The 114,964-nt window shown below is 50.8% G+C and carries 101 protein-coding genes (2 of these 101 running past the window's edge); 35 read left to right on the top strand and 66 right to left on the bottom strand.

The features are described 5' to 3' along the window. The 9 genes from ACXYMU_RS11930 to ACXYMU_RS11890 all read right to left on the bottom strand — a co-directional run. Positions 1–1,872 carry the 5' portion of a peptidylprolyl isomerase gene (locus tag ACXYMU_RS11930; RefSeq protein WP_458986622.1) on the bottom strand. Its footprint begins 237 nt before the window's first position, so only the first 1,872 of its 2,109 coding nucleotides appear in the window; it begins with the start codon at positions 1,870–1,872; the stop codon falls past the left edge of the window. A 74-nt stretch (positions 1,873–1,946) separates the two neighbouring features. Then, positions 1,947–3,248, bottom strand: coding sequence for a hemolysin family protein (locus ACXYMU_RS11925; RefSeq protein WP_458986621.1), 1,302 nt, complete (start codon positions 3,246–3,248; stop codon positions 1,947–1,949). A gap of 25 nt (positions 3,249–3,273) precedes the next feature. Then, positions 3,274–3,450 (bottom strand): hypothetical protein, encoded by a 177-nt coding sequence (locus ACXYMU_RS11920; RefSeq protein ID WP_458986620.1) that lies wholly within the window; start codon positions 3,448–3,450, stop codon positions 3,274–3,276. Then, complete coding sequence (gene lptC / locus ACXYMU_RS11915; protein WP_458986619.1) at positions 3,450–3,986, bottom strand: LPS export ABC transporter periplasmic protein LptC; 537 nt, start codon at positions 3,984–3,986, stop codon at positions 3,450–3,452. The genes ACXYMU_RS11920 and lptC overlap by 1 nt, the downstream gene beginning before the upstream one ends. A gap of 147 nt (positions 3,987–4,133) precedes the next feature. Further along, positions 4,134–5,414 carry an OmpP1/FadL family transporter gene (locus ACXYMU_RS11910; RefSeq protein ID WP_458986618.1) on the bottom strand — a complete coding sequence of 427 codons (1,281 nt, stop codon included), beginning with the start codon at positions 5,412–5,414 and terminating at the stop codon, positions 4,134–4,136. Beyond that, positions 5,407–6,126, bottom strand: coding sequence for a type III pantothenate kinase (locus ACXYMU_RS11905; protein ID WP_458986617.1), 720 nt, complete (start codon positions 6,124–6,126; stop codon positions 5,407–5,409). The genes ACXYMU_RS11910 and ACXYMU_RS11905 overlap by 8 nt, the downstream gene beginning before the upstream one ends. A gap of 9 nt (positions 6,127–6,135) precedes the next feature. Continuing rightward, positions 6,136–7,875, bottom strand: a complete 1,740-nt coding sequence (locus tag ACXYMU_RS11900; protein ID WP_458986616.1) for a pseudouridine synthase — start codon at positions 7,873–7,875, stop codon at positions 6,136–6,138. Between the two features lie 101 nt (positions 7,876–7,976). Continuing rightward, entirely contained in the window at positions 7,977–8,540 is a 564-nt protein-coding gene (scpB, locus tag ACXYMU_RS11895; protein WP_458986615.1) for an SMC-Scp complex subunit ScpB, read from the bottom strand. A gap of 27 nt (positions 8,541–8,567) precedes the next feature. Continuing rightward, complete coding sequence (locus ACXYMU_RS11890; protein ID WP_458986614.1) at positions 8,568–8,957, bottom strand: TraR/DksA family transcriptional regulator; 390 nt, start codon at positions 8,955–8,957, stop codon at positions 8,568–8,570. A 361-nt stretch (positions 8,958–9,318) separates the two neighbouring features. Here ACXYMU_RS11890 and ACXYMU_RS11885 point away from each other — a divergent pair, with 361 nt between their 5' ends. After that, positions 9,319–9,921: a DUF3575 domain-containing protein gene (locus ACXYMU_RS11885; protein WP_458986613.1), complete on the top strand. Its 603-nt coding sequence runs from the start codon at positions 9,319–9,321 to the stop codon at positions 9,919–9,921. A 99-nt stretch (positions 9,922–10,020) separates the two neighbouring features. Here ACXYMU_RS11885 and ribH read toward each other — a convergent pair whose 3' ends face one another. The 3 genes from ribH to pdhA form a co-directional block, all read right to left on the bottom strand. Further along, complete coding sequence (gene ribH / locus ACXYMU_RS11880) at positions 10,021–10,497, bottom strand: 6,7-dimethyl-8-ribityllumazine synthase (RefSeq protein ID WP_458986612.1); 477 nt, start codon at positions 10,495–10,497, stop codon at positions 10,021–10,023. A gap of 132 nt (positions 10,498–10,629) precedes the next feature. Next, positions 10,630–11,349: a tetratricopeptide repeat protein gene (locus ACXYMU_RS11875; protein WP_458986611.1), complete on the bottom strand. Its 720-nt coding sequence runs from the start codon at positions 11,347–11,349 to the stop codon at positions 10,630–10,632. Between the two features lie 119 nt (positions 11,350–11,468). Next, positions 11,469–12,515 (bottom strand): pyruvate dehydrogenase (acetyl-transferring) E1 component subunit alpha, encoded by a 1,047-nt coding sequence (gene pdhA / locus ACXYMU_RS11870; RefSeq protein ID WP_458986610.1) that lies wholly within the window; start codon positions 12,513–12,515, stop codon positions 11,469–11,471. A gap of 139 nt (positions 12,516–12,654) precedes the next feature. Between pdhA and recF the strand changes: the two genes are divergently transcribed. The 6 genes from recF (at position 12,655) to bla (ending at position 18,037) form a co-directional block, all read left to right on the top strand. After that, complete coding sequence (gene recF, locus ACXYMU_RS11865; protein ID WP_458986609.1) at positions 12,655–13,761, top strand: DNA replication/repair protein RecF; 1,107 nt, start codon at positions 12,655–12,657, stop codon at positions 13,759–13,761. Between the two features lie 147 nt (positions 13,762–13,908). Further along, on the top strand, positions 13,909–14,556 hold the full coding sequence (locus ACXYMU_RS11860; protein ID WP_458986608.1) for a hypothetical protein: 648 nt from the start codon (positions 13,909–13,911) through the stop codon (positions 14,554–14,556). A 63-nt stretch (positions 14,557–14,619) separates the two neighbouring features. Continuing rightward, positions 14,620–14,943: a DUF721 domain-containing protein gene (locus ACXYMU_RS11855; RefSeq protein WP_458986607.1), complete on the top strand. Its 324-nt coding sequence runs from the start codon at positions 14,620–14,622 to the stop codon at positions 14,941–14,943. Positions 14,944–15,005: 62 nt separating this feature from the next. Then, positions 15,006–15,560, top strand: coding sequence for an acyl-CoA thioesterase (locus tag ACXYMU_RS11850; RefSeq protein ID WP_458986606.1), 555 nt, complete (start codon positions 15,006–15,008; stop codon positions 15,558–15,560). A 364-nt stretch (positions 15,561–15,924) separates the two neighbouring features. After that, positions 15,925–17,307 (top strand): M20/M25/M40 family metallo-hydrolase, encoded by a 1,383-nt coding sequence (locus tag ACXYMU_RS11845; protein WP_458986605.1) that lies wholly within the window; start codon positions 15,925–15,927, stop codon positions 17,305–17,307. Positions 17,308–17,323: 16 nt separating this feature from the next. Beyond that, entirely contained in the window at positions 17,324–18,037 is a 714-nt protein-coding gene (gene bla, locus ACXYMU_RS11840) for a subclass B1 metallo-beta-lactamase (RefSeq protein ID WP_458986604.1), read from the top strand. Positions 18,038–18,122: 85 nt separating this feature from the next. Here bla and ACXYMU_RS11835 read toward each other — a convergent pair whose 3' ends face one another. The 3 genes from ACXYMU_RS11835 to ACXYMU_RS11825 all read right to left on the bottom strand — a co-directional run bounded on the left by ACXYMU_RS11835 (position 18,123) and on the right by ACXYMU_RS11825 (position 19,595). Beyond that, positions 18,123–18,848: a head GIN domain-containing protein gene (locus ACXYMU_RS11835; protein ID WP_458986603.1), complete on the bottom strand. Its 726-nt coding sequence runs from the start codon at positions 18,846–18,848 to the stop codon at positions 18,123–18,125. Between the two features lie 139 nt (positions 18,849–18,987). Continuing rightward, positions 18,988–19,383: a magnesium citrate secondary transporter gene (locus ACXYMU_RS11830; protein WP_458986602.1), complete on the bottom strand. Its 396-nt coding sequence runs from the start codon at positions 19,381–19,383 to the stop codon at positions 18,988–18,990. Continuing rightward, the gene (locus ACXYMU_RS11825) at positions 19,383–19,595 is read right to left on the bottom strand and encodes a zinc-ribbon domain-containing protein (RefSeq protein ID WP_458986601.1); all 213 of its coding nucleotides are present in this window, start codon (positions 19,593–19,595) and stop codon (positions 19,383–19,385) included. The genes ACXYMU_RS11830 and ACXYMU_RS11825 overlap by 1 nt, the downstream gene beginning before the upstream one ends. Positions 19,596–19,737: 142 nt before the next feature. On the opposite strand from ACXYMU_RS11825, the gene ACXYMU_RS11820 reads away from it, so the two are divergent. The 3 genes from ACXYMU_RS11820 (at position 19,738) to ACXYMU_RS11810 (ending at position 23,732) form a co-directional block, all read left to right on the top strand. Next, on the top strand, positions 19,738–20,544 hold the full coding sequence (locus ACXYMU_RS11820) for an N-formylglutamate amidohydrolase (protein ID WP_458986600.1): 807 nt from the start codon (positions 19,738–19,740) through the stop codon (positions 20,542–20,544). 174 nt (positions 20,545–20,718) lie between these two features. After that, complete coding sequence (locus tag ACXYMU_RS11815) at positions 20,719–22,566, top strand: flavohemoglobin expression-modulating QEGLA motif protein (RefSeq protein ID WP_458986599.1); 1,848 nt, start codon at positions 20,719–20,721, stop codon at positions 22,564–22,566. 116 nt (positions 22,567–22,682) lie between these two features. After that, positions 22,683–23,732 carry a glutathione synthetase gene (locus tag ACXYMU_RS11810; RefSeq protein ID WP_458986598.1) on the top strand — a complete coding sequence of 350 codons (1,050 nt, stop codon included), beginning with the start codon at positions 22,683–22,685 and terminating at the stop codon, positions 23,730–23,732. A 666-nt stretch (positions 23,733–24,398) separates the two neighbouring features. On the opposite strand, the gene ACXYMU_RS11805 is transcribed toward ACXYMU_RS11810, so the two are convergent. Further along, positions 24,399–24,857 (bottom strand): hypothetical protein, encoded by a 459-nt coding sequence (locus tag ACXYMU_RS11805; protein WP_458986597.1) that lies wholly within the window; start codon positions 24,855–24,857, stop codon positions 24,399–24,401. 367 nt (positions 24,858–25,224) lie between these two features. On the opposite strand from ACXYMU_RS11805, the gene ACXYMU_RS11800 reads away from it, so the two are divergent. Further along, on the top strand, positions 25,225–27,081 hold the full coding sequence (locus tag ACXYMU_RS11800; RefSeq protein WP_458986596.1) for an ABC transporter ATP-binding protein: 1,857 nt from the start codon (positions 25,225–25,227) through the stop codon (positions 27,079–27,081). Positions 27,082–27,208: 127 nt separating this feature from the next. Here the strand turns inward: ACXYMU_RS11800 and ACXYMU_RS11795 are convergent, their stop codons facing one another. The 7 genes from ACXYMU_RS11795 to ACXYMU_RS11765 all read right to left on the bottom strand — a co-directional run bounded on the left by ACXYMU_RS11795 (position 27,209) and on the right by ACXYMU_RS11765 (position 36,339). Then, positions 27,209–28,987 (bottom strand): SLC13 family permease, encoded by a 1,779-nt coding sequence (locus ACXYMU_RS11795; RefSeq protein ID WP_458986595.1) that lies wholly within the window; start codon positions 28,985–28,987, stop codon positions 27,209–27,211. A gap of 167 nt (positions 28,988–29,154) precedes the next feature. After that, complete coding sequence (locus ACXYMU_RS11790; protein ID WP_458986594.1) at positions 29,155–29,580, bottom strand: hypothetical protein; 426 nt, start codon at positions 29,578–29,580, stop codon at positions 29,155–29,157. A gap of 99 nt (positions 29,581–29,679) precedes the next feature. Then, positions 29,680–30,159, bottom strand: a complete 480-nt coding sequence (locus ACXYMU_RS11785) for a fasciclin domain-containing protein (protein WP_458986593.1) — start codon at positions 30,157–30,159, stop codon at positions 29,680–29,682. Between the two features lie 94 nt (positions 30,160–30,253). Beyond that, positions 30,254–30,877, bottom strand: a complete 624-nt coding sequence (locus ACXYMU_RS11780; protein ID WP_458986592.1) for a rhomboid family intramembrane serine protease — start codon at positions 30,875–30,877, stop codon at positions 30,254–30,256. Between the two features lie 140 nt (positions 30,878–31,017). Then, positions 31,018–31,992 (bottom strand): polyprenyl synthetase family protein, encoded by a 975-nt coding sequence (locus tag ACXYMU_RS11775; protein ID WP_458986591.1) that lies wholly within the window; start codon positions 31,990–31,992, stop codon positions 31,018–31,020. A 7-nt stretch (positions 31,993–31,999) separates the two neighbouring features. Next, complete coding sequence (rnr, locus tag ACXYMU_RS11770) at positions 32,000–34,264, bottom strand: ribonuclease R (RefSeq protein ID WP_458986590.1); 2,265 nt, start codon at positions 34,262–34,264, stop codon at positions 32,000–32,002. Between the two features lie 245 nt (positions 34,265–34,509). Continuing rightward, the gene (locus ACXYMU_RS11765; RefSeq protein ID WP_458986589.1) at positions 34,510–36,339 is read right to left on the bottom strand and encodes an ABC transporter ATP-binding protein; all 1,830 of its coding nucleotides are present in this window, start codon (positions 36,337–36,339) and stop codon (positions 34,510–34,512) included. A 193-nt stretch (positions 36,340–36,532) separates the two neighbouring features. Between ACXYMU_RS11765 and ACXYMU_RS11760 the strand changes: the two genes are divergently transcribed. Next, complete coding sequence (locus tag ACXYMU_RS11760) at positions 36,533–37,138, top strand: HAD family hydrolase (RefSeq protein ID WP_458986588.1); 606 nt, start codon at positions 36,533–36,535, stop codon at positions 37,136–37,138. A gap of 91 nt (positions 37,139–37,229) precedes the next feature. On the opposite strand, the gene ACXYMU_RS11755 is transcribed toward ACXYMU_RS11760, so the two are convergent. The 6 genes from ACXYMU_RS11755 to ACXYMU_RS11730 form a co-directional block, all read right to left on the bottom strand. Beyond that, the gene (locus ACXYMU_RS11755) at positions 37,230–37,862 is read right to left on the bottom strand and encodes a lipoprotein signal peptidase (RefSeq protein WP_458986587.1); all 633 of its coding nucleotides are present in this window, start codon (positions 37,860–37,862) and stop codon (positions 37,230–37,232) included. A gap of 100 nt (positions 37,863–37,962) precedes the next feature. After that, entirely contained in the window at positions 37,963–41,319 is a 3,357-nt protein-coding gene (gene ileS, locus ACXYMU_RS11750) for an isoleucine--tRNA ligase (RefSeq protein WP_458986586.1), read from the bottom strand. Further along, positions 41,297–43,741 carry an efflux RND transporter permease subunit gene (locus ACXYMU_RS11745; RefSeq protein ID WP_458986720.1) on the bottom strand — a complete coding sequence of 815 codons (2,445 nt, stop codon included), beginning with the start codon at positions 43,739–43,741 and terminating at the stop codon, positions 41,297–41,299. Before ACXYMU_RS11745 ends, ileS begins: the two co-directional genes overlap by 23 nt. Positions 43,742–44,172: 431 nt before the next feature. Further along, positions 44,173–44,334, bottom strand: a complete 162-nt coding sequence (locus ACXYMU_RS11740; protein ID WP_458986585.1) for a hypothetical protein — start codon at positions 44,332–44,334, stop codon at positions 44,173–44,175. Positions 44,335–44,964: 630 nt separating this feature from the next. Beyond that, positions 44,965–46,608: a mechanosensitive ion channel family protein gene (locus ACXYMU_RS11735; RefSeq protein ID WP_458986584.1), complete on the bottom strand. Its 1,644-nt coding sequence runs from the start codon at positions 46,606–46,608 to the stop codon at positions 44,965–44,967. A 259-nt stretch (positions 46,609–46,867) separates the two neighbouring features. Then, positions 46,868–48,370 carry a glycine--tRNA ligase gene (locus tag ACXYMU_RS11730; RefSeq protein ID WP_458986583.1) on the bottom strand — a complete coding sequence of 501 codons (1,503 nt, stop codon included), beginning with the start codon at positions 48,368–48,370 and terminating at the stop codon, positions 46,868–46,870. Positions 48,371–48,609: 239 nt separating this feature from the next. On the opposite strand from ACXYMU_RS11730, the gene ACXYMU_RS11725 reads away from it, so the two are divergent. Then, positions 48,610–49,746, top strand: a complete 1,137-nt coding sequence (locus ACXYMU_RS11725) for a hypothetical protein (RefSeq protein WP_458986582.1) — start codon at positions 48,610–48,612, stop codon at positions 49,744–49,746. A 201-nt stretch (positions 49,747–49,947) separates the two neighbouring features. On the opposite strand, the gene ACXYMU_RS11720 is transcribed toward ACXYMU_RS11725, so the two are convergent. From ACXYMU_RS11720 to ACXYMU_RS11665, 12 genes are all read right to left on the bottom strand, one after another. After that, entirely contained in the window at positions 49,948–50,406 is a 459-nt protein-coding gene (locus ACXYMU_RS11720; protein WP_458986581.1) for a hypothetical protein, read from the bottom strand. 82 nt (positions 50,407–50,488) lie between these two features. Next, positions 50,489–51,001 (bottom strand): DUF4385 domain-containing protein, encoded by a 513-nt coding sequence (locus tag ACXYMU_RS11715; RefSeq protein ID WP_458986580.1) that lies wholly within the window; start codon positions 50,999–51,001, stop codon positions 50,489–50,491. Continuing rightward, positions 50,967–53,042 carry a cation:proton antiporter gene (locus ACXYMU_RS11710; protein ID WP_458986579.1) on the bottom strand — a complete coding sequence of 692 codons (2,076 nt, stop codon included), beginning with the start codon at positions 53,040–53,042 and terminating at the stop codon, positions 50,967–50,969. The genes ACXYMU_RS11715 and ACXYMU_RS11710 overlap by 35 nt, the downstream gene beginning before the upstream one ends. A 1,914-nt stretch (positions 53,043–54,956) precedes the next feature. Further along, positions 54,957–56,570: an Ig-like domain-containing protein gene (locus ACXYMU_RS11705; protein ID WP_458986578.1), complete on the bottom strand. Its 1,614-nt coding sequence runs from the start codon at positions 56,568–56,570 to the stop codon at positions 54,957–54,959. Between the two features lie 74 nt (positions 56,571–56,644). Then, positions 56,645–57,532, bottom strand: coding sequence for a class I SAM-dependent methyltransferase (locus ACXYMU_RS11700; RefSeq protein ID WP_458986577.1), 888 nt, complete (start codon positions 57,530–57,532; stop codon positions 56,645–56,647). After that, positions 57,533–59,395 carry a tRNA uridine-5-carboxymethylaminomethyl(34) synthesis enzyme MnmG gene (gene mnmG, locus ACXYMU_RS11695; protein WP_458986576.1) on the bottom strand — a complete coding sequence of 621 codons (1,863 nt, stop codon included), beginning with the start codon at positions 59,393–59,395 and terminating at the stop codon, positions 57,533–57,535. Positions 59,396–59,461: 66 nt separating this feature from the next. After that, positions 59,462–59,890, bottom strand: coding sequence for an rRNA maturation RNase YbeY (ybeY, locus tag ACXYMU_RS11690; RefSeq protein WP_458986575.1), 429 nt, complete (start codon positions 59,888–59,890; stop codon positions 59,462–59,464). Continuing rightward, positions 59,874–60,299, bottom strand: a complete 426-nt coding sequence (locus ACXYMU_RS11685) for an ATP-binding protein (RefSeq protein WP_458986574.1) — start codon at positions 60,297–60,299, stop codon at positions 59,874–59,876. Before ACXYMU_RS11685 ends, ybeY begins: the two co-directional genes overlap by 17 nt. Positions 60,300–60,329: 30 nt before the next feature. Next, positions 60,330–63,638, bottom strand: coding sequence for a coiled-coil domain-containing protein (locus tag ACXYMU_RS11680; RefSeq protein WP_458986573.1), 3,309 nt, complete (start codon positions 63,636–63,638; stop codon positions 60,330–60,332). A 142-nt stretch (positions 63,639–63,780) separates the two neighbouring features. Then, positions 63,781–64,542, bottom strand: coding sequence for an exodeoxyribonuclease III (locus ACXYMU_RS11675; protein ID WP_458986719.1), 762 nt, complete (start codon positions 64,540–64,542; stop codon positions 63,781–63,783). Between the two features lie 174 nt (positions 64,543–64,716). Next, positions 64,717–65,067, bottom strand: a complete 351-nt coding sequence (locus ACXYMU_RS11670; protein ID WP_458986572.1) for a hypothetical protein — start codon at positions 65,065–65,067, stop codon at positions 64,717–64,719. 83 nt (positions 65,068–65,150) lie between these two features. Next, positions 65,151–65,504: a carboxymuconolactone decarboxylase family protein gene (locus ACXYMU_RS11665; protein WP_458986571.1), complete on the bottom strand. Its 354-nt coding sequence runs from the start codon at positions 65,502–65,504 to the stop codon at positions 65,151–65,153. 88 nt (positions 65,505–65,592) lie between these two features. On the opposite strand from ACXYMU_RS11665, the gene ACXYMU_RS11660 reads away from it, so the two are divergent. Then, positions 65,593–66,279: a ComF family protein gene (locus ACXYMU_RS11660; RefSeq protein ID WP_458986570.1), complete on the top strand. Its 687-nt coding sequence runs from the start codon at positions 65,593–65,595 to the stop codon at positions 66,277–66,279. An 847-nt stretch (positions 66,280–67,126) separates the two neighbouring features. On the opposite strand, the gene ACXYMU_RS11655 is transcribed toward ACXYMU_RS11660, so the two are convergent. From ACXYMU_RS11655 to ACXYMU_RS11645, 3 genes are all read right to left on the bottom strand, one after another. Then, complete coding sequence (locus ACXYMU_RS11655; protein ID WP_458986569.1) at positions 67,127–67,600, bottom strand: DUF4265 domain-containing protein; 474 nt, start codon at positions 67,598–67,600, stop codon at positions 67,127–67,129. Positions 67,601–67,678: 78 nt separating this feature from the next. After that, the gene (gene gldJ, locus ACXYMU_RS11650) at positions 67,679–68,917 is read right to left on the bottom strand and encodes a gliding motility lipoprotein GldJ (protein WP_458986568.1); all 1,239 of its coding nucleotides are present in this window, start codon (positions 68,915–68,917) and stop codon (positions 67,679–67,681) included. A 63-nt stretch (positions 68,918–68,980) separates the two neighbouring features. Further along, complete coding sequence (locus ACXYMU_RS11645; protein ID WP_458986567.1) at positions 68,981–69,988, bottom strand: PorP/SprF family type IX secretion system membrane protein; 1,008 nt, start codon at positions 69,986–69,988, stop codon at positions 68,981–68,983. A 139-nt stretch (positions 69,989–70,127) separates the two neighbouring features. Here ACXYMU_RS11645 and ACXYMU_RS11640 point away from each other — a divergent pair, with 139 nt between their 5' ends. The 3 genes from ACXYMU_RS11640 (at position 70,128) to ACXYMU_RS11630 (ending at position 74,587) form a co-directional block, all read left to right on the top strand. Next, the gene (locus ACXYMU_RS11640) at positions 70,128–73,157 is read left to right on the top strand and encodes an AsmA-like C-terminal region-containing protein (RefSeq protein ID WP_458986566.1); all 3,030 of its coding nucleotides are present in this window, start codon (positions 70,128–70,130) and stop codon (positions 73,155–73,157) included. Between the two features lie 235 nt (positions 73,158–73,392). After that, positions 73,393–73,602 (top strand): GDCCVxC domain-containing (seleno)protein, encoded by a 210-nt coding sequence (locus ACXYMU_RS11635; protein WP_458986565.1) that lies wholly within the window; start codon positions 73,393–73,395, stop codon positions 73,600–73,602. A gap of 199 nt (positions 73,603–73,801) precedes the next feature. Continuing rightward, positions 73,802–74,587 (top strand): DUF4382 domain-containing protein, encoded by a 786-nt coding sequence (locus tag ACXYMU_RS11630; protein WP_458986564.1) that lies wholly within the window; start codon positions 73,802–73,804, stop codon positions 74,585–74,587. Positions 74,588–74,728: 141 nt separating this feature from the next. Here the strand turns inward: ACXYMU_RS11630 and ACXYMU_RS11625 are convergent, their stop codons facing one another. The 4 genes from ACXYMU_RS11625 to ACXYMU_RS11610 form a co-directional block, all read right to left on the bottom strand. Further along, the gene (locus ACXYMU_RS11625) at positions 74,729–75,205 is read right to left on the bottom strand and encodes a DinB family protein (protein WP_458986563.1); all 477 of its coding nucleotides are present in this window, start codon (positions 75,203–75,205) and stop codon (positions 74,729–74,731) included. Positions 75,206–75,212: 7 nt separating this feature from the next. After that, positions 75,213–75,605: a DUF6970 domain-containing protein gene (locus ACXYMU_RS11620; protein WP_458986562.1), complete on the bottom strand. Its 393-nt coding sequence runs from the start codon at positions 75,603–75,605 to the stop codon at positions 75,213–75,215. Between the two features lie 56 nt (positions 75,606–75,661). After that, a complete protein-coding gene (locus ACXYMU_RS11615; protein ID WP_458986561.1) occupies positions 75,662–76,045 on the bottom strand; it encodes a diacylglycerol kinase family protein in 384 nt (127 codons plus the stop codon). A gap of 89 nt (positions 76,046–76,134) precedes the next feature. Further along, entirely contained in the window at positions 76,135–77,664 is a 1,530-nt protein-coding gene (locus ACXYMU_RS11610) for a hypothetical protein (RefSeq protein ID WP_458986560.1), read from the bottom strand. Positions 77,665–77,897: 233 nt separating this feature from the next. On the opposite strand from ACXYMU_RS11610, the gene ACXYMU_RS11605 reads away from it, so the two are divergent. Beyond that, positions 77,898–78,602 carry a hypothetical protein gene (locus ACXYMU_RS11605; RefSeq protein WP_458986559.1) on the top strand — a complete coding sequence of 235 codons (705 nt, stop codon included), beginning with the start codon at positions 77,898–77,900 and terminating at the stop codon, positions 78,600–78,602. Between the two features lie 42 nt (positions 78,603–78,644). Next, entirely contained in the window at positions 78,645–79,241 is a 597-nt protein-coding gene (locus ACXYMU_RS11600; RefSeq protein ID WP_458986558.1) for a hypothetical protein, read from the top strand. Between the two features lie 92 nt (positions 79,242–79,333). On the opposite strand, the gene ACXYMU_RS11595 is transcribed toward ACXYMU_RS11600, so the two are convergent. The 7 genes from ACXYMU_RS11595 to ACXYMU_RS11565 form a co-directional block, all read right to left on the bottom strand. Beyond that, positions 79,334–79,726: a methionine-R-sulfoxide reductase gene (locus ACXYMU_RS11595; protein WP_458986557.1), complete on the bottom strand. Its 393-nt coding sequence runs from the start codon at positions 79,724–79,726 to the stop codon at positions 79,334–79,336. A gap of 190 nt (positions 79,727–79,916) precedes the next feature. Further along, positions 79,917–80,891, bottom strand: a complete 975-nt coding sequence (gene rlmF / locus ACXYMU_RS11590) for a 23S rRNA (adenine(1618)-N(6))-methyltransferase RlmF (RefSeq protein ID WP_458986556.1) — start codon at positions 80,889–80,891, stop codon at positions 79,917–79,919. Between the two features lie 404 nt (positions 80,892–81,295). Beyond that, positions 81,296–82,240, bottom strand: a complete 945-nt coding sequence (locus tag ACXYMU_RS11585; RefSeq protein WP_458986555.1) for an alpha/beta hydrolase — start codon at positions 82,238–82,240, stop codon at positions 81,296–81,298. Beyond that, complete coding sequence (locus ACXYMU_RS11580) at positions 82,237–82,785, bottom strand: hypothetical protein (protein WP_458986554.1); 549 nt, start codon at positions 82,783–82,785, stop codon at positions 82,237–82,239. The genes ACXYMU_RS11585 and ACXYMU_RS11580 overlap by 4 nt, the downstream gene beginning before the upstream one ends. 283 nt (positions 82,786–83,068) lie before the next feature. Continuing rightward, positions 83,069–83,434: a hypothetical protein gene (locus tag ACXYMU_RS11575; protein WP_458986553.1), complete on the bottom strand. Its 366-nt coding sequence runs from the start codon at positions 83,432–83,434 to the stop codon at positions 83,069–83,071. Positions 83,435–83,483: 49 nt separating this feature from the next. Beyond that, positions 83,484–84,020 (bottom strand): hypothetical protein, encoded by a 537-nt coding sequence (locus ACXYMU_RS11570; RefSeq protein WP_458986552.1) that lies wholly within the window; start codon positions 84,018–84,020, stop codon positions 83,484–83,486. A 220-nt stretch (positions 84,021–84,240) separates the two neighbouring features. After that, complete coding sequence (locus tag ACXYMU_RS11565; protein WP_458986551.1) at positions 84,241–84,753, bottom strand: lactoylglutathione lyase family protein; 513 nt, start codon at positions 84,751–84,753, stop codon at positions 84,241–84,243. 125 nt (positions 84,754–84,878) lie between these two features. Between ACXYMU_RS11565 and ACXYMU_RS11560 the strand changes: the two genes are divergently transcribed. Then, the gene (locus ACXYMU_RS11560; protein WP_458986550.1) at positions 84,879–85,190 is read left to right on the top strand and encodes a winged helix-turn-helix transcriptional regulator; all 312 of its coding nucleotides are present in this window, start codon (positions 84,879–84,881) and stop codon (positions 85,188–85,190) included. A gap of 295 nt (positions 85,191–85,485) precedes the next feature. Continuing rightward, the gene (locus ACXYMU_RS11555) at positions 85,486–86,130 is read left to right on the top strand and encodes a cysteine hydrolase family protein (RefSeq protein WP_458986549.1); all 645 of its coding nucleotides are present in this window, start codon (positions 85,486–85,488) and stop codon (positions 86,128–86,130) included. 280 nt (positions 86,131–86,410) lie between these two features. On the opposite strand, the gene ACXYMU_RS11550 is transcribed toward ACXYMU_RS11555, so the two are convergent. After that, the gene (locus ACXYMU_RS11550) at positions 86,411–86,863 is read right to left on the bottom strand and encodes a hypothetical protein (RefSeq protein WP_458986548.1); all 453 of its coding nucleotides are present in this window, start codon (positions 86,861–86,863) and stop codon (positions 86,411–86,413) included. A 120-nt stretch (positions 86,864–86,983) separates the two neighbouring features. Here ACXYMU_RS11550 and ACXYMU_RS11545 point away from each other — a divergent pair, with 120 nt between their 5' ends. Beyond that, positions 86,984–87,304, top strand: coding sequence for a winged helix-turn-helix transcriptional regulator (locus ACXYMU_RS11545; RefSeq protein ID WP_458986547.1), 321 nt, complete (start codon positions 86,984–86,986; stop codon positions 87,302–87,304). A gap of 128 nt (positions 87,305–87,432) precedes the next feature. Here the strand turns inward: ACXYMU_RS11545 and ACXYMU_RS11540 are convergent, their stop codons facing one another. The 4 genes from ACXYMU_RS11540 to ACXYMU_RS11525 form a co-directional block, all read right to left on the bottom strand. Continuing rightward, entirely contained in the window at positions 87,433–87,780 is a 348-nt protein-coding gene (locus ACXYMU_RS11540) for a nuclear transport factor 2 family protein (RefSeq protein ID WP_458986546.1), read from the bottom strand. Between the two features lie 382 nt (positions 87,781–88,162). Continuing rightward, positions 88,163–88,873 (bottom strand): class I SAM-dependent methyltransferase, encoded by a 711-nt coding sequence (locus ACXYMU_RS11535; protein WP_458986545.1) that lies wholly within the window; start codon positions 88,871–88,873, stop codon positions 88,163–88,165. 146 nt (positions 88,874–89,019) lie between these two features. After that, positions 89,020–90,417, bottom strand: coding sequence for a class II fumarate hydratase (fumC, locus tag ACXYMU_RS11530; protein WP_458986544.1), 1,398 nt, complete (start codon positions 90,415–90,417; stop codon positions 89,020–89,022). Between the two features lie 209 nt (positions 90,418–90,626). Next, on the bottom strand, positions 90,627–91,343 hold the full coding sequence (locus ACXYMU_RS11525) for a hypothetical protein (protein ID WP_458986543.1): 717 nt from the start codon (positions 91,341–91,343) through the stop codon (positions 90,627–90,629). 311 nt (positions 91,344–91,654) lie between these two features. Between ACXYMU_RS11525 and ACXYMU_RS11520 the strand changes: the two genes are divergently transcribed. From ACXYMU_RS11520 to ACXYMU_RS11500, 5 genes are all read left to right on the top strand, one after another. After that, positions 91,655–94,582 (top strand): CHASE domain-containing protein, encoded by a 2,928-nt coding sequence (locus ACXYMU_RS11520; RefSeq protein WP_458986542.1) that lies wholly within the window; start codon positions 91,655–91,657, stop codon positions 94,580–94,582. Positions 94,583–94,806: 224 nt separating this feature from the next. Beyond that, positions 94,807–96,186 carry a DNA repair protein RadA gene (radA, locus tag ACXYMU_RS11515; protein ID WP_458986541.1) on the top strand — a complete coding sequence of 460 codons (1,380 nt, stop codon included), beginning with the start codon at positions 94,807–94,809 and terminating at the stop codon, positions 96,184–96,186. Positions 96,187–96,490: 304 nt separating this feature from the next. Continuing rightward, on the top strand, positions 96,491–97,678 hold the full coding sequence (locus tag ACXYMU_RS11510) for a baeRF7 domain-containing protein (protein ID WP_458986540.1): 1,188 nt from the start codon (positions 96,491–96,493) through the stop codon (positions 97,676–97,678). A gap of 115 nt (positions 97,679–97,793) precedes the next feature. Then, a complete protein-coding gene (locus ACXYMU_RS11505; protein WP_458986539.1) occupies positions 97,794–98,816 on the top strand; it encodes an SPASM domain-containing protein in 1,023 nt (340 codons plus the stop codon). A gap of 39 nt (positions 98,817–98,855) precedes the next feature. After that, positions 98,856–99,788: a mechanosensitive ion channel family protein gene (locus tag ACXYMU_RS11500; RefSeq protein WP_458986538.1), complete on the top strand. Its 933-nt coding sequence runs from the start codon at positions 98,856–98,858 to the stop codon at positions 99,786–99,788. A 78-nt stretch (positions 99,789–99,866) separates the two neighbouring features. Here the strand turns inward: ACXYMU_RS11500 and ACXYMU_RS11495 are convergent, their stop codons facing one another. The 6 genes from ACXYMU_RS11495 to ACXYMU_RS11470 form a co-directional block, all read right to left on the bottom strand. After that, positions 99,867–100,205, bottom strand: coding sequence for a hypothetical protein (locus ACXYMU_RS11495; protein ID WP_458986537.1), 339 nt, complete (start codon positions 100,203–100,205; stop codon positions 99,867–99,869). A 139-nt stretch (positions 100,206–100,344) separates the two neighbouring features. After that, positions 100,345–100,545: a FeoB-associated Cys-rich membrane protein gene (locus ACXYMU_RS11490; RefSeq protein WP_458986536.1), complete on the bottom strand. Its 201-nt coding sequence runs from the start codon at positions 100,543–100,545 to the stop codon at positions 100,345–100,347. Between the two features lie 10 nt (positions 100,546–100,555). Continuing rightward, complete coding sequence (locus ACXYMU_RS11485; protein ID WP_458986535.1) at positions 100,556–101,359, bottom strand: inositol monophosphatase family protein; 804 nt, start codon at positions 101,357–101,359, stop codon at positions 100,556–100,558. Further along, positions 101,356–102,588: an Lnb N-terminal periplasmic domain-containing protein gene (locus tag ACXYMU_RS11480; RefSeq protein ID WP_458986534.1), complete on the bottom strand. Its 1,233-nt coding sequence runs from the start codon at positions 102,586–102,588 to the stop codon at positions 101,356–101,358. Before ACXYMU_RS11480 ends, ACXYMU_RS11485 begins: the two co-directional genes overlap by 4 nt. A gap of 3 nt (positions 102,589–102,591) precedes the next feature. Next, positions 102,592–103,302, bottom strand: coding sequence for a 16S rRNA (cytidine(1402)-2'-O)-methyltransferase (rsmI, locus tag ACXYMU_RS11475; protein ID WP_458986533.1), 711 nt, complete (start codon positions 103,300–103,302; stop codon positions 102,592–102,594). Between the two features lie 158 nt (positions 103,303–103,460). Continuing rightward, positions 103,461–103,805: a 4a-hydroxytetrahydrobiopterin dehydratase gene (locus ACXYMU_RS11470; RefSeq protein ID WP_458986532.1), complete on the bottom strand. Its 345-nt coding sequence runs from the start codon at positions 103,803–103,805 to the stop codon at positions 103,461–103,463. A gap of 26 nt (positions 103,806–103,831) precedes the next feature. Between ACXYMU_RS11470 and ACXYMU_RS11465 the strand changes: the two genes are divergently transcribed. The 8 genes from ACXYMU_RS11465 to rpiB form a co-directional block, all read left to right on the top strand. Beyond that, complete coding sequence (locus ACXYMU_RS11465) at positions 103,832–104,689, top strand: SDR family oxidoreductase (protein WP_458986531.1); 858 nt, start codon at positions 103,832–103,834, stop codon at positions 104,687–104,689. A gap of 81 nt (positions 104,690–104,770) precedes the next feature. Continuing rightward, positions 104,771–105,073 carry a hypothetical protein gene (locus ACXYMU_RS11460; RefSeq protein ID WP_458986530.1) on the top strand — a complete coding sequence of 101 codons (303 nt, stop codon included), beginning with the start codon at positions 104,771–104,773 and terminating at the stop codon, positions 105,071–105,073. A gap of 86 nt (positions 105,074–105,159) precedes the next feature. Further along, positions 105,160–105,396, top strand: coding sequence for a hypothetical protein (locus ACXYMU_RS11455; protein WP_458986529.1), 237 nt, complete (start codon positions 105,160–105,162; stop codon positions 105,394–105,396). Positions 105,397–105,514: 118 nt separating this feature from the next. Next, complete coding sequence (locus ACXYMU_RS11450; protein ID WP_458986528.1) at positions 105,515–106,210, top strand: metallophosphoesterase family protein; 696 nt, start codon at positions 105,515–105,517, stop codon at positions 106,208–106,210. A 480-nt stretch (positions 106,211–106,690) separates the two neighbouring features. Beyond that, positions 106,691–112,246 carry an IPT/TIG domain-containing protein gene (locus ACXYMU_RS11445; RefSeq protein ID WP_458986527.1) on the top strand — a complete coding sequence of 1,852 codons (5,556 nt, stop codon included), beginning with the start codon at positions 106,691–106,693 and terminating at the stop codon, positions 112,244–112,246. A gap of 191 nt (positions 112,247–112,437) precedes the next feature. Further along, positions 112,438–113,712 carry a serine hydroxymethyltransferase gene (gene glyA, locus ACXYMU_RS11440; RefSeq protein WP_458986526.1) on the top strand — a complete coding sequence of 425 codons (1,275 nt, stop codon included), beginning with the start codon at positions 112,438–112,440 and terminating at the stop codon, positions 113,710–113,712. A gap of 27 nt (positions 113,713–113,739) precedes the next feature. Next, the gene (gene tatC, locus ACXYMU_RS11435) at positions 113,740–114,582 is read left to right on the top strand and encodes a twin-arginine translocase subunit TatC (protein ID WP_458986525.1); all 843 of its coding nucleotides are present in this window, start codon (positions 113,740–113,742) and stop codon (positions 114,580–114,582) included. Beyond that, a protein-coding gene (gene rpiB / locus ACXYMU_RS11430; RefSeq protein WP_458986524.1) for a ribose 5-phosphate isomerase B crosses the window boundary here: on the top strand, positions 114,582–114,964 show its 5' portion. Its footprint extends 55 nt past the window's final position; 383 of the gene's 438 nt are visible here — the first part of the coding sequence; the start codon lies at positions 114,582–114,584; its stop codon lies off the right edge, out of view. The genes tatC and rpiB overlap by 1 nt, the downstream gene beginning before the upstream one ends.

Here is a 114,964-nt window from a genome sequence, read left to right as displayed (position 1 = left end):
CGGCTCTACGCCCAAACCTGGGATGCTAGAAGATGCCAACGTCACGTTATCGGCAGTTCTAACCACGGCATCAGCGCCATAGCTTGCTGCAATCTCATCTAACGTGCCCTTCTGGCCTTTCAGCTTCGCGATGATCTGCTGGGCCTTCACCTCATTGCGAACAGCGGCAGTCAGCTCGTCTTTGATGTCCTCGATGCTAGCATAGCCTTTCTCGCGCTTCTTTGTAAGGGTGGCTACCACAAACTGATCGTCGATCTCGAAAACCGGAGACACGTCGCCAACTTCTGTGTCTTTGGCATAAGTCCAACGCACCAGTTCGCGGGCATTGTTCAGGTTGTTCACCACGATGTTGTTCTTGCCAATTGCAGAGGCCTCTTCTTTAACTAAAGCAGGATTCTTGGCTGCATTCGCTCTGAACTCCTCTGCGCTACCGCTTGTGCCTGCCAGTTCGTCGGCAATACCGTAAGCTGCGTCGCGAGTAGACTCACTTGCCTCGATGGCACGCTGCATAGCCGCAATTTTATACGTCTGCGTTGTCTTAGGAGCTGTAATCTTCACGATATGGAAACCATACTCTGTCTCTACCAGGTTTGGCAACAGGCCCGGACCGGAAGCACTGAATACGGCGGCATCAAATGCAGGAACCATGCGTCCTTTGGCAAACCAACCCAGGTCACCGCCTGTAGAGGCCGTGCCGTCTGTGCCGTGCTGTGCTGCCATCTGCGCGAAGTCAGCACCGTTTTTAATCTGCGCCAGAACATCCTGTGCCTTGGTTTGAGCAGCTGCTTTCGCCTCTGGTGAATCGTTTTCCGGACGGATCAGGATATGGCTTGCTTTTACAGCTGCATCACCTTCTTTAGCATCTACTATTTTGTAGAGCGCCTGTGTGCCATTCTCAGCGTATGGGCCATATACTTTGCCTTCCTGCAACGGCAGTTGGTTGCGCAACTGCGTTGGCAACTCCCCCGGGTTACGGTAGCTACCATCAAACGGAACGTCAGAATTTGCATTCACAAAAGCGGAGTCGTTGGTGGAGGCGGCAAACTGCTGCGACAAAGTGCTGATTTCCTGGCTCAGGTAAGTGCTGTCCTCGCCGGAGGCTGTCACCGGAATGGTCACAAACTCAATGGAACGGCCGTCTTCTACCTTGTAGAGCTCTTTGTTGCGCTCGTAGTAGTCTTTCAGTTGCGCATCGGTTACCTGCACCGAAGAATCCGTTACACTGAAATAAGGCACATAAAGTGCCTTGATGCTTGCCGCTGCATTCTGCGCCTTGTAGAAGTGCTTTGCCTCGGCATCGGTTACGTATACCGTCTTGCTCAGCAGGTTCATATACTTCGACTGCAGGCGGTCGCCATACAGGCTCTGCTCAAAGCTAACCCACATTGGACGGGCATTAGGGCCCATCTGGTCCAGGTTCTGCAGATACTGCACAATCTGGTTGCGGTCAAACTCACCGGTCTCCGGGTTAGTGAAGGCCTGCTTAACAGCCGGGTGTATGTTGTTGCCCTGCACCATGTCTGCCAGTTCTTCCTCTGTCACGACAATGCCCAGGCGATCGTATTCTTTTTGAAGCGCAATCTTAAAGATCAGCTGGTTCCAGGCCTGCTCACGCAGCATGGCCAGTTCGCCCTCGTTGGCGGCACGGCCAGTACGGTTCTCGTAATCAGCTTTTGCCTGCTGCAGTACCTGATCGAACTCCTGGTAATCGATCTCCTCGCCGGCAATTTCGCCAATCGTGTTCGAGTTATTACCCAAAAGTCTTGAGTTAGGGCCAAGCAGGTCTCCGCCTACCACAAAAACACCAAGCCCGATGGCAATGGCGCCTACAGCCCAACCAGACTTCTCTCTAATCTTGTTAATTAATGCCATTCTTTATTTAAATATAAAAGGATTGTGCAAAATAAGGCTAATCGCGCTAAAATTCAAAATTTTTATATATCACTTCAGCTTGCAGCATCTGCCTGATTGTCTGTGTTTTTTACCAGCTTCACCGCGTCAATGCGATTCTCATCCATGGTCAGAATACTGATCGTGTAGGGTGGCACCGATACCTGGTCGCCCGGCAGCGGTATCTCCCCGAATACAGACAAAACTAGCCCGCCTAAGGTTTCATAGTCTCCCTCGGGCAGTTCTAGCTGGTGTTTCTCATTCAGGTAATCTATTTCATGGCGCCCGCTCAGCACGTAAATACCCTTGTCTGGTAGCACCTGCTCCAGCAAGGCCTGGTTCACATCATACTCGTCTTCTATCTCCCCGAAAATCTCCTCGATCACGTCCTCCACCGTCACGATGCCCGAGGTGCCCCCAAACTCATCTACTACCACAGCCACGCTGCGGTGCTCCGATACAAACTTCACGAACAGCTCGCTGGCCAGCATGCTCTCCGGCACCATACTCACCGGGGCCATAATCTCGGAGATGCTCTTAGGCTGCTTAAACATGGCCAGTTGGTGGCAGTAACCGATGATGTTGTCGATGGAGTCTTCGTAAATCAGTATTTTCGAGTGCCCGGTCTCGACAAAGGCTTTGCCGAGCTGCTCCACGGTTGCCTCTAGCTCCACGGCCTTTACTTCTGTGCGCGGCACCATACACTCTCGCACCTTCACGGTTTTAAAGTCCAGGGCATTGTGGAAGATGAGCGGGTCTACCTCCGGGGCATCTTCCTGCTCGGGGTGGTAAAGGTGGTTTTTGATAAATGAGTTCAGGTCGGTATAGCCAAACACCGGCTTTTCCTCCGAAAACTCGATCCGGAATAACTTTTCGGCCACCCATTTGCTGAGTCCCACAATCAGCACCACTACCGGGTATAGCAGGTAGTATACCAGCAGAAAAGGCACTGCCAGCACTTGCAGCATGTGGTTGGGGTCGATGGCGAAGAGGCTACGGGGCAAAAACTCAGCCGTAAGCACCACCACCACCGACGCTATCGCAATTTGCAGGAACAGGATCAGCAGGCCCAGTTGCAGCGCATCGGGCAGGTAGGCCATCAGCAGTTGGTGCAGCACCCCGGCAATCGCCAGGCCATACAGCACCAGCGACAGCGTGTTGCCGATCAGGATGGTGGCCATCAGGCGGGCAGGGCGCTTCAGCAAAAAGCCCAGTATCCGGCCCGAAAGCTCCCCGTTTTTTTCGTTTAGCTCAATCTGTATTTTATTGGCAGCCATAAACGCCATCTCGATGCCAGAGAAAAAGGCAGAGAACAAGAGGGCAGCAATAAGGACGACAATCTGACTGGGGTCTATCATACAGGGGCATCAGGTCTGAAAAGGGCTAAGCGCCATTTCTGTTTTTTTTGCGGTAATAGTAAAGCATAAACAGCACCAGCCCGATCATGTATAGCCAGTAGTTGCCTATGATATCGTCCTCCACCATGCTTCGGTGCACGCCAATCACCATCACCACAAACGACAGCGAAAGCAAAATTATATTGGTTAGCCTTTGGTTCATTATTCTTCCAGTTCAATAATACCGGTCACGTCGGTTATTCTGTAATTCGAGAAGTCCTGGTTGGCCCGCAGGCCGTTGCCCATGATAATCTGCTCGGGGGTTGTGATGCGCACAAACTTGTCGGTGTAGATTTTGGCCCGGCGCTTGTCCCAGAACAGCTCCTCTGTTTCCAGCTTCTCCTTCTTGGCCAGGTTCTCCACCATCACGTTTCCCCGTGCCAGAAACAGGCTTTTGTTGCGGTCCTGCTTGCCGTAGTTGGCTTTCAGGGTAGAGGTTACCTGCCTGCCTTCTTCGAAAAACTCCACAAAAAGCCCATCCGGAAAAACGCCGTCGCCGGTCTCAAACTCCTGCTGCAAGGGGGCCTGCAACTTGATCAACAGCTTGGCCGAGTCGCTGTACAGGGTTATCACATCGTGGTTCTCGATGGTCGGGCCCGTATACTTTTTCTCCTTGTCCGGGTCTTTCAAATCATCTTTGCAGCCTACACCGATAAAGGAAATCCCCATCAGCAGCAAGGCTATCCATGCGCTTCGCATTCTTCAGTGTGCTCTGTTTGGTGTGAATTTAGCAAATTATGTGTTGATTGTGCTACCCTGAGGCTGATTGTCAGAAGCGATAGTATACACCAAAGGCCGCTTGTCTAAACGGCCTTTGGTGTATACTATCGCTTCTGCTTGCGGCAATTAGTCTATTCTTCGTTTGATGAACCACCTGCTGTTCACAGTAAAGCCTAGCCCAAACTGCAAATAGTCTTCCTTTACAAGGCTGCTTTCAGTGGTGCCACGCTGCCCATACCCTACCGAGACATTGAGTTGGTACATATCATAAATGGTAGAGCGGCCAATCGGGAACATGGCCCCGGCGGTAACACCCTTATCGGTGATGCCTGTGCCATTGATTTCGTAAGGGGTTTTGCTGTAATACACGCCCCCACGGTACATGATGCGCTTAAAGTAGCTGTCGATGGCGTTTGCATCGGGGGTGTACTCCCCTCCTACAGCCACCCGGTAGCTATCGCGCAGGCCTTCGTTTGAGCCATCAAAATTGCGGAACTCCGACCATTTATACCTGGCAAAATCTGCGGCCAGCGTCAAGTTAGAGCCATTGTCCACGCTGAAACCAAACTTATAATTTGCTGGCAGGTTCACCTTGCTCTCGCTGCTATCGCTCAGTACTGGGTTTGTCTGTGTCAGGCGCTCAAAAGACATTTTTCGCTCAGCGTTCAACTCGGTATTAAACGTATACACGCCGCCCACGCTCATAAATAACTTATCCGAGAGCTTCTGCCGGTAGTTTGTACCTGCCTTGAACAGGAAGCCGCCATAATTGATGCTGTTGATGATGGCAACACGCTCCTGGGCCACAGATTCCTGCGACGGATCGGATATGATGCTGCCGGACTCGCTGGCGACGTTTCCGAAAACGTAAGAAGCGCTACCGCCTACTGTGAGGCCGCCAGCAATTTTTACGCCATGGCCAAAGTATACTTCAGACAAGCCACCGCTGCCCACATACTCTCTGATTATAGTTGCCTCCGGGTTGCCTTCTACCGCAGCCGAAACTGAGGTTTCGTAATTAACCGTGGAGAAGGGCCGCAAGCCCACCGCAGAGCTCCAGCGCTTTGATAGCGGCACCGCAAGCGACAGGTTATGCAGGTTGCCGTTGGCATCACGCTGCGAGGCCGACTCCGTTTTCACGCGCTTCACCTGCCCAGCTATACCCATATCGAAATTGGTGATGCTGTTATAGAAAAGCAGTGCCGGGTTAGAGCTGTTTATCTGGTAGCTGTTGGCGGCGCTAACGCCTACCCCAGCCATACCAGCCGTGCGGATGTTTCCGTAATTTTCGTTGATTTCACCAAGCCCAAGGCGGGAGTACGGAGTGTTGCTGATAAGCTGTGCCTGTGCCGTATGCGCAAAGCATAACACGGCCATGCCTATCAATACTCGAAATGTCTTATACATTATATGTCAATATTCTGTGAAGCCCGATTAAGACCAGTTCAGGAATTACAAAGATGCGTCCTTTTAAGTTACTTTCAAAAAATCCTGCGTCGCCTCCACAAAGGACTACCACCAGATCAACAGCTTTCTCGGAGTAAGCCTGTATAAAACCATTCAGCTCGGCCACTGTGCCTGCCAGCACACCGCTCCGGATCGACTCTTCGGTTGTTTGCCCTGTCAGCGGAAACGCGTCTCCGGTTCGCTGAACTAACGGCAGGCGCTGGGTAAAAGTGTGCAGCGCCTTGAATTTCATGGTAAGCCCCGGTGAGATACCGCCCCCGTGGTACTGGCCATGCTGGTCAACAAAGTCATGCGTGATGCAGGTGCCAGCGTCAAAAACGAGGCAATTGCGCTCTGGGAAAAGGTAATTAGCCCCCACAGCAGCCGCAATCCTGTCTACACCCAGCGTCTGCGGGGTTTTGTACAGGTTAGAAACAGGCAAGGCTGTCTGCGCCGAAAGCTCCACGAGCTTACCGGTTACAGACAGCCTCTGCTGCATGGGCAGGCCACTTTGCGCTACCGAGGCGATAATGGCATGGTCAAAGACCTGTGCCTGCAAGGCCTCCGGCAGTGCGTCCTGCCCTTCAAAATATCCTTGTGCTACCAGTGCGTCTCCTTCAAAGATGCCGTATTTAGTGCCGGTATTCCCGATGTCGATGGCAAGGTTGCGCATAGGTATTTCCTACATAAAGTATTTCAGACGGATTACTTCTTTCTCGGTGAGGTAACGCCAGTTGCCGCGCGGCAGGTCCTTCTTGATCAGGCCAGCATACTGCACACGGTCCAGGGTAATAACCTCGTAGCCCAAATGCTCGAAAATGCGGCGCACGATGCGATTACGGCCAACGTGTATCTCTATACCCAAGAACTTATTTGACTCGCCAAGCAGGGCCAGGTCATCTACCTCCACTTTGCCATCTTCCAGCTCCAAACCTTCTGATACTTTCTGGAAGTCCGCTTTAGTAATCGGCTTGTCCAGCTCTACCTGGTATATCTTCTTGATTCCGTTAGATGGGTGCGTCAACTTCTGAGCCAGTTCGCCATCGTTGGTGAACAACAACAGTCCGGTGGTATTGCGGTCTAAGCGGCCTACCGGGAAAATACGCTCCGTAGAGGCATTGGCCACCAGGTCCATCACCGTCTTGCGGCCTTCCGGGTCATCCGTGGTGGTCAGGAAGTCCTTTGGCTTGTTCAGGAGCACATACACCAGTTTTTCGCGGTTCAGGATCTTTTTGCCGTACTGCACATTGTCAGTTAGCTGCACTTTAAAGCCCATCTCCTTTACTACCTCACCGTTCACTTTGATTTCACCAGCCTCAATCAGCAGGTCAGCCTCGCGGCGCGAGCAGATACCGGCATTGGCGATGAAACGGTTCAAACGGATTGATCCGTCGCTGTCCTCATCTTCCTCTCTGCGGTTGCTTTTTTTGATGCGCGGATTGTCGTTGTAACGGGTCAGGTTATACGTAGGTGCTTTTGGCTCCTCTTGGTTGCTTTCGTCGAAGCGGCTTGGCGTGGTGCGGCCACGGTTTCCAAAACTCTTGGTCTTAGAGTCTCTGTCGCCATGGCTGCGCTTTTCGCCAAACGCTGGCTTGCCATCACGGGCCGGGCGGCGGTCACCGTCATCTCTGCGATCAGTGCCGTATGGTTTTTTATACCCTCCTTCGCGACTGTCGCTGCCAAAAGAGCGTCTTTCACCACCTTCTCTCCTGTCTGGGCGGTCTGCGTTGAAAGAACGGCGCTCGCCATCTGCTCTGCGGTCGCTGAATGATTTTCGTTCGCTATCGTCGCGTCGCGGGCGATCACTGCTGAAGCTGCGTCTTTCGTCCCCTTCGCGTCTTTCCGGGCGGTCTGTGCCAAACGGACGACGCTCGCTTCTCTCACCGCCACGGCGGTCATCTCTTCTGTCAGTGCCAAAACCGCCTCTGTCGTTGTTGCGTCTGTCCGGGCGGTCTGCATTGTAAGGGCGTCTTTCGCCGCCCTGGTTTCTATCGTTAAAGTTACGGCGCTCGCCACCCTCTTTGCGGTCCGGGTTGAACGGTCTGCGTTCGCCGCCCTCTCTTCTCTCTCCATAAGAGCGCTTTTCGCCACCTTCCTTGCGGTCGCCAAACGAGCGGCGCTCACCGCCTTCACGGTTGGCGTTGTATGGCCTGCGGTCACCACCTTCGCGGCTAGGGCGGTCTGAATTAAATGACCGTCGTTCGCCAGCATCCCTGCGGTCACTTGAGCCTCTGTCAGACCCGAATGAGCGGCGGTCATCCCGTCCTCCTCTGTAGTCTGGGCGATCGTACTTATCTTTTCGGTTAAATATTTTCTTGCCGTCGCGGTCGTTACTAGCTGGCCTGCCAGAAGAATTTCTGTCAGCGCCTCTTCTGCCTGCCCCTGCGTTGTCGCGGTCAGGTCTTTCGTTTTCTCTTGCCATGGTAATATAGTTATGGATGCAGTATCGCTACTGTACCTTGTATAATGTGCAGTATTAAAAAATTAACAGTGAAATAAGTTCAAAAGGATGAGTGGCGGCGGCTAGTCGGCGTTTTGCCCGATGGAGTTCTCCTCGGTCACAAAATCTTTTAGCTGCGGAAGGTCTTTGATGTGGTTTATCCCGAAGTAGTCCATGAATTTTTGCGAGGTGCCGTACAGCACAGGGCGGCCAATGGTTTCGGCTTTCCCCTTTATCTCGATCAATTCTTTCTCCAGCAGCTTATGGATGGCATAATCGCACCCCACGCCGCGGATTTGCTCTACCGCCGATCGGGTAACCGGCTGTTTATAGGCAATAATAGCCAGCGTCTCCAGAGAAGACGCTGACAGTTTTTTCTTTGACTTGTGCTTCAGGTAGGTGCTAACGGTTTCCTGGTACTCCGGCTTGGTCAGGAATTGGTAGCCACCCCCGATAGCGTATATCTGGAAGGCAAAGCCATTGGCCAGCAACTGTTCATTTACCGCTTCTACAGCCTCCAGCACATCGCTCACCAATATCTCCTCCATCCCCAGCGATTCCTGCAGGCATCGCTGGATCTCTTCAATGCTGATAGGCGACTGGGCACAGAACACGAGTGCCTGAATATGGTTTTGCAGAATATTCAAGTGGTAAAAGTAAAGGTACGGGCAATATTAGTCGTTACGCTGAAGCTTGGCCTCAATTGAATGCTGCGTATGCGGCACGGCACGCAGTCGCTCTTTCGGAATCAGTTTATCTGTAACGATGCAAACGCCGTAAGTACCGTTCTTGATGCGGATAAGGGCATTTTCCAACTGCTGGATAAACTTCATCTGGCGGGAAGCTAACTGGTTCAGGCTTTCCTTCTCTGCCGTGTCTGCGCCGTCTTCCAACACTTTGGTAGGAGACGCTGTGTTATCAGTGCCTGAGTCGTTACGGCGGCTGAGGGTCTCTTTTATAAAAGCAACCTCTTTACGGGCGTTCGTTAACTTCTCCTGGATGATTGTCTCAAACTCGGCCAACTCTTCTTTAGAGTAACGCTGTTTCTCTTCGTTTGTATTCATTTCACTGAATTAGAACTTGTTATAATATGCGCCTGTTTAACCAAACAGGCAATTTATGGTGCTATTGGCAGGCTTACAGGTATAACAGAAGCCAGGAGTTATAAGTTTAAATTCACTATATATAACACGTAAAATCTATATCCCAATCTACTTCTTTGGGTAGTATAAACTCTAAATTTCGTGCAAAAATAAGAGTAATATCTATACTTTGCTATTGCAGCGGGCAATTTAAAAAATTTATATGCCGTATAATTGCCTCAGCTTCTGTTGTATAAAAACCATGCCTAAACCCTGTAGTTTGGAACAGATGTTGCTTAAACTGATGCAACTCGTATAGGGTTTAACTTTGTTGATCAAAACCATGATAAAAAAACTATTCGTTACGACACTGCTCCTCGTGCTGGTTTTTGCAGCATTTATACCTGCTAGCGCACAGCGCAGAACCACGGCGGCACCCACCCGCAGCACCGTCCTAAAAGTAAACGTGCTCAGCCCATTTGTGCTCACGGCCTCTGGCTTCGTGGAGCATGCGTTCAGTTCCCAGATAAGCGGGCAGTTTGGGGCCTTCATTACTGGCGCCTCTGTGAAAGATGTTAGCTTTGAAGGCCATGGCTTTACGCCGGAAGTGCGCTATTATATATCAGAGCAGGCTCCGGACGGGTTTTATGTGGCTGGGTATGGCCGTGTGCTCAACTATAAGCTAACGGTGGAGGACAAGGACAAAGGCGAGACCTACGAGGCAACCTATAAGCCTATCGGGGCTGGCGTGGCGGCAGGCAACCAGTTTATCTTTAACAGCGGCATTGCCTTAGACCTGTTTTTGGGTGTGGGCGTGAACGGCGGCAGCCTAAACGTGAAGTCGGGCACCAACGACGACTTTGACAGAGGCGTGCTGGACTATCTGAATATCTTAGGAAGCGGAGTACGTTTCCGTCCGGGCATTTCGTTAGGGTATAGCTTTTAGGCATCTGCCCTACATAAAAAAAGAAGTCCCTGCTTTTAACATGAAAGCAGGGACTTCTTTTTTTATACTCTTTTCTGGCGCTAATTAGCGTTGCATTTCTTAAAAGCTAAGCATCCGGATAGCCGCTGCCGCTGCCTCTACGCCTTTGTTGCCGTGCTTGCCGCCTGCTCTGTCTAAGGCCTGCTCCAGCGTGTTGGTGGTTACCAACCCAAACGACACAGGCTTGTTGTACTTCATGGACACGTGGGTAAGCCCCTGCGCTACGGCGTTGTTGATGTAGTCGTCGTGCTTGGTGTCACCTTTAATCACGACGCCGAGGCAAATAACGGCGTGCACCTCTTCCTGCTGCGCCAGGAACTGCGCCCCCAGGGTAAGCTCATAGCTACCAGGCACTGTGTTGACGTAGATGTTCTCTTTCTGCGCACCGTGCTCCAGTAAGGTATCTATAGCCCCTTGAGCAAGGGTTCCTGTAATATCCTCGTGCCATTCGGCTACTACTATTCCAAACACCTTGTCAGTGATTTCAGCGAATTTGTCTTTGTTGTATTCGCTCAGGCTTTTAAGTGATGTGGCCATGCTTGCTTCTTTTTGTCAATCGTTGGTCTTTATTCGGGAGTTTAAGGCAAAAGGCTTCGTTCCTCCCTTTAAGAAAAAAGCGCTTTTGCCTGTTAGAGCAAAAGCGCTTTAGATTTTATATACCTGGTAAGCCTACTGAGCGCTGGCGCCACCTGCTCGCGCTTCGGCGTAGGCTTTGTACTTCTTGGCATCTGTCACCTCAGGAGAGGCCACATAGTCTGATACAATCTTACCATACATCTCAGCGGCAGAAGAGAAGTTCTCCGCAGCCTCATAGGCCACACCTGCCTTCATTAGGTACTGTGGCGAGAAGTAAGGGTTGGCATTATAGTTGGCCGCTTTTACATAGAGGGCCGCTGCTTCTTCGTTCTTGCCCTGCTCCAGCAGTGCATCGCCCGTTAGGCTATAAGCACGCGCCTGCAGCAGGTAGTCATCCGACTCGAAATCCTCCAGATGCTCTGCGGCCTTGGCAAACTCGCCCTGCTTCAGCAGTGCTGCGCCAGCGTAAAAATGCGCCAGGTTACCGGCGTCTGTCCCGCTATACTCGTCCGCTATCTTTAGGAAACCCTCATACTGTCCGTCGCCGTTCAGGGCTTTGCCCAAAGAGTCGGCCTCGAAGTAATATACAGCCTGAAACATAGCCTGCTGTGCTTCCTGGTTTTGCGTGTTGCGGTAATTGTAGTACAAGAACCCGCCCACAACGATAGCTGCAATCAGGGCGAACACACCGAGTAGCTTTGACTTGTTTTTCTTTACGAAATCCTCTGACTGCGTCAGGCGCTCGGCCAATGCATCAGGGTTCTCAACTAACTCCTCAAACTCGCTGTGCTTCTTAACTGTCTCTTTTGCCATTAGAATGAATGAAATAATAAATTCAAAATTAGGAATTAAAAACTGTATTTAGACAACATTCCTAATGCCTGAACATTAAAATTATAATTTTTAATTCCTGATTCCGAAATATTTGTGCCTTAGTCCATTATGTAAGGATAGTCGCTCTCCACATAAATGTCTGTGTAGAGTTCGCTCGCCTCAGGGTATGGCGAGTCTTCGGCAAACTGCACGGCTTCTGCCACACGCTCCTTGATCTTCTCGTCAATCTGCTCCAGATCTTCTTCTGTGGCCCACTTGTTCTCCAGGATGGTTGCCTTTACCGACTCAATCGGGTCTTGTGACTTGTAGTCCTCCAGCTCCTCTTTAGTCCTGTATTTCGCAGGGTCAGACATGGAGTGCCCCTTGTAGCGGTATGTCCTGAACTCGAGCAAAGTAGGTCCTTCACCGGCACGCGCACGCTCAGCGGCTCTTGCCACGGCTTCGTGCACATCTTCCACGCTCATGGCGTTTACTGCCTCCGAAGGGATGTCGTAAGACTCGCCCAGGGTATAAAGCTCCGTTACGTTTGAGGTACGCTGCACCGAGGTTCCCATGGCGTAGCCGTTGTTCTCGATCACGAAGATAACCGGCAGTTTCCACAGCATGGCCATGTTCAGGGCCTCGTGGAACGCTCCCTGGCGAACCGCGCCGTCACCCATCGAACACACGCACAGGTTGCCTGTTTTGTTGTACTTCTCAGCGAAGGCAATGCCTGCGCCCATTGGTATCTGCGCACCCACAATACCGTGGCCGCCCATAAAGTTTACTTCTTTGTCGAAGATGTGCATAGACCCCCCTTTGCCCTTAGAGCAACCGGTTGCTTTGGCAAACAGCTCGGCCATCACCGCTCCTGGGTCGGTGCCCAGCGCCAGTGGGTGTGCGTGGTCGCGGTAAGCCGTGATCCACTTGTCATCCTTGGTGAGCGCGCTTACAGCACCTGCCGCACAAGCCTCCTGGCCAATGTAGAGGTGGCAAAAGCCTTTTATTTTCTGCTGACCATACAGCTGGCCTGCTTTCTCTTCGAAACGGCGCATGAGTTTCATTTGCTCATACCACGTCATGTAGGTTTCCTTTGAAAACTTTGGCTCAGCCTGTACCTTTGCTTTCGGTGCCTTTCCTTGTGCCTTTTCTTTCGTATCAGCCATAAGTGTTAGTCTATGCGTTATCTTGATTATCCGTTTGCCGCATCTGGGCAGCTTAATCACTCTTAAAACTACGACAAATATAAGCCACTAACGGATTTAGCTTGCGAAATTAAGGAAAAAGATATCAAAGTAGAAACGAATGCTCCTCGAAAATCTCAGTTTGCTGTTTTTCAAAAATTACGAAGAAGCTGCGCTCAGCTTTTCGGAGCACATCAATTGCTTTATCGGGGACAACGGAAGCGGTAAAACCAACCTCCTGGATGCCATTCATTACCTTTCCATCACTAAAAGCGCTTTCCCGGGCACTGAGCTGCAAAGCATTAAGCAGGGCGAGGATTTTTTTATGGTGAAAGGCCGCTTTTTGGTGGAGGGCCAGAAGCATACGGTGCAGGTGAGCATGAAGCAGGGCCAGAAGAAGACCGTAACGCACAACAAAGCGCTCTACGAGAAGATGAGCGACCATATCGGGCGCTTTCCGGTGGTGCTGATCTCGCCTTACGATACCGACCTGATCCGGGAGGGCAGCGAGGAGCGCCGCAAGTACTTCGACAGCCTGATCTCGCAGCTGCACCACCCATACCTCGAGCAGCTGATCCAGTATAACTATGTGCTGAAACAGCGCAACTCGCTGCTGAAGCAGTTTGCCGAGCGCCACTACTACGACCGCGATTACCTGCACATCCTCAACGAGCAGCTGGTGTTGCCTGGAAAGCAGCTGGCCGAGGAGCGGCAGAAGTTCCTGGAGGAGTTTGTCCCCATTTTCCGGAAGCATTACCGCCATATCTCCGAAAGCAGCGAGGAAGTGAGCCTGACCTACAAAAGTCAGCTGCCCGATGCCGATTTTGCCACGCTGCTGCAGCAGGCCGAGCGCAAGGACCTGGCGCTGCAGCGCACTACCGTCGGCCCGCACAAAGACGACTATGTTTTCCTGATGGACGGCAACCCGGTGAAGAGCTTTGGCTCGCAGGGGCAGCAAAAAAGCTTTGTGATTGCCTTGAAGCTGGCGCACTTCGAGGTGATTGCCGAACGCCACCACCACAAGCCCCTGCTCCTGCTCGACGACATCTTCGACCGCCTCGACGAGAAGCGCATCACGCACCTTATGGAAATGGTGGCCGCCCATACCTTCGGCCAGATTTTCCTGACCGACACCCACCTGGAGCGCACCGATAAAATACTCGCCGGCCTCTCAGAAAGTATCCGTAGATTTGAGGTAAAGGACGGAACGGTAAAGGTGATTGGGTGAGGGCATTAAAGTCCATGTGTTGCCACACGATATCTGGGCATCTAATCTACCAGTTGTTTCGTTTCATTTTTATAAAAATCCTATCTTGGTTGTAAGAGAGCCAATCGTGGAACAGGAATCAGCATGCAATTTTATAGGCAGAACAATATGAAGAAGTACAGATACTTATTAGTTGCAGTTATCGTGTGCTTAACAACGGGCTTCCAATGTGAAGACGATTATCCTCCCGAACCTGAACCAGCAAATATTTACAAAGAAACGCTAAGCTTAGCCCCTTTTAAAAAGAGCTATGCTTTAGGCGATACTATCTGGATTGAAACTAGCTTGAATGACAAGCGCTTGTTTGATTCAAAATCAGGTCAAAAGGTTTTGGTTGATTCTGTTTCTCTTCCTATTGAATTATCCTACTCAGCTTTGTACCAGGTTTATAACCGACCTGCCGAAGGCTTTTGTAAAGTAATATCATCTAACCTTGTTGAAGCGAAAACGGAGAATTATGAGCGCACGACTTTTGTTTTTGCGTCGTATGGGTGCAACCAGTCTGACTATCGATTTAGAATAGGCATCGTTCCCCTTTCCACAGGAGTTTATTCATTGAAAATCGCTGAGAAAAACTACTTCTATAATTGCCTAAAGCAGCAGCAATACGCTGAACGCTCACAAATCCTCTATACGTTCGGCTTGAATGATACAAATAAGGATATCTTCTTAGCCATACCACCTATCTCAAGAGGGGGCTTAAATACAGAGAAAATAGACAGTAAAGAGGAATATATTGTCAAGGTAGTTAAGTAATACCGTCATCATACCACGCTTATTCACTCATTCAGAAATCAGTTATTCAAAATTCCCAAACCCGTGCGCTACTACAAGAAGAAAGAAGAGATTGACAAGCGACGCGCTGACATACAGCCGATCGGTGAGAGCCTGAAGGCGCTAATGAAGGCCTACCGCCTGGATGGCAAGCTCGGCGAGGTGCAGCTGGTGCAGAACTGGGAGAAAATCATGGGCAAACCCATCGCCCTGAAAACACAGCAACTCTACTTTAAGGACGGCAAGCTGTTTGTGTGCCTTACCTCCGCTCCGCTCAAGCACGAGCTTAACATGTCGAAGCGAAAGGTGATTGACCTGCTGAACATAGAGGCAGGCAGCGAGGTGGTGAAGGATGTCGTGTTCCTGTAAGCGCAACAGCCGCTGCTGCAACCGAGTATAGGGTATAAACCAACCCCTATACCCTACCAGCCATGGAAGAGCCCCTTTTTCGCTCCGTTGCCTATTCCCGAACCATACTCACTGAACTAATGATTCCGAGTTACGCCAACTTTGGGGGCAAGATCCATGGGGGCATCCTGCTGTCGTTGATGGACAAAGTGGCTTATGCCTGCGCTGCCAAGCATGCTGGCAATTATTGCGTTACGGTGTCGGTGGATGCGGTGAACTTCCTGCAGCCCGTGGAGGTAGGAGAACTGGTATCGCTGCTGGCCTCGGTCAACTATGTGGGCAACACCTCGCTGATGGTCGGCATTAAAGTGATATCCGAAAACGTAAAATCCGGATACGTGAAGCATACCAACACCTCTTATTTTACTTTGGTGGCCAAGGGTGATGATGACAAGCCCGCCCAGGTGCCCGGCCTGAGGCTGGAGACCCGCGAAGACGCCCGCCGCTTTCTGGAGGCCATCAAGCGCCGGGAGTTCTCGCGCCGCTACCAAACCGAGTTCGCTAACACCAAAACCATCTTGCAGGTGGAAGACGAGCTGCACCTGCTCCGGAATGAGCGCTGTAGAATAGCCTTTTAGCCGAACCGGCATTTCTTCCAATCGATTTGAGGAGTACCTGAAAACCTGTGCTTGCCATGGCTTTATAAAGGTCCATCTCGTGGCTGCTGCAGAAGCCAGAGCAGTTCGCGACCCAAGGCCGCTAACTTAAGGCGTCAATCGATCGATCCTGTCATTTCGACCAGCGGGAGAAATCTGGGTTTCGCGATACTGCCTGAGAATTCAGATTTCTCCCGCTGGTCGAAATGACAGTTCTCTGTTAAGTTAATGGCCTTGAGCCATAACCTGTACCTGTTCTCTGTCTCCGGGCTGCGCGCATTTGCATTCCCATTTCTCCCATATCCTTTGTAACTTGTAACATCAATTACTCACGCTACGCTAAAAAATGACGAACAAATCGACCTTAAAAGCCCTGCTTGCAACTTTTATGCTGGCAGGTACGCCACTGTTTATACCTACTCAAACCTATGCTCAGGAGGCCACACCCCAGAACGATGAGATCAGCCAGATGGTCAACCAGCTGTCGGCCAAGAACCTGGAGCAGTTGGTGCAGAAAATGGTGAGCTTCGGCACGCGCCACTCCCTCAGTACTACTACCAGCAAGAAAGAAGGTATTGGGGCTGCCCGCGAGTGGGTAAAATCAGAGTTTGAGAAATACGCACAGGCCTCCGGTGGCCGCATGACCGTGGAGATGGACCGCTACATCATTAAAGCCGATGGCCGCCGTATTCCGCAGGACGTGGAGATGGCCAACGTGATGGCGACGCTGAAAGGCACCGACCCGAACGACGACCGCGTAATCATCGTGGGCGGGCACCTGGACTCGCGCGTGACGGACGTGATGGATGCCAAAAGCAAGGCCCCTGGTGCCAACGACGATGCCTCAGGTGTGGCCATCGTGATGGAGATGGCCCGTGTAATGGCCTCCAAGCAGTTCCCGGCTACGCTAGTGTTTGTGGCTTTTCAGGGTGAAGAACAGGGCCTATACGGCTCCAAGCACATGGCCGACCGCGCCAAAAAAGAGAACTGGAACGTGGTGGCCATGTTGAACAACGACATCGTGGGAAACTCCTACTCTGCCGAAACCGGCCTGCACGACAATACCTCTGTGCGCGTGTTCAGCGAGGGTACTCCGGCCAACGAAACCGAGGCAGAAGCGCGCCTGCGCCGCACCCTCGGCGCTGAAAACGACAGCCCGAGCCGCAACCTGGCCCGCTACATGGAAACCGTCGGCGAGAAATATGTAGACCAGATTGATGTGGTGATGGTGCACCGTGCCGACCGCTTCCTGCGCGGCGGCGACCATACCTCCTTTAACCAGAACGGGTACGCCGCGGTGCGCATGAGCGAGACCAACGAGGACTTCGACCACCAGCACCAGGACATCCGCAAGGAAAACGGCAAGCAGTACGGCGACCTGCCCGAGTACATGGACTTTGAGTACCTGCGCAAGAACACCGGCGTGAACCTGGCCACCATGGCTAGCCTGGGTATGGCTCCTGCCGCGCCCGAGAATGTGGGCGTGCTGACGTCTAACCTCACCAATAAAACAGACCTGAAGTGGGATGCCCCAGCCAAAGGCGCAAAGCCAGCGGGTTATTATGTGCTGATGCGCGAAACCAACAGCCCGAACTGGGAGAAGAAGTTTTTCGTGAAAGACACCAAGGCGACCATTAACTACTCCAAAGACAATTATTTCTTTGCCGTGCAGTCCGTGGACAAAGAGGGCCATGCCAGCCTTCCGGTGCTGCCTGCACCAGTTAGATAATAAGCGCAGAGCTAAAATGAAGCCGTTACTGCACCTAGCCTTATGCCTCTCGGTTTTCGCGCCTGCCAGTTTGCTAGCGCAAGGGTTGGAGCTTACCAAGATAACCCCTCAGGTGTACGTCCATACCTCGTACAAGCAGGTGGGCGATGTGATTTACCCGTCGCATGGGCTGGTGGTTTCTACCAAAGAGGGCGTTGTGCTGATTGATACCGGCTGGGGCAACGAACCAACAGAAGAGTTGCTGGCTTGGGTAAAGACCAATTTGAAGCAGCCCGTAAAAGTATGCCTGCCCACAAATTGGCATGATGACAAAATGGGTGGTATGGCGGCAGTGCAGACACAGGGCATCCCGGTGGTTACATCGAAGCTTACTGCCGCGCTTGCCGCCCAGCATGGCAAAGGCACCCCAAATGCTACCTTTGCTTCTGATACCGCCTTTACGATAGGTGGCCAACGGTTTGAGGTATACTTTCCGGGCGGTGGCCATACCCAGGATAATGTAGTGGTATACTTACCGATGCAAAAGCTACTTTTTGGCGGTTGCCTGGTGAAGGACCTGCAGACAAACAATCTAGGCAATACCGCGGATGCAGACATCGCTAACTGGCCTAGCGCCATCAGGAAGCTGCAGTTGCACTATCCGAAGGCAAAAGTGGTCGTGCCAAGCCATGGCCCCTGGGGCGACCAAACACTGCTCAACCATACCCTGAAGCTATTACAACAGCAGTAAAATCACATAAAAAAACAAAAAAGAGGAGCCCCTATCAGAGGCTCCTCTTTGCTTTTATAGCTCGTTAATAGACTTAGAAATAGACTTAGAACCTGGCTACTCTGGCTGCCGACGAGGTTTCGGCGGTGATGCTGGGTGTGCCTTTGTAATAGACTGCACTGGCGCCCGAGGCCTCAATATCCAGCGACTCCTTGGCAAACACCTTCAGCTTGCTGGCTCCGCTGGCCTCCAGTTTTACATGCTTTGCCTCCAGGTCAGCTGCCTCTACTTTCGATGCGCCCGAAAGCTCCATATCCACCCGATCAGCACGGCCTGTCAGCTCCAGCTTGCTTGCGCCACTTATCTCGGTTTTCAGCTCCTTCACGGCAATGTCAAGCATCACTTTGGAGGCACCGCCCATCTCTAAATCCAAGGTATTCGTTTTAAACGTTGACTTGCCGATTACCTTAACCCCACCGCCGACATCCACGCGCTTCAGTTCCCGCAACGTGATGTAGGCTTTCATGCCCTTATGGTTTGTAATGCCCTTGTCGTTGTAGATGTGCAGCACACCGTTGCGCACCTCTGTTTTGATGTTCGGCAGCAGGTTCTCATCTGCCTCCAGGCGTAAGCTTTCTTTATTGCCTTGGGTCAGCTCCACGGTAAAACCTCCCCCTACATCAATTCCTTCGATCCCGGCCACTTCCCTGGTTTCAGTTTTGATGTTACCGTTTCCGCGCAGCTGCTGCGCCATCACTTGTGGAGACATGGAAAAAAGGAGCGCGACAACTAACAGCACCAGGCCAGCAAGATTAATCTGTATACTTCTCATAGTTTAAACAGGTATAGTGATTTGTTTTTTCCGCTGAAGCAAGCGCCGGATGTATGGCTTTTGCTTCAGTTGCTGTATAAAAGATGCATGCGGAAGCAGAAGGTTGCTCGGCTTCCGAAAAATAATTTCGCGTTACTGCCTATACCTCCTGAGAGGCCATGCCAGCATGTTGGCAAGCAATGCTTCGTAATGGTTTATTCAGGAAGGTGTAGAAAACGACGGCCCCGATGGCATAAGCCAGCACATCCCAGGAGTCGGAGGTATAAACGGGCTTGTAGAGCGGCAATAGCCACTCAAAACAGACGCTATAAGCTATCACGGCAAAAGCGATGTGCCGCGCAGGAAGCACCATTGCCGGATTTTTGAAATATGCGCGCTGCACCGCCAGTATAATCTGAAGCGAGATGGGCAGGCACAGCAGGTCATCGAGGTAAGCGTGCAGCGGCCATACATACACCTGCGCCTGCTCCAGGAACTGGTTCAGGCAGAACAGCGCAAAACAGACCAGGAATAACGGGTGTCGGAGCGATTGCATTACAGCGCGACTAAGAACACCCCCAGCATCAGGCTGCCCAGCACCAGCAGGAAAAGTTCTGTCGGGGTCAGGGTCTTGAACCACTTCGGCTTTTGGCCCGGTTCGCTGCCGAGCAACTGTCCGCAGTTAGGGCATTGTTTGGCACCGGCCGGCACTGCTTCGCCGCAGTTGGGGCATGTTTTGGGGTTTCTATTTTCGGCGGGAGCAGACATGGCGGCTGGGTTGTGGTAACAATGATAACAGACTTCCTATAAGCTTACTATACCCCCTTCCGGTGCCAGAGGTTTATACTTGGCTTTGGCCGTGATAACCTTCAGCGGCTTTAGCGGGTACATTCTTAGCAAACAAAAAGCCATGAAACAGACAAAAACAGCCAATTCATACTATACCATCAAGCGCGGCGAGAGCCCTCTGGTGGCCACCGCCATCCATAGCGGCCATGATGTGCGCCCCAACATCAGCAACCTGTTTGCGCTGGCCGCCGAGGAGCGCCTGCGCGAGGAAGACCCCTATACCGACGAGTGGGTGGTGATCACCGACAACCAAATCATCGGCCACAACTCCCGCTTCGAGCTCGATTTGAACCGCTCCCCGAAAAAGGCCATTTACCGCCAACCTGAGGATGCCTGGGGCCTGGAGGTATGGCAGGACGAGCTGCCCGACGACCTGGCCCAGGAATCGATGAGCCGCTACGACCAGTTTTATGCCGATGTGAAAGCAATGCTGACAGCACTGAAAGAAAAGCACGGCTGCTTTGTGGTGTATGACCTGCACACCTACAACCACAAGCGCGAGGGCGCCCACGGCCCTGCCGCCGACCCCGAGGAGAATCCGGAGGTGAACATCGGCACCGGCAACATGAACCGCGAGAAATGGGCCCCGGTGGTAGATACGTTCATGAAAACCCTGAGCGCCTACAGTTACAAAGGGCGCCACCTGGATGTGCGCGAAAACGTGAAGTTCCAGGGTGGCCACTTCATGCGCTGGATCCACGACAACTTCGGTGACAGTGCCTGCGTGATGAGCATCGAGTTTAAGAAGTTCTTTATGGATGAGTGGAGCGGCACTCCTGATGAGGAGCAGGTGCGGGAAATACGCAAGGCGCTGGAGCATACCACCACCCCGGTGCTCGACGCATTTGCCAGGGTATGCCGGCCGTGACTGCTAATTGATAAATTGTTCAATGGTTGAAAACAGCTTGATCTAATTCGAGGCTGATGTATGAAGTTGGCTTCATACATCAGCCGTTAACCCTGTCGCCATACCCCATAGCGGCGATACATCTTAAGAAACTCTTGTGCAGGCCTTAGGCCACTGCATCCATACGCATACAACATGATAGAAGAGATCTCTGATAGTTTTATCAAAAAAGTAAGCCGCAGCCTGAAACGGGGGAAGCAGGTGCACCGGCGCCTTCCGGAGGGCGGCTTAGTATACATCGACCGCCCCCTGCCCTTTCTGGTGCTTTACCGCCACCCCGCGGGCAAGCCCGACCACGCCACCGCCGACTTTGTGAAAGCCAATGCCTCCTACATCATCGCTAAGGAGGAGCAGACGCCACAACTCCGGAAACTGGTGCAGCAGATCGCAAGTGAGATGGCCGACCAGTTTGGGGCTTTTATGATTCTGGAGGTGCAGGCGGCCCGCACAATCGCCGCGGCCACTCCCCTTTTCAGGGTGCTGGGCCCGGAAAAGCAGTTGCCCACTACCATCGAGACGCTCACCAAAGAGCTTAAGGGTATCAAGCTCAGCGGCATCACCACCACCGTGGAAACCTCCCCGAACCACGAGCTGATGCAGGACCCTCTGTGCCTGATGCCTGAGGGCGAGCTTAAAAAGCATGGCGTGCTGCTGCTGGGACTGGAGTTGAAGCCTATTTACAAAGATGCCGCGACAGGCAACCCATACCCCCTGCTGCTGCGCACGCTCCGCGAGAAGATCGTCAACGCCATCAAAAAAGCCGTGTTCGACTTCGTAAACGTGCAGACCAACCACAAGCCCATCCACTTCCAGGCACTGGGCCGGCAGGCGGTCAACCGGGCCGTGTGGCGCATCGACAAGCAACTGACCGGCATCAGCGACCAGTTCCGGTTCCTGCTGCTCGTAACGCCCGTAAACAACCAGACGGCCTGGGAGGAGTTCGGCAAAAGCAAATACAGCAAAGCGCCTAATTTCCATTACCGCCTGATGCCCGTGGACGCCGAAAAGCTCAAGCGCGACCTCTACAACATCAAAATAGAGAAGGTGGATGACCCCACGCTGGCTTTCCTGTTCCGGGACAAGCGCCACGAGCTCGACAAGATGCTGACCATGCTGGCCGACCGCAACACCCCCGATTTTATGTATAGCAGCATGCAGCTGTACGGCGGCGTGGACGACCAGCTTCTGAAAATAGCCGAGGGTATTCTGGCGGCCCTGCCAGAACCCACCAAAGCGCAAACCGTGGACATTATACCCGTAGAGGAGTTTGCCGCCCTGGCCGAGCAGGAGATTGCCTTTCTGAAATCGCAGCACACCGGCGTGGACTCAGGCGTGGACATTCGCGATGACGTGGTGGGCCTGATCGTGTCGAAAGGCAGGCTGAACGTGGGCACCGATGCCAGGATACCGCGCCACCGGGCGCAGGCGCTGATTCAGCACGAGGTTGGCACGCATATCCTCACGTATTACAACGGCAAAGCGCAGCCGCTGCAGCAGCTGTATGTGGGCAGTCCGGGGTATGAGGAACTACAGGAGGGGCTTGCCGTGCTCAGCGAGTGGCTGGTAGGCGGCCTGGACCATGAGCGGATGCGCGTACTGGCGGCCCGCGTGGTGGCGGTATACCACCTGACCAAAGGGTGCAGCTTCACCGACAACTTCTCGCGCCTGAAAGACCAGTATAAATTTGACGATGAGGCGGCTTTTGATGTGACCATGCGCGTGCACCGGGGCGGCGGTCTCACCAAAGACGCCGTATACCTAAGAGGCCTCGTGCACCTGCTCGATTACCTAAAAGAAGGCAACGAATTGGAGCCGCTGCTCATCGGCAAGATCCGGCAGGATTATATCCCGATTGTGCAAGAACTCATTTACCGCAACGTGCTGAGGCCCGTGCCGATAAAGCCGCGCTACCTGCTCGATTCGGCCATCCAACCAAAACTAGAACAACTTAAAGCCGGCATTTCAGTATTTAACCTACTGTAAAAAGGCAATTTTAATACGGCACGGACGGGCCAGAAGTCCAAAGCGCATTTTGCTTTCGTGTGCCGCATCAGTATGAGATTGCCCTGTACCAGCATCAAAAACAAAGTAATCAAAACATGACAATAGGATTCGTAGTAAACGACGTAAACACCGAAAAAGCCTCTTATACCACCGTATTTCTGGCGCAGCGCATGCACAACAAAGGCCACACCGTTTACCTGATGGGTGTGGGCGACCTGGCCTATTACCCCGACGGCTACATGGGCGCCACCGCCGTGCAAGCCGACCCGAAACATAAGTATAAGTCTCCCAACACTTACCTGGAGGCGATACAGGGCGACAAAGTAGAAAAAGTACGCGTAACAGCCCCAGACCTGGACGTGCTCATGCTCCGCAACGACCCTTCCTCGGAAGGTGAAGGACGCGGCTGGGCACAGAATTCCGGCATTATTTTCGGGCAGTTGGCCCTGCGCCACGGCGTGATCGTTCTCAACGACCCGACCAAGCTCTCCGATGCCGTGAACAAGATGTATTTCCAGCACTTCCCGGAGGCCGTGCGGCCGCGCACGCTCATTACCCGCGACAAAGACGAGATCAAGCAGTTTTACCATGAGTTGGAGAGCAGCATCATCCTGAAGCCACTGCAGGGCTCCGGTGGCTCGGGTGTGTTTATGGTGAAGAAGGAGGACTCCACCAACCTGAACCAGATTGTGGAGGCCATCAGCCGCGACGGCTACGTGATTGCGCAGGAGTACCTGCCAGAGGCCACAGAAGGCGATGTGCGCCTGTTTGTGATGAACGGCGAGGCCTTGCAGCACAAAGGGAAATACTGCGCCATACGCCGCGTAAACAGCAAAGACGACATCCGCAGTAACATGCACGCGGGTGGCTCGGCGGTGGCTGCCAAAGTAGACCAGCGCATGCTCGACCTTGTGGAGCTCGTAAAGCCGAAACTGATCCAGGACGGCATGTTCCTGGTAGGCCTGGATATCGTAGGCGACAAGCTGATGGAGATTAACGTGTTCAGCCCGGGCGCCCTGCCGGATGCCAGCGAGATTGAGGGAGTGGATTTCTCGGAGCCGATTATCGAGGCGCTGGAGAAAAAAGTGCACTACAAAAAAACGTATGGCGTGCAGGTGAACAACAAGACCATCGCGATGATCTAAAGGCGATTTCGCCACCTCCAGAAAATATAACATAGAATGGCTGAGCATATGGGACGCAAAAACCGGTGGCTCAGCCATTTTTCATGTAGCTTAATGGGAGCATGCCGAAGCTTTCAGGAGAGCTATTATAGAGATGCTATAAGCAGGGAATACCAAGTTGGGAGAGGAAATTTTACCCTTGCCAGAAAATATTATCTAGCACAACCTGCTCAGTATAAATATCTTAAGAAGATTTGAAGGAGGGGAGAAATAAATACTTGCCTCACTTCTTTTTTTATACAAAAACAAAAGAGTAATTTTGCACCCGAATTAAGGGGAACAGAATTAGGAAAGGCTAATATATAAAACAGTCAGATTACATACAAGTACTGTTATATATTTTTTTCGGATTTTAATTTTTCCCCATATAGCAGAACGGCGTTAAAAGTGCTTTGATTGGCAATAGTTAGCGTTTTTCTGGCCCCAACAAAAGAAGTCGATAGACATAAGATAAGGTTAGTAAAGTTTAGATTAGTTTGTTTTAAGGTGAGAGAAGGCCCCGACATTCGTTGGGGCTTTTCTCATTTTTAGCCCGCAAGCCTTGCCTTACAACTTGTACTCCCCATGTTAAAATCCTTCAAATAAGCAGATTCCCCGAGCCATTGTATTATCTGACGAAGCTTTGCCTCATATTCTGGGCATCACCACAAACCAGGCCGCTGCCACAGCCAAGGGTATAAGCGCCAAAACAAGCTTCAGGAAAAGGTTTGGCCTTGCCGTGCCTGATCGCCACGAGCGGCGACTGAAGGCATAACGGGCACTCGTCAGGAGGGCAAACAATACCAGTGCCGACACCACCGCATGCGCCATCATGATATAAGGAATCAGGTTAGAAGTTTGCGCGGGCAAGAGCAGCCATACCCGTACACCCCAAGGCAAGATGGCCAACAGGCACAGCAGGGCCAGTAAAGCCCCAAACCGCTCCAGAAAAAACGTGAGCCATGCCGCAATGCCAAATAAGGCCATTGCCCCGACCACCGCCACAATGGAAAAGGAAGTGCGCGGCACATCGCCGTAGCCCCGGAAGAAGAGGATAAACGTAGCCACCGCCACGCCCGTCAGAAAGTAGAGCAGGTATCTGGTCATACCCCTACCATACTGCAAAACGCCACTTCCGGATACCTTTGAGGCAAAAGTTAGTGATTTTAAAAGAGCTGGCTTAGGGAGCCTTAAGCTCCGCAGGCGATCGTTGCTATATCGTAATCCCCTGAGCATTCGCTGACTTTCACATCAAAACGCAAACAGCTTACAAAAGCTATAAACCAAGAGTGGCCCCGTTTCGCTGCTACAATGAAAAGCGTGTCGGCCGCCGTTAGGGGAATAGGATAACACTTATGCATGGGCATATTTGTAAATTACGCCCGGCTAAACCCCATACTGAAGTACCTGAACAAAACCCTGTACCGCCTGTATAGCTACATGGGGGTATGTGGAAGGCAATAGCGGCAACAACATGGCAGATACGACAAAAGGCGGCAGAGCAATCGCCGGCAAAGACAAAGACGATAAAAAGAGCTTCCGGGAACAACTGGGCGCCCTGAAAAACCTGCCTAAGTTTTTCAGGCTGATCTGGCATACCAGCAAGCGCATGACCTTGACGAACATGCTGCTCCGCCTGTTCAAGTCTGCCCTCCCCATCACGATGCTCTACATCGGCAAGCTGATTATTGATGAAGTGGTACGCCTGATTGATGTGGCAGGCGAGCGCGAACTGCGCTACCTGTGGGTGCTAGTAGCCCTGGAATTGGGCTTGGCTGTTTTGTCTGATTTGATCAACCGGGGCATTACGCTGATGGACAGTCTGCTGGGCGACCTCTTCTCGAACCGTACGTCGGTGGCTTTGATTGAGCACGCTGCCACCCTGGACCTGGCCCAGTTCGAGGATGCCACTTTTTACGACAAATTGGAGCGGGCGCGCCGGCAAACGGTGTCGCGGGTGGTGCTCATGTCGCAGGTGCTGTCGCAGCTGCAGGATATCGTGACAATTGCGTTTCTGGCAGCGGGCCTGATTGCGTTTAACCCATGGCTTATCCTGATTCTGCTGGTGGCGGTTATCCCCTCGTTCCTGGGCGAAACGCACTTCAACGAGCGCAGCTATTCCCTCTCCCGCTCCTGGACCCCGGAACGCCGCGAACTGGACTACCTGCGCTACATTGGGGCATCCGACGAAACAGCCAAGGAGATCAAGACTTTTAATCTTTCAGGTTTCCTGGCAGGGCGCTTCCGGGAGCTGTCGGATAAGTACTATGTCATGAACAAGAGCATCACAGTGAAACGGGCGATATGGGGCAGCGCCCTGTCAGCGCTCGGTACATTGGCTTACTACGGCGCCTATGTCTTCATCCTCTTCGAAACCGTGATGGGCATCATCTCAGTGGGTAGCCTGACGTTCCTGGCCGGCTCGTTCAGTAACATGCGCAGCCTACTGCAAGGCATCATGACACGCTTCTCACAGATTGCCGAAAGCGCTTTATACCTCCAGGACCTCTTTGATTTCCTGGAACTGAAGCCACAGATTACGCCACCTGCAAACCCCTTGCCCATACCCCGCCCCATTCAAAAAGGCTTTACGTTTGAGAATGTCGGGTTTAAATACCAGAACAGCGAGCGCTGGGCGGTGCGATACCTCTCTTTTCATCTGCAAGCAGGCGAAAAGCTGGCGCTGGTTGGCGAGAACGGGGCCGGTAAAACGACGCTGGTAAAGCTCCTGGCCCGGCTTTACGAACCCTCCGAAGGACGCATTCTGCTGGATGGCAAAGACCTGCGGGATTATGACCTGAATGATTTGCGCCACCAGGTGGGCATCATTTTCCAGGATTACGTGCGCTTCCAGATGACTGCTTCCGACAACATCGCCATCGGCCAGATCAGCAACATCCTGGATAAGGCGCGCATTGAGGGCTCTGCCCAGAAGAGCCTGGCTGACCTTGTGATTCAACGGCTACCCGACAAGTATGACCAGGTGCTGGGCAAGCGCTTTAACAAAGGCGTGGAGCTCTCGGGGGGCGAGTGGCAGAAGGTGGCCCTGGCGCGAGCCTATATGCGCGACGCGCAGCTGCTGATCCTGGATGAGCCTACCTCTGCCCTGGATGCACGTGCCGAGCATGAGGTGTTCCAGCGCTTTTCGGAGCTGATAGAGGGCCGTACCGCCGTGCTCATCTCCCACCGCTTCTCCACCGTGCGCATGGCCGACCGCATCCTGTTCCTCGAGCAGGGGCAGTTGAAAGAACTCGGCTCACATGAGGAACTGTTGGCTAAAAACGGCAAGTATGCTGAGCTATTCTTACTGCAGGCCAAAGGCTATATGTAAGTTTGAAAAGCTGATTGCTGAACAACTGACTAAGAAAACGTGGTTTTATGCCTGGTTCAGGCCTCATTCAATCGCTCCTTCAAAATCAAATATTCACGTGGAACATTATAATAAGGTATACCTCCGCTTAGAACGGGAAGAAATAAGGCAGTATAAAAGAAGCCAGCAGCCAGAATAGCAGGTTAAGCGGGGTGCCTACCCGCAGGTAATCGGAGAAGCGGTAATTGCCCGGGCCATAGATCATTGTGTTGGTCTGATAACCCATCGGTGTCATGAAACTGAGCGAGGCACCATACGCAACTGCCATCAGGAAAGGCCGCACGCTTACACCCAGTTCCTGCGCTGTTACAATAGCGATGGGAGCCAGCAAGGCGGCCGTGGCATTGTTCGACATGAAGTTGGTGGTCATGAAGGTGATAAAGAAGAAGACTGACAGCAGCACATGCGGCCCATAGCCGCCGATGCCATAAATCAAGTAATCCGCCAACAGCTTAGCGGCTCCAGTCTTCTCCAGCGCCGCCCCCATCGACAGCACTCCCGCCAGCATAAAAATCACTTTCCAGTCAATAGCCTTGTATACCTCATCCATGCGGAGGCACCGAAACAGCACCAACAGGATTACCCCCGTCATCGCACTCAACACGATCGGCACCATCCCACTAGCTGATGTCGCCACAACGGCTATCGTAATGGCAATTACGGGTATGATCTTGCTGTATTTAAAGGGGCTGCGGTCGGTTTGGGAGATGATCAGGAGGTCGTCGTTTCGACGGAGTTTGTCAGCCTGGTAGTCGTTTGCTGAGATCAGCAGTACGTCGCCCGCAGACAGCTTGATGCGCCCCGGCTTCTGGTTCACGATCTCGTCGCGGTGACGGATAGCCAGCACAGAGGCGCCGTGGTTATACCCCCTGAAATCAAGCTCTTTCAGGGATTTCCCCTCCATGTAGGAGTTTGGGGTGACGATGGCTTCATACAATTTCCCATCATCCAGGGGTATGTCCGAGTCGTGGAACTTGCGCTCCGATTTCAGTTTGATGCCCTTTTCCTCTTTCAGCATCTTCAGCTTTTCCACGCCACTCCGTATCTTCAGCACATCACCTGCCTGCATGACCAATGAAGTTGACACCGGCAGCTTCTGCTTGTTGCGGGTTATCTGCATCACGTGCATGTCCAGGTTCTGTACCAACCCGAGTTTGTGAAGCGGCACTCCCACCCCTGGCGATTCCGGTAATAGCACAACCTCGGTCAGGTATTGGCCCAGGTTAAAGTCGTCGGAGAGATCCATCGCCAGGTTCCGGTTCGGTAGCAGGTGCCGCCCGATCAGGAACATATATGCCACCCCTGTCAGTAAGAACAGCATGCCGGCCGGCGCAAACTCAAACATACCCAAAGGCTCCACGCCCTGCACCTGCGCAATACCGCTCACTAATATGTTGGTGGATGTACCGATCAGGGTACACACCCCGCCCAGCAGTGCACCAAACGAGAGGGGGATAAGCAATTTGGACGGGCTAATGCGGATGTCCCGGCTTACCTGTATCACCACAGGCATCAGGAGCGCCACTACGGCAGTATCGTTGATGAACGCTGACAGGCTGCCGGAGATAACCATGAGCAGCAGCAGGCACAGCAAATAGCTCTTGCGGCCCACGCGGGCCAGCCCAAAGCCCACGCTGTTCAAGGCGCCCGATTTAAAAATTGCGGAGCTGATAATAAACATGGCGGCTACTGTTAAGGTAGCAGGATTGCTGAAGCCCGCAAACCCTTCGACAGGCGTTAAAATACCCGTTACCATAAACAGCACCATAATCAGGATAGCGACAGTATCAATAGCCAGGCGCTCAGATACAAACAGGATGACTGCCAATGTAATGATTCCAAGCACAATCGCGATCTCAAACGTCATAAGGTCGGTTCTAAAGCCTCAGGAGCCTGCCTGTGAATACCGCCGACATCTGAATCGGGCAACGGCAGCAGGCCTAAATCTTACAGCACAGATTTATATGCCTGATACGGCTAAACCTCCAAAAGGCTTGACAAATCATTGAATAATGAAAAGTCAGCTATTACTGCTCACTCGCTTAAGTAAAGCTCCGCCTCGGCAATAGTTGAGAAACTTCTCGAATGCATCGGGCTTTTGCTACCTATCTCCTCTACCTGCAGCTTCGCGATGCGGTCTTTGGGGAGTACCCTGGCGGCTTTTGCCAAACCGGCTTCCTGCATCATGGTCTGGGCTTCGAGGTGCAAACTACTGAGTCGCTGAGGATGCGTCAGCATGGTTTGCAAATCCGTGAGCAGCGTAAAGTTTGGCTGTGCCAGCCGGAGCGCCTTGCGTAAGTCTGTCAGGTAATCAGGCACAGCTTCCTTGTTTTTCCAGAATCCTTTGATGGCCAAGCATATCCTGTTCTTATGCTTGTCATAGTAAATATCATATAGCGGACTCTGCTTTACCACAACTTTGGTCGTATCTGGGGCATTATTTTGATCTGTGCTGTACATAAATTACTTTTCATTTACGTACTCCGGCTGCAAAGGCCTAGAAAATTAAAGCAGAAGTGAGAATTTTGCTTGAAAGTGATGCACGTTGGTGCAAACAGGCTAGATGTTCAGCCTGCCTGCCATGCTGTGCAGCATGCTGTTATTTACCCGGGTATCGGCTTTCTCAATCTTAACGCCATCCAGCAGGGTATAGTTTTTCTTGCGGCAAACGTTCACCTTGGTGCCTGCCAATGTCTCGATGTTAGCCCCATCCTTAAAATCTGTCTCCCGGTATTGCCCTTTAATGATGTGGCCTGCCAGTACTGCCCGTAACCGAACCGGAGGCAGGTTTTCCAGGCTTTTAAGCTCGGCTTCTGAAGGAGCCAGGATAGTATAAGCAGTATTATCGGAGAGGATGGGCGTCAGCCCGGCTTTGGTGATCAGGTTAGCCAATACAGGGCGTTCCTTCATCAGGTACTGCATCAGCGACACACGCTCCTGCGGATTGGCGGCCATTGCCTGCATCTGCGCAAGCACAAGGCCCAGCAGCAAGGCTACTGCCCAAAACTTACTTATACCCTGATCAATGATTGCCTTCATAGCCTTTGCGTTGTCTTGTTCTATACGCAAAGCTGCTGCTAAAGGCTGGGTTAGAGACTGGGTATGGCTGTGTTTGAGTGCAATTTCACGGCTATTAAAAGAGGCGCCAGCTGCCTATTTGCTGCACAAAACTTGGCAGGGCTGCCGGCACCAGTATCAAGCTCAGCACAAACCCATATACAGCCCCATAAAGGTGCGCATCGTGGTTGATGTTGTCTCCCATCTTTTTACCGGAGAAGTAGGAGTACATCACATAAAGCACGCCCAGTATAAACCCAGGGATACACAGCAGGCCATACAGGCAGATGTCCTGCGTGGGGTAAAACAGGATGCTGGAGAACACAACTGCCGCCACACCGCCAGATGCACCCAGGGCACGATAAGGCGGGTCGTTGCGGTGCTTAAAAAATGTAGGGATGTCAGACACGATGATGCCGCCGATGTAAATGAGCAGGTATAGCAGTATACCGGTTTCAGCACCAAAGATCACACTGAATGTTCGCTCCACCGCCTGCCCGAAAAAGAAGAACGTGAACATGTTAAAGAACAGGTGCGTCATGTCGGCGTGCAGGAAGCCGGAGGTCAGGAAGCGGTACCAGGAGTTGTCGCGCTGCACGGCATAAGGCTGAAAAATCCACTTGTGCATCAGGCCCTCGTTCTGCCAGGCGTAAAAAGAGATTCCAACGGTGATGATGATGAGTATAAGGGTAACGCTCATTATTTAATTTTGAATGACTGATTGCGTGAATGACTGAATGGATACAGCAAAGGGTATAACCATCTTTTTGTCTCTGCTGTATAGGGCAATTGGTCGTGGCATGCTGGCAACAACAATTTAGCCATACAACAATTTAACAATTACGAATCCCGCTCCATTAGCTGCAGCGCCAGGTTTCGGATAGGCGATTTGCGTTCCTCGGGCAGCGCAATGGCATCCAGGTGGTGCAGCGCTTTCCGGAAGTAGTGCTCTATCTCCTGCTCGGTCTGGTGCCGGATGTTTAGCTGGTTGTAGATGTCGGTGATGGCGTTTACCTTCTCCTCGGCAATGCTGTCCTCGGTTTTGTCGCGCCAATTGATGATGGTCTGCCGTTGCGCCGCGCTCGCTTGTTCCAGCGCGGTCAGCATCAGGTATGTTTTCTTGTCCGAGAGGATATCGCCGCCCACCTGCTTGCCGAACTTGGCTTTGTCGCCATACACATCCAGCAGGTCGTCGCGAAGCTGGAAGGCGATGCCCACATTTTTACCGAAGGCTTTTAGGTTCTCGGCATCGGCAACAGGCGCGTCTTGCAGCACCGCACCCAACTCCAGGCTCAGGCCCAGCAGCACGGCGGTCTTCAGCGTGATCATGTGGATGTACTCCTGGATGCTCACCTGCTCGCGGCGCTCAAAGTTCATGTCCAGCTGCTGGCCCTCGCATACCTGCGCGGCCGTCTCGCTGAACAGCTCCAGCACTTTGGCCAGTTTGCTTTGCTCCACGCCCAACAGCAGTTGGTATGCGCGCACCAGCATCACATCGCCAGACAGAATGGCGATGTTGGCGTTCCATTTCTCGTGCACGGTTTGCTCGCCACGGCGCAGCGGGGCCTTGTCCATGATGTCGTCGTGCAGGAGCGTGAAGTTGTGGAAAACCTCTACCGCCGCAGCAGGCAAAAGCGCCTTCTCTACATCCTCGTCATACATTTTGGCGGCCAGCAGCACCAGCAAAGGCCGGATGCGCTTGCCGCCAAGTGCCATGATATACCGGATCGGCTCATAAAGCTCCACCGGGTGCTCGCCGTAGCGCAGCGTGGATAAGGTATGATTTATCTTCTCGGAAAGGGTACTGATATCCACAGGATGGTTAATGGTTTTTCAGGGTTTTAACTAACTCCAGATCGATGGTGCGGTCGGCCATGTTGGCACTCTTTACCTCTACCAGCACCTCGTCGCCAAACGAAATAATGCGCTTGTTCTGGCGTCCGATAATGCGATAATTGCTAGCGTCCAGTTCATAGTAGTCGTCGTTCAGGTCAGACAGACGAACCATACCCTCGCACTTGTTCTCTTCGATCTCCACAAATATACCCCATTCCGTGACACCAGAAACAATGCCTTTATACTGGTTGCCAATAGTGTCTTTCATGAACTCCACCTGCTTGTACTTGATAGAGGCACGTTCGGCGTCGGCGGCGCGTTTCTCCATTTCGGATGAGTGGCGGCAACGCTCCTCATAGGCTTCTTTGTCCTCCGACTTGCCTCCGTCGAGGTAATGCTGCAACAGGCGGTGGGCCATCATATCGGGGTAGCGGCGAATCGGGGAAGTGAAGTGCGAATAGTGGTCAAACGCCAAGCCGAAGTGGCCCTCAGGCTCGGTGCTGTACTTGGCCTTGGCCATCGTCCGGATAGCCAGGTTCTGCAATACGCTCTGCTCCGGCTTTCCCTCAATCTCTTCTGTCAGGTTGTTCAGCTCTTTTGAAATGTCGCCATCCGGGTCTACGTTGTAGCCGAACTTGCGCGCAAACAGCGAGAACGTGCTGAGCTTGTCAGGGTCCGGGTTGCCGTGCGTGCGGTATACCATGGTAGGGCGCTGCTTGCCTTTGCCCAGTTTAAAGACATACTCGGCCACCTTTCGGTTAGCCAGCAGCATAAACTCCTCGATCATTTTGTGGGCGTCCTTGCGCTCTTTTATATACACGGAAAGCGGTTTTCCGTTTTCATCAAGGTTGAACTTCACCTCGGTTGTCTCGAAGCTGATAGCCCCGTTTTTAAAGCGCTTGTCCTTGAGTTTTTTGGCGATGTCGTTCAGGGTGTTGATCTCCTCTGCGAAGTCGCCCTCGCCTGACTCAATGCGCTCCTGCGCCTCTTCGTAGGCAAAGCGGCGATCCGAGTAAATCACGGTGCGGCCATACCAGGTATCATACAGCTTGCCGTTCTCGTCCAGTTCCAGCACCACTGAGAACGTCAGCTTCTCTTCGTTTGGCCGAAGCGAGCAAAGGCCGTTCGAGAGGCGCTCTGGCAGCATCGGGATGGTTCTGTCCACGAGGTATACCGAGGTGGCTCTATGGAAGGCCTCTTTCTCCAGAATGCTCTTCGGCACCACATAATGGGTCACGTCGGCAATGTGCACGCCTATTTCATAATGGCCGTTCTCCAGCTTCTGGATAGACAGCGCATCGTCAAAGTCCTTGGCATCGGCAGGGTCGATGGTGAAGGTGGTTATACCGCGGAAATCGCGGCGCTTGGCAATTTCAGCTTCCGTTATTTTGTCGGAGATGACTTCTGCCGCTTCCTCCACCGATTCGTTGAACTCGAACGGCAAACCGAACTCAGCCATGATGGAGTGTATCTCTGCCTCGTTCTCGCCAGCCGGTCCAAACACCCGGATTACCTCACCCGTCGGGTTTTTATCGGGCTTATCAGGCCACTCCACTATCTTCACCAGCACTTTGTCGCCGGACTGCGCCCCGTTCAGGTTGCGCTCGCCCACGAACACATCAAAGTAAAGTTTCTTGAAGTCAGGCACCACAAAACCGAAGTTCTTTGAGATCTCCATGATTCCGACCAACTCGGTGCGGGAGCGCTCCAATACCTCGATCACGACGCCTTCCTGGCGGCCACCGCGCACCGTTGGCGAAACCTCTACCTTCACAATGTCGCCGTCCATGGCATATTTTAGCTTCTCGCGGAACACGCGCACGTCGTCCTCGCGCCCTTCCGACACGATGTAGGCGTATTTGCTGTTCGCCAGGTCCACGCGGCCCGTAATGATGTCCACTTTCAGGTTCATCATGTATTTGTCGTCGTCAGTTGGCAATAGCTTGTTCTCTTTTACCAGTTCACCCAAAATGCTTTTCACCTGGTCGCGGCCCTTCTGGTCTACCACGCCTAGGCGGCGGCATAAGGTACGCTCGGTAAATGCGGTATCCGGGCTGTTGGAAAACACTTCCAGCACTAACGCTTTAGCTGATTTTGGGACTCTGTTGCGGTCGGAGGAGCCTCCGCCGCGCTTTGATGAGGATGACTTTCCTCTTGATGAGCTCTTTCCTTTGGATGATTCGCCCCGTCCTCTGGAGCTGTTGCGATCGGTGCGATTTTCGTCGCCTCCTTTATTTTTCTTATTTCTCATGTATCGTTTTAATGCATCCTGTTGGGCAGCCGCACTCGGGCAACCACCACCTGTACTACAGGCATTTGCTTAAATAGTTTTATTACTATACGCCGGACGGGGTTGTAAGGCTACCCGGGAAGCGCATATTTAGCCTGAATTTATATATAATAATTTACATATAAGGTATGGAGAGGCAATTACCCGCAAGCCCCGGCAGGTAGGGGAGTCGCAAAAATGCCTTAGACAGCAGTATGGGTTCTGCCTCAGCCAAGGCTTTCCTTCATGGCCTCGCGCCGTTCCTGCGCCAGCAGAATGTCTTCCGGTTCCCCTTTCGGTATAGCCTGAAGCAGAGCGCGGGTATACGCCTGCTGTGGGTTCCGGAAAAGCTGTTCCGGTGTGCCGCTTTCTACTATCTGCCCCTTGCTCATCACCAAAATGCGGTCCGACATATACTTAGCCACCGAGAGGTCGTGGGTGATGAAGATATAGGTCATCTGGAACTCCTGCTTCAGTTGGTTCAGCAGGTTGAGCACCTGCGCCTGCACCGACACATCGAGCGCCGACACCGATTCGTCACAGATGATGCATTTGGGCTGTAGCGCCAGTGCCCGCGCAATGCTGATGCGCTGCCGCTGCCCACCCGAGAACTCATGTGGATAACGCTGGAAGTGCTCTGGCGTAAGTCCTACCTTTTCAAGCAGTTCCATTGTTTTGGCACGGCGTTCTTTGTTATTGGCATGCAGGTTATGCACCTGCATCGGCTCCATGATTGCCTCGCCCACCGTATGCATCGGGTTGAGAGACGCGTAAGGATCCTGAAAGATCATCTGAAAGTGGCGGCGGCTCTTTCGCAGCGCTTCCGAACTGAGTTTGGCAATGTCGCGGCCATCGAACAGGATGCTTCCTTCTGTGGGTTCTATCAGGCGCAACAGGGCGCGGCCCAGGGTGGTCTTGCCGCAGCCCGATTCCCCCACCAGCCCGATGGTCTCGCCGGGCTGCACGTCAAAGCTCACGCCATCCACTGCCTTTACGTACTCGGTAGTGCGGCCAAAGAAGCCTTTCCGGATCGGGAAATATACCTTTAGGTCGGTGACCTGCAGCAGCGGCGGGCTTTGGGCATTTTCTTTTTGCTGTTTTAGCGTCGCCACGGTTTCTATATAGCCGTTTACCACCTCTGCCAGCGACGGCTCCTGCATGCGCTTTCTTTTTTCGATGATGTTGCCCGCCGCATCCTCCTCCATAAAATCAGAAACGGTAGGCAGTATGGACTGCGGCTTTGCCGACAGTTTTGGGCGGCAGGCCAGCAAGCCTTTGGTATAGGGGTGCTGCGGATTCGTGAAGATGTCCAGCACCTTGCCTTGCTCCACTAGTTTGCCTTTATACATCACCAGAATACGGTCCGCGATCTCAGCTACTACCCCTAAGTCGTGGGTAATGAACAGGACGGCGGTGTTCTCCTTCACCCGCAGTTCGTCTATCAGCTGCAGCATTCGCGCCTGTACCGTCACGTCCAAGGCAGTGGTGGGCTCGTCGGCAATCAGGAGGCTGGGCTCGCAGGCCATGGCCATCGCGATCATCACGCGCTGCTTCTGCCCACCTGATATTTCGTGTGGATAAGCGTCGTATATTTTCTCTGGGCGTGGCAACCTTGCTTTCTCAAAAAGCTGTATCGTGCGCTGCCTTGCCTCTTTTTTAGATAAATTGGTATGAAGCAGCAATACTTCCGCCACCTGTTTTCCACAGGTATACACCGGGTTCAGCGACGACATCGGCTCCTGGAAGATCATGCTGATCTCATTGCCGCGCAGGCGTTGCATCTGCTTCTCGGGCAGCTGCAACAGGTCTACCTCTCCCAGCGTTTCCGCTTGAAACAGCGCCTCCCCCCCTGCTATCCTTCCTGGCGGGGTATTGATAAGCCGCATCAGCGAAAGTGACGTCACCGATTTTCCGGACCCCGATTCTCCCACAATGGCCACCGTCTCGCCTGGGTACACCTCAAACGAAACTTTGTCCACGGCCGTAACGGTGCCGCGGTGCGTCGAGAAAACTGTCTCTAAATCTCGGACCTGAAGAAGGGGAATAGGTATAGCCAAAGAGGATTAGGGTTTATGGGTTAGGTAAAAATAAGGTTTTTAAGTGATTGTTGGTTGTTTATTGCTGCTTCTTATACCCCTTTATGCATCTATCGGCAGCCTGGATATGAATGAAGGTTCGCAGCTATACCCCCATTTGCGAACCTAAAAGGTAGTCAGTACATTTATACTGTACATTTTAAGAACTCAGACCATGACTAAAACTATCATCTTCGACCTTGGCGCTGTGCTGATTGACTGGAACCCGCATTACCTATACCGTAACCTGTTTGAGGAAGAGGCCAAGATGCTGCATTTCCTGGAGAACATCTGTACCCCGGATTGGAACGAGGAACAGGATGCAGGGCGGCCGCTGCACGAGGCCACAGCCTACCTGGTAGAGAAGCACCCTGAGCATGAGGAGCTTATCCGGGCGTTTTATGGCCGTTGGGACGAGATGCTGGGTGGCGCGATTGAGGGCACGGTGGAAATATTCCGGGAGCTGAAGGAGAGCGGCAAATATAAGCTGTATGCCCTCACCAATTGGTCGGCCGAGACGTTCCCGATTGCGCAGGAGCGGTTTGAGTTTTTGAGCTGGTTTGATGGCACGGTGGTATCAGGTGAGGAGAAAGATCGCAAGCCCTTCGACAGCTTCTACCATACCCTGCTGAAGCGCTACGAGGTGCACCCATCAGAGGCTGTGTTCATCGACGATAACTTACGCAACATCAAAGCCGCGGAGCAACTGGGCATCGACTCTATACACTTTACCACTCCGGAGGCCTTACGGGCAGAACTGCAGAAGCGCGCGATTTTGTAACAGATCAGCTTTTAGTTAGCTTAAGCTCATACATAGAAAAGGCGGCTATTTTGGGAATAGCCGCCTTTTCTATGTATGAGCCCACTTACAATTACAGGCCTTTTTCTTGCTCCATCATGCTTTTGTGCGTTACATGCGTGTCATCCTCGTGTTCCCCGAAGAAGCGCTTTTGGTTGAAAAGGATAAACAGCACCCCAACGAAGATAGCAGAGTCGGCTACGTTAAAGATTGGCCACAAAGACATCGGACGACCGCCCATTATAGGTACCCAGTTTGGGATGATGCCTTCCCATATATCCACGTAAAACATATCGATTACCTGCCCATGGAACCACGGGGTAGTCGCGCCATAGGGGGCGTTATCAAACCACACACCATAGAAGGTACTGTCGATCAGGTTGCCGATGGCACCGCCCAGAATGAGGGAAATGCACCAGATCAAGCCTTGTGGCGCCTTGTGCTTTACCAGGTAATAAAGGTAGTAGCCGATACCGAACATGGCCACCAAACGGAAAAGCGTTAGGATAAGCTTGCCATAGTCAGAGCCAAGCTCCACGCCGAAAGCCATACCAGGGTTTAGGGTATAGTGCAGCTTCAGCCAGTCACCGATCAGGTGTATCTCGCCGGGCAGGCCCATTTCCATGTTGTAGTGCACGATTAGCTTCACAGCCTGGTCCACTAGGATAACGGCAAGCGCGACAAGGTAATATTTCCAATATTTCATATCTGATTTTTAAACAGCGGCTTCGCTAAACGATAGCTGCTGCAAGTATACTTTTTAAAGTATGAAAGCACCGGAAATACATTTTCCGGTGCTTTTTGTTTTAGATGACAGTGCTTTCTACTGTCTGGATGCGGATATACACTTTATACTCGTCGATATCCAGCAAGGTCGCGTCCTGCAGCTCGTCCACCACATCCAGCTTCAGTGCCTGCGTTTCGGCGCAGATATAGTTGCTGTAGTTGGCTACGGCGGCGTTAACCTCTGCCTCTGCGCGCTGTAACGTGATGTTGATCTTGTCCTGCACCTCCAGATTAGTGTCCTTGCGGAGGTTCTGGATGCGGTTTACCAGGTCGCGGGCAATGCCCTCCTGCTTCAGCTCGTCAGTCAGGGTAATATCCAGCGCTACGGTCAGCTTGCCTTCACTGGCCACCAGCCAGCCCGGGATATCCTCCGAGGAGATCTCCACGTCGTCCGGGGTCAGCACCGCGGTTTCGTCGTCGGCCAGCATGATCTCAAAGCCGCCTTCGCGCTCGAGGTGCGCGATGTCGTTCTGGTCCATTTGCTGCACGGCGGCAGCCACTAGCTTCATCTTCGGCCCGAACACCTGGCCTAGCTTCTTGAAGTTCGGCTTGATCTTCTTCACCAGGATGCCGGATGTGTCGTCGATGTACTCCACGGCCTTCACGTTCACCTCGCTCATGATCAGGTCTTCCACGGCCTGTATCTGCTGCTTAGTATGCTCGTTGAGTACCGGGATCAGGATGCGCTGCAGCGGCTGACGCACTTTGATCATCTCCTTCTTGCGCAGCGAGTGCACCAAAGATGATACGGTTTGCGCCAATTGCATGCGCTCTTCCAGGTTCTTGTCAATCGCACCGTCTGCCACTTTCGGGAAGTCTGCCAGATGCACCGACTCTACCTTGTTCTTATTGCTCACGCCGTTCAGGTCGCGGAACAGTTGCTCGGCGTAGAATGGCGCGATTGGCGAGATGAGTTTGGCGACGGTCTCCAGGCAGGTATAAAGCGTCTGGTAAGCGGCCATCTTGTCTTCGTTGTACTCGCCTTTCCAGAAACGCTTGCGGTTCAGGCGCACGTACCAGTTGCTCATGTCGTCCACCACAAAGTCCTGGATGGCACGGGCGGCTTTGGTCGGGTCGTAATCGGCCAGGTAAGCATCCACGTCCAGCACCAGCGTGTTCAGCTTCGAGATGATCCAGCGGTCGCTTTCAGTTCTCTTCTCCAACGGCACATCGGCCTCGGCGTAGGTAAACTTGTCGAGGTTGGCGTACAGCGCGAAGAAAGAGTAGGTGTTCTGCAGCGTACCGAAGAAACGGCGCTGCGTCTCCACCACACCCTCGGGGTTAAACTTCAGGTTGTCCCAAGGCGGCGCATTCGCGATCATGTACCAGCGCACCGCGTCCGGGCCATACTGGTTGATCATTTCGAACGGGTCGATGGCGTTGCCGAGGCGCTTGCTCATCTTGTTGCCGTTCTTGTCGAGCACCAGTCCGTTGGCGATCACGTTCTTGTAGGCCACGCTGTCCTCCAGCATCACAGCCAGGGCGTGCAGCGTAAAGAACCAACCGCGTGTCTGGTCAACTCCCTCCGCGATATAATCGGCCGGGAAGTTGGCTTTGAACACGTCCTTGTTCTCCAGCGGGTAGTGCCACTGGGCGTACGGCATGGCACCTGAGTCGAACCACACGTCGATCAGGTCCAGTTCTCTGTGCATTGGGCGGCCGGAGCGGCTCACCAACACGATATTGTCCACGTATGGGCGGTGCAGGTCTTTTACTTCTACTGCAGCCTCCATCACGCCGGCCTCCACAGCCTTTGCCATTTCCTCCTGCAGTTCCGCGATAGAGCCGATGCAGATCTCCTCCTCACCGTCCTCTGTCCGCCAGATAGGCAGCGGCGTGCCCCAGTAGCGTGAGCGCGACAGGTTCCAGTCCACGAGGTTCTCCAGCCAGTTGCCGAAACGGCCTGTGCCGGTAGACTCCGGCTTCCAGTTGATGGTCTTGTTCAGCTCGATCAACCTGTCTTTTACGGCCGTGGTCTTAATGAACCAGCTATCCAGTGGGTAGTATAAAACGGGCTTGTCCGTGCGCCAGCAATGTGGGTAGGTGTGCTCGTATTTCTCAACCTTAAAGGCCTTGTTCTCTTCTTTCAGTTTGATGGCGATCTTTACGTCCGTCGGCTTATAGTCCGGGGCCGACTCGTCCTCGCCAGTGTAGTTCTTAACATACATGCCGGCAAAGTCGGTGATCTCCCTTACGAAGCGGCCTTGCTTGTCCACGATCGGAACCTGCTTGCCGTTCTCGTCGGTCACCAGCAGGGCCGGGATATCATTCTGCGCGGCCACTTTAAAGTCATCGGCGCCAAAGGTCGGCGAGATGTGTACGATACCGGTACCGTCCTCTGTCGTCACGAAATCGCCCACGATCACGCGGAAGGCTGGCTTGTCTGGCTGCACGTAGGGCATCAGCTGGTGATACTCCACGCCTGCCAGGTCGCTGCCTCTGAACTCCTCCACTACTTTGAATGGAATCAGCTTGTCGCCCGGCTTGTAGTCTTCCAGCGCCAAATCCGCAGCTTTTGGGTTAAAGTAGCGGCCCACCAAATCCTTGCCCACGATCACGGAGATCGGCTCGAAGGTATACGGGTTGAATGATCTTACTTTAACATACTTGATGCCCTTGCCCACGGCCAGTGCGGTGTTGGCAGGCAACGTCCAGGGGGTTGTCGTCCAGGCCAGGAAGTATACTTTTTCCTCCTCGCCCTCAAACAGGAACATGTTGCGCGTGATCTTCTTCACCTCGAACTGCGCCACAATGGTCGTGTCCTTCACCATCTGGTAGCAGCCCGGCTGGTTTAGCTCGTGCGAGCTCAAACCCGTGCCCGCTCCCGGAGAGTATGGCTGGATGGTATAGCCCTTGTACAGAAAGCCTTTGTCATACAGGCGCTTCAGCAAGGCCCAGCAAGACTCAATATACTCGTTCTCGAACGTGATGTAGGGGTTGTTGAGGTCTACCCAGTAGCCCATTTTCTCGGTCAGGTCGTCCCACTGGTGCTTGAAACGCATCACGGTTTCGCGGCAGCGCTGGTTATACTCCTCCACCGTAATGGACTTGCCGATATCCTCTTTCGTGATACCTAGCTCTTTCTCTACCTGCAACTCAATCGGCAGGCCGTGCGTGTCCCAGCCGCCTTTGCGGTTTACCTGGTAGCCTTTCAGGGTCTTGTAGCGGCAGAAAATATCCTTCACGGCGCGGGCCATCACGTGGTGGATGCCCGGCTTTCCGTTGGCAGACGGCGGTCCTTCGTAAAACACGAAGTTCTCGTGGCCATCGCGCGTCGACACCGATTTCTCAAAAATGTTGTTCTGCTTCCAGAACTCCAGTACTTCCTCGCCAACTTTGGCGTAGTTCAGGTTCTTATACTCGTTGTACTTTACCATTTTCAGGTTCTTCTTGATCTAGTTTACGTCTGAGCTGCGCTAAATCCAGCTCCTCATCATCTTCTTCAAAATATGCCTCGTCGATCTGCTCGATCAGGGCGTAGGGGTCCCGCTCGTACTTGCCGTTGTCGAAACTCATTAGCAAGGTAGGCAAGATAATCAGGTTTGTAAATAAGGCAATCAATAAACTCACCGACATCAGCACTCCCAGGGCCTTTGTGCCGCCAAATTCGGAGAAGGCGAAGATCACAAAGCCGAAAAACAGGATGATGGAGGTATAGATCATACTGGTGCCCGCCTCCTCTAAACTGCTCGTGATGGCCCGGCTCACGTTAAAGCCGTTGTGCAGCAACTCGTGCCGGTACTTGGCCAGAAAGTGAATCGAGTCGTCGATGGCAATACCCAGTGCGATGCTGAAGATGAGCGCGGTGCTCGGCTTCAGCGGAATGTTTAAAAAGCCCATCAAGCCCCCCGCAATCAGCAGCGGAATCATGTTCGGAATCAGCGAGATAACCACTACCCGGATAGACTTAAACAACAAAGCAATGGTGATCGTTACCAACACAAAAGCCAAAAGCAGGCTCGAGCGCAGGTTGTTGATCAGGTACTGGTTGCCTTTGATGAACAGCAACGTGGTTCCGGTCAGGCTCACGGAGGTTTCGCTGCCGGTGTCGTCGCGGATGAACTTCATGCTGTTGCCCACTTCCTCTATCCGCACGCCCTCGCCACCGTATATCTCGGCCAGCTGTGGCTTTATCTTCTTCAGGAGCAGCGTATCCAGTTCCCGGGAGCCCACATCGGCCACTTTAAGCGAGATGCGCGCGCGCTGGCCGGTACTGTCCACGAAGGAGCGCAACAGGCGCTGGTTCGCGCCCTCGTCCTGCTTGGCCAGGTAACTGAAGATGAAGTTGCGCTCGGTATTGTCGGGCAGGCGGTATGAGTTTGGGTCACCCTCGTAAAATGCCTGCGTGGCTGTTTTCACCAAGCCCACCACCGAAATCGGGGCAGACAGGATCGGCTGCGTGCGTAGGAAATCCTCCAGTTCGGCTAGCTTTCGCAGGTTCGGCAGGCGCATTACGCCCTGCTTTATACCTGTGTCCACGATCACCTCCAGCGGCATTACACCATTGAAGTGCTGCTCAAAAAAAGCCAGGTCGGCGTTCACGCTGCTTTCCTCCGGCAGGTCATCCACCATGTAGGAAATCGTCTTCACTTTGTAGATACCCCAGAATGAGAGGGCCAGCACCAGCGTCAGGAAGAAGTACACGATGTGGCGCTTGTGGTGCACCACGTAATCGAAGAACTCCAGCAGCTTGTTCAGGGGCTTGGCGTCGAGGTGGCGCAGTTGCCGCTCGGTAGGCGGCGGCAGGTACGAGAACATGGCCGGCACCAGAATCATGCTGATGATGAAGGTGACGAAGATATTGATGGCCGCCACCACTCCAAACTCATACAAAATGGCGATGTGCGTAAACGTGAACACGATAAAACCAATGGCCGTTGTCGTGTTGTTCACCAGGTTCACCAAGCCAATTTTGCTGATAACGCGGGAGAGCGCCAGTATTTTGTTGCCGTGCCGACGGTAATCTAAATGGTAGCGCGCCAGCAGGTAGGTAGAGTTGGGTATACCAATCACCACAATGATGGAGGGTATAAGCCCGGTCAGGAGCGAGATCTTAAAGCCCAGCAGCGAGATGGTGCCCAATACCCAGATCACGACCACGCTGATGACCACGATGGGTATCAGCACAGCGTAGAAAGAGCGGAAAAACAGGAACAGCGATACGGCGGTTACGAGCAGTGCCAGCACCAAAAAGAGCTTCATCTCCGCCGCCACCTTCGTCGTCATGACGGAGCGCACGAACGGCAGTCCGGCGTAATGCAGCTTTATTTTCGTTGATTTTGAAAAGGCCTCGGTATGCGCCAGGATGTCGTCCATCACCCCGATGCGGCGGGCTGAGTTGAGGTAAGCGGCATCCATGGTAACGGCCAGCAGTGTCGCGCCGGTTTTGTTGTTGATGATCTGCCCATCGTAGAAACCCTGCTCCCTGACCACCTGTACCAGGCTGTCCAGTTGCGGCTGTGTTTCAGTTTCAGGGAAAGGCTGGAAGATGTTTTGCGTGATGAACTTGCGGTCGGCGGTGTCTTTTACAACCTGGACCAGGTTTGGCAGCGCGATAACGGCCTTTACGCCCTCCACTGTTTTTAATTGTTTCGTCAGCTCGTCCAGCGCCCGGAAGTTTTCCAGTTGATAAACGCTTTTGTCCTGCATGCCAACCACCAGCACATTGCCATCCTCGCCAAACGTTTGCTTAAAGCGGGTCAAGTACATCATGTCCGGGTCGTCCGGGCTCACCACGTTGGCGAAATCATACGACATCTCTACGTCTTTGGCCTGGTAGCCCATAAACGCAGTAAGCACGGCCAAGAGCAAGATGAGTCTCAGCCTGTTTTTTATTATAAAAATGGCAATCCTATTCCACATGGTCAGCTACAATTCGGCAAAGGTAGGCAATTTTGCTTATTTGTGTGGCTTACAATCACCTGCCTTAGCTTTTACACTTCATCGAATAGTATGCCCATATCGCGCGATTAAGCTTTAATCGTGCTGAAAGAGGTTGCCCGATTTAACAAGGTTCCGGATCGTTTAGGCAGGCCAGCAAGTCCACTACAGACAACTTGACGGGCAGGCTCTAAACCTTTTAGACTTTTACTTAAAAGCCTCTTCTTGCTACTTCCCTTCCTACAAGCCAACTTTTATGTCAACCTATGGTAGTGCGGTACAACGTATAGACAAAAAAAAAACTAAACCCTAGTTAGGCTTGGCTTTTAAATCAGGCTGTAGGATTGTGTTTATTTCTTTTTATCTGATGAGGATTTTGAAACTTCATTTTTCGGTACGCAATTCGGTACCTCCTTCCCATCCTTCTTTTTCATGCCCACTGGCTCATACCCGTCCCAGCATGGGTTGTTCTCTTTTAAGCTATTGTCTTTTTCTTTTGATGTCTTGCTCATAGCATTTCGAGTTTTGGTTCATTCTTCTTTACGAGCATAGCAACTATCAGATTCCGCATCGCTAATTCTAATTTCATTTCTTTTTACTTAACATGTTCGTTTCGATGTGGAATGTGAATAACTTTCACTTTTACACATTGTATCTTATTGTTTGTCACTCGCTTTAATATTTATCCACACATATGTCCATATGTTTCAGGTCTTACATATCCACATATTTGTCCCTCCATTCGCCTTCTTGCCTATACCCTAATCTGTTACTTTTTCACGCGCCATTACATTACACAAACCATGCTTTGGATAGCTCTTGAATCTACAACTACACTTTGAGGAGCTATTTATACTCGTCACATTACTTAACATAAGTAATGCACTTTAAGCTAAAAAAGGCTTTCTTTTTAGGTATGGAAAATAATGTTTAGATAACTCAGATGAATAATAGCCTTTAAGAAGCATGGCAACTGGGGCCTAGCAAACGCTAGTTTCACTTGTGAAACCAAGCGATGATAGAGGTCTAAATCCTGAGTGATTCGTAAGTTCACATGTGATCTATACCCTTTAAAACACAAATCCCTGCAACGGCATCAGCTTTTGCAGGGATTTGTGTGGATCTGGAGAATCAAGATAAGGTTAACTCATGGACTGCATCTCGGCTTTTACCTGCTGTACCCGAAAAGAGGGCACTTGGTAATCCGAGGAAAGGTATTGCTCCGGGATGGTGACCATGTTGCCGTCGCGCTGGGCTCTGTAGTGCGGCGACAGGATCTCGATACCCGCCTCGTTAAACTTATCCTGGATATTCTGGTGGATGTTGGAGTAAGTAACAGCCATTTTGTTGGCGGCAAAGGTATAGGCGTTCAGTTGGTAGCTCACATAAAAATCGTCGAGGCTGGTCTGGAGCACGAAAGGCTGCGGGCTTTTCTCAATGTTTGGCGTAGCTAAGGCTGCGTCTATCAACGCTTGGTGCACCTTGGGCCACGGCACGTCATACCCTATTGTTACGGTGGTATGCAACACCAGCCCTTTCTCACTCTGCTCGCTGCATGAGGTAAAGTTAGTGGTATGGTTGTTCAGGATCATGGCATTCGGGATGGTAATGTCCTCGTTTTTGGTGGTACGCACCCGTGTTACGAGCAACGTCTTTTCAATCACGTCGCCTGAAATATCGCCTATCTTTATCCTGTCTCCGAGTTTGAACGAGCGCATATAGGTCAGCACCAACCCTGCTACCATGTTTCCGATGGCCGAGGAGGAACCCAGGGAGAAAAGTATACCGATAAACACTGAAACACCCTGGAAGATCGGGGAATCAGAGCCCGGCAGGTAAGGGAAAATCACCACAAACATGAACGCGTAAAGCAGAAAGCGCACAATGTTATACGTCGGCGCAGCCCAGTCCTTGTAAAAGCCCGCTATTTCCAGTTTGCCGGTTTCCACCTCATCTGCCAAAAAGCGCAGGAACTTCACCACGTAGTGGGTTACCACCACAATTACCAAGATGGTCAGCAGGTTCGGGATGTAGTTGATCAGGCCAAGGCCAATGTCTCTGAGCGGATTTAGGATATACTGTAACAGGGTATCGGCATACCCCTCCGTCCAGGGGAAAATGCTGAAAAGGATAGGCAGCAGGATGTAGACCATCACAAACAGCGTGATGAGGCGAACGAACCTAGCCACCGTCAGTATCACGGCTACCTCCCGTTCAGGGGTCAGCATCTCGTAGTTCTTCACTTTCAGGCCTTTCAGGGTGTGGCCTTGCTGCGCTTCAATTTTGGTAAAGACAAATTGAAAGAACTTGTTGATATACTTAACCAGAAAGAAGAACATCACCAGCACTAAAATTGCCATCCCGATCTCAATTAGGATACTGCGCAGGCTATACTGCCGGGCCGATTCTACGACACTTTCACGGATTTTAGAAGCGTAGAGCGTGGCGAGTTCTCCACGCTCTTGCCGGGCTATTCTGGCATCTGCATCCGTGATGCTCATCAGTACCTGGTCCATGTAGGTAATGTCCGTAGACATCACGTTCTCCACCACCCGGATAGAGTCAGGTTGCAGGAAACGCTCTTCCGATAACTTCAGTACCCTACGGCTAATGGCATCGGCACGCTCTCGCTGGCTGAAAGAGCCCACTGGGGTATAAATATGAAACAGGGTGTCGAGGTGCAATATTACAGGGGCGCTCCTTAGCTCCTGCTTCGTTTCAGGCTGCTCCTGGGCGATTGCCTGCCCAAAGACAAACACCATAATCAAACACCAAATCCATTTCATATGCTGTACTTTCGGTTGGAATATTGAGACTTAAGCTACTAAAAATATACATAATTACTATAGCTAAGGCAGTTTTACACAAGCTTGCTTAGCGCGCATAGTTATAGGCGGTATAAATCCTGAAGAGGTGTAAGCAGAATATATTCAGCAAGTTAGCAGGACAGCATAGTAATGTACACGGCAACTTTTCCACATTATAAAGCATAAAGGGCAGCATGGTATTTCATGCTGCCCTTTATGCTTTATAACTCTTATGTGCTTACGCCAGCTTCTCTAGTATGCTTTTGAAGTTTACGGCTTTGTCGATGTAGCTCTTCAGTTCGCTGATCGGCATGCGCACTTGTTCACGGCTGTCGCGGTCGCGAACGGTTACCGTGTCGTCCTCCAGTGTCTGGTGGTCTACAGCGATACAGAAAGGCGTTCCGATCAGGTCCTGGCGGGTATAGCGCTTGCCAATGCTGTCGCGCTCCTCGTAAATCATGTTGAAGTCGAACTTCAGGTCATCAAAGATCGCTGTTGCTTTCTCTGGCAGGCCATCCTTCTTGGTAAGCGGCAGGATAGCGGCTTTCACAGGGGCTAGTGCCGGGTGCAGCTTCAGGAACGTGCGCGACTTGGTGCTCTCCCCTTCCGTGATCTCTTCTTCCTGGTAGGCGTTGCAGAGCGTCATCAGGAACAGGCGGTCAGCACCAGCCGATGTCTCCACCACGTATGGCACGTAATTGCCGTATGGCTTTCCGTCCTCGTTCAGGTCGTTGTCGAAGTACTGCAGTTTCTTGCGGCTTAGTTCCTGATGCTGGGTCAGGTCGAAGTCGGTGCGGGAGTGTATACCCTCCACTTCTTTGAAACCGAACGGGAACTGGAACTCGATATCCACGGCGGCGTTGGCGTAATGCGCCAGCTTGTCATGGTCGTGGAAGCGCAGCTTGGCAGCAGGGATGCCCATTGCCTCGTGCCACTTCTTGCGTGTTTCTTTCCATTGGTTATACCATTCCATCTCGGTGCCAGGGCGCACAAAGAATTGCATCTCCATTTGCTCGAACTCGCGCATACGGAAGATGAATTGGCGTGCCACAATCTCGTTACGGAAGGCCTTGCCGATCTGGGCGATACCAAACGGTATCTTCATGCGGCCTGTCTTCTGCACGTTCAGGAAGTTCACAAATATTCCCTGTGCTGTTTCCGGGCGAAGGTAAATCGTCTGGGATTCCTCGGCTACGGAACCTACCTGCGTCGAGAACATCAGGTTAAACTGGCGTACCTCGGTCCAGTTGGCAGTACCGGAGATCGGGCATTTTATATTTTCTCGGATGATCAGTTCACGTACGCCGTCCAGGTCTTCCGCTTCCAGCAGTCTGCCCATTTCGGCAGTCAGCGCCTGGCCTTTGGCTGCGTCACCGGCATTTTCATACTCAGCGGCTTTGTCTTCAATCAGCACATCGGCACGGTAGCGCTTCTTGGAGTCCTTGTTGTCGATCATCGGATCGTTGAAGCTGTCCACGTGGCCAGAGGCCTTCCAGGTGTGCGGGTGCATGAAAATGGCAGCGTCCAGGCCCACCACGTTTTGGTTCAGCTGCGTCATGCATTTCCACCATAGGCTCTTGATGTTGTTCTTTAGCTCCACGCCCATCTGGCCGTAGTCGTACACGGCCTGCAGGCCATCGTAAATCTCGCTGGACGGGAATATGAAGCCATACTCCTTCGCGTGCGAGATAATATCTTTCAACTGTGCGTTTTCTACAGGGGTTTTCTCTTGTGTTGCCATGCCGCAAAGATAGGTTTTTAGTGTCTGATTATGCCACAGAAGGGGTATACTTTTTCGGGTGCAGGGTATAAACCCATTTAAGCGTAACGGAGCATTGTCATTTTTTTTTGTGGTAATATCACCCGATAAACCATCACTCAGGTAGTTTTCGGTTTTTCTTTGAAGATGGTAGCCGTTGTTTTTTAAATTTTAGAGTAGTTTTGTGGCCTTTTAGTTACTCTTATTTACTTCATTTAAAAATGGCTAAAGTAAAAAAAGGCCCCAAGCACGTAGTCCCCGCTACGCCATACAAGTTCCGTAAACGCTATAATTTGCTGGATATCTACATCCGCAAAGAGAAAAACTTCCTGTATTTCATCGCCTTTTCCCTTATACTGGCTGGCGTGGTATACCCTTACGCCTCTATTGCGATGTGGGTGGGCTTTGCCTTCGCGGGTTATTCTGCCATCGCCAACGACAGTATCCAGACCATCGGTACCTTTATTGTATCCAACGAAGACCGCAAGTGGTACTGGCAATGGCTCTTTATGGGGGTTATTTTCTTAGCTACGGTGTTTTACAGCTGGTATGTGTTCGACGGTGACGTCACGTTCCAGCGTCTGTCGTCAAAGGGCTTCGACCAGAACATCGATAACTTTGTATACCTGCAGTTAGCCGCTCCTATCGTACTGTTACTGCTAACGCGTTTCCGCATCCCGGTTTCTACCACGTTTATGCTCCTGAGCGTTTTCACGGTTAGTTCCGGTGCTATCATCGGGATGGTGAGCAAGAGTTTGATGGGTTATGTGGCAGCATTTGTGGTGGCGTTGCTTTTATACCTGGCGCTTACTAAAGTCATTAAGCGCTTTATCAAGGGCGAGGCACATGGTTCCTGGACAATTGCCCAGTGGGTGATCAGTGGTTTCCTGTGGCATACTTGGCTGGCGCAGGATTTGGCTAACGTAGCCGTATACCTGCCGCGTAAGCTTGAACTAATGGAGTTCGCTGCCTTCGCCGGTTTTATCTTCCTGGGCCTTGGCTTTATGTTCTACAAGCGCGGTGAGAAAATCCAGCATATCATCAACGAGAAATCCGATGTACGCGATGTGCGCAGCGCAACCATAATTGACCTTGTTTACGCCATCATCCTGTACTACTTCAAAGAGCTTAACAACATCCCGATGAGCACGACCTGGGTATTCGTTGGTTTGCTGGCTGGCCGTGAGTTGGGTATGCGCCTGCGTAACCAGGAGGGCTCTACTAAACTGGCCAAGACCTTCAACCTGATCGGTAAGGACATTCTCTCTGTAACCATCGGTTTGGTTATCTCTATTATCCTGGCCGTGGCCATCAACCCGGTTATCCAGCAAGAGATCGTGGATTTTTTCTTTAAATAAGCCTCAGAACCTTTCCTATACCCAAAAAGCCCGGTTACGCACCGGGCTTTTTTGTTGGTACTGTATAACAACTTAGGTATGCGTAACCCTCGGGTATCATACAGCTCTGGATGGCACCTAGCGTAACCGGTTTGTAAACAGGAAGCCCCGGCAGATACATCTGCCGGGGCTTCCTGTTATGTTATGGTATATGGGCCTTTGTTATTTCTCAGGCCAAAGTACTTCCAAATTATCGTTGATGAACACGCCGAAGTTAATGGCGATCAGCTGATCCTCATCGAAGTACAGGTCGATCATCTCTTTTTCAAAAGAAAGGCGGGTTTCGCCGGTCTCCGTTTCCTCTTCCTCAGGGTTGGTGATGTTGTTGTCTGCGAAAAGCTGCAGCACCTGCTCTTTGCTCATCTCGAAAACGCGTTCTCCCCAGATTTGCACCTCGCGGTTAGCGGTCTCGATGCAGCTCAGGCGATAGTCATCTTCCTTGTCGAAGTACAGCGAGTAGCCATCCTCCCAGTAGTTCCAGGCCTCGTGCTCAAACTCATCCTCTTCCTCCGACTCCTCTACCTCCTCTGGTTCGCCAATGAGCTCTTCTACTTCTTCCATTGTCAGGCCAAACTTGATCTTGCCAAGCCCCTTGCCTAACCTGATGTCTTTGTTGATCATGTTCAATTTAAGGTTTTTATAGGTGCAAAGATACACGTTTAAGATTGCTGCGGCTTATGTTTTGCCACAGTTTTTTTGAATACTAGGATTCGTATTTTTCTCTAAAGTCCTGGCTCATTTGCTGATATTGCTTGTTATGCTTTGCCTGGTCCCACTTCTCCTTAAAAATGGCTGCCGATTTGGCCTTTACCGGATCTGGCTCGTTGGGCAGTATTTCCCGTCCGTGCGCCCCACTCTGGCCCTTTTTGTCGTCCGGCACCGGCCCATCATACTTTTTGCCGGATTTATGGTTGGCATAGCGCCTGCTACGGGTATAGCCCATCTGCAAAAACTTGCGTGCCATGTCAGCTCCCACAAAATCCTCATTCTCCAGGTACTGCTCAAATAACTGGTATATCTTTTCAGACGACTCGGTGGCGATCTCTGGTGTCTTAAACCGCCAATGGGGCAGTATTTCTGATTTATACGGTTCCACCAACAGTACGCCCTGCTCTCCCTTCCCGATCCGGTATAGGTCCGGCCTTTTCCTGAAATCAGTCTTCTCGAAATCCAGGTCGTAGTTAAAAGCTTTCTTCTTCGGTGGTGTTTCTGGCATACGAGCTTGTCTTGGTTGCTACGGGCTGATACACGGGGAACTGCTCCGGGTAAATCACGATGAAACTGTTGTCTTTGTAGTTTCTGGATAGAACGCGTGGCACATAGTCGAGGTTGCTGTTGTAAGACACCGTTCTTTTTCGGGCTGATATCACCACCACCATATCATCTTTCTTCAGCTCCGATTTCATGGTCGCGATTTCGTTCATGTTGTTGTATGGCACGTATTGCGCCTCCACGGTTGGCTTACTGTCTTTCACTACCTGTTTCAGTTTGTTTAAGGTGCGCTTACGGCCACGGAACACGATGGGAGCCCCCAACTGATGCGACAATAGCTTGACGCTCCTGATCCAGCGCATAAAGCCCCGTTCCAGTTCTGCGTTTGTCGGCACGATCACCACAATGCGGCCTGTGGTATTCAGTGGCTGAATGATTTTACACACCAACACCATTTCGTCGGTATTGTCGAGTAAGCTGTCCAGCACTGTCCCGAAAATACGGTCGCGGGTCGTGATCTTGGCATTCCAGCCCAGCACCACCTCCGTAATCATCAACTCCTTTATGGCCCTTAAAATCCCACTCGATACGTTGGTGTCTATTTTCGATACCAGCTGCACATCATTGTCGGAGGCTGAGGCGTGTTTAATCGCCTCGTGCAGCATTTTATTCTTCTTATAGATTTCTTCCTCTGCGTGCTCATTGTCTATCACCACAGCCAACGGATAGATAGGCTGGTTATAGTCCGGATTTTTGAGCATGATCGATAGGTCGATCAGGTTCTCAATGGTATGCGGGTTGCCGATTGGCACCAGGATGCGGTCTGGCTTCTCACTCATATCCGGCTTTCTTCTGCTTTCCAGAATAGCGAGTTTGCGGCCTACCTTCTCTGTAGAGAACGAGCTGATCATACTGGAAACTAGTATGAGCACTACCGCGCCATTCAGGGCACTCTCTCCGAGCAAGCCTATCTCATAACCGGCCAACACCACCGCCAGGGTTGCCGCGGCGTGCGCGCTGCTCAAACCAAATATCAGGTTGCGTTGCAGCACACTGAACTTAAAGAGCTTTTGGGTAAGGTATGCAGCGGCATACTTTGTCAGGGGCGCCAGCACCACAATGGTACCCGCAATCAGCATGGCATTGGTGTCCGTGAAAAGCACCTTCAGATCGACGAGCATGCCTGTGCTGATGAGGAAGAAGGGGATGAATATGTTATTACCCACAAACTCAATCCGGTTCATCAGCGCCGAGGTGTGCGGGATAAGCGGGTTCAGGGCCAAACCGGCCAGGAAGGCTCCGATGATCGCTTCCATACCTGCTACCTCTGATAAAAAGGCAGCTGCGAATACCACCGTCAATACGAATATATATTGCGCGCCCTTCTCGCTTTCCAGTTGCTTAAACATCCAGCGGGCTATCTTCGGGAAAATCCATAACACCACGCTCACGAAGATGATCATCTCTGTAATCATCCATACCCAGAAGCCCATGCTTGTGCTCCCTTGTGTTGAATTTATAATTACTGCTAGCACAAACAGTACCGCTGTATCCGTAATCAGCGTCCCGCCTATGGTCAGCGTTACCGCCTCATTTTTACTTAACCCAAACCTGCTTACTATAGGGTAAGCTAACAGTGTATGCGGGGCAAACATGCTGGCCAGTAATATGGCTGGCTTGATCTCGTATTCGTGTAGATAAAAGAAAACGGCCGTACCTACTAATATAGGAATCAAGAAAGTGAGTGACCCAAAGATAAGGCTTCGAACTTTATACCGCTTAAAGTCGATCATGTCAATTTCAAGTCCTGCCTGGAACATGATATACAATAGCCCTACCGTTCCAAACAAAACAATACTCGCATCCCGAGCCAGCACTTCAAATCCGTTTGGCCCCAGTATAACCCCGGCTACAATTAACCCCACTATACCGGGTACTCTTATTTTCTTGAGTATGATTGGTACCACCAGTATAATCAGAAGAACCAGCGTAAAAATGATAACCGGCTCTTCAAACGGAAGAGAGAGATTGATATTTGCGAGCATTTTTTCTTTTTCGTTGCGTTTGCCTTTCGGCATTAAATATATCGTTTTTTCCGCTGTATAGTTTTAATGTATTTCCTTTCCCTCTTTTCACAGGTCTGTTTCTTCACCTTTCCACAAATTTTGTCACCTAATATATTTTTATGAAATGAATTCTTAATCTATTTCTCTTTCATTATAAGGTGTGTTTATAAGTTAACAACTTTACGCAGTTTTGTGTATGGTTCATAGATTGTGCACACAGGTGTATCTTTTCACCAACCTCTCCACACCATTGTAACACCTATGCTGTTGTGTGTCAATTTATTGTGTTGGTTTTCCACTTTTTGCCCTTTTATGTGTATTTCTTTATAAACACTTTTCAGCGAAGTGGATAATGTAAGATTTGGCCTCCTTTTATACACCGCTATCCACTTTTACCCTCTTACACAAGTGTGTATTTCACCTCCACTCCTCGGGTGTGTAACTTGTCCATGTGTTTACCCACGCTTATCCACACGTATACCAGCCTCTTTGTGGATTACTCAATTTTGTTTCACACGGTATTAATGGAGGGTTTTTGATCAGGGAATTCAGGAGGAGTTGCCTCGCTGTTCTTCCTGCTCGCGGCGTTGCCAGTGATTCGCTTCGACTGGGGCGAGCTGCACTTCAAACTCACGCGATCTGGCTATCGAGCGGGTTATGACTCCGGGATATGGATAGTAGTTCGATTTATGTGAGAGATGTTAGAAAGGATATTGCAGTTGCCACAAGGTTTGATGGCGGTGTAACTGGTTCAGGCGTGTAGAAACTCAGTGGTTATATCCAGAGTAAATCTGGAGGCATTGGAGTTTCAAATTTCCCAGGTTACAGAGTAATTGGCTTGCTTGCGCTTGGAAGGTCAGACCCAAGATCTACAGGCTACCAAAATTGTTACTAAGGTAGGGCCCAACGCCGATTTTGTAATGCGGCTTTACGGAATGGAAAGATGTATAGGTAGGTTGCTTATCATGTCGTGTAAAAAAACAGATTCATCTGGAGGATGGAAGTAATGGACAGATTTAAGTAACCAGAGTATTTCGGTGATTCGCGCGCATCCCATTTTAAGAGTCCTCCAGGCCTGGCCTGTCTCACGAATAAGAACTCCCTGCGTGGCCTGTTGCGCTGGTAGTTTAAAGCAGCTGCATTCTAAATCTCAGCTATATTTCACTCTTTGTTTCTGATTCGACTCAGGTTGCATATAAAGCGTCACATCTGTTTAAACTTGACAGGAGTTGAGTTACTTCATTCTGTAATTACCCTTGTTTTTAACCTATGGGTATAAGTCACGGATTGGCCATTAGCCAAGTCAAGCAAACATCTTGAAAATGATTTTTAAGACAAGTTCATTCGCTTTCAATAATGAAACCATGCTATCGAATCGCCTTGATTCAATAACAAACCATTTTATAAGCCCAAAGCCTCATCCGTTAGAGGCAAGGTACATCAGGGCAGTAGTTTAAGTTGGCTCTTATCAATCTGCCATCTGGCACGATGCATAATTACGAGCAAGGCATATAGCTATAACCTTACTCAGAGCAGCTGACTAAAGTTATGACCTCTGTCATGAGGCTTACGCTAGCTCCTTTATCCCAATCATCTACCTAATCTGGATAGTTAGTAAGGTAGGTGATGATGCCCGTCGATTTATCGGTCTATGATAACTTTAGCTAAGTCGAATTTTCCTCAGTAATTTAGCTTTGAGCCATTGCAGATAGGGGAGAGAACTGATGATGATTTGTCCGCAACTTCACCAAGCCCTATCGGTTATATTTAAGGCATATTATTGTCCCTGGTACAGATCCTTTTACCTTTATATTCCCAAGAATAAATAAAGGCCCCTGACACAATCGCCAGGAGCCTTTATTATTTGAGATCCGCTGTTACCTGAATTTTGACTTAGAAATTCAGATTGATGTCTTCTCTTTCCCAGTTAGCCCTGACATCGATGGTATTCGGGAATAGGTAAACTCGCTCAGGCAGTGTTTTCATCTCCGGGTCACCCTTGTCCCAAACTCCATTGTTGTTTTCGTCCACCAACACCCTCACGCGGTAAGTTCCTGGCTCGATATCCTTAAACTGGTTTCGCTTCGGGTTGATTTTTTGCTCCACTACCTTGTAGTCATTCGTCAGTAACTGCACGATGTATGATTTTTGGTCGGTAGTGATACTACCACTGATTATGCCTGTGCCACGTGCTTCCGATATTGGAACGCTCACATTGGTAAATGAAATGGGCTCACCTGTCTGTGGTTTGAAAGCGGTGCTGTCCAGCATGATCTCCACTTGTTTGACTTCGGGCTTTAGTGCCGGCAATTCAAAGCTTATTTCTGTTCCGGTCTTATCCAGCCTAATTTGTTCCGGGTACTTCAATGTTTCAAGCGCGACTGAATCTCTCATCACTGTAATGGGGGATCCTGCTGCTATGGTGACAGGTGTTTCAAGGACGAGCGTAATCTGCTGTTTGGGCCTATAGTTTGCCTTCTGCCCACTGTTGGTAACTTTCAGTTGTGCGCCTCGCACACGTTGTGCACGCTTCCCTTCAAAGGCCACACTGATTGTATCTGTAGCGATATTACCTGATGAATCAACAGCAGTGAGTATAGTTTTTCCACCATTAAACGTAGCAGTTTTAAACAGCTCTATTGCTTTGCCATCCGCACTAATTTTTCTCACCAATGTATCCGCTTTACTTCCTTCTGGGTGTGCTACAAATTTCTGGACACCCTCGTTATAGTTTGCCACGAAGCGATCCGTGAATCTTTCGCGCTGCATCATAATGGGCTTTTTGGTATCTAGCCTCACGGTCTGCAGCAGCACTGAATCCGTACCGGGCATGATGCGCAACGGCTCCGGCAAATAAGCGATGCGTTCTTCTTCATTGTCGTAATACGTGTTATTGTTTTTGTCTACCAAGGCATATACATAATACCCACCTTCTTTAATGTTATCGATTTTGTAACCCCCCGCCGAGTCTGTGTTCGTCAGGTAGTATGGCCTGTTCTTTCGAACAGACATGGTGTCATCCGCTTGGTATAAAGCCACCACGGCACCTGCTTCTGGCACCTGCTTCACTAAGTTGATAACTTTGCCGCTTATGCTGCTGGAATCGATAAAAGAGCCTGTACTGAATGATAAACGCAGGTCTTTTACTACGTTTTTTTCTGTGATATCCACAATACCGCCCCTGAAATTAAAGGTGAATGTAGTGCTGTCTCGCAATGGTTTTTCAAATTCTAACGTCAGTTCGTTTTTATTTGATTTTACCTTGTATGGGTTGGTGGTGTTCGGTGTAATCAGGAGTTCTTTTGCCAGGTTCTGCTGCTGCACCTCTTCGTCAAACACAAGGGTTACTGTGTTCGTCTTCACATTCAATTGTTGATCTTTAGGGGTGCTGATCTGTAATGTTGGAGCGGTAAGATCCTTAGGGCCACCTTCGGGTGTGCTGATGGTAGCGCAAGCTGCCACGCTAGCCAAGCCTGCGGCCATCATTATCACTTGTAAAAATTTCATGGTGCGTGTTCGACTTTAAATCAAAATAGGCAAACTCGCGCTTGCCTATCTGTTATCGTTATGGTGTGGATATCTTATTTCCTTTTTGCCACAAATATGAGGCTTGAGTAATCATTGCCGTTTTTCTCAGCATAATTGTTAGACTTATACCCTTTCAAAACACTGCTCAGCATCTGGGTTTTTCCACTCTTATGCTTTTCACTCAGCATGCTCACATAATAAGCGTCAAACTTCATCGGTAACACTTCCTCAAGCTGCATCTTGTGCTTTTTAAGAAAGCGCTTCATTGTGTTTTGCGTGAAGTGGTATAAATGGCGCGGCACATCATAGGCTGCCCAATTTTCTTTGTACTCCTGCGCATCATGCGAATCGGCGTTAGGTACAGCAATGATCAGGGTGCCATCCTCCTGTAGGTTCTCCAGCAGTTGGCTTACGGTTTCATTTAAGGTGTGAATGTGCTCCAGCACATGCCAAAGCGTAATCACCTCAAATTTCTCGCCCTGTATATCCGTGAGTTCCTTTGCAATAATCTCCCCGGTTTCAGCTGTAGCGATTTCTCTTGCTTTCACGTTTGGTTCTATCCCTCGAATCTCCCAACCGTCCTTTTTACAAGCCGCTAAAAAGACCCCTGTCCCGCAGCCATAGTCCATAATGCTGCCTTTAGCCGGTACAAATCTGTTGATAAGCTCCACCTTCTGTTTGGTTGTGATGGAGCGTACTACATGATATGCTTTGTTAATAATGCCTGACTTCGTATTGCTATGCGAGATGTATTCTTCTGATTCGTAATACTGGCCGATGCTTTGAGGGTCAGGTCGGGGGTTTGTGAATTTAAACGAGCAGTTCTCGCACTCTACTATCACGAAGCTTTCTTTCGAGACAGCGTTATCCGTTACGACTAAGAAATTCTTGAATTCAGTTTTGCTGCAAATCGGGCAGGTATCTAGTCTTTCGTAGCTCATTTATTTTCCTAGGTATACCATAAGTACTGATATGTCGGCTGGCGTTACGCCACTGATTCTGGAAGCCTGGCCAATTGTTTCCGGGTTTATCTTGAGCAGTTTTTCCTTTGCTTCAGCCGATAAAGCTGGTATGTTACGGTAATCGATTTTTTCTTTGATCGTATAGTTCTCCAGTTCGCTCATTTTAGCCGCCATCGAATACTCTTTCTCGATGTAACTTTCATATTTCACCTGGATGCCTGCCTGCTCTACGCTTTCTTTCCTGAATTTGCTGAGGTATTCACCCACTGCCGGTACAGCCGCTGCGATATGCTCTATCTCAATGTTCGGCCTCTTGATCAACTGGCCAGCACGCTGTTTCTCGGTGATGGGAGCAGATCCGAGTTCTTCCAGCATCATGTTGATTTCTCCTGGCTCAATCGGCTTGTTATTGAGATAGGCTATGATTACACCCGTTTCAACAATCTTCTTATCCACAGCCTTTACACGTGCTTCATCCGCTAAGCCCAGTTCGTATCCAAGCTTTGTCAGACGAATATCAGCGTTGTCTTGTCTAAGCAAGATGCGATGTTCTGCCCTGGACGTGAACATGCGGTATGGTTCATTGGTGCCTTTGTTCACAAGGTCATCAATCAGCACACCGATATAAGCCTCGGATCTTTTCAGTATAAACGGTGCTTTGTTGTTTATCTTGTTATGCGCGTTTATTCCAGCCATCAAACCTTGGCAAGCTGCCTCCTCATATCCTGTTGTGCCATTTATCTGGCCTGCAAAATAAAGGTTCTCCACTAACTGCGTTTCCAACGTCAGATTAAGCTGTGTTGGCGGGAAGAAGTCATACTCGATGGCATAACCCGGACGGAACATCTTTGCATTCTCAAAACCTACAATCTTACGCAGTGCTTTTAACTGCACGTCTTCCGGCAATGAACTTGAGAAACCGTTTACATACACCTCTACGGTGTTCCATCCCTCCGGCTCTACAAAAATCTGGTGACGGTCGCGGTCTGCAAAGCGGTTGATCTTGTCTTCGATCGATGGGCAGTAGCGTGGGCCCAGACCTTGGATACGACCCTGAAACATGGGAGACTTTTCGAATCCTGTCTTCAGGATTTCATGTACCTCAGAATTTGTGTAGGTGATGTAACAACTGCGCTGCTGAGGTAGTGGCTCCGTGTCTGTATAAGAAAATTTCGATGGGTTCTCGTCACCAAACTGCTCTTCCATTTTACTATAGTCAAGCGAGCGGCCATCTACCCGAGGAGGTGTTCCAGTCTTCATGCGGCCGGCTTCAAAGCCAAGTTCGACCAATTGCTCGGTTATACCTTTTGCTGATTTCTCTGCAGCGCGCCCCCCTCCTAATTGCTTCTCTCCAATGTGGATAATACCATTCAGAAACGTGCCATTCGTTAATATAACAGCCTTTCCACGAATAGTTATCCCCAGGCTAGTGCGTATACCTGCTGCCTTACCTTGCTCTACTTCTATGCCAGTTACCATGTCTTGCCAAAAGTCCACATTGGCAGTTTCCTCGAGGCTTAAGCGCCACGCCTCTGCAAAACGCATGCGGTCGCTTTGCGCACGCGGGCTCCACATAGCCGGACCTTTTGACTTATTTAGCATGCGAAACTGGATCATGGTCTGGTCGGTTATGATTCCGCTCATTCCACCAAGCGCATCAATTTCGCGTACTATCTGCCCTTTTGCCACGCCACCCATTGCCGGGTTGCATGACATCTGAGCGATAGTGTTCATATTCATGGTTGCCAATAGCACCTTAGAGCCCATTTTGGCTGCCGCCGCTGCGGCTTCGCAGCCAGCATGGCCGGCTCCAACAACTATTATATCGTATTCTGGGAACATGTATTCTAGGTTTAGGAATGTTTCACGTGAAACATTTTCGGGAGGTGGGGAATTCCCTGATTGCAGTTAAAATTTACGCAAAGATAAGGAAGAATCTTCTTGTTTGCGCATAAGTTCTGCATCCACATCAGACTTGTCTTTAAAGCCAAGCAGGTGCAGCACACCGTGTATGATAACGCGGTGTAGTTCATCATGGAAAGGGACTCCTAAATCAAAAGCATTATCACGTACTCTATCTACGCTGATAAAAACATCACCTTCAACTATACCGTCTTCGTCGGCATTGTTGAAGGTGATGATGTCTGTGAGCGTGTCATGGTCCAAGTACTCCACATTGATTTGGTGGAGGTAATCGTCGGAGCAAAATACGTAAGTAAGGTTATTCAACTCCTGCTCATGCTCCTCAATAATATCTGCAATCCAATCTGAAATCTGATCCGCGTTGTCTAGCTCAAAGTCTATGTCTTCGCTGAAGAACTCAATTGGATGTTCCATTATGAGATGGTTCTATATTAAAAATGAGTTGTACTTTTTTTCCTTGGTTATCAAAGTTTACTTCGTCGCAAAGGTTCCGCATCAAAAAGATGCCGCGGCCACCAGGGCTCTCAAGGTTCTCTGGCGCTGTAGGGTCCGGCAAGTTCTCGTAATCAAATCCGGGGCCTTCATCTTCAACTTCAAATAAGAGCTTGTTGTCTTCAACCTGTAAGGTGAGGTACACATTCTTGTCTTTGTCAAACTTATTCCCGTGGCGGATGGCATTATTTACAGATTCCGTAACGGCAACCATAATGTTACCATAAATGTCATCCTCAAACTCAAATTCATCTTTTGAGTTATCAATAAAGCTTTCAATTACTCTGATGTTCTCGATTAGGGAAGGAATCTGAATTTTAACCTGATTCATATTAATCGTTAAGTGTAAAATAGGTGCGTTTTATTTACTGATGTTTTGAAAGTACTCGTTGACCTTCTGCTTGTAATAAGGTGTAAGTGCCGGAGGTATAGTTTTGAGTAATTCAGTTTGTTTTTCTTTTGCTTTGACGTACTTCTCAAACGAAGGCGGAACCTTTCTGGCTATATCCTGAGCAGACTTTGCTTCCCGTTTATTGTCCAATTCCCGCTCTTTGGCAGATTGCTCTGCCTCTAATAAACGGGTCAGGATTTCCCGCTGGCGCAGTATGGTCTGTTCAGTCAAACGTTTATTAACGAGATCAATCTCGCTTTGTTCCATCATCTTACTGATATTTCCCAATTCGCCGTTCTGGCCTTTATCGCCTGGTTTTTTGCCCTGCTTCTCCAATTCTTTCAAAGCATTCCGAAGCGCTTCTTGCTCCGCAGCCAATTTAGCTAATTCCTGAGAAAGTGCCTTACCTGTTTTGCCACCTTTTTTTAATTCATCGATTTTTTTGTTCAATTCTTGCTGTAAATCGCCAAGGTCGCCGGGCTTTGGCTTATTTCCCTTCTGTTTGCCTGCCATACTACCCATTTGCTGCATGGCCTGTTGCATCTGTTTCAAAGCATCGTTTAGCATCAGCGCCAGATTATTCATGCTCGTCATGGCCATCTGTTGCTGGGCGGTTGCCTTGCCTACGTTACGGTCGCGGAGCTCCTGTATGCTGTTGTCCATACTCTGGTTCATAGCCGCTACTTCCCGTGTAACAAACGACTCGATCTGGAATACTTTTTTTGCCAGCGCGAAGAGGCTGTCTTCAATTACCTGAGCGTTATCCTGCAAGCTCAGTTGCCGCTCCGAAAGTGTGATGAAGCGCGGGTCGCTTTGGTTGACGCCACGGAACTGCTTCATCAACTCTTCCTGATCAAACGAGAGCTTGATAAGATTTTCCAGGATGTCGCGCAGGTTGTCGAGGTTTTGCGACATACCCTCCATGTTCATCGAGCTACTCATCTGCTCCATCTGCTTGGCCATTTGCTCCATCTTCTGCCCCGCCTTCTGCTGCGACTCGCTGGCTTTTTTGTTCTCTTGCTTTTTCAATTGCTGCTGGCTCTGCTGCATGTCCTGTTCAATGCTCTGCTGGTCCTGCTGCTGCTGTTTCTCATCCATTGGAGTTGGGTTCTCCAATTTGTCATTCAGCTCCTTCAGGTCTTGCATCTGCTCTTTCACTTCCTCAAATTCCTCCTGAAGTTCCTTCTGGTCTTCCTGAAGCTTTTGGTTGTCTTCCTGCTTCTGTTCGGTTTTCTGTGCCAACTGCTCTTGCGTTTGGGCCATTTCCTCCAGCTTGTTGGCGAGGTTATCGAGTTTCTGCTCGAACTGCAGCTGCTTAAAAAGCTCTAGGGCTCGTTCCAACTCACGCTCCAGGTTGCGTTCTTTGTTATCGAGTTTGCTCAGTAATTTCTGTAACTCGGTATCGTTCGGTTGCTGTTGCTGCAAGAGTTTCTCCAGCTCTTCGTAAAGCTTCTTCGTTTCCGGGTCCAGCAGCTCGTCCATGAGTTTCTGAAGTTCCTGAGCTTTTTGGGCTAACTGTTTGTCTTGCTCACTCAGCATGTTTTGCTTTTTGTTGAGCTGGTCAAACAACTCTTTCATGGATGAAATATCCTGCTCGAGTTGCTTCTTCTTAGCCATCAGGTTCTCCAGTTGCTTTTTGTCTTGCCAATCGAGGTTACGCTTGGTCTTCATCTTCTCCTCAGAGCGTGCCAACTCCTCCTGCAGCTTCGTGGCTTTGTTCAGCGTTTCGCTCATTTGGCTTGCCACCGACTGCGAGTTACTGTCTAAGGATTTCTGCAGTTCGCGTTTGTCAGGTATTTTCATCTCAAACGTGCGGGTGCGGGCTGATTTAGGACCATGCAAGGCATCATTATCCCATACCTGCACAAAATACTCCAGCTTATCCCCTGGCTTTAAGTTGAGCGGCGCTGTGTTCCATTGGTGATAGTATGTTTGGCTGAGCTGCTGCGGATTAAGTGGCAGGCGCACGCTTTTGTAATTCGCTTGCGGGTTGTTCTCATTAAGGATGCGGTATACCAAATCAAGACGCGTTAGCCCGTGGTCATCTGATACATCGCCACCCAGCACCATATAAGTGTAAAGCGCAGTGTCCTGATACTGCTCAACACTAATTTGCGGGTTGTGGTCGGCGATAGTGGTGATCTCGTAGCTGATCTGTTCTTTGTTCGTGCTATACCTGTTGTGCAGGTTTATACTGTAGCTGCGGCTATCGTTGAAAAGCTTAGAGGCGCTAAAGTTGTCTTCAGTGTTTTCGGCGGCCAATACTTGGTGCGGATCTTCAAAGCTCAACTCGATGCGGTCTGTCTCATTGGCCGAAAACTCCCAAGTGATGGTGCTGCCTTCCGGGACACTGGCATTACCGGTGTTCTGTATCACGTCGGGTTTGCGCTTGAGGTAAGCGGGGTACTGCACCAGCATCTGGAAATCCCTGAGGTTAGGGCGCGTTAGCAGCGCAACGGTATAACCATCCGACATAAACCCGGAACCCTCTAACTGGAAAGTAACTGGTTTCTGAAGCTGCTTAAAGGTATAGGTATAAGTGCCGTTTGCCGTGGCGTTCAGCTTCTGGCGGCGGCCGTTGTAGTTAATGAACACCTCATTGGGTATGGCCTTGCCTGTTATGTCAACTTTCAACTCAAAATCCTCTCCTCGAAATGTCTGCAGCGGGTTGTTCAGTACTTCAAACCGGAAAGGGGCAAGCGGCTCATAGTGCCGCTTGTAATTGATGATGCGCTCGGTACCCTGCACAAAGATGGCAGGGTATACCAGCACAATGAGTAGGGCGATGAAGGCAGGCAGGGCAATGTACTTCAGCAGTGGCTTGTTTTCCTGATAGGTTACTGCCTCTTTGAATCGAAATGACCCCAATTGGCCGGTTCGCTGCTCAATGCTGGCTGCAATCAGGGCATTGGTGCGGTCCAGGTTTTTCAGCTGGATCGCATTTAGCAGTTTGTCACGTATCTCAGGGTAATGCGCCCCTACCCTGTCTGCGGCCTGCTCATCCGATAAAACTCTTTTCAGGCGCGCCAGTGCAGCGATAGGAAGAACAATCCAGCGGGCAAATACATATACCACAAAAGCTACAAAGGAGAACAGCAGGAAACCGCGTACCAGCTGCGGGAAGTAAAATATATACTCCAGCAGGCTATATATGATATAAATAGACAGCAGGAGCCCAACGGCAAAAATGCTACCCCGTAACAGCATGTTGAGGTAAAATTTCTGCTTGAACTCCTGCAACTGATGCAGCAACTGATCGAGCGCATCCTTATGTTTCATGTTGTCTTTGCTTATGTTAAAATCACATGGCAGCTATAGTTGTAAGTTAAGCAAATACAGTTAAAGTATTGCTTGTAAGGTCGAAATGCGTGTGATGACTTACTAATATATAAACTGGTGCGGCATACTGTTTAGTATATCCTTACGCTAGTTCTAATAAAACCGGGCAATGGTCTGAGTGCCTGGCTTCTGTGAGGATAGCGGCACGCTTTAGCCTGTGGCGCAGGTTTTCGGTTGCCATGTTATAATCAATACGCCAGCCAAGATTTTTGTTGCGTGCTCCGGCCCTGTAGCTCCACCAGGTATAATTGTGCGGCTCCGTGTTAAAGTGCCTGAACGAATCTATAAACCCGCTTTCGATGAACTCACTCATCCATGAACGCTCCTCCGGCAGAAAGCCAGAGCTGTTGGCATTTGACTTCGGGTTATGGATATCGATGGGCTGATGACATATATTATAGTCCCCGCAGATCACGAGCCCGGGCAGTTGGTGCTTCAGTTCGTGCACATACTGCTTAAAATCCCTCAGCCACTCAAATTTGAATCCCTGCCGATGGTCGCCGCTAGACCCGGAGGGCATGTATACGCTCATCACAGACACATCTTCGTAGTCAGCCCGCAGCACCCGCCCCTCTTGGTCGTAGCACTCCATGCCACACCCTACTTCTACGTGCTTTGGTTTGGTTTTGGTGAGGATTGCCACGCCGCTATACCCTTTTTTTATAGCCGGGTGTAAGTATACATGGTATCCCATCTCCTCAAAAACAGCCTTGTCGAATTTCGTTTCGTCGGCTTTGATTTCCTGCAGGCACAGCACATCGGGGTTAGCAGCCTGTAGCCACTCGGCAAAGCCCTTGGTGAGCGCGGCACGGATGCCGTTCACATTATAAGTGATGATTTTCATTTGTTGTGTGCGTATCTCGTATGGCGTAGAACGTAGCACGATGTTCAGGTAAGTAACTTCTTCCGGAAGCCAGGCCATCCTTATGGAGCTGAAGAATATAAACTGCCTTTTCGTAATTTATAACAGCCTTACATAGAAGAGTCGTGATACTTGCTACGAGTTACATGATACGGTTTAAAATTCCTCAGATTGGTTAAAGTACTCGATTACATGCCACTTCAGCATGTTTTCCTGCTCGCGCAGGTTAGCAAACGGAATGGGCTTCAGGGCGACATAATGCGGCCAGCCCTCCTCATCGGTGCCCGACAGCTCGTAATAGCCCGACAGGCTAAAGACCTTGCAAGTGGCAATATGCATGAGGTCCTGCTTCTCCTCCTTGGTGAACTCCCGGATCCCCCTGCCCAATTCCTGAATACCAATCAGGAAAAGGATCGCATTCATGTCCGGCTTTTTACCGAACTGCTTCATCAGCATGGCGCGCAGCTGAGTCCAGTTGTGCTCTAAATTATCAGAATCGAATTGCATAACTAGATTGTTAACTGTGAAAGTCAGTTGTTAATGCCAGTGGTTTTTATCAACCCATCGGCTTTAACAACCAGCTTTTAAATTTACTTGGAGCTTCCGCGCTCTTTCAGTTCCTCCCAGTATTCCACGGCTCTCCTGAAATGCGGGATCACGATGGAGCCGCCCACTAGGTTAGCGATAGAGAATACCTCCATCATCTGCTCGTCGGTCACGCCCTCGTCAAAGCACTTGCCCACATGGTATTTAATGCAGTCGTCGCAGCGTAGGACCATAGAAGCCACCAAGCCCAGCATCTCCTTCGTTTTCACGTCCAGGGCGCCGTCGGCGTAGGTATTGGTATCGAGGTTAAAAAAGCGCTTGATAACTTTATTGTCATAAGACATGATGCGCTCGTTCATGCGCGTGCGGTAATCGTTGAAATCTTCTACTAAGCTCATTATTTTTTCTGCTAGGTACGTAAAGCCTTGATAGGTTAATTATTGACACGAAGTTAACTAATATCCCTTAAACCATGGTTCCCGGCCAATGTTCGAAGACCTGATTTCGTTATTGTTTCCGCGGAGTTGCTATGCCTGTAGCACTGCCCTTGCCCGTGGCGAAAAGTACATTTGCACCAGTTGCAGCATCAAGCTGCCTTATACCGATGTGCATCTGCTGGGTGCTGCGGAGCAGAATCCGCTGCAGCGCCGCTTTTGGGGGAAAGTACGGGTGCGCTATGCCTTTGCTTACCTGCACTTTGTACCTAAAGGACGTGTTCAGCGGCTTTTGCATAAACTGAAATACAAAGGAGCGCAGGAACTCGGCGAGCATTTGGGGCAGCGTTACGGTTCCCTCCTCTCCGACCACGCCTATGCCACGCACTTTGATGTGGTAGTGCCGGTGCCGCTACACAGGTATAAACTGCGCCGGCGTGGGTATAACCAAGCCGAAAGCTTTGCAAGGGGATTGGCCAAAGCGATGCAACTGCCTGTAGCGGGACATGCTTTGTACCGGGCTATCCATACCTCCACCCAAACCCAAAAAAGCAGGATGGACCGATGGGAGAACGTAGCCCAGGTATTTCAGGTGCTGCACCCGGAGCAGGTGAAGGACAAGCGAATTTTGTTGGTGGATGACGTGATGACCACCGGGGCTACCTTGGAGTCCTGCACCGTGGCGCTACTGGCGGCAGGCGCTGCCGAGGTAAGTATAGCGACTATTGCCGCTGCTTAAAACTAATGGCATACTGTAAATGGTAAGCCTAAAAAATTAGCTTAGCAGAACATATTTCTGGCCTTCCACCATAGGCGACTTTCCGGATTGTTTCTAACCACCACCTCACCCAGCGGCATTAGTTCTTCGGGGCTGCAGCATCCCTAAACCCAGTGTCTTAGCAGACGTCAAATCAGTTTCATGTCGAGCGGAATAAATCGTACATACAGTACTTTGATGAAAGCGGACTTATGCGTTAAATTTTTAGAAGAGAGTTCGAAGTTTCCGGCAACAGCTGTGATGGGGGCCTGTGTCGCTGCCTTTTACTCGGAGGGATGCGCTTTGTACTGGCAGAAGAAAGTCACCTGCTGTGTAATAAACCCGACCTGTTACACTATACTTATTTGTGGAATCTGGAGACGCAGCAGGAATTACACAAGGGTTAGCATTTGGTTCAGTTTGTGTAAATGTGGGAGCCGCCTTATACTGGGCAAAGGTGGCAGGCGTAATAAAACTAAGCCCCGCCAGGGCAAGCAGTTTGAACAAAGACGATTTAGAAGCTGGCTCAAAGGTATACGTTTTGAGTTGTTGCAGCTGGAAAAGGCCCCATACCTTACTCGGGTCTGAAATACGCCTTAAGCCCCCGGTCATTTAATCCCGAAGAGTCCACCACTTGCTTTTGGCAGCCTACGCAAAATTTCTCTGCAGCCACTGTCGGCATGCCTGGCCAACAGCGGAGCAAGGATTTTTGATTCTGAGCGTCAGGTAACGTTTCACGCTTTTGGGTATAGCTGTCAGAGTACTTTAAGTGTTACCTGCTCCAAGTAAGCCACCCAAAGTTAAATTCAGGTGGCTATACCCACATAGCTCAATTTGTCTGCTCCCGATGGACGTCTGAAAGGCTAGGCTCGGCATACTCTATTTCCTCCTGCCCCTCCAGTTCATCAAGCTTTTCTTTAACTATAGCATAGTTCACTGTAAGCGGTATTTCCAAAACAAAAAAGTCTTCATTAACCTCCACCGAAACACAATTCAAAAGAGCAAAGTGCTTTCGGAGTTCCAGCAACGGGGTTTCCTCATTTTGCCGAATCACCTGCACCGTGGAGTTTCCGGACGGTGTAACCGTTTCCTGGTATAGCAGCCCCTCCGCCATTTGGTTATAGGTCGCTCGCACTACATCCTCGGTGGCAATAAGCGGGATATAAAACGGGATGCTGTCGATTTTATATAACCCTTGGGAGGCATCTATTTCTGTGGCCCATAGCGTTTCAGTGAGCTCCCTGCCAAACAGCTCGCTATGGAAACGGAAAATGATTTTGTGGACTTGTTGTTCTTCACTCATGGTTGATGGTGATAATGTTAAAGCAAAAAGCCCGGAACTGCTTCCGGGCTTTTTAATATTCAAAGAGAAAGTTGCTGCTTACTTGTTAGAGCCAGCGTTGATCATAGCGCAACGGAATCCGATTGTGGCAGTAGATGAATCCTGAGCCATAAAGCGGCGAGTACCAGGAGACAACCAGTAAGCTACGTCTTTCCATGAACCGCCTTTGTAAACGCGCACCTCGTTGTTTACCAGCGAGTGGAAACCTTCGCTGCTGTCGTAGTTCTCTGTTTCATCCAAGTAACCGTCTCTGCGGAAAGGGTTAAGGTCTTCTACATCCTGATAAGAAAGCGGACGGTAGATATCCTGCACCCACTCGTTCACGTTACCAGCCATGTTATACAAACCAAAGTCGTTTGGTGGGTAGCTATAGATATAGTCCGTAATCATGGCGCCATCGTTAAGCGAGCCAGCTATACCGGCATAGTCACCGCGGCCACGCTTAAAGTTAGCCATGAACTTACCCATCTGCTTGCCATACGGGTTACGTACCTGATGGCCGTCCCAAGGGTAAAGGCGACGGTTGTTCTGGTTTTCGTCCTCAGAGTATTGTGTGCCGATCATGGCTTGGGCTGCATACTCCCACTCTGCCTCTGTTGGGAGACGGTAGTTCGGAAGCACTAAGCCAGATTCGATGCCAGGAGCAGCAGTATCTTCTGTGGTCTCTGTGTCAGAGCCACCGCGACGGCCAAAAAGGCCTCTGCGCTTGCCGCCTCCATTTGACTGCTTCGCGAAGTTCTCATTCACCTTCGCGGTGCGCCAAGTACAGAAATCGTTTGCCTGCAGCCAGCTTACGCCTACTACCGGGAAGAAACGGAAACCAGGGTAGCGCAGGTAATACGTTACGTATGGGTCGTTAAAAGAAAGCTGACGAGACCAAACCGTGGTGTCAGGCAAAGCTGCCTGGTAAACCTCCGGGATAGAATCCTTTTTCAGGTAATGCAAATACTCCAGCCAGTGGATGTTTGCCACCTCAGTCTCGTCCATATAAAAGGAAGCCACCGTTACGGTACGCTCTATATTATCGCGGGTAAGGGCGATATCTTCCTCCATGGAACCCAGCACGGTACGGCCACCTTCAATGAATACAAGGCCTGGACCTTCCGGGAACTCCGCATAATCCGGTACATCGAACGACTCCTCATCCTCCCCATACTCGATACCAGTGGCGCTACTGTAACTGCCAGGGTTCGTGCTGGTTGGCTGCCCTCCTTTAGAGCAGGATGTCAGGAGGAAACCCCCTACAACCGCAACTGATAAATACTTAATCAACTTCATAAGTCAGTACTCAAATAAAATAAGGTTGTTGTATCGGAATATATTGTGCAATTATAATTAAATTCAGAATGAGGGGCAAACAATGTTTCTGTTTAATTTAGCCCTTAAACCGCTTTTAAACAAATATTTAAAATCGGCTGGCGTCAAAACCAGTGAAATTTCGTTTGCACCGCCTGCCTCTGCACTAAAGCCTTGCAGCCCAACATCATGGCTATACCCTACCCGCACATTCGGGAGCTGCAAGCCTGCTATTACGGACAAGGTTTGGTCTTGGTTAGTTCCACTCGCTACCGGAACACCCCTATACACAAGTCCTAACGTAAAGGGTGTGTAATTAGTATACACGCCTAAGTCTAAGCGACTTGAATTTTGCTGGTACACGTAAGTTGCCGCAGGAGAAAAGCTGAACTCAAAAAGCTGGCCCTGCTCTTCGTAAGACCTCACGAAGAATTTATACCCGGCAATGGCCGTGAAACGCAGCGGAAGCTTCACCTCTTGGTTAAAGCCATACCCCGGCCTGTTGAGGTGCGCAACTGTCAGGCCGGTCCAAAGCCTGTCGGTATAGGCCAGGCCGCCAAAAGTAAAGTCAAGATACGAGCTCGGTTCAAAACTGTTGGCCTCTGCCGACGTAACCGCAACCATGCCATTGTCGCTCAGCTGGTCACCAAAAACCAGGTTGTCGTAATTAACGCGCAAGGAGGCAACCGAAGCCTGCAAGCCCGCAGATAAAGCCCATTGCTGGTTCAGGTTGGTATGATAGGCATAGCCGCCCGAAAGCTGCCATTTCTGCAGGCCGCCCACACCCGCGCGGTCTTGCTGCACCAACAAGCTCACGGCGCTCTTAGTGCCGGCTATTCTGTAGCTGCCGGCTAGTTGGTTGGTAACGAAGGACCCGTTTAGGGCTGGCCATTGGTTGCGGTGCGACAGGGCTACGTTTACCGCGGTGTTGATCCCGGCGAAGGCCGGGTTCAGGTACAAGCTGTTTGCGTACTGTTGGGTGAACAGTGCGTCCTGCGCCTTAGCGGTAAAGGCCAGGAGACAGCCCAGGTATAGCAGCGTAATTGTTTTCATTCTAATGCTTAATGCAACCATTCTAACCTGAAAGTCATCTGAAGCAGTATATAAGTTGGTGTAGTATGCGCAATTTAGCACGGTTTTAGCTATAATTTACTTGTAATCTTTCAGTATTCAGAAAGTACCCACCGAAATCATGAAACACATGAAAAAAGTAGCCATTGGCTTTTCCATATTTCTGGCGCTGCTGTTGCTTTTAGCGGCACTGGTGCCTGTGCTGTTCAAAGATAAGATCAAGCAAGCCCTCGACAAAGAAATTGCCCAAAGCATCCATGCAGAAGTGCTGTATGAGACAGATGACGTGAGCCTGTCCATTTTCCGGGACTTCCCTAACCTGACGCTAGGCGTAGACAACCTTTCCGTTATCGGCAAGGACTCTTTTGCCACCGACACGTTGGCGCGCATCCCTGCCTTTCGGATGGAACTGAACCTGATGAGCGTAATTTCGGGGGATGAGCTAAAAGTGAACGCTATCACTTTAGACGAGCCCGTGATAAGGCTTATTGTGTTAAAAAGCGGCAAGGCCAACTGGGATATCTTTATACCGGATTCTACCCTCACAGACACCGAGGCAGATTCTGCCAGCGATTTTAACATGGCTATCAAAGGCTGGAAGGTGAACAGTGGAACGCTTTTTTATGATGACCTCAGCATTCCCTTCGGCTTTGCGGCCTACAATGTGAACCATAGCGGCAGCGGCGATTTTGAAAAAAACGTGTTCGATATGGTGTCTGAGACAACGGCAGACCGCTTTACGATGACATACGATGGCACAAACTACCTCGAAAATGCCAAGCTGAAAGCCGATGTCACCATGGCCATGGACCTCGACAAATCGCTTTACACCTTTAAAGACAACGATATCCGCATCAATGAATTCCCTTTTAAGTTTGATGGCAGTATCCTGATGCCTGAGGAGGCGATTGACATGGACCTGGCTTTTACCGCTACTGAAACGGATTTTCGTAATGTGCTGTCGGTGGTGCCGGGTATGTATAGCGAGCAGTTCGGGGACATCAAAACCAGCGGGAAACTGAGTTTTGAGGGATATGTGAAGGGCCGCATGCTGGATACCCTGATGCCGGGGTATGGCGTGGACCTGAAGGTAATGGAGGGTATGTTTAAGTACCCCGATCTGCCGGAAGCCGCCCGCAACATTAACGTGGACATGAGCGTGAAGAGCCGCGATGGTCAGTTGGCCAACACAGACCTGGCTATTCGTAAATTCCGCCTTGACCTTGGTAAGAACCCCATAGACGCTCGCCTGGTTGTAAATGGCCTTGATTCTGTAATGCGACTGGATGGCAACGTGAAGGCGAACGTGAACCTGGCAGAGATCACTAAGGTGTTCCCCGTGGAAAACATGACGCTTCGTGGTCTGCTGAAAGTAGACGCAGATGCCAAGGGCACTTATTCCAAAGCCAGCATGCCGGTCATCAGCGCAGACCTGAACCTGACAGACGGTTATATAAAATCCAAAGACTTTCCGGCTCCGATCCAGAACCTGAACATGGTAACCAATATCCGGAACACCACCGGCAACACCGACGATACCCGCATCAACATCCAGCGCTTTAGCATGCTGCTGGACGGCGAGCCGCTGGAGGGCAACATGCTGGTGCAAGGCATTGATCAACCCGCTTTTGATGGGCGCATCAAGGGAATCCTGGACCTGACCAAGCTCACGAAGATATTCCCGCTGGAGAACATGACGCTTTCCGGGCGCATTAATGCAGATGTAGCAGCCAAGGGCAAGATGAGCGACATTGAGGCTGAAAAATACAAAAACGTGACGGCTAAGGGTAGTATGGCCGTGAACGACCTGCGCTTTGTGAGTCAGGACATGTCACAGGGTATAAAGATAAACAAGGCGGATGCCACCTTCAGTAACGAGCGCATTAACCTCCAGAACATGAGCGGTAGCCTGGGCCGCAGCGACATACAGGCCAGTGGCAGCGTGTCGAACTACATAGGGTATGCCCTGGCGGATGACCAACCTTTGCGCGGCACCTTTAACCTCCGCTCAAACCAGTTTGACGTGAACGAGTGGATGGTGGACGAGAATACCGGGGAGCCAGTGGACGATGCGGGCACAGAGGGCGTGGTGGAAGTGCCTGCCAACCTGGATGTGGCCCTGAACATTGATGCCAAAAGAGTATTGTACAATAACCTGAAGCTAGACAATGTGAGCGGCCAGGTGCAGGTAAAGGACAAGGTGGCCCGGCTCAATAACGTAAAATTCAACACCTTGGGCGCATCCTTTGCCACCAGCGGCAGCTACAACACGCAAAACCTGCAAAAGCCGTTGTTCGACATGAAGCTGGACATTAATGAGCTCAGCTTCAAAGAGGCGTTTAACTCCTTTAACACCATCAAAGTGCTGGCCCCGATAGCCGCCGTGCTGGAAGGCAAGTTCTCAACCAACTTTGCGTTTGCCGGAGAGCTAGCAAAGGACATGACCCCTGTTTTCCAGACGCTGGATGGCTCCGGCGTGATCAATGTGTTGCGTGCGGCAGTGGGAAATGTAGCCATCGTGGATAAGATCACGAGCCTGACCCGACTGGATGAGCTGAAGAAATTCGTGATCGAGAATAAGCGGATAGACGCGGAGATCGTGAACGGCAGCCTTGTCATAAAGCCTTTTGATTTAAGCGTAGGTAACGTGGAGATGAAGGTAGGCGGCTCTAACAACGTAAACGGGCAGATAGACTATGTCACGGCGCTGAACGTGCCTACGGGTAAAGTGGGCCGCGAACTGAATACCCGCCTTTCGAGCCTGCTAGGCAACGAAAGCCTGGCTGCTTCAGAGCGGGTGACGCTGAACCTGAACATCGGCGGCACCGTGACCGACCCGCGGGTGTCGCTGGTGGGCGGCTCTGTGAAAGAGCAGGCAGCCGATGTGGTGCAAACCGTGGTGAAGAACAAACTGGATGAGGCAAAGCAACAACTAGAGCAGCGCAAGCTGCAGCTACAGGATAGCGTGCAGAATGAGCTGAACCGCCGGAAGCTGGAGGCAGAGCAGAAAGCCCGCGAAGCCCTGGAGAAAAAACGGCTGGAAGCCGAGCAGAACATCAAAAAGCAGGCAACCGACAGAGTTGGAGGCTTCCTGAAGCAACTAACCAAACCAGCCACAACCCCTGCCGATACGGCTAAAACGGGGAATTAAGAGGCTGCTCGAAGACCATTGACTTAAACTGTAGAAGTGCGCTGTTGTGGAGCGTATCATGCAGTGCCTGCAAACCTGTATAGGCCCAGCCTTATGTTAAAGGTGGCAGGCGAAGGGAGTTCATCCTTTGGCGAAGGCCTTGCTTGCAGTATCCCCTTTCTCAGGCTTAAAATGTATTATAAGCCTGAGAAAGGGGATTTAGTTTAAAACTACAGAACAAATCAGCAGGAAGCATATGGATGAGGTAAAAGAATTTTCGGTGATTACCTGCCCAGTGTGTGGGTATAGCAAAGAAGAAAAGATGCCCACAGATGCGTGCCAGTACTTCTATGAGTGTGAGCAGTGTAAGGAAGTGCTAAAGCCCAGGGCTGGCGATTGCTGTGTTTACTGCTCCTACGGTACCGTGCCCTGTCCACCAATCCAGCAACAGAAAAGCTGCTGCTAGGCTAAGCCCCAAAGGAAAAGCAATTATTGCGTTATACCTGCTTTACCAGGAGTACAAGAAAAGAAGTCTGCAAGCGATATGCGCTGCAGACTTCTTTTCTTTTTTGAACAATAGATATAAGATTGTACAACCTTTATCCGTTCAAACGTATACAAGTCGCAATATTAGCGTTCTTGAATTTATATTTAATACAATTTATATGATCAAAAAATATATCCTCCCTTGCCTGCTGACCGGCCTGATCGGGTTTGCTTCCTGCGATAACGACAAAGACATGAACACGGGCACCGCTAAGATGGAGGTCAGGATGACGGACGCTCCGGGTGACTATGCTGAAGTGAACGTGGATATCAAGTCGGTGCAGATACACAAGGATGCCGGTGATAACAACTGGATTACCTTGGATGAGATTCACCCTGGCGTGTATAACCTGCTGGATTTTGCGAACGGCCGCGATACCCTGTTGGCGAGCGCTAACCTGCCGGCGGGACGCATCTCACAAATCAGGTTGATCCTGGGCGAAAACAACTCGCTGAAACTGAAAAATGGCACCGTAACGCCCCTGAAAACACCGAGCGGCCAAAGCTCCGGCGTGAAGCTGCAACTCAATGCCGATCTGGAGCAGGATGTGACGTATGTGGTGCTGCTCGATTTCGACGCGGCAAAGTCTGTCGTGGCAAAAGGCAACGGGCAGTATAACCTGAAGCCGGTGGTGCGCACCATTACCCAGGCTATTGCAGGCGGTATAAAGGGAAAAGTAACGCCAGCCACTTACAAGCCGGGTATTTATGTGATCTCTGCCGCGAACGATACCATCGGGGGGTATGCCAACACCAACGGCGACTTCCTGATCAAAGGCGTGAAAGCGGGCACGTATGAAGTGAAGTTTTATACCGAAAACGGTGCCCACGATAAGACAGTGGAAAACGTGAGCGTTACCCAAAATCAGATCAAGGATTTAGGAACTGTCGAGTTAACCCACTAAGCTATACCTTCCTGTAAGCGTTAAGCTGCCGGATTACAAGCGAGTTCTAAAAGCAAAAGGGCCTTTCTGTTAGAAAGGCCCTTTTGCTTTTAGAAAAATCTAATATCTAGCGTCTAATATCTAGTGTCTTAAAAAAGAGTCTTAAAATACCTGGCCCATCAGTTCGCGTACATAGGTCACGTAATCTGTGTTGGGAGGGGTATGGCCGTTCTTGCGCAGGTCAGTGGCTGTCTGGGCACGGTGGTAGGTGGCGTGGTTGAACGCGTGCGTCAGGATGTCGAGCACGCGGGTGCTATACTGGTTGCCAAGGCTGTTGCTGTAATCAATAAGGCGGTTAAACTCCGCTTCGTCGGCGTTCTGGGCCAGCTCCGCGATTTTATACGAAGAGTACTCGTGCAGCTTCTTTAACTCCTCCAGGTCGTGTTCCTGCCATACCTTCACGGGGCTCTCAGTGCCGGTGATGCGGGCAATCCAGATCGCCTGCGCGTTCAGGGCGTGGCTAAAAAGGCGGGCGGCGTTAGCCGGTATCTCTGGCAGGCTGCTGAACACATCCAGCATAGTTTTATTGGCCCAGATGTTATATTCTGATAAGTTTTTCAGTACGTCGTTTCCAGTCATGGTTAAATTATTGTTCTCGTTTATCTTCCCAAATTAAAGTTTCGTCTTTGCGCTGCTCGAAAAAGTCAGGGCAGCGCCCGTCTCCCCGGCCGGTTATGCCGCCGTCAGGCTCGCACAGCACGTTGCCATACATGTCATACAGCTTGCTGGGGATGTCGCAGCAGCGGCCTGTCAGGTAGTATACCTCCTGCTCGTTATAGGTATAGCGGTATATCTTGGCGGGCGGGTCGGCGGTTTCGGCCACTTGCAGCTGTTGGATAAGCTGGTTCAGCCAGGGTGCCCCCTGCGCGTTGGCAGTGGCAGCCTCCGAAATCATCGGCGAAACACCTGGCTTACAGGCAGACAACCAGGTAGTTGCCAACAGCGGCAGGGTGAATAGAAGACGACCGGATTTTGCCATTTTGTTTATGTTTAGCGGGCAAAGATACTAAACGACCACTTATATATAAACTTTACCTATAATCTGTTTACGAAGGCCAGCCAATAAGGCACGAAAATGATCAGGCCCACAACTGCCGTAGTGATAGCCGCCATCAGCACTGCCCCAGCTGCCATGTCCTTGGTTTTGCCTGCCAGCACATGGTAATCCGGTGAGACGAGGTTTGTTAGGGTCTCGATGGCAGTATTGAAGATCTCGGCCATCCATACCAGCCCGATGCATAGCAAAAGGATGCACCAATCGGTGCGCGTCACCTCAAACCAGTAGGCCATACCGATCACCAAAACGCTGGCCAGTACGTGCAGGTGCATATTCGCCTCGCTCCGGAAAACCGCGAACATTCCTTTGAAGGCGTAACGGAAGCTGTTGTACCTGACAGAGAATACGGATGGTTTGGGCATAACTGAGGGTGTCTTGGTAATGTGTGATTGCTTTTTTACAGCAGTGCGCTGCTTAATGTTATTTCAGCGGATAGAATGAGAATTTTAAGCTATACCTTCCCTTGCTCCGCATGGTGAGCAAGCTCCAGCAGCACATCGTAGTAAGGCCTTTGCAGCATCTTGGCCCGGAGCCAGGCATAGAAGCTCAGCGCCTGTATATCGGTTCTCTCAAAGGAGGTAAACTTCAGGATGTGCTGCACATGGTAGATAAACTCCGGCTTATGTATGAGTTCAGGATGGTCTACCAGTTCCTTGATCAGGTGCAGGTAGTGCTTCACGTTCACGTAGGCCGGCTCGTTCCAGAGATCGCTGAAGGCCCGCTCAAAGGCCCGGACTTTGTTCAGCACCAAATCTACATTGCCCAACTCATACTGCAGAATCAACTCCCCGAGGTTCTTCTTCAGTACCCACTCGCGGCCCATCTTTCCTTCGCACCACTTGTCGGAGCGCTTGATGCTCAGCAGCAGCCGGTTGGCTTTCCCGAAGGCCTCCTGTGCAAAATAATTGAAGCTAAGGCCCAGTTGGGCAGTCAGCAGATCTTTGGTGCCGAGCACGATTTTGTTGCTGTACAGCAGCTCCTCCATCAGCACAATGGCCTCCGGGTTGCGGCGCTGAAACACCAGGTTGGCCACCATCAGGAAAATATAGCGGGGGTAAAACGTGGCGTAGTTGCTATTGCCCTCCCCCACCATGCTCTCGTGCAGCAAAGCCAGGTAGCGCATCGACTCACTGAACTTCTTGTTGCGGTACAGCACGTGCGCGATCATGTACAGCAGGCTGAGTTTGTAATACTGATGCGCTTTCTTGAAGCCATATCGTTCCTCCGCCTCGTGGTACTGGCTGATGATATAAGGTTCGAAGGAAAGAAAATCCTTTCGGGCCAGGATGGCGCTTCGGGTAATGGACATGAGCTTGTAGAGTAGCGAGGGCCGCTTGCTCACGGCCTCCGACAAGTGGTAGGTGCGCAACACGTCCTGAATGATATTGTCGAAATGGAGGTCGGTGCCCTGTTGGCGCACAGCCTGCAGGCGCTGGTTGATGATGCTGTTGGCAATGTTGGCCCGCTCGTCCTCGTCGGCGATCTGCTTGTTCAGGTTCCGCTTCCGGATAATCTCGTCCAGTGGGTCGGCAAACTCGTTGTCTGATTTCTCTATCTGGAGGTTGTACACGGCATTCAGGAGGTCGTACTGCTCGTTGGCTTGCGCCAGGCTCTCGGCTTTGCGCAGGTGCGCCCATGCCTGCTTGTCTGCCCGGGCATCGAACAGGTAGCGGGCCAGCGACAGCATCCCCATAATGGAGGAGGCTGCCGTGACATCCTCCTCGGTGCGCTTCAGCAGGATAAAATCGGTGAGGTGCCGCAGCAAGCGCTTGCGGAGGGCATAGTAGGCCACAGGGTTAGGCTTGTCCGGGTATAGTCTGTCGATCAGTTGGGCCGGGGTATAACTGCGGGTTTGCAGCAGCAACTGGTAAAGCGCCAAATCCTTGCGGTGCTTCTGCTTTTTCTGGCGCTTGATAAATACGGCAAGTTCCCGCTTGTCGTCTTCTGAGAGCGTGTTCAGGGTTATCTTGAGGTCATCCATACCTGTTGCGGCAATTCTTTCTCCTTTCTTGAGCCAATTTCTAAATATAATTCACTTTTTGTAAAGTCTGATAATTATTATTTAAATGGCTGCTAATAAATGATATATGTTATATATATTGTTATATTAAAAGTCCTTAAAAGTTCTATGTTAGCTTTACTTCAGCTGCTGCGGTACGCTACCTTTACTTCATCAAAGCACAAAAAAACTTAACTGTAACAAAGTAAATTACTATGAAGAAGCTCGGATTACTATTAATTGGAATGATGTCCGCGTCGGTGTGCCAGGCACAGGACGTGCTGACAAAGCGTAACGGGGATGAGGTACTGGTAAAGGTGCAGGAGATCAGTCCGGATGCCGTCAAATACAAGCGGTTTGATAACCTGGACGGGCCTCTCATTTCGATGGCGAAGCACGATGTGTTTATGATCAGGTATGAGAACGGCACGAAGGAGGTGTTCAACCAGGCGCCACCACAACAACCTGCTGCCAGGTATAACCAGGGGCAAGCGAACCTGAAACTGGCCGGGCCGCGTGTGGGCTTCACCATCCTGAGCCAGAAGTACAGCGATAACATCCGGGAAGAGTACGGCACAGACGTGAACAGCTTCATGACGCAGTTTGGCTGGCAGTTCGAAACCCGCGTCTTCACCCTGGATAACGGCACCTCCGGCCTCTTTGAGTTTGTGCCACTGGTAGGCGGCCTGGAGCAGGGCAAGTTTCTGCCAAGCCTGAGCGCCCTGATCGGTATAAGAGGCGCTAAGGGGCTGGAGTTTGGCGTGGGGCCGAATGTGTCGCTGGCTGGTGCCGGGCTTGTGATGGCGGTAGGTACCAACTTTCAGAGCCAGGGCGTGAACTTCCCGGTGAACTTTGCCTTTGCCCCATCTAACGACGGCGGCCGTTTCAGCATCCTCTTTGGGTTTAACTCTCGCAAATAAGCTACTGCAGACTTTCAGTTCATATCTAAACAACATATACGTATGAAAAAAAATCTATTACTCGTCCTGTGTTTGGTGCTGGTACGCGGAGCGTTTGGCCAAGACACAATTGTAAAGCGCAACGGCGATGAGGTCCTGGCGCGCGTCGTGGAAATCAACTTAGAAGGTATAATGTATCAGCATCCGGACTCTGTGGAGGGTATACTATACCAGATACCAAAGTCAGAGGTTTTTATGGTGCGTTATGCCAACGGGACCAAAGAGATGATGGCAGAAGCCGTGAGTCCGCAAAGCCTTGCAGCGCCTGCCACCCCAACGCAAATGTATGAACTCGGCCGGAAAGACGCTGAGACGTTGTATAAAGGCAAAGGGGCCATGTGGGGCTCGGCTGCAAGTAGCTTTATGTTTCCGTATGGTTTGGCCGGGTCTGTGATTATCGGGGCGGTACCCCCTAAGGCAGGGAGAAACCCTGTCTCCAACATCAACTACCTGACAGACCCGGATTATGTGAAGGGGTATGAGGACCGCGCGAAGAAGCGAAAACTAGGCAAGGCGGCAGCCGGTGCTGGCATCGGCTTCGGAGCCTTTACGGTAGTGGCGGCAGTGGCTACTGTGGTGCTGCTCAACTCCTGGCAGTAGCAGCACGCGGTAGTGCACGGATGCAGGTATGGTGCCCGTTCAAAAGCGGGCGGTCAGCTACGTTTCCGCAGCTGACCGCCTGTGCCTTGTTGCTATTCCAGCTTGTCGATCGGCACGAACTTCATGGAGAGGGAGTTGACGCAGTGGCGCACATTCTTCGGCGTCAGGTACTCGCCCTCGAACACGTGACCCAGGTGCGCGCCGCAGTTGGCGCAAACAATCTCGGTGCGCCTCCCGTCGGCATCGGGCACGCGCTTCACCGCCCCGGTTATCTCATCGTCGAAGCTTGGCCAGCCGCAATGCGACTCAAACTTGTACTCGGAGGTGTAAAGCGGGTTGTTGCACTGCTTGCACAGGTACACCCCCTCCGCTTTGTTGTGCTCATACTCGCCGGTGCCGGGGTACTCTGTGCCTTTGTGCAAGATAATGCGGGCTTCCTCTGGCGTTAGCTTGTTATACTCTGATGGGTCTTTCGCTATTTTCATAGGGCTTTATTTTTATGCTTCCGGGCAATTGATTACCTGTATAAACCGGCAAAGGCTGAAAAGGGTTTGCCGAATTTGCAGTGGCTGCCGCTGCTGTCTCTTATCTCAACTACTTTTGTTTCAAAATTAACGTCTATTAGGCTTGGCAGCGGCTTGCTGCCTCACAAGGGCCATACAGAAATTGCGGCGGCTATGTCTGCCTGTTCCAGCGGCTGCTCGACCAGGTGCGCTGCTGGTCCGGGTTCAGGAAGGTCCAGGCAAGCACGCGGCTAATTTTGTTTCCCTGGGCCATCGGGATGGTTTTCACATCCACAGCGCCCGCCTTTGTCAGGGCACTGTAGGCACCTTTCAGATTAGCCTGCTTGGAGATGAGCGTGGTAAACCAGAAGCAGGACGTGGCAAACTGCCTGCTCTGGTAGATCATGTCGTTCACGAAACGGCTCTCCCCGCCCTCGCACCATAGTTCTGCCTTTTGGCCGCCAAAGTTAAGCGTCGGCTTATTTATCTTTTTTTGTTGCAGGTTGCTTAGTTTACGTACCGTTCCTGCCTGGGCCTCGGCCAAAGAGGCATGGAACGGCGGATTGCAAACAGTCAGGTCAATCGACTCGCCAGGGTGAATGATGCCTCTGAAGATGTCTTTAGGGTTTGGCTGCAGCCGCACCGTCACGCTGCCGCTCAGCGCTGGGTTTGCCGCCGCTATCTGCCGCGAGTTCTGAACGGAAACAGGGTCAATGTCAGCGCCAATAAACGACCAGCCATACTCCTGTTGCCCAATGATAGGATATACCGCACTCGCTCCCACGCCCACATCCAGACAAGTGATTTGTCTGCCCTTAGGTATTTTGCCTTGGTTAGAAGCAGCCAACAAGTCGGCCGCATGGTGTATGTAATCGGCTCTGCCGGGAATGGGCGGGCAAAGGTAATTCTGGGGAATGTCCCAGTGCCGGATGCCATAGAAATGAGACAGCAGCGCCTTGTTCAGCGTTTTAACCGCCTCCGGGTCAAAGAAGTCAACCGAGGCGTCGTTATACTCATTCACCCTCACGAAGGGTCTCAGCTCCGGACAGCTTTTTATCAACTGCTCGAAGTCGTAACGTTCCCGGTGTTTGTTGCGGGGGTGCAGCCCAGCCTTTTCCTTGGGGTGGGATTTCTTCTTTTGGGGCATTAAGGGGTAGGATAAGTTGATTTGTGAAGTGCTAAGTTCTATCGAGACATGGCTTAAATTTTAGTGTAACTAGTTATTGCTGTCAAGTATCAAATTCTGATGTTTAAGCTGTTCGGAATTTGATAGATTTCAAGAAACTAGACAGGTATAAACGTTTGCAAAAACATTCAATTACCAAGTCCTACTTCGGTTGAGGAGGTAAGTGAAGATAGTATAAAAAGATGAATTCTACTAGGTACCCTCTTATCAGCATCTGTTTGCGCCTGGCAGTGCAGTCCCGCTTGTTCATATTTATAGTATTGCGAATCAGTTACAGAGCTAGCAATTTGGGAGTATAAACATAAACTTATGCTGTTCTCTGGGTCTAAGGTATGTGTAAATTCCTTTCCCAGCGCAACTGCTGCTTACTGCTGAAGGCGTGTGGCGATATCGTTGAAAGTAGCGAGCTGGTTGGCAATGTCCCTGGGCGTTACATTCTCCCGGAGGTCGAGGCGGGTATACACATGGATGTCAGACGGAATCATCTCCACTTCGACGGGTTTGCCAGCATTAGTTTTGAGCCCTTTGTAGATTAGCACCGCGCTTACCGGGTCTGCAGTTTCATCCGTTTCTGATTTATAAACCTTCAGGCTGGTGCCTTGCGGGAGCTTCATGCCTTTCTGCAGTGCTTGGCGCACTTTGTTGGTGAGGTTCCGCAGTTCCCGCAGCGTCTCGTAAGGGCGGTAATGGTACCAGTATTTGTCTTCGTCTGCCGTGTTATCCGCTTCAACGTACCCTAGCAAAGGGCCCACGACACCTACCAGCGTCAGTAACTTGTCAGCCGGAAGCACGATAGGGTCTACCAGGAAAATGTGTTTGGGCTTGATGTGCAAGGCAAAGTAGTCGCTGCTCAGCATCTCCAGCATGATGGCGCAGCCCGTTGAAGAGCCTGCCAAGCTGATATTCGTATACCCCGCCTCCTCCAGTCGCTCATATTCGTCTATCACAGGCTGCCGCCAGTCTTTCCAGGAAGCCGCCTTAAACGATTGATAGTCCCGGCCATGCCCGCCCATCAGCACCTGCGAAATAGCGACATCCGTTTGACTGCCTGCCCAATCCCGGAACTCGTCCCACTCAAACGTAGAGGCGCTATACCCATGCACCGCAATCAATACAGGCTTTTGCGCTTCTTCGGGGCTTGGGTTCGGGTTTGCCAACGACACCAGATACTTTTCCGGCTGATACAACGACGGATCGAAGAGAAGTTCGCCATCCAGCATCTCGGCTGTTATGTCCGGGTCTTTATCGCAGGCTGCCAGTGCAAATAATAGGCAGCTCAGGAAGGCAAGTTGTTTTAGTTGCTTTTTCATCTCGCTAAAGCCCACATCAGGGAAAGCTGGTAAAATATAGGGTATAAGGTGCCCGGGCTGTCGGAGCCATCACCGGTTATTAGGTTAAGGCCTACTGAAGAAGCAGCCTTCGCCCTGGGCGTTATCCGGAGGCTCAAGCCTGTTTCCATTGCCAGCAAAGGCGAGGTGTTCTCCAGATTCTGAAAAATCTCAGATTCGTAGTCGGCATGAAACCAACCCGCATTTGCCTGTACATAGGGTTGTAGCGCCCGCTCATGACGAAAAAGGTAAGCCACCGAAGCAAAAAGGATGTCTTGTTTCAGGGCGTTGGAGTTAGCGGCCGAGCCCAGTCGGCTCGTGACGTAGGTAAGCCCAAACTTCAGCCGGTTGTGCAGCAGGGCCGGGTGCGTTGCCTGTATGGTGGCCCCGTTCTCGTAGTATAGGTTCAGCGTTTTCTGCAAACGCACCCCCACCTCCAGTGTCGGACGCTGGCCATAGGCCGAAAGGCTAAAAAGCAGGAACAGCCAGCAACTGAGCAGCTTTCCGCCAGTTATTTTTTGATGCATATTAATTGATGATAAGACAGGTGCAGCGTTTTTTTCTTTACGTTAGAGAGTTAAAAAAATTTGCCTTTATAGCATATATTTTTGACATTTATCTAGGAAGGGATTGTGGTTCTGCAAGTTGGAGGGCGATGCTTTAGAAGGGCAGAAAACCACACGAATGCTGTTATACCCTTACCCTGATTATGCGGTTTCGCGGTGTAACTTTGCGTGTGTTGATGGGCGCTTATGCTTTTATACGGCTACTTCTGGCTCTACCCTGCTGGCAGAAAACCACATTAACTGATCAGGCCTTGGGTTCGAAGAGGATAAGCTCCACAAACCCTCCTTTTCTGATGATGGCTTTGTGTTTAGAGGCCTCTCCCGGGGCTATCCATACCCCGTCGCCTTTTTTGTAGTGCACTGTGGTGCCATCGAAGGCTATTTCCTTTGCCCCGTCCAGCACATACCCTGCGTGGCCTTTCGTGCACCACTGCTCCTCCACAAAATCATCAGAGAACCTCAGCCGCCGCATTCGGGCTTTGCCATCAGAAAATACTTTTTGGGCCACGCCTACAGCGGGCATTTCCCAAGGGGTATGCTCAAAATCCAGGCGGTGCGGCATGGACGGGGATGTATCAGTGGTGGTAAGAATGCCTAAAGCGGGCGGCAAGTTAAAAATATGTCGCTCGCTTTAGGCTATTTTGTGCTCAAGAGTGATATTAAAGACCTGATGTACTGGCTTCCAAGGGCTGTGTAACGGGGGCGCCTTTGATGGTATACTTCAAGAGCTTATCTCGGCTTTGCTGGTATTGCAGTTGGTTACCGTTTATAGGCACTTTGGTTTTTAAGACACCGATAGCGCCGCCAATCACAGCAGCAGCAGGCATATACATAATTCCGGCTGCTCCAACAAACGGATCTCCGGTAGCTTGCATAAGCGCCATGGAGAGTGCGAGTTCTGCTAGCGCTACTTGCCAAATGCTTCTGCCTACTTTCCCATCCTTACGGAATTTGAGATGCTTTATCGTGTTGATGTCTACCTCAACGAATGCAGCGCTTGTTGTTTCGGTTGTCGGGAATTGTGAAATGACAATTGACGAATCCTTTGTCTGGATGATGTAGCCTTTAATTACTGCGTTTGTGGCCATAGGCGATACCCAAACTTTATAGGGCCTTTTAGATTTAAAGATCTGGCTCTGCGCGGTTTGCCCTATCAGGCACAGCGCTATCAGAATAGCGAAAAATGATACTTTCATACGATACAAAAAAGTTAAAAAATGCTTTTAAAGTGGCTATCTGTTAACCTGTTCGATCGAGCAGTACGCAGTAGGTATGGTAAATATAGTACATTTAAATATATATATGATAATAATATACTATTTATGCAGCAAGAGAGCAGCTCTTTGGTGGGCTGCTCTCTTGCTGCATAAACTTGCTAACATGTTTGTTGTGCCGTATCCGCTCCGTCTTCTTGCCTTACTTAGCATAGGCTCCTGAGGAATAGGTAAGCTCGTAGCTATGCGTGTATACCTCGAACACAATCCCGAACGGGTCTTCGACATAGCACATTCTATAGGGTTTGTCGTTAGGGTAGTATTCCCTGATCGGCATTCTTTGCTTTCCTCCGGATGCCACTATTTTTTCTATCAGCTCCTCTATGTTTGGGTCCTGCACGCAGAAATGGAAGAGCCCGGTGTTAAAAGGGCTGAACGCCGGCGCTTCTTTCTTGCCGTGCGGAAATGAGAACAGCTCTACGCCGATGCCGTCGGAAGTAGCCAGGTGCGCGATATCGAACTCCTCCCAGTCTTCCCCAAACACGTCGATGCACATCTGCCCAATGGCCGTCTCTCTTTCCTTTTTCACCGTCGAGGGCTCCATGATGACATACCAACCCATCACATCAGCATAAAATTGAACGGCCTTTTTTATATCTGGCACAGTTAGCCCGATATGGGAGAATGATCGTGGGTAATTTGCTTGCGGTCTCATATTATTTTAAGTATTTGTCGTTCAAAATAACCGTATATTTAATTCATATACAATAACTTACCAAAAGGTGCTATATGTTACCAACAGAGTGAATTGTTGATAATGAGGCGCTTAGTAAAACAGATATGCCCAACGAACATTGCCCCCTCCACTATACCATGAACCTGATCGGCACGAAATGGAAGCCACTGGTTTTGTTTCACCTGCTCAAAGGCCCGCTGCGGTCGGGGGTGTTGCAGGGCAGCGTCCCTGAAATTTCTAATAAGATGTTTACGCAAACGGTGCGGGAGTTGGAGAAAGACGGGCTTATCAGCCGAGAGGTATTTCCGGAGGTTCCGCCGAAGGTAGAGTACGAGCTAACTGAAACCGGAAAATCGCTGGAAGCAATTCTGCTCAGTTTGGATGCTTGGGGAACTGAAATGGCAGCGCGCAGCTAACAGGCATAAATTCCTCGTATCCTGCAAGTTTGAGCGAAGCGGTAACTTGTGGGGAGTATGGCAGCAAGTTTTCAACTTGCTAAAGTATAGTTGTGAAAACTGTGGTTGCAAAATAGCTTAGATGTACACCGAAAGTTGCGCTGCCACCGAATTTGTAGAATGAGGGTACATAACTGTTGTATTTTAAAGCCGTATTACTATTCCAACTATTTGATATTCAATTATAACAAATGTTAAGATAGTTGAGAACATTTAATAACATCTCAAAATATACTTCCTAGATAAAAACAAGCTTATGAAATCAATTGATAAAACCAATACTGCGCTGGTAGTTACGGATCCACAAAACGACTTCCTCCATGAAGATGGAGCTGCCTTTAAAGTAGTTGCTGAAAGCGTGAAAGAGAATAACACAATAGAACACCTTGAATCACTTTTTAAAGCTGCAAAGAGTTCTGGAATTAAAGTATTTATCAGCCCGCACTATTATTATCCAACCGATCATGAGTGGCAAACAGAAGGAACCCTGGAAAAAATGATGCATGACATTAACATGTTTGACAGGAAAGATCCTTTTCACTTAAAAGAAGGCAGTGGAGCCGATTGGTTAGAAAGGTATAAGACCTATATTAATGATGGCGAAACCGTAATTTGTAGTCCGCATAAGGTATACGGCCCTGAATCCAATGATTTGGCTTTACAGCTTCGCAAACATGGCATTAATCGTGTGTTACTTGCCGGTATGTCAGCTAACTTGTGTGTAGAGTCACATATGCGGGAGTTAATAGAAAATGGTTTTGAAGTTACCGTGATAAAGGATGCTACTGCAGGTGGTAAAACTGATGAATTAGGAGATGGGTATGCATCGGCTATTACTAACTTTAATTTTATCGCAAACGAAGTTGTTACAACTGACGAGGTTTTGGAATCTATCAGGTAATTCTATACCTAAATAAGAAGTACTACTACCACTAAAACAGCAAACCTTATCTTCTTCAGATAAGGTTTGCTGTTTTAGGCAATCATTAAGATCAGTCATTGAACTTATAGCACTAGTGTCCCTTCCTTGAAGGAAATTTTTTTAGAGAGATATATAGAATGGGTTTGCTAGTTAAAAAACTTGCTAACAAGTCTACCTGCAAGTTGCGCTATCGCTAAACTTGCGGGATGGGGGTACTTTTGTTTCAGTTAAATCTTTGAGGTTTAGATTCGCCTTTTTATTACAACATTCTGCCTTCATTTTTAGCTTTAATGTCCATAGATTTTCCAATAAGGGAGCCGATTACCATTCCGATAATCAACCCCATAGATATACCTAAAGACCGCTCCCAACCTGACAAAAACACAATTCCAAAAAGAAGTCCAAAAGACAACCCTAAACCTGCATAGAGTCTTGTATAATAGTCTTTTGGAGTTAAATAAAATGTATCCTTTAAATATTTTTCAAATTCAGTTAGTGCTTTTTTAAAGTGTTTTTTTCTATTCTCAGGATCTAATTTTAAATCAAAACGTTCAAGTTCAGTTTCAATGGATTGAATTTCATCTTTTGAGAACTTTTTGATTTTCAATTCAGATAGTATATATGTGAATTTCTCATAAACCTTGATTTCTGATCTTATAGTTGTTTCGTCTTTTAATCTTTCAAAAAGGTTATATGCGTCCTGCAATGTCATGGTCTTTAGTAGTTAGTGGCTAAAAGCAATAAATATTACATGCAAATGACTTATTTGTAAAGAAATGATACGTTGTGGTGTATTAAGTTAATCGTTAATGAGTTGATTACAGAAAAAGATATGCGTCAAGAATATTGCCCGCTCCACTATACCATGAACCTGATCGGCACCAAATGGAAGCCGCTGATCTTATTTCACTTGCTCAAAGGTCCGCTGCGGTCGGGGGTGTTGCAGGGCAGCGTCCCTGAAATTTCTAATAAGATGTTTGCGCAAACGGTGCGGGAGTTGGAGAAAGACGGACTTATCAGCCGAGAAGTATTTCCGGAGGTTCCGCCGAAGGTAGAGTACGCACTGACGGCAAAGGGAAAATCGCTGCAGGCCATTCTGCTCAGTTTAGATGCCTGGGGAGCCAAAACGGCTGCGCGCATTCCGCAAGCCTGAGCGCAGCGGCAAATGCGAGTAGGTATGGCAGGAAGGTGTTCAGCTTGAAAAGGTACTCAGTGTGATGCGGCAGTAATAAGCTATCTGCACAGTAAGACCACAGGTTAAGTTGCAGCTTACTCGATACGTTAATGCAGGCTTATTACTTTGCTTATCCTCCACTCAGCATTTACATGCTGCCACATAATGATAAACTTGCTCGGATAGGAGGGCGCATCGGGTTCCTGGTTGTTGTAGAACCTATGATACCCGATCTCCACGGCGCCATACCCCTTAATCGGGTACACCTCGATGCTCCCCGGCACCAGCGCGCGGGTTACTTTGCCACAGATATTCTGCTCTGTGCCGTCGATGATTGCCTGTTTCGAAGTCATCAAGCCGCCCTGGTCGTGGAAGAACTCTATCTCATCGGCATAAATCCGGGCTTGTTCGGCTAAGTCGCACGTATTGTAGGCCGCAAAAAACAAACTATCCATCGCTGCAATAGACTTATGTAGTTCTTGGTCTGCAGGCGTGTATGTTAATGTGGCATCGGCATGGGGCGCTTTTGGGGAAATGCAGGATAAAAACGATGCAGAGAAAATAAGTACTAGGAACATGCCTTGTAAAAGCCTCCTGTCATACCCTGCTATGCGGGAATTTTCTTTCCGGGAATTTACCATCGTCATTTTCTTTATTCCTCTGTTTACTACTTTTCTAAACTCCCCTTATCCCGCAAGTTTGAGCGAAGCGGTAAACTGTTGAGGTATGGCAGCCAGTTTCCAACTTGCGAAAGTAGCCTGTAAAATAAGCCAGTTACAAACTGGCTGGAATGTGTACCCACAATTTGTGCTGTCGCTAAACTTGTGAGATGGGTGCTCATGATAGTGTCTTCCTTTTAAGAACAACCCCAATTGAAAAACTCAATTGCTTAGGAACTGTAGCTAAAGGAATTCCATTAACTTCTATTATATCAAAGTGACCTTTTAGCCTATCAATCAGTTCTACATAATCAAACCCTTTATGCCCTCCTTCATTCCTTTGGATTCTTTTCATTCTATTGAATAAACCATTCAGCAATTCATTATATGAGTAAAGCTCAGGATCATCCCTTAGTACCATTTTCTTGATCAGGTACTTAAGTATCAAAACAAATCCTTTCTCATTAGGTACAGTCACAAAGCAAAAGTGCTTTGTAGAGTTTCTCAATTGGCTTATATATAATTCTAAATCAACTAACGGAAGATGTTCTAATGTTTCCATACAAATCGAAACATCATATACAGGTAGCGGAGGAACAAAACCTTCTATTTCAGAACTACGAATAAATTTCAATCGGTCATCATTTATATAGATTTTTCTTGCCTCATCAAGTCCTCTTTCCCAATTGGCATCAAATCCATGATATAAGGTAATGCTTTGAGGTAAAAAAGAGATTGTTTTACCATCAAAGCAACCTAGTTCTAAAACAGATTTAACCTCTGGATAATATTTAGCTACTTTGCTCCTTAGCCAATAGTATCGAGCAAAATGCAAGCGTCCTCTTAGAGTATTCTCTTGGAATAATCTTTCATTATATCCTTTCTTCATTCGCTATAAAAATACCATTTATTTAAATAGCTGTATGAAATAATACTAATTGGTTTAGAATTAAGTAATTGAATAATAATCTGATTAACAAAAAAGCAGCCCCAAATGGAGCTGCTTTTCCATGATTATAATGATATTCTAAAATCTTACTTCTTCAAGCTGCCGATCATGTCCTCTGGCTTCACCCACTCATCGTACTGCTCGTTGGTGAGCAGTTCCAGCGCGATAGCTGCCTGGCGGAGCGTGGTGCCTTCCTTGTGGGCTTTCTTCGCGATTTTGGCGGCATTGTCGTAGCCGATGTGCGGGTTCAGGGCCGTTACCAGCATCAGCGAGTTCTCCAGGTTCTCCTTGATGCGGGCGGTGTTTGGCTCGATTCCTACAGCGCAGTGCTTGTCGAACGAGTCGCAGGCGTCGCCGATCAACTGGGCGCTCATCAGCAGGTTGTAGATCATCACCGGCTTAAACACGTTCAGCTCGAAGTGGCCGTTCATACCCCCTACCGAAATGGCCACGTCGTTCCCGATCACCTGGGCGCATACCATCGTCATGGCCTCAGCCTGCGTTGGGTTTACTTTGCCCGGCATGATAGAAGAGCCCGGCTCGTTTTCCGGGATCAGGATCTCCGCGATACCAGAGCGTGGGCCAGAGGCCAGCAGGCGGATGTCGTTGGCGATCTTCATCAGGCTAACCGCCAGTTGCTTCAGGGCGCCAGAGGTTTCTACCATCGCATCGTGCGCGGCCAAGGCCTCAAACTTGTTTGGGGCCGTGCGGAACTGGTGGCCGGCATACGTAGATATTTTCTGAGCTACCAGCTCAGCATACCCTTCCGGCGTGTTCAGGCCGGTGCCTACGGCAGAGCCGCCCAGTGCCAAGTCCTTCAGGTGGTCCAGCGTGTTGTTCAGGGCCTTCATACCGTACTCCAGCTGCTTCACGTAGCCCGAAAGCTCCTGGCCCAGCGTCAGCGGCGTGGCGTCCATCAGGTGCGTGCGGCCAATCTTCACCACATCCATAAACTCCTCCGACTTCGCTTTTAGCGTGTCGTGCAGTTTTTTCACCATGGGCAGCGTGTGCTCCACCACCTTCTTGTAAGCGGCAATGTGCATGGCCGTCGGGAAGGTGTCGTTCGAGGACTGCGACTTGTTCACGTCGTCGTTCGGGTGGATCTTCTTCTTCTCGTCCATCAGATCGCCGCCCAGCAGCACGTGCGCGCGGTTGGCCACCACTTCGTTCACGTTCATGTTCGACTGCGTGCCCGAGCCCGTCTGCCATACAACCAGCGGGAACTCGCCCTCCAGTTTGCCAGCCAGAATCTCGTCGCATACCTCACTGATGATATCGGCCTTGTCCTGCGCCAAAACGCCCAGCTCGGCATTGGCCTGCGCCGCCGATTTCTTCAGGATGGCAAACGCCTCGATTACCTCTTTCGGCATGTGCTGCCCACCGATAGTGAAGTTTTCTTTGGAACGCTGCGTCTGTGCGCCCCAGTATTTTTCTGCAGGCACCTCTATCGGGCCCATGGTGTCTTTTTCTACACGGAATTTCATATAGTCTTATCTGTTAGATTAATGGAATATCTGTTTATAGCAAAACTAAGGAATGCGGCACAAGTATCAAGGCCTGGGCGGCAAGAGTTTTCGTTTTGCAGGCCCTCTGCCAGCTGCAGCGGGTATTCATGCGCTTCATGCCAACGGGCCGGGAAGGCCTTTCTGCATACGTGCGTATCGCAAATCGGCTTGTCCCTGGCCTGTGTCTTCTACCGGACCACCCGCTTACCGGACTTGGCAGAAAGCAGGGCGATCATCTCCAGTGTCACAGGCTTTAGGTAAGTGGTATTGATGTTGGACTGGTCGTTAAATGAGATCAGGTATTCGCCCTCGGCTCCCAGATAATGGATGCTTTCTATCTCATCCAGCGGGTAAGCACGCTGCTCCAATAGCAGGTTTGTCACCTCTATCTCGTCTTCGCTTATCACCACATGCCAGCGCAGCGCATACCAGATCACAGCCCCCGAAATCACTAGCATCACGACCAGCAGCAGGTTGTATACCCTGTTCGAGCGAGGGCCTTCTACCTGCTGGGTATAGGATTTATACAGGTCGTAGTCTTGGTTAAGGAAAGTGCTCTGGACTAGCCGCAGCGGAATAACCGCTAGCGTAAGGCCTAGCAGTAAGCCCGGTGCAAAAAAGGCCCTGAAGTTAGGCGTGAGCACGTGCAAGTGCACAGTAGAGCTATGCACGATACTAGACAGAAGCGCCAAGATACCGGCACTGAAAACCGACAGGATGCAGGCAAAGATAAAGTACACCACGGTCAGCCTTAGCTCCTTTTTCTGCATGTACTTTACCTCGCTGGCCGACAAGGCGGTAACGGAAGCTGTCGGCGATAGCCTGCGGAGTGCGTACCGGACAACAGGCAGCAGCACAGCTACGGCAAAAAAGGCAATCAAAAGGCTTCTGATAATTTCCAGCATAATCTCTGTGTTGATGCTCCAAAGTTAATACGGTATCCTCAATTTCCGGCTAACAAACCCAAGGAACCGTTGGTATACAGCGGTTGCCAGCTGCTGCTAAGGCGCAGGAGTCTGAATTTGTTGTGCAGGTTACACAAGCTGCCTCCGGCGCTACGCTATTTTCGGTGCAATTTTCTGCGAGTTGCCGAAGGAGAGTTAAGTCATCATTTTTTTTTATAAATTTGATTATCAAGACCAAATTGCCTGCCGGAACATAAGCACAAGCACATACTGCTTTCAATAGTTCTGCGAAGGGCCTTACCGTAATTCCAATGCAAATGAGAGTAGCCAGGCTGGCACGCTTTATAAGAGACTATTATATTGCCGTTTTTTCTTTTCTGCTGATCTTTCTGCTCACCTTGTTCATTTATTCTGAAACGAAGAAAAAGGCTGAGGAACAGAGCAGTAGAGCATTCACTATACGCTCCAATCAGGCCACGGCAGCCATTGAGCGGCGCATGAACAATTACATTCAGGTGCTGATCGGAGCCAAGGCCTTCTTTATGGCATCAGACTCCGTGGGGCGGAAAGACTGGCACAAGTACTATGACGCCTTGTCTATTGAGAAAAACTACCCCGGCATCCAGGGTATGGGATATGCCCAGTACGTGAAACCCGCCGACCTGCGCACGCACGAGCAGAAAGTGCGTGCCGAGGGGTATGAACAGTATCAGGTTAACCCGGTGGGGAAACGCGATGCTTATACCCCCATCATCTATCTAGAGCCATTTTCGGACAGGAACCTGCGTGCTTTCGGGTTTGATATGTTCAGTGAGGCCACGCGCCGGTCGGCCATGCGCATTGCCCGCGACACGAAGATGCCCACCATGTCGGGCAAGGTGCGGCTAGTACAGGAAAACGGCGAGGATGAGCAAGCGGGCTTTCTGATTTACCTGCCGCTTTACAAAAACAACGTCAGCCCTGAGTCGATAAAAGACCGGCAGCAGTTCATCAGGGGCTTTGTATACAGCCCGTTTCGTGCAGAAGACCTGATTACGGCCATCCTGCGGCAAAACTACAAGGACATAGACATTGAGGTATACGATGGCAATAGCCTGGAGGAATCGTCTCTCCTCTACCGCACCGATTCCATTAGCCATTACCACGCGGGAACCGGGCGAAAATTCAACAGGCTAAAGAATATCACTTTTGCGAACCATACCTGGCGGCTGTACATCTCGGCAGACGAGGACTTTGGCCGAAACGCCAACTCTGATTTGCCTTATTTCATCCTGATGGGGGGCGGTATCATCAGTTTACTGATGGGGTTCATCATCTGGTCGCTGTCCAACAACCGCCGCTCTAACCGCCTCAAGCAAACCATTACCGACAACGCCACGGCTGCCCTTTTTATCCTCGACAAGAACGGTTACTGTACTTTTATGAACCCTGCCGCCGAAGAGATGACAGGGTATAGTCTGGAGGAGATACAAGAAAAGTCGCTGCACGACATGGTGCATCACAAGCATCCCGATGGCTCGCCTTTCCTGGTGCAGGATTGCAAGATCCGTATAGCCTTGAGTGCCAAAGAGACGCTCCGGGCCTTCGAGGACGTCTTTATCCGCAAAGATGGCACGTTCTTCCATGTGTCGTGCTCGGTGCAGCCCATCGAAGACGGTATTTCCGACACATTTGCCATCATTGAGGTGCGGGACATCACCGACGAGAAACGCTCGCAGCAGGCAATCATTGAGAGCGAGGCCCGCTTCAGGACCATGGCCGACAACGCCCCGGTGATGATTTGGGTGGGCGATACCACGGGCGCGTGTGTGTATGTGAACAAGCAGTGGATCGACTTTACAGGGCTTACTTTCAAGGAAAGCATCAACATAGGGTGGCGCAGTGTGGTGTCAGAAGAGCAGATGGCGGAATACGGAAAAGTATTCCAAAATGCCGCAGCGGAGTCAAAGGCCTTTAAGCTGGAGATGCGCATGCGGCGCCGCGACGGGGAGCTGCGTTGGGTTATTAACACGGCTATGCCGCGGTTTGGCGTGAACGGCGAGTTCCTGGGCCATATCGGCTCTATCATCGACATTACCGAGATAAAGGAAGCAGAGCGGAAGGTAAAGCAGAATGCGGAGCTGCTGCAGAAGCTGTTCCTGGAGGTACCTGCGGTAGTGGGCTTGGTGCGGGCTTCTGACATGCAATATGTGTTAGCAAACCCCCCGTACCGCCAACTGTATGGTAACCGGCCATTGGTGGGCAAAACCGTTTACGAGGTGCACCCACGCGAAGAAGGCATTGGCTTGTTCAGGCAGCTGGAACGAGTGCTGAAGACCGGCAAGCCCTTTGTCGGGAATGAGATGCAGGCCGCCTTTGGCACCGGCAAGAACGGGCAACTGACACACGGCTACTTTAACCTGGTATACCAGCCGCTGCTAGACAGTGACGGTAAGGTGGAAGCGGTGCTGCTGTTTGCCGTGGAAGTAACCGAACTGGTGCGCGCCCGAAAAGAACTGCTGACGGCTAACGTGGAGATGAGCGAGAAGAACAAAGAGCTCCTGCGTATCAACAACGACCTGGACAGCTTTGTGTATACCGCCTCCCACGACCTGAAGTCTCCTGTCGCCAACATGGAGGGCCTGGCCACCTTGCTGCGGGATGTGCTGCAGGACAAGCTGAGCGAGTCGGATGCGCAGGTGCTGGACATGGTGCAGGAGGCCGTTAACAAGCTGAAAGGCACCATCTCTGACCTGGCAGAAATCACGAAGGTGCAGAAGGAGTTACAATCGGAGGTAGAGCCGCTTTCCATTGCCAACATGCTGGAGTCCATCACCCACGACATCAAGAGCCTGATTGTGGCGTCTGGGGCTAAAATACAGGTGTCCTTGGAGGTAAGGGATATTTTATATGCCCGCAAAAACCTGCGCAGTATCATCTACAACCTGGTTTCCAATGCCATCAAGTATAAATCGCCGGAGCGGGCCCCGGAGGTGCGTATTGCTACTTACCGCGAGGACGAATATGTGGTGCTGGAGGTGCAGGACAATGGCCTCGGCATCAAGAAAGAGCAGCAGCACAAGCTGTTTACCATGTTCAAGCGCCTGCACAGCCACGTAGAGGGTACTGGCATCGGCCTTTATATTGTCAAGCGTATTATTGAGAACAATGGAGGCAGGATTGAGGTAGAGAGCGAACTCGGACAAGGCACGACCTTTAAGGTATATTTCAAGCAGGCAGCCATTGCGCAGGAAGCTTAAGGGGTATAAACCGTTTTCCCCTTTTTACTTTATAAGATGGCCTCACCCAGCGCCGAAAAAAAGCTTAATGGGCATACCATTGGTTTATACCTGAACAGCAAAGAAACATCTAAAAAGCAGGTATAAATCAGCCGCAAGGGCAATTATAAACACCTTGTTCTTGTTCTGATTAGCTGGATGAATCCATCCAGTATACCATCAACAAACCTAGACTTACAATTTGAATGGCTAAGATAAAAACGTCCTACTTCTGCCAGAACTGCGGTGCGCAGTCTGCCAAATGGATCGGGAAATGCCCTGCCTGCGGCGAGTGGAACACCTACGTGGAAGAGGTGGTGCAGCGCGAAGAGGTAACCCCGACCACCGCCTGGAAGGTGGGCAGCAGCAGTGCGCAGGTCGCCAACAAACCAAAGCCGATTGCTGACATCCATTACCAGGAGCAGCAGCGCGTTGTAACCCAGGACCAGGAACTGAACCGGGTGTTGGGCGGCGGCATTGTACCGGGCTCGATGGTGCTGATTGGCGGGGAGCCGGGTATAGGCAAGAGTACGCTGATGCTGCAGATTGCCTTAAGCCTGAGCGGCCTGAAGGTGCTGTATGTGAGTGGCGAGGAAAGCGAGCAGCAGATAAAAATGCGCGCCGAGCGCCTGGCTGCCCAAACCTCTGACTGCTTTATCCTGACCGAAACCGGTACCCAGAATATCTTCAAGCAGATAGAGTTGGTCCGTCCGCAGGTGCTCATCATCGATTCCATCCAAACGCTGCATTCTTCCTTCATCGAGGCTGGGGCAGGCAGCGTGAGCCAGGTGCGGGAGTGCACGGCGGAGTTGCTGAAGTTTGCCAAAGAGAGCGGCACGCCGGTGTTCCTGATCGGCCATATCACCAAAGAAGGTAACCTGGCAGGGCCAAAAATTTTGGAGCACATGGTAGACACTGTGCTGCAGTTTGAGGGTGACCGCCACATGACCTACCGCATCCTGCGCACCACCAAAAACCGTTTCGGCTCCACTTCCGAGTTGGGTATCTATGAGATGCTGGGTTCTGGTTTACGCGAGGTAAGCAACCCTTCGGAAATCCTGATCTCGCAGCGCGAGGACGCTTTCAGCGGCATTGCCATCGGGGCTACCCTGGAGGGCAACCGCCCCTTGCTGATAGAAGTGCAGAGCCTGGTGACGCCTGCCACCTACGGAACGCCGCAACGCACCAGTACTGGCTTCGATGCCAAGCGCCTGAACATGCTATTGGCGGTGCTGGAGAAACGCGGCGGTTACCGTTTAGGGGCGCAGGACGTGTTCCTGAACATTGCCGGAGGCCTGAAAGTAGAGGATCCGGCCCTGGATCTGGCGGTGTGTGCCTCTATCCTCTCCTCGTTTGAGGATATGGCCATACCGAACACGGCAGCATTTGCGGCGGAGGTGGGCCTGGGAGGTGAGGTGCGGGCAGTTAACCGCGTGGAAAACCGCATCACGGAGGCCGATAAGTTGGGCTTTACGGATATCTATATCTCCAAATACAACAAAAAGGGCCTGGACTTCAGTAAATTTTCCATCAACATACATGCCTTTGGGCGATTAGAGGAAGTTTTTGCCAACCTGTTCGGGTAAGCTGCGGTAGCCTTCTCGGCGACCAGCTTATACCCGCTCTTAGAAATTTATACCCTGCTTCTGGTGCAGTTTTGCTAGCTATAGCGAACGCGCCGGGGGCAGGGTATTTCTGTTACAGCTGCGTAGCCATCAAGCGCTGGTATACCTTCTGGCACATGTTAGTAGCTGAACGCCAGCGGCAATATGGTTTTTGCTATGGCACATCAATAACCGTTGTTTGTTTTGCTGCGTACTTTAATCCTACACTGTTTCGCATTGAAACAACCAATTTCTAAATCATTATGCTACTTTAAATCCAACTTATATGGCATTAATTAATAAAAGTGACATTGAGAAGCTGATAAATGTACAAAGTAACACCAACGGTGCCTTGTGCTTGTCTTTCTTCTTGCCAACCCACCACGCGGGCAAAGAAACGCTGAACGGACAGGACAGCATTGCCTTCAAAAACCTGGTTCGGAAAGCCAAAGACCTTCTGGAGCGCCATGATGTGCCGGAAGCGGAAGTGGCGCAGTACCTGAAACCAGCCGAGGAGTTGCTGCACGATAATAACTTCTGGCGCCACCAAAGCGAAGGCCTCGCGGTGTTTATTACCAAGGGTTTTGCCACGCACTACACCTTGCCTATCTCCGTTCCGGAGGACGTGTATGCGCTCGATAGATTTTACTTCACTCCTATACTCCCCATTCTGAGCCAGAACGGCCGCTTCTTTATTTTAAGCCTGAACCGCGACAAGGTAAGCTTCTATGAGGCGACAATCGAAAAGATCAGGCCAATCAACATCAGCTCTTTTGCGCCCGAAAGCCTGAATGAGTCGCTGCGCTTTGATGTGATCGGCAACGACCAGGACTTTACTAACTCCACTACTACCACAAACGGTAGCAATATTGTGCACGGGCCCGGCTCTACCAAAGGCGATGAAGAGCATGAGCGCGTACGCGAGTTTATGCTGGACATAGACAACAGCTTGCAAAAGATCCTGCACGATGCGACAGAGCCACTCGTGCTGGCTGGCGTAGACCACTACTGTGGCATCTACCGCAACATCAGCAAGTACAAGCACATTGTGCCGCAAAACATCAACATCAACGAAAACTCTGACTTGACAAACCCGCAGGCAATTCTGGAGAAGGCCCTGCATGTGGTGAAGCCCATGATGCAGCAAGGCCATAACGACTCCCTGACGCGCTACCAGAACGTGGCCGGGACAGGCTCTACCTCGGAGGACATTGCTACTGTTGCCGCTGAGGCCGTGCATGGCCGCGTGGACACGCTTTTCATCTCGCCAAGCACGCCGGTATGGGGTACGTATGACCCGACAAGCGCCACTGCCGAGATACACAGCGAGTACCAGCGCGGCGACGACGACCTGGTGAACCTAGCAGCGATCAAGACCATTGCGCAGGGCGGAAAGGTATACGTAAACAGCTACAATGGTCTGGCAGAATCAGCAGACAAGCAGGCAAATGTAAAAGCCCTGTTCCGTTACTAGGCATAAACAGCCTTTGGCCTTATGCGCCATAAACCTTAACTTAGAGGGCAGCCCATACGGCTGCCCTCTTTAGTATTATTAAAGCTGATCTCTTTTTATTGCCACAGCCTACTGCATGAAGCTACACCTGACCGATGGTTTGAACTTTGCCTCTAAACTAACGCCGCTGCGGGCCTTTAATGCCTTGCAGGTGGTGGGCAGCTATGCGCTCTCGAAGCTGACAGGCAGGGCCAGACACTGGGGTTATCCGCTCAGCATCTCGCTGGAGCCTACCACCTCGTGTAACCTGCGCTGCCCGGAGTGCCCGAGCGGGTTGCGGTCGTTTACCAGGCCCACGGGCATGCTGGAGGACGCGCTTTTTAAGCAAACCATCGACCAGTTGCACCAACGCCTGCTCTACCTTATCTTTTATTTTCAGGGTGAGCCATACCTGCACAAGAGCTTGCTGGCACTGGTGAAATACGCTTCCGACAGGGGAATTTATACCGCCACTTCCACCAACGCCCATTTCCTGGATGATGAGACTGCCCGCGAAACAGTGGCCTCTGGCCTCGACCGCCTGATCGTATCCATTGACGGGACCACGCAGGAAACGTACGCGGCCTACCGCGTGGGAGGAAAGCTCGAGAAAGTGCTAGAAGGGACTCGGAACGTGGTGAAATGGAAAAAAGCACTGAAATCGAAAACACCGCATATCATGTTTCAGTTCTTGGTAGTGCGGCCAAATGAACACCAGCTGGAAGAGGTGAAGGAACTGGCAAAAGAACTGGGTGTGGATGAAGTCGTGTTTAAGACCGCCCAGATCTACGATTACCAGCAGGGTTCTCCGCTTATACCAACCCTCGACTATTACTCCAGGTATAGCGACAACGGCGACGGCAGCTATAGCATCAAAAACAAACTGCTGAACCATTGCTGGAAGATGTGGCATTCGTGCGTCATCACCTGGGACGGGCTGACAGTGCCCTGTTGCTTTGACAAGGACGCATCGTACCGGATGGGCGACCTGAAGGAAAATGATTTCAAGGCGGTATGGCGCGGAACCCGGTACAACCGGTTCAGGCAGACCCTGCTGGGATCCCGGGCAGATATAGAAATGTGCCGCAACTGTACGGAAGGCACCAAGGTATGGGCATAGATCGATTAACCTATAAACACAATCAACTTGGATAACTATATGAAAGACATCAACGAAACGGTAGAGCTGCTTTGGGGTAAGCTGGAGGCCTGGAGCGACCAAGCGGTGCTGATGCTGCCCAACCTGGTGGTAGCGCTCATTCTGCTCATCCTCACCTTTTATGTTGCCGGTGTTGTTAGGGGCTGGCTCGAAAAGTTCATCAACAGGTTCTCGCACAGCGCGGCCCTCAATAACCTGGTGCTAACGCTGCTCTACATCGGTATGCTGATGGTGGGCTTCTTCTTTGTGCTAAACGTGCTGAACCTGGATAGAGTGGTGATCTCGCTGCTGGCCGGTGTCGGTATCATCGGTTTGGCCTTAGGTTTCGCTTTTCAGGATATTGCGGCCAACTTCATCTCTGGCGTCATCATCGCGGTGCAGAAACCGTTTGGTGTGGGCGACAACATCGAAACAAACGACTATTTCGGAACGATTGAGCGCATCTCGCTGCGCACCATCGACATCCGGCAGGTAACCGGGGAACTGGTAAAGCTGCCCAACAAGATGGTGTTTGAGAACCCCCTGACAAACTTCTCGGTATACGGCACCCGCCGCATCGACCTGGAGGTAGGCATATCTTACGCCGAAGACCTGGAGCACGTACAGCAGGTGGTAATCGAAGCCTTAGAAGACGTGAAAAACCGCGTGAAAACGAAAGGCGTCGAGGTGATGTATGATTCGTTTGGGGACAGCTCGATTAACTTCAAAGCCCGCTTTTGGGTAAGCTACAGCCGGCAGGTAGACTACGTAGGGGCAAAGAGCGATGCGATTATCCGCATCAAAAAGGCCTTCGACGCAAACGATATCCTGATTCCGTTCCCGATCCGCACACTGGATTTTGGTATAAAAGGTGGCGAAAAGCTGAACGAGCAACTGCAGGAGCTCAATGCATCTGTAAAAGAAGGACAGCAACTGGGAAATAACGGCAAGTAAACCAATAAGGATGTATAAAAGAACGGCCCGCTATACCATGTATAGCGGGCCGTTCTGGTTAAGCGCTGCTTTCAGCGCTTACATGTCCTTTTTGTCAAGGTTCTTGCCAAGGTCCTCCACCTGCTTCAGGAAAATGTCTGTATTTGCATCGGCATAGGGGCCATAGGAGTTGGAGATAGTGCCTCTCAAGCCAGTCGTAGTTTCCACCGCATACAGGATCGACATGTCATCCGGGTCACTTTCGCCCTCAAAACGGTAATGGTCCACAATGCGCACCTGGTCTGGTCCGAAGCTCTCCTTTTCATCCATCGAGCACAGTTTCCCTTCTTCCGATACTTTGAAGTCCTGCTTGAAACCATCCTTCTGGAGGCGGTTCAGCACATTCACTAAAGATCTTTCTTCAACTTTATCTTGCATAGCATATACTTTATAAGGTTCTAGGTCTAGGTATAGAACTATACGCAAAAAGAAGTTTTAGATACAAAAGAAGCCCTGATTAATTGCCCTGGCTGGATGATTGGTTGAGGTATCGAGGGAGGCTACAGCAAAGAACAGCTTAGTGCGCAGCGGCTTTCTTGCGGTCCAGGTCTTGCTGAATCTTCTTGAAGTCGATGGTGCCGCAGCTGCCGCACCCTTTGGCGCAGCCGCTTTTGGCTGCAAAGCTACGGTATACCATGCGGGCCATGTAAAAGGCAGCCGCTAAAAAAATAAGGAGTATGATCAGTTCCTGCATGTCGGTTTTATAACTAACGGGCACTGGAAAAAGTTTATAATAACCCCTGTTTCCAGTGCGCTCGGATGGTTTCCTGCATCTCGGCGTGGATGTTGCCGTTGCTGGCCACAATTTCGCGCCCGAACACATAGTCGCTGTCTCCTAAGAACTTGCTGAGTTTGCCCCCGGCCTCCTGCACCAGGATGCTGCCGCCTGCCACGTCCCAGGCATTCAGGTTATACTCGAAAAAGCCTTCTACACGCCCAGCAGCCACGTAGGCTAGGTCTAGCGCGGCAGAACCCAGGCGACGTATACCATGCGACGTCTGCATAAACGCGCCCAGTACCTGCAGGTACTGCTGCGTCAGGCCAAAGTCGTAGTACGGGAAGCCCGTGGCAATCAAGCCATCCTTCAGTGCAGGCGCATCCGATACATGCATCGGTTTGTCGTTGCAATAGGCGCCACCGCCTTTGTAGGCCGAGAAGCACTCGTCGCGGCTTGGGTCGTGCACGACGCCCGCCACTACCTCGTCTCCATCCAGCAGCCCTACGCTCACGCAATAAATAGGGAGGCTGTGGGTGAAGTTGGTGGTGCCATCCAGTGGATCGATAATCCAGTTATAACGCTCGCCTTTGGTGGTTGCGGTGCCTTCCTCGGTGATAAAGCCTGCCTCAGGCAGCAGTTGCCGGAGCGCCGCTACCAGTTGCTGCTCCGCTTGCTTGTCCACATACGAAACAAGGTCGTTGAAGCCCTTCATCTCTATTCTGGAGCGGTCGAAGGTATCGCCTTCCTGCCGTATAAAAGTGCCTACCTGGCGGGCAATGCTGTTGAGGTCGTGTGAAAGTTGTTTCAGGTTCATGTGGTTTGTTCTACTTGTGGTGTGATGTGCGCAGGCACGGATTTTTTGGATAGCCAGGCCGCATAGGCAGCCCGAAGCGCTAAAGCCAACGCGACAGGTATAAAAGCTGTGTGCAGCATTTGAGGCCACCACGGCCAAAATACGAGTAGCACTGCCGCAATTGCCACGGTAGCCAGCAGGTATTTGCCTACCCATTCAGGCAAGACGCGGCGGCCGAGGAAAAAAGCCGCAACCGCATGCGTAGGCAATGCCCAGAGCAGGTTAAAGTTATAGGCTGTTGCCTGGTGATCTGTGGCGAACCACAGCAGTAAAAGCACCACACCCATCAGCCCCACGATGAAAAAGAAAACCATGTCAAACACGCTGCTGCGGCGATGCTTCTTCCAATCTATTACGGTAAGGGCAAGTACCGCTACAAAGAAAACCCACCAAATGAGGGCAGGTGTGAAAAGCCCCGCCGTAAACGGGATCGGCTCGCGCTCAAACAACACCTGCACGGGGCCTACCAGCGGCTTTGTCTGGCCATCTTGTGAGATAGTGGCCTGCTCAAAGCCTTGGGAAAGGTAATCCGGCAGGAACATGTACTCGTATGGAGCGGCCTCCTGGTCAATGCGTGCACCGAGGGCAAAGTCAATCCCAAAGTCAGACCAGGGCTGCGGTATCAGGTATAAATCAATCAGGTTCCGGAAACTCATGTCCTTATCGAAATCGCTGATGTTGAACCGGATCTGGTCTGGGAAGCTTGCCTCTACCCCATCGCGGATACGGGTAGCGCAGTTGTCGAAAAAGAAATCGTAGAGGTAAAAGCGATTAGCGGGCAGGTAATTGTTCGTCAGAAAGCCCCAGTACTGCTGCTTCTGCGCTTCAGTAAAGTTCATCTCCTGCTCGTACACCGAGCGGTTATCCATGGTATAACTGTACTTAAAGCGGTCGAAGTCGGAGATGGAGAGCTTGTACTTCAGCTTGCCGCGGATGAACTTCAGGTAAAAGTTGGGCTCATCAAAATCGAAGGTGCCGTAGTTGAACACGATGTCCATACCGGTGGCGGGATCGTTCACGCGCACGGCGCTGTGCCCGAAGATGGCGTATAGGTCGCTGCCGCTTGAGCAGGTGATCAGGCTGATCTTTGCCTCTGGCGACAGCCGGTACGTCTCGATCTGCGCCCAGCCCTGCAGCGAGAAGAAACAAAGGGCCAGCACCAGCCCAAAGCGGGTGATAAGGTTTTTCATACGTTAGTCTTTGTCGGGTTTTGCGGCTTTGCCGGCGCCTGCCACTACCACCACGAACTCGCCTTTAATGGCCTTGGTGGTAAAGATCTCAATCAGTTCGTCGAGGGTGCCGTTTAGGGTCTCCTCAAACATCTTCGTGATTTCACGTGAAACAGATGCCTGGCGCTCGCCTCCGAAATACTCTTTGAACTGTGTTAATGTTTTAGGGATGCGGTGCGGCGACTCATAAAAAATCATGGTGCGCTCCTCATCTGCTAAACTCTGCAGGCGGGTTTGGCGGCCCTTTTTTACAGGCAGAAAACCTTCAAACGTAAAACGGTCGGTGCTGAAGCCAGATTTTACCAGGGCAGGCACAAAAGCCGTTGCGCCGGGCAAGCACTCTATCTTGACGCCGTGCTTCAGGCACTCACGTACCAGGTAAAAGCCAGGGTCCGATATGCCCGGCGTGCCTGCATCGGAGATAAGCGCCATCACCTCGCCAGCCTTCAAGCGCTCGATGAGGTGCGTGGTGGCCTTGTGCTCGTTGTGCAGGTGGTGGCTGAACATGCGCTTGTCAATGCCCAGGTGCTGCAGCAGCTTGCCGCTGGTGCGGGTGTCTTCGGCCAGAATCACGTCTACTTCCTTCAGTATCCGGATGGCACGCAGCGTGATGTCCTCTAAATTGCCAATCGGCGTCGGTACCAGGTATAGGCTGGTTTTCTCTTGTTCCTGCATGGGCCAAAGATAGCGGTTTGAGTTCTGAGTTCCGAGTTACGGGGTCCGAGTTCCGAGTTATATAGGGTTGTATATAGCACAGTAGCATACGCAAACATAAACCTGTGCAGAAGTAATCGCATAACAGCCCCTATATAGCTCAATTCGGAACTCGGAACTCAGGACTCGTAACGCTTCTTATAGATTTCCTCGATCCGCTTAGCCAGCTTATGGTCACGGATGGTGACGGTGTTGCCGGCATCGTGGGTGGTGAGCTCGATGTTCACTTTGTTGTACACGTTGCTCCACCACGGGTGGTGGTCCATCTCGGCGGCCACAGCGGCTACCTCGTTCATAAAGGCCATGGCATCCTCAAAGTCCTTAAAGGTGAGGCTGCTTTTCAGTTTGTTGTCTTCTTCCTGCCACATAGTATAACCAGTTAAGTAATGCTGATTCCAGCCTCCGCCTTGATCACTGCCTAAACACAGAAACAAGCAGCGGGGGCTGGCGTATAGTTTAATCATAATAACGGAACCAAAGCTATACTACTATGGAAAACAAACCAAAATCTTTTCCGCCGCAGGAAATGGAACAGCCGGGCAAGGAATACAAAATGAACCCGGAGCCCGAAGTAATCCGGGAGAACTACAAAGGCAGCGACAAGCTCAAAGACAAAGTAGCCCTGATTACCGGCGGCGATAGCGGCATTGGCCGCTCGGTGGCGGTTCATTTTGCCCGCGAGGGCGCCGACATCGCGATCATCTACAAAAACGAGGACAAGGATGCCGAGGACACCCGGAAAATGATAGAGAAAGAAGGCCGGAAGTGCATCCTGGTGGCTGGCGATGTAGGCGAAGAGAAGTTTTGCCGCGAGGCGGTGCAGAAAACGGTAGACGAACTTGGCAAACTGGATATACTGGTGAACAACGCCGGTGAGCAGCATGCCAAGGAAGATATCCGGGACATCTCCGCGGAGCAGCTGCAGCGCACGTTCGCCACCAACATCTTCTCGATGTTTTACTTTGTGCAAGCCTCCCTCGATCATATGAAGGAAGGCAGCACCATCATCAACACTACCTCCGTAACGGCATACCACGGCAATAAGCTGTTGCTGGATTATTCGTCTACCAAAGGCGCTATCCTGACCTTTACCCGTACCCTGGCGCAAATGGTGGCTGACAAGGGCATCCGCGTGAACGGCGTCGCCCCAGGCCCTATCTGGACACCGCTCATACCGGCTTCGTTCAGCAAGGAGAAGGTGCAGGAATTCGGCTCAAAAACGTTGCTGAAGCGTGCCGGGCAGCCTTCAGAAGTGGGGCCAGCCTATGTATACCTGGCGTCGGAGGATTCAGCCTTCACGATCGGCGAAATTGTACATATCAACGGTGGTGAGATGGTAACCACGTAAACCTAAGCGGCCGATACAGAGTAAAACATAGGACAAGCTTCTGGATAGGGGAGCGTGAGACAGACCAATAAAAATAAGATTATGGCTGAAAACGAAGAAAACGAAGGCAAACTAAAAAACCAGGACCCTAACAAACGGGGCTTCAAGGTAATAGAAGACGATACAAGCCGGGAGGAGATGCGTGCCGGGCATATTATACCCGGTGCTGATCCGCCTAAAAACGAACATCAGCGAGGTGGCTTTGGTAACCGCGACGGCAAAGAAGGCTATGGCAGCGACACTGCTTCCGAGGGCCCGACCGCTACCGGCGTGAACGACTTTGCCGATGACGGCACACCGCCGCCAGACAACATGCGCACCGAAGAAGAAGGACGCGGCACTTGATTGCCGTGTTACCAGTAAAATAGAGGCGCTGCAGCAGGGGATGCTGTTGTGCCGGATGTATAATTTAATGAATAGGAGGAAATACCATGACATCATACAAGCATACACAGCCCAGCTCTGAGAACAAGGGAAAACCGAGTGGAAAAGGCGAGGACAAAGCTGCCGGTGGAAAACCGGTAGACCCGAACCAAACCCGTGCAGAGCATGAAGAGCTAAAGAAAAAGCATACCGATGGGCCAGATAAGGCAGGGGCAAACACCATGACAAACAACCCCAACCGCAATACAGATAAGACTGAGCTCGACAACGGTAAGTATAATTGATATTAACTTTTTCGAATTTTCATGACCGGAAATAGCACCTGCCACAGCGGCAGGTGCTATTTTTGTGACCTTATGCCCATAACCAGCCCTTTGGGGCTGCGAAATTCTGTCCTTCCCCATGGCCCGTTACGCCTTAACCGACATTCATGGGTGCGCCCGCACCTTCAAAGCGCTTGTGCTGGAGCAACTGCAACTCCAGAAAACAGATGAGCTATACATACTGGGCGACCTGGTAAACAAAGGGCCCGACAGCAAAGGCGTGATAGACTTTGTGCTGGAGCTGCAACAACAGGCGTACCAAGTGCACTGCCTTCGCGGCAACCACGACCAAATGCTGTTAAACGCTGTTAAGAAGGGGGCCAAAGCGCTGACGCTTACCGACACAGAGCAGAAACTGGTGCTGCAAAGCTTCGACATCGACCGGTTTGAGGAGTTGCCCAAAGCTTATTGCAAATTCCTGAAGGCCCTGCCCTACTATCTCGAACTTCCCGACTACTATCTGGTGCATGCCGGGTTCAACTTTGCGAAAGCAGACATCTTCAAAGACAAGGATGCCATGCTTAATCTGCGGGGGTATAAAATAGACTGGGAGAAACTGGATAACAAGCTCCTGTTGCATGGCCATACCCCCCTGGCGCTGCACAGCATTAAAAAGGCCGTTGCACATAAAAAGCCTTGCCTCAACTTGGATGCAGGCTGCGTTTACTACCGGAACGCTAGTTTGGGTAACCTCGTCGCACTGGATTTGGATACCCAAAAGCTGTTTGTGCAGCCTAACCAGGACCGGCCTTACCCTGTCGCCCGAAAAAGCTAGTGAAATTGTACTCTTCCTTATCGTTTTGCCCTTATCTGATGGGTTATTCAGCAACCAGTCACATTGATTAGGTGCTATCTCCATCGCTTCTGTAATTGTCTTGTTTTTTAGTGCTATAGCGAGGGCGCAAAGCATTGTCGCTTGCCAAGGATTTTATATATAGTTTTTTGATAGTTAGGGATTTAGGGAGGTCATAAAATGATCAAGGCATCACAAAGTTCTCGAAAGTGCCTGCCATGTGTTTAAGAGGGGTTTTAAGAGGAGAATTTTGTATAAAACCATATATAAATCAGCATATATTTAGTTACTATAATAATTTTTCACTAAATATTAAGAACTGAATATTATAATGTTAAAATAATTGATTTATTTTGTATACTCTCCGTCACACGAATTCTACTTGAACAGACAATAATTACATTTTTAGATTATCAGGCTATGGTACAGATTTACAATCACCCTTCAACACGACTTTTATTCGTGCTGTTACTGCAGTGCGCCTTTTTGTTAGCGCTACCCGTTAGCAGTTTCGCACAGGGCGGCACCACCCCGCCACATTTTTCACACGAAGGCCCCTGGGCTGTTGGCGCAGGCGCGAACGTGACGGTAACGGGCTTGAGTGCCGACGGCGCAGACCAAGCACCTAGTGTAAATGGCGGTTCTGCCCAGTTCAAAAGCACAGCGTCGTCTGTTACAGTTAACTTTGCTCCCTCCCCGGCCAGTGCACAACTAAAGTTTACGCTCAGGGAGGCAACTACTTTTACAGCCAATTATTCAACTGAACTGACAGTCGAGAGCTCTGCTGACGGAAGTACTTTTGAGCCAGTAGGTGTTATAACATCACAAGTGAAGGAAGAAGCAACCAGGTATTCCTTCATACTGGCCGAGGGCACAACGCATGTTCGGTTCAGGATGACTGCGCAGGAGAACGCCAAGCTGTTGCTGGATGCGGTAAAGGTAACGACAGCCCCGGAGATTGAGGATTTTACCCCGAATGAAGGAGGCTTTGATACTCAGGTTACCATTAAGGGCAGCGGCTTAAGCAATGCCACAAAAGTGTTTTTTGGTAACGTATCTGCTCAGTTTGTTACAAACACAGATATAGAAATTGTAGCCAAAGTGCCTGCAGGTGCCGCCAAAGGCAAGATCAGTGTGGAAGCGGCAAACGGCACCGGCGAGAGCGCAACCGATTTTACAGTCTACGCGCCTGTCCTGACAACCAAGTTTAGCCCCGTAACCGGAAAGGCTGGCGTAGAGGTAACAATTGACGGGCATTATTTTACGGGAGCCAACGCCATTAGCTTCAATAACCTGCCTGGTACTATAGTGCCTAACTCAGTATCCGACACACAGCTGAAAGCCATATTGCCTCTAGGGGCCACTTCCGGCGCTATTACCGTTACAACGCCTGCTGGTGCCGCTACCAGCCTAACCAACTTCATCGTAGATGCGCCAACGTTGGCAAGTCCAGCCTTTACGCCAGGCACCTCCCCTGCCTTAACAAACTTAACAATCTCAGGCACGGGGCTCTCCAGCGTAACAGCCGTTACCTTTTTAGGAGATGAAAGTACTGCTTCAGATGATGCTGTGGTTGTAGTGCCTGCTCCGGGCACCAGCGATACCGAACTGACTATACAAGTGCCTGCAACAGCGAAGTCGGGCAAGCTGAAAGTGACCAGTGCCAACGGCACCGCCACCACAACAGAAGTCTTCACCTTTATCCCTGTCCCTACAATCACCGCTATCAGTCCGCTGTCGGGCGTAGCGCCTGTTGGCACAATAAAAGGCTCTAAGGTTACCATCACCGGTACAAACCTAGAAGGTATAACGAACGTGGTTTTTGCAGATAATTTACCTGTATCGGTAACAGACGCCACCCTCACAGACAAGGGAGACGGCACTAAGAGTATTGATGTAGACGTGCCGGAAGGGGCTGTAACAGGCCCGGTTTCGGTAACCACGCCAGGGGGCAGCGCAGTTAGTAGCCAAAGCTTTTTGGTATACCAAGTGCCTGCCATCACGAGCTTTACGCCATCGGCCCGCCCAGGCGACCAAATAACGATCACCGGAGAAAACCTGTCAGGAGAGTCCACAGTTACTTTCCTGGGTGTTGGCGGTGATGCAGATGATGACAGGTTAGTGAACGTTTCAACGGTTAGTAACACCGAACTGACGCTAACAGTGCCTACGAATGCTGTAACTGGCCAACTGCACATAGCAAACAGCGCCGGTGAGGCCACAACCAGTGCGCTCACACCAGACGTGTTTACTGTAGACAAAACGCCATTAGTACTCAGTGTTTCACCGACCGCGCAAATAAGAGCGGGTGCTGTTACCGTTACAGGCAAGAACTTAGCCGGCATTACCTCGGTAACCTTCCATGATAATCAACCAGTAAGTGTAATTGGTACAACGGTAACTCCCGGAGCGGATGGGTCGGAGAGCATAGAAGTAAACGTTCCATCAGGAGCTACAACTGGCCTTGTAAGCGTAGAGACCCCTGAGGGCACTGCTACCAGCACAGATGCCTTAACCATTATCTTAAAGCCGGAGAACATTGCTTTCACGACAACGGAAGGCCGGGCCGGAGACCGATTTACAATCACGGGAGATAATTTTACCGGTGTGACTTCCGTAACAGTCGGCGGCGGTGCTGTGGGTTATGAACTTATCAATAATAACCAGATTGACATTACACTGACTGAAGCGGCTGTTACTGGTAAAGTAACCGTTTTCAATGCAGCAGGCAGCACCGAAAGCGCGGCGTCATTTACCGTGTTAACCTCACCGCTGATCACAGGCTTCTCCCCTGCCACTGCTGTAGTGGGAGGCAGGATCGCGATCTCAGGCAAGTTGCTAGGCCAAGTTACAGGAGTGGCCTTTGGTGCAAGCCAACAGGTAGCTCTGGTAGCTCCAGCGACAAATGAATCAGGCCAACTCGTAGTAAGTTTGCCAGCCGATGCGACGACGGGTAAGATTAAAGTATTTGGCACAAATGGAAACGCTGAGAGTACAGAGGATTTGATTGTTGTTTTACAGCCATCTATAGCAAGCTTTACGCCAACATCTGGTGCGGTAGGTACTGAAGTGACTATCACAGGAAGCAACTTCACTGAAATAACCGCTGTGAAGTTCAATGGCATTGCTGCTACTGCCCCATTCACGGTTGCGGCTGACGAAAAGACGATCACAGCTTTTGCGCCAGTTGGCGCGGCCTCCGGCAAAATAACCGTAACGAACGCGGGGGGTACAGCCACTAGCGCTAATGATTTCGTGATTCCGACACCCGTCATCTCCAGCCTGGATAAGGCAGAGGGTTTCTTCGGCGAAGCAGTTGTGATCACGGGCCGCTACTTCACGGGAGCTACAGTTGTCACGTTCAACGGCGACGACGCTGCCAGCTTTGTAGTGGACAGCGATACCCAGATTACGGCTTTCCCTCCGGCCGATGCCGGCGAGGGTATGGTGGCAGTTGCTACGGCAAGCGGCACTACTGATACCAGCGCACCCACTTTCAAGGTGCTGTCTCCTGAGATTACAGATAGTTATGTGTCAGACCCGAGCAACACGATAGACGAAGGTTACTTTGGCACCGAGGTGACGATTGTAGGAAACTACTTCGGCGGAGCCTCTAGTGTGAAGTTCAATAATGTAGAAGCCCTGACGTTTACAGCCGCTACAGACGACCCGAACACCCCAGAGGTGGACGAGCGTACGACCAAGCTTATCGCTCAGGTACCGAGAGCCAGCCTAAATCAAAACATTGGTTCAATATCAGTGGTAACGCCGAGCGGCAAGGGAACAAGCACAGAGGGTTTTAAAACGCTTGCCCCAGATACAATTACTATCGCGTTGAACGAAGGCCGTGTAGGAGATGAAGTGGAAATTAGTGGAGTGTACTTTAAAGATATCACCTCTGTGATCTTTAACGGTGAAGCGTCCCCGATCAATATTTCACTAGAAGGCCAGGTAGCACCTACAGGAACTGAGTCGAAATCTTTCAAAGTAAACGTGCCAGCAGGAGCGGCAAGTGGTGTGGTGATAGTAGCCTCTACCAGCGGCGCAGGTTCAACGGCTGCTTCCTTCAAAGTGTTGGCGCCGGAGGTACTGACGATCGATCCGGTTCAGGGACGCGTGGCACTTACTACCGTAACGATCAGTGGCAAGTACTTTAACCAAGCTACCCGGGTAAATTTCAATGGAGCTGTGGTACTGCCTGAAAGCACCGACAATCCGAAAGGCTTTAAGGTGGTAAACGACAACACAATCACAGTGGAAGTACCTGCCGGAGCAAAAACAGGAACCATCTCAGTTACCACGCCAAGCGGCACAAGCAGCAGCGGCACATTCACACTGCTAGCTCCGGTAATAACTCAAATTACACCAGCTGAAGGCCGAAAAGTCGGCGAAACCGTGACTATTACCGGTAAGTATTTGGAGAACCTTCAAACCATCACCTTCAGCGAAGCCGCGCCTACAACCTTCTCCGGCACTCTGACAGATGCCGGTACAGACAATGGCGTTAATTTGCAGTCATTCACGGTGGAGGTTCCGGCAGATGCCAACACGGGCGCCATTGACGTGACTACGCCGAGCGGTACCGGAAGCAGCAGCTCTTACAAAATTATACCGGTTATCTCTGGTTTCTCGCCTGCAAGCGGGCCGTTTAACGCTACAATTACCATCACAGGTACAGGGTTAGGCCAAACCAGTCAGGTTACCTTCGCCGGAAAAGACGGAGCCAGGCTTTCAGCAGCAATTGCATCGAGATCCAATACCGAGGTGAAAGTGGTCGTGCCATCTCAAGCAAGAACAGGCGTGCTACAGCTAACTACGCCAGGAGACATGGCAGAAACCGCTACTGCTTTTGAAGTAACTAGCCCAATCATAGAGGCCTTGGCGCCATTGGAAGGCAAGATCGGCTCTACTTTTACCATCAGCGGAGTGAACCTGGTGGATGTGGGCAGAATAGAGTTCAGCAATGGCGCCTCTACTTCCCAGTTTACAGAGAACGCAGATGGCACTGTAGAAGTAGTGGTGCCGAAGAATGCAGCAACTGGGAACGTGAAAATCTATACCCTTGCCGGACCTGCCGCTACCAGCCAGCAGACGTTCACAGTAATCAAGCCGGAAATCACGCTCAGCAAATCGTCTTTGAACCAGTTTAGCGCCAGCAGCGGAGAAGAATCGGCGGCACAGCCTTATACCCTGAGCGCCACGAACCTGGAGAGTGCTGTAACAATCACTGCCCCGGCACGATTCGGGCAGAACTTTGTGGTGTCGTTAACTGAGGTGGGTGGCTATGCAAATACGCTTACTATTCCGGCGGAGAACGGGACCCTGACCAATGTGCCGGTTTTTGTGAAGTTCATACCGACAGGCTCAGACTTCTATTCAACCAGCATCAGCCACACTGCTACTAATGCTGTCACAAAGAGCCTGTTCGTAACAGGTAACTCCACTAACAGCACACTGCCTGTAGAGTTGATCTCTTTCAATGCAGCGCTGCAGAAACACAGCGTATTGCTGCGATGGGTGACAGCCTCAGAGAAGAACAACGCCCGTTTTGAAGTGGAGATATCAGGGAATGGACACACAGGGTTTTCTAAAGTAGGCCAAGTGGAGAGCAAAGCTGCTAACAGCTCCGTAACGAACAGGTATGAATTTATGCATGCCCTGGACGGAAAGGGTGGTATACGCTACTACCGCCTGAAGCAGATAGACCTGGACGGCAGCCATACATATAGCAAGGTGGTAGCCGTAGAAACGAGGGGCAATGCCATGGAGCAGGTTGTAGTTGCCCCCAACCCGCTCAACTACAACTCTAAGGTGTTTGTTTCGGCGAACGACAGAGGCAAAGCAGTGCTGACGCTACACAACATGGTGGGCAAGCGCCTTTTCCAGAAGGCAGTGGAGCTGCACGAAGGGCAAAATGAGATACAGCTGCCTGTTTACGAGCGCCTGCCAGCAGGCACCTATATCCTGACGGTGGAAATGCAGAACCAGCGTTTGCAAGTGAAGGTGATCAAGCAGTAGTTTATACCCTGCTTTACAAGGTGAAAGCCCGATACCAGTTGGTGTCGGGCTTTCGCTTTTTTGGCCCGTCTAAAAGAAATATCGCAGCCGGGAAATCTGGCTGTTGATGCCGCCCCGTATATAAACTTCTGAAACATTGGTTTATTCCTTCTCAAGCTTTATTTTTGAGAGTTTACAAACCAACTGAAGCAATGCAAAAAGATACTGCCATATTTGACCTGATCGCTCAGGAGAAAAATCGCCAGACTCACGGCATCGAACTTATCGCCTCCGAAAACTTCGTTTCGGACCAGGTAATGCAGGCCATGGGCAGCGTTATGACGAACAAGTATGCCGAAGGTCTGCCAGGCAAGCGCTATTATGGTGGCTGCGAGATAGTAGACCAGTCGGAGCAGTTGGCGATAGACCGTGCCAAAGAGCTGTTCGGTATAGCATGGGCAAACGTGCAGCCGCACTCCGGTGCGCAGGCCAATGCGGCCGTCATGCTGGCCGTGTTGCAGCCAGGCGATAAGATCCTGGGCTTCGACCTGTCGCACGGCGGTCACTTAACGCACGGTTCGCCTGTAAACTTCTCAGGCAAGCTGTACCAGCCGTCTTTCTATGGCGTGGAGCAGGAAACAGGCCTGATTGATTTTGACAAGGTAGTGGAGATCGCCCGCAGGGAGCGTCCGAAACTGATTATTTGTGGTGCCTCGGCCTACAGCCGCGACTGGGACTACAAGAAGCTGCGTGCCGCTGCCGATGAGGTAGGCGCCCTGCTGCTGGCCGACATCTCGCACCCATCGGGCCTGATTGCCCGTGGCCTGCTGAACAGCCCGTTCGAGCATTGCCATATCGTAACCACTACCACGCACAAGACACTGCGCGGACCACGTGGGGGTATGATTATGCTCGGCAAGGACTTCGAAAACCCGTTTGGGTTGAAAACACCGAAAGGCGAAACCCGTATGATGTCTTCGTTGCTGGATGGTGCCGTTTTCCCGGGTACGCAGGGCGGGCCGCTGGAGCACGTGATCGCGGCCAAGGCTGTTGCCTACTTCGAAGCACTGTCTGATGACTACCTGGGCTATGTGAAGCAGGTGCAGCAGAATGCACAGGCCATGGCCAAAGCCTTCCTGGAGCGCGGTTATGACATTATCTCCGGTGGAACAGACAACCACATGATGCTGATCGACCTGCGCTCAAAAGGCCTTACAGGCAAGCTGGCGGAGAACACGCTGGTGAAAGCTGACATCACCATCAACAAAAACATGGTGCCGTTTGATGACAAGTCGCCTTTCGTGACGTCTGGTATGCGTGTGGGCACAGCCGCCATCACCACCAGAGGCCTGAAGGAAAATGATATGGCGCGTATCGTGGAGCTAATCGACAACGTGCTCACAAACCACGACAACGACAGCAAGATTAGCGCCGCGCGCCAGGATATTAACAAGTGGATGCAGGAGTATCCGCTATTTGCTTACTAACACACAACCCGAGGACCCACAGTTTTGATGGATCAATCATTTGTAGAGGAAGAGGAAACCCAGGAGATGTCTTTTGTAGACCATCTGGAAGAACTGAGGTGGCACATAATAAGGGCATTTGCCTCTATTCTTGTTTTCGGGACAATTGCCTTTCTGTCTAAGAACTTCGTGTTTCACGACATCATCCTGGCTCCTTCGCGCACAGACTTCTGGAGTTATCGGTTGATGTGTGACATTGGGGCGAAGATCGGCTCGGACGCACTTTGCATCGACTCAATGGGCTTTACCATCCAGAGCAGGCAGATGAGCGGGCAGTTTACCATGCACCTGCTGGTTTCGGCTATCCTGGGCCTAACCTGTGCCTTTCCGTATGCCTTCTGGGAGATCTGGCGTTTCGTGAAGCCGGGTTTATACCCTCAGGAGCGGCAGAACTCACGGGGCGCTGTTTTTTTCGTGTCGATCCTGTTTATCATGGGAATCATGTTCGGGTATTATGTGGTTTCCCCGATCTCCATCAATTTCCTGGCGGGCTATCAGGTTGACCCCACCATCATCAACGAGTTCGACCTGTCCTCCTACATCTCCACGCTGACGACGCTGTGCCTGGCCTGTGCGTTTATGTTTGAGATGCCCGTGATCGTGTTCTTCCTGACAAAGGCCGGTTTGGTAACGCCAGAGGTAATGAAGCTGTATCGCAAGCACGCCTTGGTTGTGATCCTGATTGTGGGCGCGATCATCACGCCGCCGGATGTGATCAGCCAGTTGCTCATTTCGATGCCACTGATGCTGCTTTATGAGGTGAGTATACATATCTCGCACTCCATCCGTAAAAAGGAAATAAAGAGACTGAACGAAAATAACACTATCTAATGTCACTAAACATTGCAATCGGCGGCGACCATGCCGGCTTTACCTACAAGAAAATGCTGAAGGACGTGCTGCAGGAAATGGGGCATGTTATTGAGGACTTCGGCCCTCATTCTGATTCTTCGGTAGATTACCCGGACCATGTGCACCCACTGGCCAAAGCAGTTGTTAACAAAGCGGCTGACCTGGGCATTCTTATTTGTGGTAGCGGCAATGGCGTAGCCATCACGGCGAACAAGCACCGTGGGGTGCGCGCAGCCCTGTGTTGGTTACCAGAAATCGCCAAACTGGCCCGCGAGCACAACGATGCCAACATTCTTTGCATCCCTGCCCGGTTTGTGTCGGAGGAAGCGGCCCGCGAGATGGTGAGGGTTTTCCTGACTAC

The organism is Pontibacter sp. CAU 1760, assembly GCF_054482735.1.
The sequence above is the reverse complement of the archived record's forward strand: the minus strand, read 5'-3'. Positions and strand labels throughout refer to the sequence as shown.

What these genes read in the sequence shown, in the direction of transcription:
- ACXYMU_RS11925 (WP_458986621.1), bottom strand. Translation starts at nt 3,248, where the DNA reads ATGATAGACCCCAGTCAGATTGTCGTCCTTATTGCTGCCCTCTTGTTC.
- ACXYMU_RS11920 (WP_458986620.1), bottom strand. Translation starts at nt 3,450, where the DNA reads ATGAACCAAAGGCTAACCAATATAATTTTGCTTTCGCTGTCGTTTGTG.
- lptC (WP_458986619.1), bottom strand. Translation starts at nt 3,986, where the DNA reads ATGCGAAGCGCATGGATAGCCTTGCTGCTGATGGGGATTTCCTTTATC.
- ACXYMU_RS11910 (WP_458986618.1), bottom strand. Translation starts at nt 5,414, where the DNA reads ATGTATAAGACATTTCGAGTATTGATAGGCATGGCCGTGTTATGCTTT.
- ACXYMU_RS11905 (WP_458986617.1), bottom strand. Translation starts at nt 6,126, where the DNA reads ATGCGCAACCTTGCCATCGACATCGGGAATACCGGCACTAAATACGGC.
- ACXYMU_RS11900 (WP_458986616.1), bottom strand. Translation starts at nt 7,875, where the DNA reads ATGGCAAGAGAAAACGAAAGACCTGACCGCGACAACGCAGGGGCAGGC.
- ACXYMU_RS11890 (WP_458986614.1), bottom strand. Translation starts at nt 8,957, where the DNA reads ATGAATACAAACGAAGAGAAACAGCGTTACTCTAAAGAAGAGTTGGCC.
- ACXYMU_RS11885 (WP_458986613.1), top strand. Translation starts at nt 9,319, where the DNA reads ATGATAAAAAAACTATTCGTTACGACACTGCTCCTCGTGCTGGTTTTT.
- ribH (WP_458986612.1), bottom strand. Translation starts at nt 10,497, where the DNA reads ATGGCCACATCACTTAAAAGCCTGAGCGAATACAACAAAGACAAATTC.
- ACXYMU_RS11875 (WP_458986611.1), bottom strand. Translation starts at nt 11,349, where the DNA reads ATGGCAAAAGAGACAGTTAAGAAGCACAGCGAGTTTGAGGAGTTAGTT.
- pdhA (WP_458986610.1), bottom strand. Translation starts at nt 12,515, where the DNA reads ATGGCTGATACGAAAGAAAAGGCACAAGGAAAGGCACCGAAAGCAAAG.
- recF (WP_458986609.1), top strand. Translation starts at nt 12,655, where the DNA reads ATGCTCCTCGAAAATCTCAGTTTGCTGTTTTTCAAAAATTACGAAGAA.
- ACXYMU_RS11860 (WP_458986608.1), top strand. Translation starts at nt 13,909, where the DNA reads ATGAAGAAGTACAGATACTTATTAGTTGCAGTTATCGTGTGCTTAACA.
- ACXYMU_RS11850 (WP_458986606.1), top strand. Translation starts at nt 15,006, where the DNA reads ATGGAAGAGCCCCTTTTTCGCTCCGTTGCCTATTCCCGAACCATACTC.
- ACXYMU_RS11845 (WP_458986605.1), top strand. Translation starts at nt 15,925, where the DNA reads ATGACGAACAAATCGACCTTAAAAGCCCTGCTTGCAACTTTTATGCTG.
- bla (WP_458986604.1), top strand. Translation starts at nt 17,324, where the DNA reads ATGAAGCCGTTACTGCACCTAGCCTTATGCCTCTCGGTTTTCGCGCCT.
- ACXYMU_RS11835 (WP_458986603.1), bottom strand. Translation starts at nt 18,848, where the DNA reads ATGAGAAGTATACAGATTAATCTTGCTGGCCTGGTGCTGTTAGTTGTC.
- ACXYMU_RS11830 (WP_458986602.1), bottom strand. Translation starts at nt 19,383, where the DNA reads ATGCAATCGCTCCGACACCCGTTATTCCTGGTCTGTTTTGCGCTGTTC.
- ACXYMU_RS11825 (WP_458986601.1), bottom strand. Translation starts at nt 19,595, where the DNA reads ATGTCTGCTCCCGCCGAAAATAGAAACCCCAAAACATGCCCCAACTGC.
- ACXYMU_RS11820 (WP_458986600.1), top strand. Translation starts at nt 19,738, where the DNA reads ATGAAACAGACAAAAACAGCCAATTCATACTATACCATCAAGCGCGGC.
- ACXYMU_RS11815 (WP_458986599.1), top strand. Translation starts at nt 20,719, where the DNA reads ATGATAGAAGAGATCTCTGATAGTTTTATCAAAAAAGTAAGCCGCAGC.
- ACXYMU_RS11810 (WP_458986598.1), top strand. Translation starts at nt 22,683, where the DNA reads ATGACAATAGGATTCGTAGTAAACGACGTAAACACCGAAAAAGCCTCT.
- ACXYMU_RS11805 (WP_458986597.1), bottom strand. Translation starts at nt 24,857, where the DNA reads ATGACCAGATACCTGCTCTACTTTCTGACGGGCGTGGCGGTGGCTACG.
- ACXYMU_RS11800 (WP_458986596.1), top strand. Translation starts at nt 25,225, where the DNA reads ATGGCAGATACGACAAAAGGCGGCAGAGCAATCGCCGGCAAAGACAAA.
- ACXYMU_RS11795 (WP_458986595.1), bottom strand. Translation starts at nt 28,987, where the DNA reads ATGACGTTTGAGATCGCGATTGTGCTTGGAATCATTACATTGGCAGTC.
- ACXYMU_RS11790 (WP_458986594.1), bottom strand. Translation starts at nt 29,580, where the DNA reads ATGTACAGCACAGATCAAAATAATGCCCCAGATACGACCAAAGTTGTG.
- ACXYMU_RS11785 (WP_458986593.1), bottom strand. Translation starts at nt 30,159, where the DNA reads ATGAAGGCAATCATTGATCAGGGTATAAGTAAGTTTTGGGCAGTAGCC.
- ACXYMU_RS11780 (WP_458986592.1), bottom strand. Translation starts at nt 30,877, where the DNA reads ATGAGCGTTACCCTTATACTCATCATCATCACCGTTGGAATCTCTTTT.
- rnr (WP_458986590.1), bottom strand. Translation starts at nt 34,264, where the DNA reads ATGAGAAATAAGAAAAATAAAGGAGGCGACGAAAATCGCACCGATCGC.
- ACXYMU_RS11760 (WP_458986588.1), top strand. Translation starts at nt 36,533, where the DNA reads ATGACTAAAACTATCATCTTCGACCTTGGCGCTGTGCTGATTGACTGG.
- ACXYMU_RS11755 (WP_458986587.1), bottom strand. Translation starts at nt 37,862, where the DNA reads ATGAAATATTGGAAATATTACCTTGTCGCGCTTGCCGTTATCCTAGTG.
- ileS (WP_458986586.1), bottom strand. Translation starts at nt 41,319, where the DNA reads ATGGTAAAGTACAACGAGTATAAGAACCTGAACTACGCCAAAGTTGGC.
- ACXYMU_RS11740 (WP_458986585.1), bottom strand. Translation starts at nt 44,334, where the DNA reads ATGAGCAAGACATCAAAAGAAAAAGACAATAGCTTAAAAGAGAACAAC.
- ACXYMU_RS11735 (WP_458986584.1), bottom strand. Translation starts at nt 46,608, where the DNA reads ATGAAATGGATTTGGTGTTTGATTATGGTGTTTGTCTTTGGGCAGGCA.
- ACXYMU_RS11730 (WP_458986583.1), bottom strand. Translation starts at nt 48,370, where the DNA reads ATGGCAACACAAGAGAAAACCCCTGTAGAAAACGCACAGTTGAAAGAT.
- ACXYMU_RS11725 (WP_458986582.1), top strand. Translation starts at nt 48,610, where the DNA reads ATGGCTAAAGTAAAAAAAGGCCCCAAGCACGTAGTCCCCGCTACGCCA.
- ACXYMU_RS11720 (WP_458986581.1), bottom strand. Translation starts at nt 50,406, where the DNA reads ATGATCAACAAAGACATCAGGTTAGGCAAGGGGCTTGGCAAGATCAAG.
- ACXYMU_RS11715 (WP_458986580.1), bottom strand. Translation starts at nt 51,001, where the DNA reads ATGCCAGAAACACCACCGAAGAAGAAAGCTTTTAACTACGACCTGGAT.
- ACXYMU_RS11710 (WP_458986579.1), bottom strand. Translation starts at nt 53,042, where the DNA reads ATGCTCGCAAATATCAATCTCTCTCTTCCGTTTGAAGAGCCGGTTATC.
- ACXYMU_RS11705 (WP_458986578.1), bottom strand. Translation starts at nt 56,570, where the DNA reads ATGAAATTTTTACAAGTGATAATGATGGCCGCAGGCTTGGCTAGCGTG.
- ACXYMU_RS11700 (WP_458986577.1), bottom strand. Translation starts at nt 57,532, where the DNA reads ATGAGCTACGAAAGACTAGATACCTGCCCGATTTGCAGCAAAACTGAA.
- mnmG (WP_458986576.1), bottom strand. Translation starts at nt 59,395, where the DNA reads ATGTTCCCAGAATACGATATAATAGTTGTTGGAGCCGGCCATGCTGGC.
- ybeY (WP_458986575.1), bottom strand. Translation starts at nt 59,890, where the DNA reads ATGGAACATCCAATTGAGTTCTTCAGCGAAGACATAGACTTTGAGCTA.
- ACXYMU_RS11685 (WP_458986574.1), bottom strand. Translation starts at nt 60,299, where the DNA reads ATGAATCAGGTTAAAATTCAGATTCCTTCCCTAATCGAGAACATCAGA.
- ACXYMU_RS11680 (WP_458986573.1), bottom strand. Translation starts at nt 63,638, where the DNA reads ATGAAACATAAGGATGCGCTCGATCAGTTGCTGCATCAGTTGCAGGAG.
- ACXYMU_RS11675 (WP_458986719.1), bottom strand. Translation starts at nt 64,542, where the DNA reads ATGAAAATCATCACTTATAATGTGAACGGCATCCGTGCCGCGCTCACC.
- ACXYMU_RS11670 (WP_458986572.1), bottom strand. Translation starts at nt 65,067, where the DNA reads ATGCAATTCGATTCTGATAATTTAGAGCACAACTGGACTCAGCTGCGC.
- ACXYMU_RS11665 (WP_458986571.1), bottom strand. Translation starts at nt 65,504, where the DNA reads ATGAGCTTAGTAGAAGATTTCAACGATTACCGCACGCGCATGAACGAG.
- ACXYMU_RS11660 (WP_458986570.1), top strand. Translation starts at nt 65,593, where the DNA reads ATGTTCGAAGACCTGATTTCGTTATTGTTTCCGCGGAGTTGCTATGCC.
- ACXYMU_RS11655 (WP_458986569.1), bottom strand. Translation starts at nt 67,600, where the DNA reads ATGAGTGAAGAACAACAAGTCCACAAAATCATTTTCCGTTTCCATAGC.
- gldJ (WP_458986568.1), bottom strand. Translation starts at nt 68,917, where the DNA reads ATGAAGTTGATTAAGTATTTATCAGTTGCGGTTGTAGGGGGTTTCCTC.
- ACXYMU_RS11645 (WP_458986567.1), bottom strand. Translation starts at nt 69,988, where the DNA reads ATGAAAACAATTACGCTGCTATACCTGGGCTGTCTCCTGGCCTTTACC.
- ACXYMU_RS11640 (WP_458986566.1), top strand. Translation starts at nt 70,128, where the DNA reads ATGAAACACATGAAAAAAGTAGCCATTGGCTTTTCCATATTTCTGGCG.
- ACXYMU_RS11635 (WP_458986565.1), top strand. Translation starts at nt 73,393, where the DNA reads ATGGATGAGGTAAAAGAATTTTCGGTGATTACCTGCCCAGTGTGTGGG.
- ACXYMU_RS11630 (WP_458986564.1), top strand. Translation starts at nt 73,802, where the DNA reads ATGATCAAAAAATATATCCTCCCTTGCCTGCTGACCGGCCTGATCGGG.
- ACXYMU_RS11625 (WP_458986563.1), bottom strand. Translation starts at nt 75,205, where the DNA reads ATGACTGGAAACGACGTACTGAAAAACTTATCAGAATATAACATCTGG.
- ACXYMU_RS11620 (WP_458986562.1), bottom strand. Translation starts at nt 75,605, where the DNA reads ATGGCAAAATCCGGTCGTCTTCTATTCACCCTGCCGCTGTTGGCAACT.
- ACXYMU_RS11615 (WP_458986561.1), bottom strand. Translation starts at nt 76,045, where the DNA reads ATGCCCAAACCATCCGTATTCTCTGTCAGGTACAACAGCTTCCGTTAC.
- ACXYMU_RS11610 (WP_458986560.1), bottom strand. Translation starts at nt 77,664, where the DNA reads ATGGATGACCTCAAGATAACCCTGAACACGCTCTCAGAAGACGACAAG.
- ACXYMU_RS11605 (WP_458986559.1), top strand. Translation starts at nt 77,898, where the DNA reads ATGAAGAAGCTCGGATTACTATTAATTGGAATGATGTCCGCGTCGGTG.
- ACXYMU_RS11600 (WP_458986558.1), top strand. Translation starts at nt 78,645, where the DNA reads ATGAAAAAAAATCTATTACTCGTCCTGTGTTTGGTGCTGGTACGCGGA.
- ACXYMU_RS11595 (WP_458986557.1), bottom strand. Translation starts at nt 79,726, where the DNA reads ATGAAAATAGCGAAAGACCCATCAGAGTATAACAAGCTAACGCCAGAG.
- rlmF (WP_458986556.1), bottom strand. Translation starts at nt 80,891, where the DNA reads ATGCCCCAAAAGAAGAAATCCCACCCCAAGGAAAAGGCTGGGCTGCAC.
- ACXYMU_RS11585 (WP_458986555.1), bottom strand. Translation starts at nt 82,240, where the DNA reads ATGAAAAAGCAACTAAAACAACTTGCCTTCCTGAGCTGCCTATTATTT.
- ACXYMU_RS11580 (WP_458986554.1), bottom strand. Translation starts at nt 82,785, where the DNA reads ATGCATCAAAAAATAACTGGCGGAAAGCTGCTCAGTTGCTGGCTGTTC.
- ACXYMU_RS11570 (WP_458986552.1), bottom strand. Translation starts at nt 84,020, where the DNA reads ATGAAAGTATCATTTTTCGCTATTCTGATAGCGCTGTGCCTGATAGGG.
- ACXYMU_RS11565 (WP_458986551.1), bottom strand. Translation starts at nt 84,753, where the DNA reads ATGAGACCGCAAGCAAATTACCCACGATCATTCTCCCATATCGGGCTA.
- ACXYMU_RS11560 (WP_458986550.1), top strand. Translation starts at nt 84,879, where the DNA reads ATGCCCAACGAACATTGCCCCCTCCACTATACCATGAACCTGATCGGC.
- ACXYMU_RS11555 (WP_458986549.1), top strand. Translation starts at nt 85,486, where the DNA reads ATGAAATCAATTGATAAAACCAATACTGCGCTGGTAGTTACGGATCCA.
- ACXYMU_RS11550 (WP_458986548.1), bottom strand. Translation starts at nt 86,863, where the DNA reads ATGACATTGCAGGACGCATATAACCTTTTTGAAAGATTAAAAGACGAA.
- ACXYMU_RS11545 (WP_458986547.1), top strand. Translation starts at nt 86,984, where the DNA reads ATGCGTCAAGAATATTGCCCGCTCCACTATACCATGAACCTGATCGGC.
- ACXYMU_RS11540 (WP_458986546.1), bottom strand. Translation starts at nt 87,780, where the DNA reads ATGGATAGTTTGTTTTTTGCGGCCTACAATACGTGCGACTTAGCCGAA.
- ACXYMU_RS11535 (WP_458986545.1), bottom strand. Translation starts at nt 88,873, where the DNA reads ATGAAGAAAGGATATAATGAAAGATTATTCCAAGAGAATACTCTAAGA.
- fumC (WP_458986544.1), bottom strand. Translation starts at nt 90,417, where the DNA reads ATGAAATTCCGTGTAGAAAAAGACACCATGGGCCCGATAGAGGTGCCT.
- ACXYMU_RS11525 (WP_458986543.1), bottom strand. Translation starts at nt 91,343, where the DNA reads ATGCTGGAAATTATCAGAAGCCTTTTGATTGCCTTTTTTGCCGTAGCT.
- ACXYMU_RS11520 (WP_458986542.1), top strand. Translation starts at nt 91,655, where the DNA reads ATGCAAATGAGAGTAGCCAGGCTGGCACGCTTTATAAGAGACTATTAT.
- radA (WP_458986541.1), top strand. Translation starts at nt 94,807, where the DNA reads ATGGCTAAGATAAAAACGTCCTACTTCTGCCAGAACTGCGGTGCGCAG.
- ACXYMU_RS11510 (WP_458986540.1), top strand. Translation starts at nt 96,491, where the DNA reads ATGGCATTAATTAATAAAAGTGACATTGAGAAGCTGATAAATGTACAA.
- ACXYMU_RS11505 (WP_458986539.1), top strand. Translation starts at nt 97,794, where the DNA reads ATGAAGCTACACCTGACCGATGGTTTGAACTTTGCCTCTAAACTAACG.
- ACXYMU_RS11500 (WP_458986538.1), top strand. Translation starts at nt 98,856, where the DNA reads ATGAAAGACATCAACGAAACGGTAGAGCTGCTTTGGGGTAAGCTGGAG.
- ACXYMU_RS11495 (WP_458986537.1), bottom strand. Translation starts at nt 100,205, where the DNA reads ATGCAAGATAAAGTTGAAGAAAGATCTTTAGTGAATGTGCTGAACCGC.
- ACXYMU_RS11485 (WP_458986535.1), bottom strand. Translation starts at nt 101,359, where the DNA reads ATGAACCTGAAACAACTTTCACACGACCTCAACAGCATTGCCCGCCAG.
- ACXYMU_RS11480 (WP_458986534.1), bottom strand. Translation starts at nt 102,588, where the DNA reads ATGAAAAACCTTATCACCCGCTTTGGGCTGGTGCTGGCCCTTTGTTTC.
- rsmI (WP_458986533.1), bottom strand. Translation starts at nt 103,302, where the DNA reads ATGCAGGAACAAGAGAAAACCAGCCTATACCTGGTACCGACGCCGATT.
- ACXYMU_RS11470 (WP_458986532.1), bottom strand. Translation starts at nt 103,805, where the DNA reads ATGATTAAACTATACGCCAGCCCCCGCTGCTTGTTTCTGTGTTTAGGC.
- ACXYMU_RS11465 (WP_458986531.1), top strand. Translation starts at nt 103,832, where the DNA reads ATGGAAAACAAACCAAAATCTTTTCCGCCGCAGGAAATGGAACAGCCG.
- ACXYMU_RS11460 (WP_458986530.1), top strand. Translation starts at nt 104,771, where the DNA reads ATGGCTGAAAACGAAGAAAACGAAGGCAAACTAAAAAACCAGGACCCT.
- ACXYMU_RS11455 (WP_458986529.1), top strand. Translation starts at nt 105,160, where the DNA reads ATGACATCATACAAGCATACACAGCCCAGCTCTGAGAACAAGGGAAAA.
- ACXYMU_RS11450 (WP_458986528.1), top strand. Translation starts at nt 105,515, where the DNA reads ATGGCCCGTTACGCCTTAACCGACATTCATGGGTGCGCCCGCACCTTC.
- glyA (WP_458986526.1), top strand. Translation starts at nt 112,438, where the DNA reads ATGCAAAAAGATACTGCCATATTTGACCTGATCGCTCAGGAGAAAAAT.
- tatC (WP_458986525.1), top strand. Translation starts at nt 113,740, where the DNA reads ATGGATCAATCATTTGTAGAGGAAGAGGAAACCCAGGAGATGTCTTTT.